Genomic DNA, 111,894 nt, shown 5'->3' with positions numbered 1-111,894 from the left:
CATCGGCAGCGACGTCGCGCTGATGCTGCTCAACGGCATTGCGCAAAAGGTCAAGTTCAAGGGCCTGCAGGACAAGGCGCGCGAGAAGATCGATGCCATCGCCGAAGCACGCGGCCTCAGCACCGAGGAACTCGAAGACCGGCTCGCGCCCGACCTCGGCCTCGACGAGCAGGGCACGATGCGGCTCGACTTCGGCCCACGCGCATTCAAGGTCGGCTTCGACGAAACGCTCAAACCCTACGTGCGCGAGACCGGCGCCGACGGTGTCGACGGCGCGCGCCTGCCCGACCTGCCCAAGCCCAAGAAGACCGACGACGCCGAACTGAGCAAGGAAGCGGTCGAACGCTTCAAGCTGCTGAAGAAGGACGTGCGCACCATCGCCAGCCAGCAGCTGCTGCGCCTCGAAGTGGCAATGTGCGCGCGCCGCCGCTGGACGCCCGAGGTGTTCCGCATGTTCCTGGTCGAGCACCCGCTGGTGCGCCACATCGTGCAGCGGCTGATCTGGGGCGTGTACGCGGTGCAAGGCAGTGCCAGCTACGGCGGCACGCTGCAGGCCTGCTTCCGCGTGGCGGAAGACGGCAGCTACACCACGGCAGAAGATGATCCGTTCGAACTGCCCGAGGGCGAGAACATCCGCATCGGCGTGCCGCATGCGCTGGAGCTGCCAGCCGCCGACGCAGCGGCCTTCGGCCAGGTGTTCGCCGACTACGAACTGCTGCAGCCCTTCGCGCAGATCGGCCGCGACATCTACACGCTGACCGACGAAGAGAAGAAGAGCCTGAAGCTGGAGCGCTGGAAAGACGCCAAAGTGCCCACCGGCCGCGTGCTGGGGCTGGCCAACAAGGGCTGGCGCCGCGGTCAGGCGCAGGACGGCGGCTGCATCTGGTATTTCAGCAAGCCGCTGGGCACGGACCGCGTGATCGAGCTGAGCCTGGACCCCGGCATCATCGTCGGCATGGTGGACGAATACCCCGAGCAGACGCTCGGCCAGGTGCAGGTGGGCAAGCCCTCGGGCTGGGGCGACATGCGCGATGCCGAGGCGCTGCACCAGCTCGATCCGATTTCCGCGAGTGAATTGATCCGCGACATGGAAGGCCTCAGGGCATGAGGCTGCGCTGCTGGATGTTGGCCACAGGGCTCGCTCTGGCTGTGACCACGGCCGCAGCCCAGGGCATGGCGCCCGAGGTGCCGACGCAGGTCCGCACGGTGGCAACAGGCGGCGAATGGCTCTCGCCGAAAGGCGGCGGCGTGCTCCGCGTCGTGATTGCCGACGAGGGCTTCGAGCATGTGCACTCGCGCCTCTGGATCGAATGGCTGACCATTGGCGAGCGCGGTACGCCACGGCGAACGGCCCGAGTGCTCGTGAAGGAACTGTCGAACGGCATGGCTGTGCTCAGGCTGGACGACCGGGGCGAGGCTTTCCAGGGCGGCAAGATCCGGCTGAGGTCCACCCACACCTATTCTCAAGACAACACGGACATCACGATCGAGACCGGCAAGCCCGGTCACTACAGGATCCTCTAGCTTCACCCGCACCCATCATGGCCACTTCCAGCAAGTCCTCCCCAGACACCGGCGCATCGAACCTGCAGCGCCCGCCAGCCGAGATCCTGTACGCCGCACAGCTCGCGCGGCTGCAGGCGCAGGACAAAGACCCGCGCCCGCCCGGCTGGGTGCTCGGCCTGAAGGCCGCCCGCTCGTTCATCCTCGGCGACGCGGCGCTCGACATCGCACCGAAGATCGTCGCGCCCGTGGCCAGCATCGAGCGCATGCTCGTCACGCTGGCCACCGGCCGCGGGCTGATGCTGGTGGGCGAGCCGGGCACGGCGAAGTCGATGCTGTCGGAGCTGCTGGCCACGGCCATCTCTGGCATCTCGACGCTCACCATCCAGGGCGGCGCATCGATCACCGAAGACCAGATCAAGTACGGCTGGAACTACGCGCTGCTCATCAACGAAGGGCCGAGCCCGCGCGCGATGGTGCCGGCGCCGCTGTTCCTGGGTATGCAGAAGGGCCAGGTGGTGCGCTTCGAAGAAATCACGCGCGCACCGCTCGAAGTGCAAGACTGCCTGCTCGGCATGCTGTCGGACCGCGTGATGGCGGTGCCCGAGCTGTCGGGCGAGCACGGCATGCTCTACGCGCGCGAGGGCTTCAACATCATCGCCACCGCCAACACGCGCGACCGCGGCGTGAACGAGATGAGCGCGGCGCTGAAGCGGCGCTTCGACTTCGAGACGGTGTTTCCCATTCTCGACTTCGACCGCGAACTGGCGCTGGTGCAGGAATCGTCGACGCGGCTGCTCGCGCAGAGCGGCATTCCGAAGACGGTGCCCGCACCTGTGCTGGAGCTGCTGGTGTCGACCTTCCGCGACCTGCGCGGTGCGCCCGCGAAGGGCGACAACGGCAATGCGGGCAGCGATGCGGCCATGGACCGGCTCACCGCCGTGATGTCCACCGCCGAAGCCGTGAACGTGGCGCATGCAGTCGGCGTGCGCGCATGGTTCCTCGAACAGCGCGAAGGCTCGCCCGCAGACTTGGTCGACTGCATCGCCGGCACGGTGGTGAAGGACAACGCGGACGACCGCGCAAAGCTGCGCCGCTACTTCGAGCAGAAGGCCGCCAAGCGCAACGGTGCCCACTGGCGCGCGTACTACGAAGCACGCCACCGCCTGCCCTGAACACGCGCCGATGCAGCAACCCCACATCGTCGGCGTGCGCCACCACAGCCCGGCCTGCGCGCGGCTGGTGGCCGAGCGCATCCGCACGCTGCGCCCGGCGTACGTGCTGATCGAAGGCCCGGCCGACTTCAACGAACGCCTTGACGAGCTGTACCTGCCGCACCAGTTGCCGGTGGCGATCTACAGCTATCTCTCGGGCGACCAGACGCACCGCGGTTCGTGGTCGCCCTTTGCCGAGCATTCGCCGGAGTGGCAGGCGCTGCAGGTGGCACGCGAGGTCGGTGCCGCTGTGCGCTTCATCGATCTGCCGGCCTGGCACGACGCCTTCTCGCGCATGGAGAACCGCTACGCCGACGTGGCCGACCACGAACACGAGGAGCGCGCCGAAGCCTACGAGCGCGCGCTGACCGAAAAGCTCTCGGTGCAGGGCCGCGATGCGCTGTGGGACCACCTGTTCGAGGACGGCTGCGATGCGGCCGAACTGGCGCAGCGCCTCTCGACTTATTTCGATCACCTGCGCGGCGAGGACCGGGGCTCGCAAGGCAACCAGGCACGCGAGCAGATGATGGCGCGCTGGATCGCCTGGGCGATGGCGCAGCCGAGCCAAGCGGGCCGGGCGCAGGCGCTGGTAGTGTGCGGCGGCTATCACGCGCCCGCGCTGGCGCGGCTTTGGCAGAGCCTGCCGACCGAACTGCCCGCCACTCCGCAGCCCTCGCTCGAATCCTCCGACGATGAAGAAGCGTCTGGGACGCCTGACCCCGAGGCCACGCTGCGCTTCGGCTCCTACCTCGTGCCCTACACCTTCAAGCGCCTCGATGCCTTTGCGGGCTATGCCTCGGGCATGCCCTCCCCCGCCTACTACCAGTGGGTCTGGGACCACGGCCCCGAGGGCGCCGCACACCGCACGCTGCAGCATGTGATGCAGCGCCTGCGCGAGAAGAAACTGCCCGCCTCCACCGCCGACCTGATGGCTGTGCACTTGCGCGCGCAAGGGCTCGCGCGGCTGCGTGGGCACGAGAAGCCGCTGCGCTCCGACTGGCTCGACGCACTGGCCGGCGCGCTCGTGAAAGACGCGCTCGACGCGCCCCTGCCCTGGACCTATCGCGGCGCGATCCGCCCCGGCACCGATCCCGTGCTGGTGCAGGCCATGGACGTGCTGGCCGGCGACACCGTCGGCCGCCTCGCGCCCGGCACGCCGCAGCCGCCGCTGGTGGCCGCCGTACAGGCCGAGCTGGCGGCGCATGGCATCGTGCTGCGCGGCCAGCTCAAGCTCGACCTGCTGCTCGATGCCGACCGCGCGAAGAGCCGCGTGCTGCACCGGCTGTCGATCCTGCGGCTGCCCGGCGTACGCCGCACGCAAGGGCCGAAGCTCGCGATGTCGGGCGAACGCACCGAACTCTGGTCGCTGAGCGAGCCGCTGGAGCAGCAGGCCGCGCTGATCGAGGCCGGCGCCTGGGGCGCGAGCCTGCACGACGCGGCGCGCGCCCGGCTCGAAGACGATCTGCGCCAGGCCCACGGCCACATCGGCCCGCTGGCCGACGGACTCAACCAGGCCGCGTGGGCGGGGCTGTCGGCGCTCAGCGATGCGCTGCTGCGCGAGTTGCGCGGCGCGATTGCCAGCGAGCCGCGCTTCGAGGCACTGGGCCCTGCCCTGTCGGTGCTGCACACGCTGCTGCGCCACGGCCAGATGCTCGGCATGGCCGATGCGCCGGTGCTGCGCGTGGTGATCGAATCGGGCTTCGACCGTGCGCTGTGGCTGCTGGAGCCGCCCGCCGCCATCACACCGGCAGACATGCAGGCGCATCTCGAAGGCCACCTCGCGCTGCGACGGATCGTGGCCGACGTGCTGGCCCATGCACAGGACAACGCGCACGATACGCACGCACCATCGCTGCTCGACGTGGAGCCAGCTCGTGCGCTCGCCGTATGGCAACGCAAGGCCGCCGACACCAGTGCCGCGCCCGTGAGCCGCGGCGCGGCGCTGGGCGCAACGCTGAGCCTGGCTGGCCGGATTGCCGATGCCCAAACGCACAGCGATCACGGTGTGAGCGAAGCCATGCAGCTGCTGCACTCGCTGCCCGCCCCCGTGCTCGGCGACGCGCTCACCGGACTGCTGGCGCTGGCGCGCGAAACGCTGTCGTCCGAGCCCGCTTTCGTCGCCGGCATGGACCGCACCGTGCAGGCGCTGGACAACGCCGACTTCGTGCGCGCCATGCCCAGCCTGCGCGCCGCCTTCGCCTGGCTGCCGCCGCAGGAGCGCGGGCTGCTGGCCGACCAGGTGCTGGCGTTGCACGATGCTACGCACCTGTCGCGCCGCGCGCTCACGGCCCACCGCGCCGGCGAGGCCGCGCCCGAGCAACTGGCCGAGGCCCGCCGCGTGGAAGACGCCGTGCTCGCGCGCCTCGCAGCCTGGGGCGTGACGCTGGAAGACGCGCAAGGAAGGCCTCACCCATGAGCCTCGACATTCCCGATCCGCTGCAGCGCTGGCGCCTGTTGCTGGGCGACCCCGCCGAATCGGCCTGCGGCAGCCTGAGCGCCGAGGCGCAGGCCGCCGATGCCGCGCTCGACTGGCTCTACGGCCGAGACGGCGACCGTGCGACCCGCGGCGAACGCAGCGCGGGCCTGGGCCCCTCGGCGCTGAGCACGCCGGACTGGATCAACGCCATCCACACGCTCTTTCCCAAGGAAGTGATCGAGCGGCTGGAGCAGGACGCAGTCGAGCGCTACGGCATCGACGAGGTGGTGACGAATCTCGAAGTGCTGGAGCGCATCGAGCCTTCGGAATCGCTGCTGCGCGCGGTTCTGCACACCAAGCACCTGATGAACCCGCAGGTGCTGGCGGCCGCGCGCAAGCTGGTGGCCGAGGTGGTGCGGCGCATCATGGAAAAGCTCGCCACCGAAGTGCGCCAGGCCTTCAGCGGCAGCCGCGACCGGCGCCGCCGCTCGCGCATGAAGGTGGCGCGCAACTTCGACTTCAAGCAGACGCTGGCGGCCAACCTGCACCGCTACGACCCGGAACGCCGCAAGCTCTACGTGGAGCGGCCGGTGTTCATCAGCCGCACCAAGCGGCATGCGGAGCCATGGGACATCATTTTGCTGATCGACCAGAGCGGCTCGATGGTCGACTCGGTGATCCACAGCGCGGTGATGGCCGCCTGCCTGTGGCAGCTGCCCGGCATGCGCACGCGGCTCGTGGCCTTCGACACCGCGGTGGTCGACCTGACTGCCGACGTGTCGGACCCGGTCGAGCTGCTGATGAAGGTGCAGCTGGGCGGGGGCACCGACATCGCCAAGGCTGTGGCGTATGCGCAGTCGCTCGTCGCCAATCCGCGCAAGAGCATCGTGGTGCTGGTGAGCGATTTCTACGAAGGCGGCAGCGAGCATGAACTGGTGCGCCGCGTGAAGGCGCTGGTCGAGTCCGGCGCGAAGGTGCTGGGGCTGGCCGCCCTCGATTCGAAGGCCGAGCCCAACTACGACCGCGAGATGGCCGCTCGGCTGGTGCGCGAAGGCGCGCAGATCGGCGCGATGACGCCGGGCCAGCTCGCCGGCTGGCTGGCCGAGAAGGTGCAGGGATGAGCGGCTCCACGACAACATGGCGCGCCGACCTGCTCGAGCTGACGCCAGAGGCACTGACGGCTCTGGCCAATGCGGGCTTCGTCAAGCGCGCGCAGAAAGACGTGGCCGCCAGCCTGCTGCCGAAGATGGAGACCGGCGCGGACGGCGTGGTGCAGGCGCAGTTCGACGACGGTGTGCGCACCAGCCTGCCGCCGGGACGCACGCTGCGCGACGCGCAATGCAGTTGCCCGGCGAGCGGCATGTGCCGGCATCGGGTGATGCTGGTGCTGGCTTACCAGGCGCAGGCTGCGTCGGCAAAGGCCGATGCGCCGGACACGCCCGATGAGGCTTCGGCAGAGCCGGACGGCGCATGGAGCCCCGCGCAGTTCGACGATGCCGCGCTGGCCGCGAGCCTCGCGCCCTCGGTGCTCGAACAGGCGAACAAGCTCGCCGCCGCGCGCCCTGTGGTCGGCGTGCAGGCCTGGCGCAGCGCCGGCGCGCCGCCCGTGGCGCGGCTGCCGATGTGCAGCGTGCGCTTCTTCTCGCGCAGCTCGCTGGTTCATGCGCGCTGCGACTGCAAGCAGGGCAGCGGCTGCGCGCACGTGGTGATCGCGGTGTGGGCCTTCCGGCAAGCCGGCTTGCTGGCGCCCGGTTCGGCGGAGGTGATGGTCGAGGTGCAACCGTCCGCATCCGCGGGCGTGGACACGACGGAACCCGCGCCGCTGCCCTCAGCCATGCAGGGCGAAGCCGCGCTGACCCTGCGCGCGCAGATCGACGCCCTGCTGCTGTCGCTCTGGCTCGACGGTTCCAGCCAGCCGCTGATGGCGCTGGCGGCCCGCTTCGAGGCCGTGCGCAGCCAGGTGCGCGCGCTGGGCTGGAACTGGATCGACGACGCGCTCGACGAACTCTGGCAGCTGCTGCAGGCCCAGCAGGCGCGCAGCAGCCGATTCGAGCCGCTGCGGCTGGTGCGCGTGCTGACCGAGCTATGGGCGCGGCTGCAGGCAGCGGCGCATGCCGGGCGGCCGCAGGATGGCTCTGCGCGGCCCGCGCTACCGGCCAGCCAGATCCTTGGCATCGGCGTGAAGGGCGAGGTCGCGCTCGATCATCTGCGGCTGGTGTCGCTCGGCGCGGAGCTCTGGTCCGACGAGACGGCCGAGGGCGCGAACATTCTCTTTGCCGACCCCGACACGCAGAACGTGACCGTGCTGGAGCGCCAGTGGTCGCGCGAGGCCGATGCGGCGGCCGGCGGCGCGGCGCCCAACCTGCTGAACCGGCGTGTCGCGGGCTTTCCGCTACGGCAACTGGCGAGCGGACAGGTCATCACCAAGACCGCGACGCGGCGCGCCAACGGGCTGGTCGACATCACGGCGGGCGCGCGGCAGACCGGCGTGCTGCCGCTGTCGCCGAAATCGTGGGACGACCTGGTCGCACCGCTGCGGCAAAACAGCGTGGCGGGGCTGGTGGCGCATCTGAAAGAGGCTCAGCCCGATTTCGTCCGGCCGCGGCAGGCTGCGAGCGGCGCGTCGGCTGGTGCCTCAGGGCAGCTGCATGTGGTGGCGTTCGAACGCATGGAGGAGGCGTCTTGTCACTGGGATGCGGCGGCGCAGGTGCTGCATGCGCGGCTTGGACAGGCAGCGGCGGACGAAGCGAACGAGGCCAAGACCGAAGACGCGCAGTTGCACCTGGCGTTGCCGCATCGCGCGGCCACACCTGGCGCGGTCGATGCGCTGGCACGCGCGCTCGCCGGCGAGTACGGCGTGCTGCGCGCCGTGGCGGGCACGGTGCATCTGCAAGGCAGCCAGGCCGTCATGCAGCCGCTGAGCCTGCTGACGGCACAGCGCGCGGTGGTGCTGCAGGTCGAAGCGGTCGCGCCGAAGCCGCTGGATCTGGAAAGCGACGCCGAAGAAGTACCGGCGTTGAACGCGCTGGCCGGCGACACGCTGGAGCTGTTGGCGCTGTGGCTGCGCCAAGGCCTGCGCCATCAGGGCGGCGGCGCAATGTCGAAAGCGCAAGCGCAGGTGCTGCGGTTGAAGCAAGCCGGGCTGGGGCGAGGCGCAACGCTGCTGGAGGCCGTGCTCGAGAACCTGCGGTCGGCGCAACGGCCGGCGCTGGTGGCGCAGCTGGCAATGCTCGGCTTGCTGATGCAGGGCGTGGCGCAATCGGCCTCGGCATGAAAAAACCCCTGAGCCGATTCAGGACTCAGGGGTTCTTTGCATGGTGCCGCTTGTCGGAATCGAACTGACGACCTTCCGCTTACAAGGCGGGTGCTCTACCAATTGAGCTAAAGCGGCGAAATTCCAGTGCGTGATTCTAGTAGCGCCAGCCGGCATGCCCGGCTGCTCGCTCCTGCCACTGCTACTTGATGCGCTTGAGCGAGGGCCTGGTGCCGCCACCGGCCGGCGGGCGCGGCGGCTCGTCGACCGGATCGGCGGGCGAGCCCGCATCGACCGTTTCGTCGCCGTCCTCGCCCGTCACCAGGTGAACGATCTTGCCGGCATCGCCTTCGGTGCCGCGCGAGGCGTCACGCAAGGGCATGCGGGCAGGGCCCTGGGGCGAAGGCGCGGAGACCGGGCCATCGCTGCCGTCGTGCTCCGCAGGAACCGACGGTGCCGGCGCGGGAAACGCCATGCCCTGTCCGTTTTCGCGTGCGTAGATGGCAATCACGCGCCCAACCGGCACGCTGATTTCACGCGCCGTGCCCGCAAAACGGGCCTTGAACTCGATGAAGTCGTTGCCGAGCTTGAGCGAGCTGGTCGCGTCGAAGCTGATGTTGAGCACGATCTCGCCGTTCTTCACGTACTCGCGCGGCACCTGGACGGTGTCGTCGACCTGCACCGCGACATAGGGCGTGAACCCGTTGTCGGTACACCATTCGTACAGCGCCCGGATGAGGTACGGGCGGGTGGAAGACGACTCGAGCGCGTTGATCATGAAAAGCGACGGAAAACGATGGAAGCAGGCACGAAGCTTACTTACTTTCGCATGACCTTTTCAGAAGGCGTGAGTGCTTCGATGTAGGCCGGGCGCGAGAAGATGCGCTCGGCGTACTTCAAGAGCGGTGCCGCGTTCTTGCTGAGGTCGATGCCGTAGTAGTCCAAGCGCCACAGCAGCGGCGCGATGGCCACGTCGAGCATCGAGAAGTTGTCGCCCAGCATGTACTTGTTCTTGAGGAACACGGGTGCCAGCTGCGTGAGGCGGTCGCGGATGTGCGAGCGGGCCTTTTCCAGCGCCTTCTCGTTGCCCTTGGTGGTGCGGTTCTCGAGCGTCGAGACGTGCACGAAGAGTTCCTTCTCGAAGTTGAGCAGGAACAGGCGCACACGGGCGCGGTCGACCGGGTCGCCGGGCATCAGCTGGGGATGCGGGAAGCGCTCGTCGATGTACTCGTTGATGATGTTCGACTCGTACAGGATCAGGTCGCGCTCGACCAGGATCGGCACCTGGCCGTACGGGTTCATCACGCTGATGTCTTCGGGCTTGTTGTAGAGATCGACGTCGCGGATCTCGAAGTCCATGCCCTTTTCGAACAACACGAAGCGGCAGCGGTGGGAAAAGGGGCAGGTCGTTCCTGAATACAAGACCATCATGGCGAGAGACTCCTAAAAATCAAAAAGAGTGGGTCGCGTTGGCAACCCACTCTGTGGGACCGGATGCCCGAGGGTATCCGGTCGGCGTGGACGGAACTACTTGACGTCTTTCCAGTACGAGGCGTTCAGTCGCCACACGAATACCACCGACATGGCCAGGAACAGCAGCACCCACACGCCGATGCGGATGCGGGTGTTCTGTGCCGGTTCGGCCATCCATTGCAGGTAACTCACCAGGTCGCCGACCGCATTGTCGTACTGCACGGGCGTCAGGGTGCCGGGAGTGACTTGCTCCCAGCCCTTGAACACTTCGGTTTCGTGGCCGTGCTGTTCGACCTTGGTGTAGACCGGGCGACGTTCGCCTTGCAGTTCCCACAGGGGGTTCGGCATGGCGACGCTCGGGAACACGAGGTTGTTCCAGCCGGTAGCCTTGGTGTCGTCGCGGTAGTAGGTGCGAAGGTACGTGTAGAGGTAGTCGGCGCCGGTGCCGCCGTGGCCGGCGCGCGAGCGGGCGACCAGCGTCAGGTCGGGCGGCGTGGTGCCGAACCATTCCTTGGCCTGGCGCGCGTCGATGTTGGCCTTCATGGTTTCGCCGACCTTGTCGGTCGCGAACAGAAGGTTATCCTTGATCTGCTGCTCGGTGATACCGATGTCCTGCAGGCGGTTGTAGCGCATGAAGGCTGCCGAGTGGCAGTTCAGGCAGTAGTTGACGAACAGCTTGGCGCCGTTCTGCAAGGCGGCCACGTCGGTCGTCTTGTTGGGCGCCTTGTCCCACGCGATGCCTTCGGACTCGGCCGATGCCGCCGCGGAAAAGGTCAGGCCCAGTGCGAGACCCAGGACCGCGAGCCAGCCGGAAATGCTTTTCTTCATCGTGTTTCTCTCAGCTCTCTTGCGCTTCTGGTTCTCAATGAGCGGCGAAGACCACGCGCTCGGGCACGGTCTTGAACTCGCCCTTGCGGCTCCACCACGGCATCAGCAGGAAGAAGCCGAAGTAGAAGAGCGTGCCGATCTGCGAAATGGTCTGCGCGATGTCGAGGGCGAAAGAGCCGATGACCAGGTTGCCCCAGACGCCGGGCGCCTGGATGCCCAGGTAGCCCAGGATCAGGAAGAAGAACACGAACACGCCGTACACATACTTGTGCCAGCCCGGACGGTAGCGGATCGACTTGACTTCGCTATGGTCGAGCCACGGCAGGAAGAACAGGATGATGACCGAGCCGCCCATGATGACCACGCCCCAGAACTTGGCGTCGAAGTTCTTGAGCAGGAAGATCACGACAGCCGCCACGACGACGCCGGCAATCTTCAGGCCCATGCCCGACTTGCCCTTGACGAGGTTCCAGATGGCGGCCGCGGCAACGATGAGCGCGAACACGTTGACCATGTCGTCGGTGGTCGCACGCAGCATCGAATAGAAGGGCGTGAAGTACCAGACCGGAGCGATGTGGTTCGGCGTCTTCAGCGAATCGGCCGGGATGAAGTTGTTGTATTCGAGGAAGTACCCGCCGGCTTCAGGGGCGAAGAAGATCACCGCCGAGAAGATCGTGAGGAACACCACCACGCCGAAGATGTCGTGCACCGTGTAGTACGGATGCGACGGAATGCCGTCCAGCGGATGGCCGTCGGGGCCGCGCTTGGCCTTGATCTCGATGCCGTCGGGATTGTTCGAACCCACTTCGTGCAGCGCGATCAGGTGGGCCACCACCAGGCCGAGCAGCACCAGCGGCACGGCGATCACGTGGAAGCTGAAGAAGCGGTTCAGCGTGGCGTCGCTCACCACGTAGTCGCCGCGGATCAGCAGGGCCAGGTCGGGGCCGACGAAGGGAATGGCGGCGAACAGGTTCACGATGACCTGGGCGCCCCAGTAGGACATCTGGCCCCAGGGCAGCAGGTAGCCCATGAAGGCTTCGGCCATCAGGCACAGGAAGATCGCGCAGCCGAACACCCAGATCAGCTCGCGCGGCTTGCGGTAGCTGCCGTACATGAGGCCGCGGAACATGTGCAGGTACACCACGATGAAGAACGCCGAGGCGCCCGTCGAGTGGATGTAGCGGATGAGCCAGCCCCACGGCACGTCGCGCATGATGTACTCGACCGATGCGAACGCCTGGTTCGCGTCGGGCTTGTAGTGCATGACGAGGAAGATGCCGGTGACGATCTGGATCACCAGCACCAGCATGGCCAGCGAGCCGAAGATGTACCAGAAGTTGAAGTTCTTCGGCGCGTAGTACTTGCCCCACTGGTCGTTCCAGAGCTTGCTGAGCGGGAAGCGGTTGTCGACCCAGTTCAGCAGCTTCTCGCTGGCAGGAGCGTTGGGGGAAATCTCGTGGAATTCAGCCATGTTCTTCTTCCGCCTCAGGCCTTCTTGGAGTCTTCACCGATCAGGAGCTTGGTGTCCGACAGGTACATGTGCGGCGGCACCGGCAGGTTGTCGGGCGCGGGCTTGTTCTTGAAGACCCGGCCAGCCAGGTCGAAAGTGGAACCGTGGCAGGGGCAGAGGAAGCCGCCTTCCCAGTCGTTCGGCAGCGAAGGCTGCGGACCGGCCTGGAAGCGGTCGGTCGGCGAGCAGCCCAGGTGGGTGCAGATGCCGACCACGACCAGCACGTCGGGCTTGATCGAGCGGTGCTCGTTCTGCGCGTACTTGGGGGTGAATTCGTCGGGATGACGCTTGGAGAGGGGATCGGCCAGCTGGCCGTCCAGCTTGGGAAGTTCGGCGATCTGCGCGGGGGTGCGCTTGAGGATCCAGACCGGCTTGCCGCGCCATTCGACGGTGATTTTCTCGCCGACCTTGAGGCCCGAGATATCGACCTCGACCGCGGCGCCCGCGGCCTTGGCCTTCTCGGAAGGCTGGAAAGTGCTCACAAAGGGAACGGCGGTTGCCACGCCGCCCACCACGCCGGCGCAGCTGGATGCAATCAACCACGTCCGCTTGCTGGTGTCGATCCGGGGCGAGCCGGAGGTCATGTCACTCATGGGGATCCTCTTGTCTTCTTCGCTGGAGCAGGAGTCAACCCGCGATTGTAGCGGGGCGCTCAAGGGATATTCAATGGTCGCCATGCGCGTGGCCGGCGAACGACGGCAAGGCGCGCCGCATTCGCGGGGCGCCCGCCGGGGGCGACAAGGGCTGTCGCCGCGGGGACTTCAGTTCAGAAGACCGTGCTGCATCGCCTCGTGGACCGCCTGGGTCCGCGACTTGACGGAGAGCTTGCGATAGATGCTCTTCGCATGAAACTCGATGGTGTTGACCGACAGGTAGACCGCGTCCGCGATCTGCCGGTTGCTCCAGCCCTGTGCGATGAGGCGCAGCACCTTGAGTTCCCGTGGCGACAGCAGGCCCTGCGGCAGCCTGGCGGCAGAAGCCTGCTCTGACGACGACGACGGCACCGGGGCCTGGACGCGGATGGGTTCGATCGTGCGCGCCTTCGCGTAGGCGGCAATCGAACCGAGGATGCGCCGCGCGATGCGCGAATCCATCGGCGAGCCGCCGCGCTCGATGGAGCGCAGCAGATAGGCGAGTTCGGCGTCGTCGGCTTCGGTCAGCAGATAGCCGATGGCGCCGGCAGCGATTGCTGCGTTCACGAGTTCCTGGTCGTCGGTTGCCGACATGCCGATGCTCTCGATGCGCGGATAAGCCTGGCGCACATGCTGAAGCAGCGCAGCGCCGTCGTTGCCCGGCAGCCGCATGTCGACCAGCACGAGGTCATAGGGCAATGCCGCCAGCAGGTTGAGCGCCTCGGCCTGGCCCGACGCGATCACCACGCGGCGATGCGGCGCGAGTTCGGCGAGGATGCGCCGCATGCGGTCGGCGGCGATGGAATCGTCCGCGACGATCAACGCTGCGTGAAAAACGCCGCCATACAACTGCGCAGCCGATGGCACATGCCGCACGGCGGCGGCGTATTGCATGCTCATTTCCATGACCGCTCTCCTGCCGGCACGCAGCGGACTTCGCCCGCGCTGCATGCGTTTTCAATGCCCAAGAAAAAATTGATCACGCGACGTCCTCTGGCTCTGTAGCTACCCGCAGGTAGCGACGAAATGTTGACTTTCGTTTCAGATACCGCAGGAACGATGCCCGCGCGGAGGAACACCGGGGCGCACGGCGCGCCGGCGCATGTAGTACTTTGATTTCATTGAAGAAATTGCCTCGAACGCCCCGAAAAACGAGGGCTTGAGGAGGCCTTGAAAAGGCCGTTTTTTCGCCGTTGTTACGTGCGGGTTACTGCGTGTGTTACGTAGCACCGCGCCACACGAAACGCGCTCCGGAACGCGTATCGAAACGTCACCACGCGATTTGCGCGATGTCTGCGAAGCCGCATGGGCGTTGGCTTTGCGAGCACCTCGTTGATTTGCCGATGCGTCGTCACGCTGCGTGCATACATCCAGAACTACGGATCCCGGTGATGTTCATCGAAGACCTCGATTCCTAGCATCAGTTGCATTGGGTAACGCAATGAAACCCAACCCCGCTTCCACGCGACGAGGGCGCTTGGAAGACCAGAAATGGCAACTGATTCTTCAAGGAAAAAAGTCCAAATGACTACATCCAAGCGCTCCAGCGTTCGCTCGTTCATCGTTCATCGCCCGGGCGTCAGCCGCCTTCTCGCTTCGGTGCTCGTGGGCGCCGGCTATGTGATGACGTTGCCGGTGGCATATGCCCAGGTCCAGGTGGGCGGAAACAACGTCAATGTGGTGGGGGGGCCGAACAACGGGGTCCTGACCTCCGCAGACGGAATATCTACGCCCACGCTGACCGCAACGAGCGTCAGTGCGGGCAGCGTGACTGCCAACAACGGCACCATCAATACGTTGAGTTCGGGCAGCATCACGGCCGGCACAGTCGCCGCAGGCAGCATCACCGCAACCCGGGTGACCACCACCAGCCTGAGCGCAACATCGGCAACGGCCACCAACCTGACCTCGACCAGCATCAGCACCGGCACGATCACCGCAGGCACCGTGTCCGCAGGCAACGTCAGTGCCGCGACCGTCACGGCCGGCACCGGCACGATCACCAACCTGACATCCACCAGCATCAGCACCGGCACGATCACCGCAGGCACCGTGTCTGCAGGCAACGTCAGCGCCGCGACCGTCACGGCCGGCACCGGTACGATCACCAGCCTGACCTCCACCAGCATCAGCACGGCCACTCTCACCGCAGGCACCGTGTCTGCCGGCAGCGTCAGCGCCACCAACGTCTCGGCCGCCAACGGCACGATCAACAACCTGGCCACGACCAGCATCTCGGCAGCCAACGGCACGATCAACACGCTGAGCGCGAGCAACGTGACCACGGGCAACCTGTCGTCGGGCAACGGCACTATCCAGTCGCTGACCTCGACCAACATCCTGACGACCGGCATCACCGCGACCAACGTGCAGGCAACCAATGTCGATGCCACCAGCGTCGTCACGACCAACCTGACGTCGAACACCGGCAGCATCTCGACGCTCACGTCCACCAACGTCAGCACCACCAACGTGACGGCGTCGAACGGCACCATCAACACGCTGAGCTCCGCCAACGTCAGCACCACGAACCTGACGGCCAGCAACGGCACGATCAATACGTTGAGCTCGGCCAACGTCAGCACGACGAACCTGACGGCGTCGAACGGCACGATCAACACACTGAGCGCAACCAACGTCAGCACCACGGACCTGACGGCTGCAAACGGCACCATCAACACGCTGAACGCGACCAATGTCAGCACCACAGATCTGACGGCCAGCAACGGCACCATCAACACGTTGAGCGCAACGAACGTCAGCACGACGGATCTGACTGCCAGCAATGGCACCATCAATACGCTGAGTGCCACCAACGTCAGCACCACGGACCTGACTGCCAACAACGGCACCATCAATACGTTGAGCTCGACCAATGTCAGCACGACGAACCTGACAGCCAGCAACGGCACGATCAACACGCTGAGTGCCACCAACGTCAGCACGACGGATCTGACCGCCAACAACGGCACCATCAACACGTTGAGCGCCACCAACGTCAGCACCACCAACCTGACGGCCAACGCCGGCACGATCAACACGCTGAGTGCTACCAACGTCAGCACGACGGACCTGACCGCCAACAACGGCACCATCAACACGTTGAGCGCCACCAACGTCAGCACGACGAACCTGTCGGCCAGCAACGGCACGATCAATACGCTGAGTGCCACCAACGTCAGCACCACGAACCTGACAGCCAACGCCGGCACGATCAACACGCTGAGCGCTACCAATGTCAGCACGACGAACCTGTCGGCGAGCCGCGGCACGATCAACACGTTGAGCGCAACCAACGTCAGCACCACCAACCTGTCGGCAGCCAGCGCCACCATCAACGCGCTGACCGCCAACACGGTGAGCGCCACGACGGTTAATGCAAGCACGGTGAACGCCACCACCGGCAACTTCCAGACGGTCACGGCGGCCAACGGCAACATCACGGTGCTGAACACGCAGACCGGCAACATCACCACGATCAACGCCGTGACCGGCAACGTCACGACACTGAACGCGGGCACGGTCAACGTCACCGGCAACGTGACGGCGGGCGGCACCATCACGGCGGGCAACGGCGTGGTCGCCAACGGCCGCGTGCAGAACGTGGCTCCCGGCGTCCTGCCGACGGACGCCGCGAACATGTCGCAGTTGAACCAGGTCCGCAACGAAGTGCAGGACATGCGCAAGACCAGCAGCACCGGTGCGGCCATCGCCCTGGCAGCAGCCTCGGTGCCGGCGCTCGAAGCGGGCAAGAGCTTCGGCATCGGCGTGGGCGTGGGCTCGTACGACGGCCGCTCGGCTCTCGCTGCGGCAGCCAGCTTCCGCATCGGCGAAGGCGCGCAGATCAAGGTGAACATCGGCAGCGGCAGCAGCGGCAAGGTCGGCGGCGGCATCGGCGCCTCCTGGTCCTGGTAATCCGGCACGGCGTGCCCGTGGCGCCCCTGCGCTGCGGGCACGCCCGCTGATGAAACGGAAGGCCGGCCCCTATACTGGGTTGCCGGCCTTTTTCACTTGCATGAAGGCCGGCATTTCCTGCAGCGGCCGACCTTCTGACCCGTCCATCACACGGCTTCATGAACTCACCTTCTCTCGCCCCCGCACCCTCCACATCGGCAGCAGATGCCGGCAGCCTTCTGGAACAGGGACTGGTGCTGCACCGGGTGGGCCGTTTCGCCGAGGCCATCCAGGTCTACGAAGCCCTGCTGTCGCGCTTTCCGGAGCATGCCGACGCGCTGCACCTGACGGGCGAAGCGCTGTACCGGCAAGGACGGCCGAAGCTGGCGCTGAACTACGTGAACCGCGCAATCGCGCGGTCGCCGCATCACTTCTACTTCAACACCCGCGCGACGATCTTCATGCACATGGGCCTGCCGGCCGAAGCGCAGCAAGACCTTCGCCGCGCGATCAAGGCGCTGCCGAACTACCCCGAGGCCTACGTGAACCTGTCGGCGGTGTACCGCCAGCAGAAGAAGTTCCGCCAGGCCCGCGAGGCCGCGGCTGAAGCCACGCGGCTCGCACCACAGGCGCCCGCGGCATGGAACAACGCCGGCGCAATCGACATGGAGCAGGACCGCTTCGACGAGGCGATCGTGCAGTTCCGCCAGGCGCTCGCGCTCGACCCTGGCTATGCGGCCGCGCACAAGAACATCGGCAAGATCCGCGCGCATCAAAAAGACTGGGCCGCCGCGCTCGACTCGTACGAGCGGGCCGCGGCCGACCCGCAGGATTGCGAGGCCGACTTCATGCTCTCCAGGGCCCTGCAGAGCTGCGGCCGCACCGAGGAGTCGATCGCGCCCATGCAGCGCGCCATGCGCAACTGGCCGGCCGAGGAGCGCCACAAGGCGCTGTCCGACCCCGAAGGCGTGGCCGCGCTCTACGGCGTGTGCGGCGCGCTCGAAGGCGTGTCGATGCGCTTTGCGGAATCGGCCGAGCTCTACAAGCTGGCGCTGGAAAGCCTGCCCGAGCACGAGCTCCTGCTGAACAACCTGGGCACGGTGAACTTCCGCCTCGGCCATTTCGACACCGCCATCGAAGTGCTCAAGAAGGCGCTCGAAGTGCATCCGCGCCAGGTGCTCGCACGCTGCAACCTGGGCGTGACCTATGTAATGGCCGGCCAGTCGGAGGCGGCCATTGCGGAGTTCGAGCAGTGCCTGCGCGACGACCCCGACTTCATGCCGGCCATGGTGTGGATGCTGGGCGAAAAGGCGCACATCGCCGACTGGAACGGCGTACCCGAACTGCGCGCCAGGATCGCGGCGCTGCTGGACAACCCGAACAACGACCAGACCGTGTCGTCGTTCATCCTGATGTCGAACTACGACGATGCGCGCCGGCTGATGAACTGGACCCAGCGCTCCGCCACGCTGGCCGACCGGAACACGGGCATCAGGCCTTTCGCCGATGCCGGCGCGCGCCGCACGGCGCCGCGCATCCGCGTGGGCTACTACTCATTCGACTTCCGCAACCACCCGGTCGCGCACCTGACCGCCGAGCTGTACGGCCAGCATGACCGTAAAGATTTCGAAGTCTTCGTCTACTCCTACGGTCCGGACGACGGCCATCCTGCGCGGGCGCGCATCGCCGCGTCGGCCGAGCACTTCGTCGACATGCACGGCCAGTCGATCCAGCAGATGGCCGAGCGCATCCGCGAGGACGAGATCGACATCCTGATCGACCTCTCGGGCGACACGCGCGGCGCCAAGCCGCAGGTCATGGCCTATCACGCGGCGCCAGCGCAGCTCATGTGGCTGGGCTACATGGGCACCAGCGGCACGCCTAACTACGACTACCTGGTGTCCGACAACTTCCTCTCGCCGCCGGGCACGGAAGACTGCTACACCGAGAAGCTGCTGCGCCTGCCCGAGACCTTCCAGGTGATCGACACGAAGCGCCCGGTCAACCCGCAAAAGGCCACGCGCGCCGAGCACGGCCTGCCCGAAGACGCCTTCGTGCTGTGCAACTTCTCGCAGTCGTTCAAGATCCAGCCCGAGACCTTCGAGGCGTGGGTGCGCATCGTGCAGGGCATTCCGAACTCGGTGCTGTGGCTGGCACAGGGCCCGCACGGCTTCGAGCACAACCTGCGCGCGCAATGGGTCAAGGCGGGCCTGCCGGCCGAGCGCCTGATCGTGTCGCCGCGCATGCCGGTCGACCAGCACCTGGCGCGCATCGGCCTGGCCGACCTGTTCATCGACACCTTCCCTTACAGCAGCGGCGCCACCGCGAACGACGTGCTGTGGTCGGGCGTGCCGCTGCTGGCGCTCACGGGCACGACGATGGTGTCGCGCATGGCGGGCAGCCTGCTCGGCGCCATCGGGCTGCCGGAGCTGGTGGCTACGAACCACGACGAGTACGTGCAGAAGGCCATCCACTACGCCACGCACCCGGAGGAGCTGGCCGCATTGCGCGCGCGGCTCGTGGCGGCCAAGGTCGCGCGCCGCGGCTACTTCGACACGCCGCGCTTCGTGCGCCATCTCGAGGACGGCTTCAGGCAAATTGCCGCGCGCAGTCGTGAAGGGTTGCCGGCCGCGCATGTCGATGTTGCGCCACGCTCGCTGGAGAAGTGAGCAATCGCGGGCATACTCGACTTTCCTTCAACAGCAGAGCTCCAGCAGCCTTTTGAATCATGAGCATCCTCAGTGAATTCAAGGAATTTGCCGTCAAGGGCAATGTCATCGACCTCGCGGTCGGCGTGATCATCGGTGCAGCGTTCGGCAAGATCGTCGACTCGCTCGTGGCCGACATCATCATGCCGCTGGTCGGCGTGGTGTTCGGCAAGCTCGACTTCTCCAACCTCTATGTGGTGCTGGGCACGGCGCCCGCCGGCGTGGCAAACACGCTGGCAGACCTGAAGAAGGCCGGCGTTCCGGTGCTGGCGTATGGCAACTTCATCACCATCGCAGTCAACTTCGTGATCCTGGCCTTCATCATCTTCATCATGGTCAAGCAGATCAACCGCCTGAAGCGCAACGAAGAGCCTGCACCGGCCGCGGCCCCCGAGACACCCGAAGACGTGGTGCTGCTGCGCGAAATCCGCGACAGCCTCAAGCGCCCCTGATCAAGCGCCCTTGAGCACCCGGGCCATGCGCAGCGCCTCGACGAGGCTCGACGCATCGGCCAGCCCCGTTCCCGCGATGTCGAACGCGGTGCCGTGATCGGGGCTGGTGCGCACCAGCGGCAAGCCCAGCGTCACGTTCACGCCCTTCTCCACGCCCAGGTACTTGACCGGGATCAGGCCCTGGTCGTGGTACATCGCCACCACCACGTCGAACTCGCCACTTGAGGGCACGCCGTGCCTGGCGCGTGCGCGCATGAAGACCGTGTCGGGCGCATAGGGCCCGCTGGCGTCGATGCCTTCGGCGCGCGCGGCCTCGATGGCCGGCGCGATGATCTCGCGCTCTTCCGAACCGAACAGACCGCCCTCGCCCGCATGCGGGTTGAGGCCCGCCACGCCGATGCGCGGCGCGCGGCCCAGCGCATGCGTCAGCGCGCGATGCGTGATGCGCAGCGTTTCGAGCACGCCTTCGAAACGCACCGCCTCGATGGCGTTGCGCAGCGACATGTGGATGCTGACGAGCACGGTGCGCAGCTCGTCGTTGGCCAGCATCATGCGCACCGGCACGTCGGCCACGGTGCGGCCCAGATGCGCAGCCGCCTCGGCCTGCAGCAGCTCGGTGTGGCCGGGGTACGGAAAGCCGGCGGCCGACAGCGCTTCCTTGTGCAGCGGTGCGGTCACGATGGCGCCGATCTCGCCGCGCAGCGCGGCCCGCGCGGCCCAGATCACGCATTCGCCCGCCACGCGGCCGGCCTCTGCGCTGATGCGGCCCGTTTCGATGTGCGATGGCGGCGCGATCACCTGCAGCACGGGGATGCAGCCCGGCGGTACGGTCGCGGCTTCGGCGACGGATTCGATCTCGAGCACAGGCCAAGCCAGCTGACCCGGCCCGGCCAGGGCCTGCGAGGCCTGGCGCATCGTGCCCACGTCGCCGGCGACGAAGGCGCTGCGGGTCGCGTCAGGTGCATCACGAAACGCCTTGACGATGATCTCCGGCCCGATGCCCGCGGGATCGCCCAGCGTGATGGCAATGGCCCCGCTCATTGAAATACCTCCGCGCTTCGCACTGCGGTGCGAGCTTGCTTGGGGCGGCCCGGCGCTGCGCTCATGCCGGGTTGTCGATGTCAATGAACTCGTGCTTCAGCCCGAGCTGCGCCGCCACATGCCCGGCCACCGCCGGCGCTCCGTAGCGTTCGGTGGCGTGGTGCCCGCAGGCCAGGAAGGCCACGCCCATCTCGCGCGCGTAGTGAGCCTGGGGCTCCGAGATTTCGCCGGTGATGAAGGCGTCGGCGCCGGCCGCGATGGCCGCCTCGAAGTAGCCTTGCGCGCCGCCCGTGCACCAAGCTACGTTTTTGATAGCACGATGCGCCGTATCGACAAGCGTGACTGGCCTTTTCAGCACGCTTTCGACATGCGTGGCAAGCGCCTTGGCGTTGGCAAAGCTCTCGCCGCTTTCCTGCATGCCGAGAAAGCCCAGCTCCTGCTCGCCGAAGCGCCCGGTCGAACCGGCATGGGCCACGAGCCCCAGCTTCAGGCCGAGCTGCGCGTTGTTGCCGAGTTCGGGATGCGCATCGAGCGGCAGGTGGTAGGCGAACAGGTTGACGTCGTCGCCCAGCAGCAGGCCCAGGCGCTGTTTCATCCAACCGGTAACGCAGCCGTCCTGGCCGCGCCAGAACAGGCCATGGTGAACGAAGATGGCATCGGCCTCGGCGTGGATCGCGGCCTCGATCAGCGCGCGGCTGGCGGTCACGCCCGAGACGATCTTGCGGACCACGGTGCGCCCTTCGACCTGCAGGCCGTTGGGTCCGTAGTCCTTGAAGCGCCCGGGGGCCAGCAGCAGGTCGAATGCGTGGAGCAGTTCGTGGCGGGTGGTGCTCATCGCGCCATTGTCGCGCCGCCCGCGGGGGCCGCGCCATCCCGCATGGCATGGCCGCGCGCGGCCAGGGGCAGGAACGCCAGCAGGAAGCCCAGCCCGGCCAGCACTGCCACGTAGTGCGCCGGCGCCATCGTGTCGCGCTGCAGCCAGAGCGTCAGGATCACCGGCGTCAGTCCGCCGAAGACCGCGTAAGACATGTTGTAGGCGAACGAAAGCCCGGTGAAGCGCACCGGCGCTGGGAAGGCACGCACGCCCGCAATCGGCACGGTAGCAATGGTGCCCACGAACAGGCCCACCAGCCCGTAGTGCCAGAACAGCGTAGCCGGCGTTCCGGGCAGCCCGCTGTAGAACAGGTAGGCCGTGACGAACAGGCCGCCCCAGCCGACAAGCATCACGGTGCGCGTGCCGATGCGGTCGCTGGCCCAGCCAGCCAGCATGCAGCCAATGGTCAGCGTGAGCGTGGCGAGCGCGTTGGCCTCGAGCGCCAGCGCGGCGGGAATGTGGTGCACCTTCTGCAGATACGTGGGCGTGTACAGCACCACGACCACGATGGCGGCGGACAGCACCCAGGTCAGCAGCGCGACGTACACGCAGGCCAGGCGGTGCTCGCGCAGCACGGTGCGCAGCGGCATCTCGCGCGCCACGCTGCGGCGGCCGGCCAGCTCCTTGAACACCGGCGTCTCGTGCAGGAACCGGCGCAGGTACACCGACACCAGCCCGAACACGCCGCCCAGGATGAAGGGAATGCGCCAGGCGAAGTCGCTCACCTGCTCGGGCGAATAGTGGCGGTTGATGGCCACCGCGATCAGCGAGCCCAGCAGGATGCCGCCGGTGATGCCCGAAGTCAGCATGCCGATGCCAAAGCCGTAGCGCTTCGCCGGTACGTGCTCGCCCACGAACACCCAGGCGCCGGGCATCTCGCCGCCGATGGCCGCGCCCTGCAGCACGCGCATCGCCAGCAGCAGCAGGGGCGCCGCAACGCCGATGCTCGCGTAGGTCGGCAGCAGGCCGATCACCAGCGTGGGCGCAGCCATCAGGAAGATCGACAGCGTGAACATGCGCTTGCGGCCGAAGATGTCGCCGAAATGCGCGATGACGATGCCGCCCACCGGGCGTGCGAGGTAGCCGGCCGCGAAGATGCCGAAGGTCTGCAACTGCCGCAGCCAGTCGGGCATGTCGACCGGGAAGAACAGCGCGCCCAGCACGGTGGCGAAGAACACGTAGATGACGAAGTCGTAGAACTCCAGGGTGCCGCCGAGGGCGGACAGGCCGAGGGTCTTGTAGTCGCTCGAGTCGAGCGTGCGTGCCGGTGCCGGCTGCGCGCCGTCCGGGAAGGTTGCTTCTGAAGTCATGGCTGGCAGGGAGATCGTGATCGCGCGCCAGCCCGCGGGACCGGGTGACAAAACGGAAAAATGGCGCGCTGGCGAAATGCCTGGCCGCTTCCACCGGGTGGGCAGCGCGGGAGGCCTGAAAAACACGGGCCGGATGGGACCGACCTGCGATCCTAGGTGTTAACCCGGCTTTACGTACGCAGGAAGTCTTAATCTCGACCTCTGCGAGCGGTTTCTGCACCAGGCGGTTGAGGGACAATTGACAACATTGCTGCGTTGCACTGCAGCCTTCCAACGTCTTTTTCACCAATCTTTCATGAAACGCACCTGGCTGCTCTTCGCCCAAGCCGTGACCGTCCTGCTCGCGGCCTACTTCGTCGTCGCGACGCTCAAGCCCGAGTGGATCAACAAGCGCGCAACCTCGCTGGGCGGCGTGGTGTCGATCGTCGAGGCACCGGCCGGCAACCCGGGCGTGACAACGCCCGGCAGCCTGAGCGTGCCGGCCAAGAAGGCCTCCCCGGCGGTGGTGAGCATCAACACCAGCAAGGCCGCGCAGCGCCACCCGCGAAGCAACGACCCGTGGTTCCGCTTCTTCTTCGGCGACCAGGACGACCAGCCCCAGGTGGGCCTGGGCAGCGGCGTGATCGTGAGCCCCGACGGCTACATCCTCACCAACAACCACGTGGTCGAGGGCGCCGACGAGATCGAAGTGACGCTCAACGACAGCCGCCATGCGCGCGGCAAGGTGATCGGCACCGATCCCGACACCGACCTGGCCGTGCTGAAGATCGAGCTCGACAAGCTGCCGGTGATCGTGCTGGGCGATTCAGACGCGCTGCAGGTGGGCGACCAGGTGCTGGCCATCGGCAACCCCTTCGGCGTGGGCCAGACCGTGACCAGCGGCATCGTCTCGGCGCTGGGCCGCAACCAGCTCGGCATCAACAACTTCGAGAACTTCATCCAGACCGACGCAGCCATCAACCCCGGCAACTCGGGTGGCGCGCTGATCGACGTCAACGGCAACCTGCAGGGCATCAACACCGCGATCTACTCGCGCTCGGGCGGCAGCATGGGCATCGGCTTCGCCATTCCGGTGTCGATGGCCAAGATCGTGCTCGAAGGGATCGTGAAGGAAGGCCAGGTGCGCCGCGGCTGGATCGGCGTGGAGCCGAGCGACCTGTCGCCCGAACTCGCCGAGACCTTCGGCGTGAAGGCGGACGCGGGCGTGATCATCACCGGCGTGCTGCAGAACGGCCCGGCCGCCAAGGCCGGCATTCGCCCGGGTGACGTGATCACCTCGGTGGGCGAGAAGAAGACCGACAACGTACAGGCGCTGCTGACCGCCGTGGCCGGCCTGAAGCCCGGCAGCACCTCGCGGTTCGCGCTGCAGCGCGGCAGCGACAAGATGGAGCTGGATGTGACGCCGGGTCTGCGCCCGAAGAGCCCGGTCCGGCAGGTGCCGCCGAGTCAGCCCGAATAACGGGCTGTCAGGTCGGTCGATCAGGATTGCGCTGAATCAGCGCTTTCCTCTTCCTCTGGCTTCTTGCCGGAACTGGCGAAGTACCTGGCACCGATGATGCCCACCTCGTACAGCAGGCACATCGGCACCGCCAGCGCCAGCTGCGACACCACGTCGGGCGGCGTGAGCACCGCGGCAACGACGAACGCGACCACGATGAAGTAGCCGCGGAAGGACTTCAGCTTCTCGATGGTCACCATCTCGAAACGCACCAGCAGCATCACGACGATCGGCACCTGGAAGGCCACGCCGAAGGCGATGTAGAGCGACAGGATCGCCTCGACGTACGAGGAAATATCGGGCGTTGCCTGCACCGCGGATGGTGCGAAGCGCTGGATGAAGCTGAACATCTTGTCCAGCACGAAGAGCTGCACGAACGCGATGCCCGCATAGGCCAGCAGGCTGCCGAAGAAGATCAGCGGCAGCGCGAATTTCTTTTCATGGCTGTAGAGCCCCGGCGCAATGAACATCCATGCCTGGTACATGAGCCAGGGCAGCGCCAGCAGCACGGCGGCCATCATCAAAACCTTGAGCGGCACGAAGAACGGCGAGAACACGCCGATGGCGATCAGCTTCGCGTCGTGCGGCATGTGCGCCTTGATCGGCATCGCGATCAGGTCGATCAGCCCGCCCGGGCCGGGCCAGATGGCCAGCAGGATGCCCGCGACCACGAGGCCGTAGACGCAATAGAGCAGGCGGTCGCGAAGCTCGACCAGGTGCGCCACGAACGGCTGTTCGGTGCCCGCCAGCTCGTCTTCTTTGTCTTTGTTCTTGTTGTCGGAATCAGCCATTGGAAAAGAAGATAGCGTGACGTCGGCCGGCGTGCGGCGCGCGCAGAACGCGGTGTTGTGGATGCGCTAGTTGATCTTGTTGATCGTGTGCGGGCGGAAGCGCGCAACGCGCGCCGCGCCCGACAGCGCCTTGGTGCGCACGCCGTTGCGCGCCTTGTACCACTGTGGCGTGGCGCCCTGTTTCAGGCGCCAGTTCTTGCGGGGATGCTTGTATTCGGGCGGCGACGGCTCGGGTTCGGCCAGCGCCGAGAGGGTTTCGCCCGAACCGCTGAACTGCTTCTCGAATTCGCTCGCGCCCGTGTGGATGCTGTGCTCGACGTCGCGCGCCGCATCCTCGACGGTGGTCTTCATCTTGCGGAGCTCGTCGAGCTCCATCGAGCGGTTGACTTCGGCCTTGACGTCGTTCACGTAGCGCTGCGCCTTGCCAAGCAGGGTGCCGACGGTGCGGGCCACGCGCGGCAGCTTTTCCGGGCCGATGACGATCAGCGCCACGACGCCGATCAGCGCCAGCTTCTCAATGCCGAGGTCGAGCACGTGCGGTCCGCGCTCAGGACTTCTGACGCGCTTCGACGTCGATCGTCGGCTTGTCGCTGTTGACCGGCTGGCCGGTCACTTGCTGGGCGGGGGCCGACGAAGCGGCGGCATCGGACGAGCTGCCGTCCTTCATGCCGTCCTTGAAGCCCTTGACGGCGCCGCCAAGATCCGAACCCATGTTCCGCAGCTTCTTGGTGCCGAAGATCATGACCACTACGAGCAGCACGATCAGCCAGTGCCAGATGGAAAAAGAACCCATGGAGAACTCCTAAGAATGTGTCCGATTTTAGTCGGGCGGAATGTGACAGTTTGGCTTAATGCCGCTCAGCCGCGAAGCCACGGCCGGGGACCACCCATGACATGGACATGGAGATGGTGAACCTCCTGCCCACCCTCGGTGCCGGTATTGACCACGACCCGGTAGCCGCCGTCCGGATAGGGCCTGCAGCCCTGCTCCAGCGCCAGCTTGGGCGCCAGGATCATGATCTTGCCCATCAGCGCCTCGTCGTCGGGCGTCAGCTGGGCCATCGAGGCGATGTGCTTCTTGGGCACCAGCATGAAATGCACCGGCGCCCAGGGCGCGATGTCGTGGAAGCCGAACAGGTCTTCGTCTTCGTAGACCTTGCGCGAGGGAATCTTGCCCTCGATGATTTTGCAGAAGATGCAGTTGGGATCGTGTGACATGGAGGTTGTTCGTTAGACAGCCATGGGCTTGCGTTCGCTCCAGTTCAGCCAGCCCTTGACCAGCCGGTAGATCATCCACACGGCAGTGACGAAGAGAATGGGGAAGCCGATCAGGATCCAGATGGTGATGAACCCCAGGATGGACCAGACCAGGCCCCACCAGAAGGTACGGATCTGCCAGGTGAAGTGGCTTTGATAGAGCGTGCCCTCCGTATCCTCGCGCTTGAGGTAGTTGAGCACGATGCCCACGATCCCCGTGAGGCCGCCCGTGAACCACGAAAGCGCATAGAGGATGTACACCGCCAGCGTGATCTGGCGCAGGCTTTCCAGCTGCTCGGGCGTCTTGCCGGAGATGTCGTCGATCGCGGTGATTTCGTTCATTCGGAGGCCTGGCCTTTCTGCTGCTCTTCGATGCCGCGTTGCTGCACCTTGCGCAGCGCTTTTTCCTCGATGCCGCTGGTGCCCTCCCGGCGCTCGAGTTCCGCGGTGACGTCTGACGGGGAAAAACCGTAGTGCGCCAGCGCCACCATGGTGTGGAACCACAGGTCGGCCACTTCGTTCACTATTTTCGAACGGTCGCCGCCATGGTCGGCGTCCTTGGCGGCCATCACGACCTCGGTGGCTTCCTCGCCGATTTTCTTGAGGAAGGCGTCGGGGCCCTTGTGCAGCAAGCGCGCGACGTAGCTTTTCTCGGGATCGCCGCCGCGCGCGGGCAGGCGGCTTTCGATGACCGCGGCCAGGCGTGCGAGGGCGTCGGAGGTGTTGCTGTTCACTGTGGCCGTCATTTATAGATCGACTCCGGGTCTTTCAAGACGGGTTCGACCACCGTCCACTGGCCCTTTTCGTACTTGCTGAAGAAGCAGCTGTGGCGCCCGGTATGGCAGGCGATGCCGGGCTCGTGGCCGAGCTGGGTGACCTTGAGCAGCACCACGTCGTTGTCGCAGTCGAGGCGGATCTCGTGCACGGTCTGCACGTGGCCCGACTCCTCGCCCTTGAACCAGAGCTTGTTGCGCGAGCGGCTGAAATACACCGCGCGGCCCAGCTCGGCGGTCTTTTCGAGCGCCTCGCGGTTCATCCAGGCGAACATCAGCACGTCGTTGCTGCCCTGTTCCTGCGCGATGACCGGCACCAGGCCGTTCGCGTCCCACTTCACTTCATCGAGCCAATTCATGGAAGTATTGTCGGGGATAGGAAAAGACCCTTTGGACACGCTTCAAGCATCGATCCGCACGGGAATGCCGCGCGCAGCCATGCGGGCCTTGGCCTCGCCCACCGTGTGCTCGCCGTAGTGGAAGATGCTGGCCGCCAGCACGGCGTCGGCGCCGCCGGTCTGGATGCCGTCGGCCAGGTCGTCGAGGCTGCCCACGCCGCCCGAGGCGATCACCGGCACGCTGACGGCGTTGCTCACCGCGCGGGTCAATTCCAGGTCGAAGCCGCTCTTGGTGCCGTCCCGGTCCATGCTGGTCAGCAGGATCTCGCCGGCGCCGCGGCGCGCCATCTCGGTCGCCCATTCGACGGCGTCGAGGCCGGTGTTCTTGCGCCCGCCGTGGCTGTATACGTCCCAGCCCGCGCCGCGGGTGGCGGCTTCTTCGGGACTGCGGCGCTTGGCGTCGATGGCGACCACGATGCATTGCGAGCCGTACTTCTGCGCGGCGTCGCTGATCACCTGCGGATCGGCGATGGCGGCCGAGTTGAAGCTGGTCTTGTCGGCTCCGGCGTTGAGCAGCCGGCGCACATCGGCCACCGTGCGCACGCCGCCGCCCACGGTCAGCGGAATGAAGATCTGCGAAGCCACCGCCTCGATGATCGGCAGGATCAGGTCGCGGCCATCGCTGGTGGCGGTGATGTCGAGAAAGGTCAGTTCGTCGGCGCCCTGGGTGTTGTAGCGCGCGGCGATCTCGACCGGATCGCCGGCATCGCGCAGTTCGAGGAAGTTGACGCCCTTGACGACACGGCCGCCGGTGACGTCGAGGCAGGGAATGATGCGTTTGGCAAGCATGGGATGTTGAACAACCGGTAGGGGATCAGAGAACGCGGAGTTGTTGCCAGCCCTGCCATTGGGCGCCAGGCATCAGCAGCACGGGCTCGTCGATGCGGGCGGCCTCCACGCAGAGCATGTGGCGAAAGCCATCGGCAGGCATGTCGGCGAGTTTCGCACCGAGCACCGCGCCGGGGTTCCAGACCACGGTTTCGCTGCAGCTCGCGCTTTGGGAGATTTCGAGCTTGCCGCCCGGCTGGACCAGCCGCAGCGGCTGGGCGGGCGCGGCATAGACGCTGTCGAACTCTGCATCGAAATGCAACGCTGCCGCGGTTTCCACCCAGCGGTCGTCGCGCAGCGAATCCCAGCGGTTGGCGCCCTGCAGGCCCTCCAGCCGCACGTTGGCGATGTCGTCGACGCGCAGGTAGGTGTGCAGCGCGGCGGCAAAGGTCCAGGGGGCGCGGTCGATGTTGACCAGCGTGAGCGTCGTGCGCAGCTGGCCGCCGGACAAAGTGGCTTCAAGCCGCGCCTCAAAAGCGTGCGGCCAGAGCTTTCGGGTGGCTTCGGAGTCGCGAAGCGTCAGCCTCAGCGTTTCGGGCGCATCCGAAACCTCGTGCACCCAAGGCAAATTGCGCATGAATCCATGCTTGGGCAACATGCCGCGCTGGTTGAATTGGGGGCAGCAAATGGGCACGCCGCCGCGGATGGCCGTATGCCCGTCGAACACCGCCGAAGGGCTCAGGTAGAGCCTTTCCACCCCGTCAGCCGCGGTCCAAGAGAGCACTTGCGCCCCATGCAAGGCCACCGTGAGGGTGCTCCCATCGATGCCGTTGGCACGCAGAGCGGGCTGGCCGCGAAACTCGATCGGGGTGATTTCCATGGCGAGAATTGTAGGCAGCACCCGCACCGTGGCACGGAATTGGCATCAAGGGCCATTGCGTGCCCGGGGCCTTCTTGGATACCCTGTGATCGCTTGCATCGAGGGACAACGTGCAAGTCGGTCCCGTGCACTCGGAAAAACTACTCTCACACGACAAGGGGATACGCATGAAGAAGCTGCCGATGGCCGCCTGGATCCTGATCGCGATGGTGCTCGGCATCATCGTGGGCTACATGATCTTCTCCAGCTTTCCGGACAAGAAAGCCGCGAAAGAAATCGCAGACTACGTCTCCATCATCTCGGATGTGTTCCTGCGCCTGATCAAGATGCTGATCGGCCCGCTGGTGTTCTCCACGCTGGTGGTGGGCATCGCGCACATGGGCGACGCCAAGTCGGTCGGCCGCGTGTTCGGCAAGGCCATCGGCTGGTTCCTCACCGCCTCGCTGATCTCGCTGGTCATCGGCCTGGTCATGGCCAACCTGCTCAAGCCCGGCGAAAACCTCGGCCTGCCGCTGCCCGACATCGGCGCCTCGGCCAACCTTGCCACCTCGAAATTCACGCTGAAAGACTTCGTGAGCCACACGGTGCCGAAGTCCTTCGTCGAGGCCATGGCCAACAACGAGATCCTGCAGATCGTGGTGTTCTCGATGTTCTTCGGCGTGGCGCTCGCCTCGCTGGGCGACAAGGCCAAGACGCTGGTCGCCGCCATCGAGGAGCTGTCGCACGCCATGCTCAAGATCACCGGCTACGTCATGAAGCTCGCGCCGCTCGCGGTGCTGGCCGCCATGGCCGCCACGGTGGCCGTCAACGGCCTGGGCATCCTGCTGAAGTTCGCGGTGTTCATGGGCGACTTCTACCTGGGCCTGTTCGTGCTGTGGAGCGTGCTGGTGCTGGCGGGCTTCCTGTTCCTCGGCCCGCGCGTGTTCAAGCTGCTGGTGCTCATCAAGGAAGCCTTCCTGCTGTCGTTTGCCACTGCCAGTTCGGAAGCGGCCTACCCGAAGATCCTGCAGGCGCTCGACCGTTTCGGCGTGAAGCGCAAGATCTCCAGCTTCGTGATGCCGATGGGCTACTCGTTCAACCTCGACGGCTCGATGATGTACTGCACCTTCGCCGTGCTCTTCATCGCGCAGGCCTACAACATCCACATGCCGATCAGCACGCAGATCACCATGCTGCTGATCCTGATGCTCACCTCCAAGGGCATGGCCGGCGTGCCGCGCGCCTCGCTGGTGGTGATCGCAGCCACGCTGAACCACTTCGACATTCCCGAGGCCGGCCTGCTGCTGATCCTGGGCGTGGACACCTTCCTCGACATGGGCCGCTCCGCCACCAACGCAGTGGGCAACTCCATCGCCACCGCGGTGGTTGCCAAGTGGGAGGGCGAGCTGATGTCCGAGAGCGATGCCGAGGTCAACGCCAAGGCGCTCGACGAGGAAGCCAGCGCCACCCTCGCCCACCCCGCCCACGCGTGAGGCGCGCCATGAAGCCCAAGGCCACGCTGTCGGTTTTCCTCGCCGGACTGCTGGCGGCCGCCGTGTTCGTGCTGGCGGCACCGGCACAGGCACAGGAACAGGCAGCGCCCACCGCGCTGACCGGCACCCTCGCCAAGGCCCGCGAAACCGGCGCCATCACCATCGGCTACCGCGAGTCGTCGGTGCCGTTCTCGTACCTCAATGCGCGCAAGGAGCCGATCGGCTATTCGATCGAGCTTTGCCGCGCGCTGGTAACGGCCATCGAGGACGCGGTGAACAGGAGCCTCACGATCAAGTGGGTGCCCGTCACGTCGGACTCGCGCATCGACGCGGTCGCGAGCGGCAAGGTCGACCTGGAATGCGGCTCGACCACCAACAACCTCGAACGCCAGAAGCGCGTGAGTTTCTCGCCCACGATGTTCGTCTCGGGCACCAAGGTGCTGGTGAAGAAGGGCTCGCCGATCAAGTCGTTCCGCGACCTCGCGGGCAGGAAGGTGGCCGTCACTGCCGGCACCACCAACGAGAAGACGCTGCGCGACCTGTCGGAGAAGTTCAAGCTGAACATCAACCTGCAGGTGACGCGCGACCATGCGGAGTCGTTCGGGCTGGTGAAGAGCGGCCAGGCCGATGCCTTCGCGACCGACGACGTGCTGCTCTACGGCCTGATCGCGCAGGACGCCGCCAAGGCCGACTACGAGGTGGTCGGCGACTTCCTCTCCTACGACCCCTACGGGATCATGTATCGCAAGGGCGACCCGCAGCTGAACAAGGTGGTCGTCGACACCTTCCAGGTGCTGGCGGAGGACGGCGAGATCGAGCGGCAGTACAAGCGCTGGTTCCTGCGCAAGCTGCCGTCGGGGGAAAGCATCAACCTGCCGATGAGTGCGCAGCTGGAAACGATCATCCAGACGATGTCGGTGAAGGCCGAATAAGCCTAGCCCGCGGCCGCCGCCGGGCCGCCCCAAGGCGGGCCGCGCCTCCCCCTCGGGGGGTGGCGAATTACACGCAGCGAAGCGGAGCGAAAAGCCGGGGGGCCAACAGGATCACCGCGCTGGCCACTCCCAGCGCGGTATTTCGCTCATGTCGAGGTTGGCGATGCGCGTCTCGCCGAACTGCTTTTCGAGCACTACCGGCTGCAGGCCTTCGCTGTCGTCCAGCGCGGCAATCAGCCGGGCGGCGTGCGACACCACGATCACCTGCGATTGCCGCGCGGCCTGCGCAATCAACCGCCCCAAGGCCGGCAGCAGGTCGGGGTGCAGGCTGGTCTCCGGCTCGTTGAGCACCAGCAGCGCAGGCGGGCGGGGCGTCAGCAGCGCCGCGATCCACAACAGGTAGCGCAGGGTGCCGTCGGAGAGTTCGGCGGCTGTAAGGGGCCGCAGCAGGCCGTGCTGGCGCATCAGCGTCTCGAAGCGGTCGCCTGTCACCTGGACTTCGATGCTTGCGCCGGGGAAGGCGTCGTCCACCGCGCGGTCGAGTGCTTCGCCGTCGCCGATCTCTCGGATGGTCTGCAATGCCGCGGCCAGGTCGGCGCCGTCGTTGGACAGCACAGGCGTGTACGTGCCCAGTTGAGGCTGGCGAGCGGGCGCATCGGCGTCGGAGCGGAAGTGGTCGTAGAAGCGCCAGGAGCGCATCTGCTCGCGCAGCGTGAGCATCTCGGGTGCGTCGCGCGGGTCGGCGTGCTCCGTCATCATGCTGGCGAAAGCAGGAATGGGCCGGCCGACGGCCTGCCAGCTCTTGCCCTCACGCAGCCGCAGCGCGGCGCCCTTGCGGTCGACCAGCTGCGTCGAGGGGCGCAGCAGCGGGCCGCTCCAGATGGCCTCGTGCTTGATCTGCGGGTCGCTCGAAAAGGCCGTCGATGAACTCGGTGGCGGCAGGCCGATGTCGATGGCGTAGCCGAAATCTTCAGCCTCGACGCCAGCGAACCCCAGCTTCAGCGCGACCGGCTCGCTGCGCGATGTGCCCTGCACCGGCACCTCGCCCCGCAGCATGGCCGCCGAGAAGCGCTCGGGCCCGGCCCACAAGGTCGATGAAAGCCCACCCTCGCGCACCAGCGAGCGGATCACCCCGCCATTGGCGATGTCCGCCAGCAGACGCATCGCCCGGTACACGCTCGACTTGCCGCTGCCGTTGGCCCCGGTCACGACCGTGAGCCGGCCCAGCGGCACGGTCAGCTGCCGCAGCGAGCGGTAGTTGGCGATGGCGAGCGCGGAAAGCACGCGCTACGCGGTAAAGGCGTCAGGCGCCGGCCAGTTCGTCCGCGCGGGCCTGCGCGGCGGCGAAGTCGAGGTCGCCCGAATAGATGGCGCGGCCGCAGATCACGCCCTCGACGCCGTCGGATTCGACTGCGCAGAGCTTGTCGATGTCGGCCATGTTCGACAGGCCGCCCGAGGCGATCACCGGAATGGTCAGCGCCTGCGCGAGCTTGACGGTGGCCTCGATGTTGATGCCCGAGAGCATGCCGTCGCGGCCGATGTCGGTGTAGATGATCGATTCGACGCCGTAGTCCTCGAACTTCTTGCCCAGGTCGGCCACCTCGTGGCCCGTGAGCTTGCTCCAGCCGTCGGTGGCGACCTTGCCGTCCTTGGCGTCCAGGCCCACGATGATGTGGCCGCCGAAGGCGCTGCAGGCGTCTTTCAGGAAGCCGGGGTTCTTGACCGCGGCGGTGCCGATGATCACGTAGCGCAGGCCATCGTCGATGTAGCGCTCGATGGTGTCGAGGTCGCGGATGCCGCCGCCGAGCTGCACCGGAATGTCGTCGCCCACCTCTTTCAGGATCGCCTTGATGGCCGCGTGGTTCTGCGGCTTGCCGGCGAAGGCGCCATTCAGATCGACCAGGTGCAGCCGGCGCGCGCCGGCCTCGACCCACTTGCGGGCCATGGCAGCGGGGTCTTCGCTGAAGATGGTGGACTGGTCCATGTCGCCCTGCTTGAGGCGAACGCAGTGGCCGTCTTTGAGATCAATGGCGGGAATGAGGAGCATGGAAGTGACGCGAGTATGCGGAAGCCGGGCTGTGAGAGGTTCGGCCCGGTCGGGAAAATGGGTTCAGGGATTCCAGTGGAGGAAGTTGCGATACAGCTGCAGCCCGTGGTCCGCACTCTTCTCCGGGTGGAACTGGGTTGCAAAAATGTTATCGCGTGCGATGGCTGCGGTAAAGCTCGCGCCATATTCCGCCTCGCCCACGCTGTGTTTGGGGTCGGTCGGGCGGGCGTAGAAGCTGTGCACGAAGTAGAAGTAGCTCTGGTCTGGCACCCCCGCCCACACGGCATGCGGCTGGGCCTGGCGCACCTGGTTCCAGCCCATCTGCGGCACCTTGAAGCGGCTGCCATCGGGCTGCAGGCGGCCAGCCAGGTCGAACTTGACGACCTCGCCCGGAATGAGGCCCAGGCCATCGGTGGGGCCCTCGTCGCTGCGCGACAGCATCATCTGCATGCCCACGCACACGCCGAACAGCGGCTTGCTCGCCGCGGCTTCGAGCACCGACTCCTGCAGGCCGGAGTCGCGCAGCTCGCGCATGCAGTCGGGCATGGCGCCCTGCCCCGGCAGCACCACGCGGGTCGCCTTGCGGACCACGTCGGGGTCGGAGGTGACGAACACCTCCACGCCGACCTGGTCGGCCGCATGGCGCACGGCCTGCGACACGGAGTGCAGGTTGCCCATGCCGTAGTCGACCACGGCAACGGTATTTGCTACAGATTTCATAGCTGATGGACGAACGCGTTCAGAGCGAGCCCTTCGTCGAGGGAATGACGCCGACGGAACGCGGGTCGAGTTCGAGCGCGCCGCGCATGGCGCGCGCGAAGGCCTTGAACACCGTCTCGCACTGGTGGTGCGCATTGACGCCCTTGAGGTTGTCGATGTGCAGCGTGACGAAGGCGTGGTTCACGAAGCCCTGGAAGAACTCGTAGGTGAGCTGGCTGTCGAAGGTGCCGATCATGCCGCTGGTGAACGGCACGTGCATCACGAGGCCGGGACGGCCCGAGAAGTCGATGACCACGCGGCTCAGAGCCTCGTCGAGCGGCACGTAGGCGTGGCCGTAGCGGCGGATGCCCTTCTTGTCGCCGATGGCCTTGGCCACGGCCTGGCCCAGCGTGATGCCGACGTCTTCCACCGTGTGATGACCGTCGATGTGCAGGTCGCCCTGGCAGTCGATGTCGAGGTCGATCAGCCCGTGGCGGGCGATCTGGTCGAGCATGTGGTCGAAGAAGCCGATACCGGTAGCAAGTTTGGCCTTGCCGGTGCCGTCGAGGTTGACGCTGACGGTGATCTTCGTCTCGGCGGTGTTGCGGGTGACCGTCGCGGTGCGATCGGCGCTGCCCGGGTTGGTGGGGGTGGTCATAGTGAGGCTTCGAGTGCCGCGAGCATCCGCGCATTCTCGTCGGCCGTTCCGACGGTGAGGCGCAGGCAGTTTGCGAGCAGTTCGTGCATTTTAGAAACGTTCTTGATCAGAACCCCGTGTGCCTTCATGCCCTCGAAGGTCTTGGCGGCATCGGGCACGCGCAAAAGAATCATGTTGGCGTCGCTGGGCCAGGTCTTCACGCCGGGCAGGCGGCCGAGGCCCATCATCAGGCGTTCGCGCTCCTCGCGGATCTGCCGGGCCTGCGCCTCGAACACTTCGGCGTGCTCCAGCGCGAACAGCGCGCACTCGCAGTTGAGCACGCTGATGTTGTAGGGCGGGCGCACCTTGTCGATCTCGGCGACCAGCGCGGCCGGCCCCATGAGGTAGCCCAGGCGGATGCCGGCCAGGCCGAACTTGCTGAGCGTGCGCATCAGCAGCACGTGGCCGTGCTTCGCGAGCCGGTCGATGTAGCTGCGGGCGGCGAAAGGCTGGTAGGCCTCGTCGATCACCACCAGGCCGCCCTGCGCGCCCTGGGCTTCGACGATCTTCTCGACGACGGCGTCGTCCCAGAGGTTGGCGGTCGGGTTGTTCGGATACGCGAGGTAGACGATGGCGGGCTTCTCGCTCGCGATGGCAGCCAGCATGGCGGCTTCGTCGAGTTCGAAGTCGGCCGTGAGCGGCACGCCGACGAACTTCAGGCCCTGCAGCTTCGCGCTCATGGCGTACATGACGAAGCCGGGCACGGGCGCCAGCACGGTGGCGCCGGGCAGGTCGCAGGCAATGGCCAGCAGCGAGATCAGCTCGTCCGAGCCGTTGCCCAGCATCAGCCTGAAGCCCTCGGGCATCTGCGCGTGCGCGGCCAGCGCGCGCTGAAGGTCGGCGCCGCGCTCGCCCGGGTAGCGGTTGAGCGCCAGCGCACCGAGGCGCGCGCCGAGTTCGGCCTGCAGCGCGGGCGGCAGGCCGAAGGGGTTTTCCATGGCGTCGAGCTTGACGAAGCCGCGCGCGTCCTGCACCGCGTAGGCATGCATGGACCGCACGTCGTTGCGGATGCGGTCGAGCGGCGGGCGGATGGATTCGGGAGCAGCGGTCATCGGGTGCAGCGGTAGCTGTTTCGGAGGGCACCGGCCATGACCAGTTGCACTGGCATGTCGGCTTCGTAACTGTCGGCGTTGCGGGTCAGTTCGGTCTGGTAGAGCGAGCGCGCCATGGAGGGTTCGAGGCGGCGGCCCTCGACGCAGAACACGGGCTTCTGCCCGTTGCGCTGCGACGATTCGACGCCTTCGCGCAGGCCTTCGAGCACGCCGACCAGGTAGTAGCTGGCGTAGGCCTTGCCGTCTTTCTCGCTGGCTTCGAGCGTGCGCAGTTCGCGGATGCTCATGGCCTGCGCGCCGGTGGCGGCCGCCAGCGCGAGCAGCAGGAAGGCGGCGGCACGCTTCATCGGCATCACTTGCGGTAGCGCGGCGGCGGCGCGTAGGCGCCGTCGGCCGGGAAGGCGCTGGGCTGCGACGGGGTGGCGTCGCGGCGCTGGCGGCGCGGTGCGTCGCGCTCCTCGAGTTCGAACAGCGCGGCGCCGATCACGCCGATGTTGCGCACGTCGCCCGCTTCGGTGTTCGCTGCGTAGGCACGGCCAGGCGCTGAAAAGCGGAAAGCCGCGACCTCGTTCTCGCTCTTGCGAAAGCCTTCGATGGTCAGCGCCTGCAGCGGGCGCAGCACATAGCCGCCGTTGCGCAGGCTGCCGGGCTTGCCGTTGAGCACGTCGAGGCCGTCGACCGTGGCGATCACCTCGTAGCTGCGCTCGCTGAGGTTGCGAAAGCGCAGCGTGTAGCGCGAGCCCTGCACGCCGGCGAGGCGGAACATGTCTTCGCCGCCACTGCCCCGACGGGCACGCTGCAGCGGCAGCGGGCGGCTGTCTTCGCCGAGCACCGACCATTCGACGTCGCCGTCGGCCAGCATCAGGCTCAGGCGGCTCTCAGGATTGCTGCCCACGGAGCGGCGCACGGCAGAGGCCTCGTTGTAGCCCAGCGAGGCCACGTCGTCCGGCTGGTCGGACAGGCGCTTGGTGATGACCGTGCGGGTCTTCGATTCGAGGCCCTCGCCCCACTGCGTGCCGAGTTGCGGGGCAGGCGCTGCCGGCGCGGCGCTGGGCGTAGCGCTGACGGCAGCCGACGTGCGCGGCGCCTGCGGCATCTGGCTGCAGGCGGCCAGCAGTGCGGCGCCCGCAACGAGGCCCGTGGCGAATCGAAAAAGACGCGAATGACGGAGACGATCGATCATCTTGCTTGCTCCTCCCGGTGACCGGTTGTTTGAGCTCAGATCTTACGCAGCCGCATGCGGGCAGCTTCGGCGTGCGCCTGCAGGCCCTCGCCTTCGGCCAGCGTGACGGCGATCGGGCCCAGCACCTGGGCGCCCGCCTCGCTGACCTCGATCAGGCTGGAGCGCTTCTGGAAGTCGTACACGCCCAGCGGGCTGGAAAAGCGCGCCGTGCCGCTGGTGGGCAGCACGTGGTTCGGGCCGGCGCAGTAGTCGCCCAGGCTTTCGCTGGTGAAGGCGCCCAGGAAGATCGCGCCGGCGTGGCGCAGCAGCGGCTCCCAGCGGTTCGGTTCGCTGCTGCTGACTTCCAGATGCTCGGGGGCGATGCGGTTGCTGATCTCGCAGGCCTCTTCCATGCTCTTCGTGTGAATCAGCGCGCCGCGGCCGTTGAGCGAGGCGGCGATGATTTCCGCGCGCGGCATGGCCGGCAGCAGGCGATCGATCTCGGCCTGCACGCGGTCGATGTAGGCGGCGTCGGGGCACAGCAGGATGCTCTGGGCCAGCTCGTCGTGCTCGGCCTGGCTGAACAGGTCCATGGCCACCCACTCGGGCGGCGTGGTGCCGTCGGCCAGCACCAAAATTTCGCTCGGGCCGGCGATCATGTCGATGCCCACGGTGCCGAACACGCGGCGCTTGGCGGCCGCCACGTAGGCATTGCCGGGGCCGGTGATCTTGTCGACGGCGGGGATGGTGGCAGTGCCGTAGGCCAGCGCGGCCACGGCCTGCGCGCCGCCGATGGTGAAGCCGCGAGTCACGCCGGCCACGTAGGCGGCGGCGAGCACGAGCTGGTTCTTTTCGCCCTTCGGCGTCGGCACCACCATGATGATTTCGCCCACGCCCGCGACGTGCGCCGGAATGGCGTTCATCAGCACGCTCGACGGATAGGCGGCCTTGCCTCCCGGCACGTAGATGCCGACGCGATCGAGCGGCGTGACCTTCTGGCCGAGCAGCGTGCCGTCTGCATCGCGGTAGCTCCAGCTTTCGCCGCTGGCCTTCTTCTGGGCCTCGTGGTAGCTGCGCACGCGGCGCGCGGCGGCTTCGAGCGCGGCGCGCTGGGCGGCGGGCAGCGCCTCGAAGGCGGCCTTGAGCTCGGCTTGCGTCAGCTCAAGCTCGGGCAGCGTCTTCGCATCGAGCCTGTCGAAGCGATTCGTGTATTCGAGCACCGCGTCGTCACCGCGCTTCTGCACGTCGGCGAGGATGTCGGCCACAACCTTCTCGATGGCCGCGTCGTCGTCCGCGGACCAATGCAGCCGCGCCTTGAATTCAGCGTCGAAGCTGGCTGAAGTCGTGGACAGACGGGCGGGGGCTGCGTTCAGAGTCATGTGCTTGAGGTTCAGGCGGTGGGAATGGCTGACGCAAACGCGTCGACGATGCGGCGGATGGGCTCGCGCTTGAGCTTGAGCGCGGCCTGGTTCACCACGAGGCGCGCGCTGATGTCCATGATGCGCTCCACCTCGACGAGGTGGTTGGCCTTGAGCGTGTTGCCGGTCGAGACCAGGTCGACGATGGCGTCGGCCAGGCCCGTGAGCGGTGCCAGCTCCATGCTGCCGTAGAGCTTGATCAGGTCGACGTGCACGCCCTTGCTGGCGAAGAAGTCGCGCGCAAGGCCCACGTACTTGGTCGCCACGCGCAGGCGCGAGCCCTGCTTCACGGCCGAGGCGTAGTCGTAGTCGGCGCGCACGGCCACGCTGAGGCGGCAGGCGGCGATGCGCAGATCGAGCGGCTGGTACAGGCCCTGGTTGCCGTGCTCGAGCAGCACGTCGAGGCCGGTCACGCCGAGGTCGGCGCCGCCGTACTGCACGTAGGTGGGCACGTCGGAGGCGCGCACCAGCACCACGCGCACGTCGGGGCGGGTGGTTTCGAGAATCAGCTTGCGCGACTTCTCGGGGTCTTCGGTGACCTCGATGCCGGCGGCGGCCAGCAGGGGCATCGTCTCTTCGAAGATGCGGCCTTTGGAGAGGGCTAGCGTGATCATGCGGCGGCAGCTCCGGTCAGTCGTTCGATGTCGGCGCCCAGGCCGCGCAGCTTGGACTCCATGCGGTCGTAGCCCCGGTCGAGGTGGTAGATGCGATCGACCAGCGTCTCGCCCTCGGCCACGAGGCCGGCGATGACCAGGCTGGCCGAGGCGCGCAGGTCGGTGGCCATCACGGTAGCGCCAGAGAGCTGCTGCACGCCCTCGACCATCGCCACCTTGCCCTCGACGTGGATGCGTGCGCCCAGGCGCACCATCTCGTTCACGTGCATGAAGCGGTTCTCGAAGATGGTCTCGGTGACCATCGAGGCGCCACGCGCGATCACGTTCAGGGCCATGAACTGGGCCTGCATGTCGGTCGGGAAGCCCGGGTACTCGGTGGTGCTGAAGCTCTGCGCCTTCAGGTGCTCGTAGGCGGGGCCCTTGGAGCTGATGCGCACGCCGTCTTTTTCAGAGGCGACGGTGCAGCCCGCGTCGCGCAGCTTGTCGATCACGGCGTCGAGGTGGTCGCCGCGCGCGTGGCGCAGGAAGGCCTCGCCGCCCGCAGCAGCTACGGCGCACAGGAAAGTGCCGGCCTCGATTCGGTCGGCCACCACGGCGTGCTCGCAGCCGTGCAGCTTCTCGACGCCCTGGATGCGGATGTGGCTGGTGCCGTGGCCTTCGATCTTCGCGCCCATGCGGATCAGCATTTCGGCGAGGTCGACGATCTCGGGCTCCTGCGCGGCGTTTTCGAGCAGCGTTTCGCCCTCGGCCAGCGCGGCTGCCATAAGGAAATTCTCGGTACCGGTGACGGTGACCATGTCGGTCAGGATGCGCGCGCCCTTCAGGCGGGTGCGGCCTTCGGGCAGGCGCGCGACCATGTAGCCGTGCTCGACCACGATCTCGGCACCCATGGCCTGCAGGCCCTTGATGTGCTGGTCGACAGGCCGCGAGCCGATGGCGCAGCCGCCCGGCAGCGACACCCTGGCATGGCCGAAGCGCGCCAGCAGCGGGCCCAGGGCCAGCACGGAGGCGCGCATGGTCTTGACCAGCTCGTAGGGCGCCTCGGGGTTGCCGAGATCGCCGGCATTCAGGCGGACCGTGCCGTTGTCGTTGCGCTCGGCCGTCACGCCCATGTTGCGCACCAGCTTGAGCATGGTCGACACGTCCTGCAGGCGCGGCACGTTGTGCAGCGTCACGGGCTGGTCGGTCAGCAGCGCCGCGCACAGCTCGGGCAGCGCGGCGTTCTTGGCGCCGGAAATGAGTACTTCGCCGCGGAGCTCTCGCCCGCCGCGAATCAGAAGTTTGTCCATCGAAGTTCCAGCGAAGTCAGGAGGCCACGAGGGGCCGGGAGTTATTTTTCCACTGCCGCCCATTCGGCCGGCGTGTAGGTCTTCATCGAAAGCGCGTGCACCTCGTCGGTGTGCATTTTCGCACCGAGGGTGGCGTAGACCCGCTGATGGCGCTGGATCGAGCGCTTGCCCTCGAATTCGGCCGAGACGATGGTGGCGTACCAATGTCGGCCATCCCCCTCGAGCGTGATGTGCTCACACGGGAGATGGGACTGGATCAGGGCCTGGAGTTGTTCGGCGGTCATGGGGTGTGGGAAGAGGCTTTGTTCAGCCCCGGATTTTGTAGCCGATGCGAAGCAGGTGGACGGCAATCGCGCTCACCACCAGCCAGGCGGTGCCGACGATGCCCAGGCTCAGCCAGGGCGAGGCGTCGCTCACGCCGAAGAAGCCGTAGCGGAAGCCGTCGATCATGTAGAAGAACGGGTTCAGGTGGCTCACGCTTTGCCAGAACGGCGGCAGCGAGCCGATCGAATAGAACACGCCCGACAGGAAGGTCATGGGCATGATCAGGAAGTTCTGGAACACCGCCATCTGGTCGAACTTCTCGGCCCAGAGACCGGCGATGAGGCCAAGCGTTCCCAGCATGGCCGAGCCCAGCAGCGCGAACACGATGATCCAGACCGGCGCGACGAAACTCGGCTGCGCGAACAGCACCGTGACGACGAACACGCCCAGCCCCACGGCCAGCCCGCGGATGACGGACGAGCCCACGTAGGCGAAGAACCAACCCCAGTGCGACAGCGGCGTGAGCAGCACGAAGACCAGGTTGCCCATGATCTTGCTCTGGATGATCGACGACGAGCTGTTGGCAAAGGCGTTCTGCAGCACGCTCATCATCACGAGGCCAGGCACCAGGAAGGCCGTGTAGCCGACCGTGCCGTAGACCTTCACGTGGTCTTCGAGCACGTGGCCGAACACCATCAGGTACAGCAGCGCGGTGAGCACCGGCGCCCCCACGGTCTGAAAGCCGACCTTCCAGAAACGCAGCGTCTCCTTGTAGAGCAGCGCGCGCCAACCGGTCACGGCCATCATCGCGCCACCTCCAGCGGGGTTTGCTCGCCGGCCATCAGGTCGATGAACACGTCTTCCAGGTCGGCCTTGCGCATTTCCACGTCTTCCACCGCGACGCCGGCTTCGCGGATCGCGGCCAGCAGTTGTTCGACTTCATGGGCGTTCTGCGCCGGCAGCTGCACGATGCGCCCGGTGATGCGCGCATGCTGGGCAATGGCCCAGGGCAGCATGGCGTCGGTCTTGAAGCGCAGCACGTTGCTCGCGGCCGATTTCAGCAGTTCGCTGGTGCGGTCGAGTGCGATCACGCGGCCCTGCTTGAGCATCGCGATGCGGCTGCACAGCGCCTCGGCCTCTTCGAGGTAGTGGGTGGTGAGCAGCACGGTGCTGCCCTGCTTGTTGAGCCGGGCGACGAACTGCCAGAGCGTCTGGCGCAGTTCGACGTCGACGCCGGCCGTGGGCTCGTCGAGCACGATCACCGGCGGCTTGTGCACCAGCGCCTGCGCCACCAGCACCCGGCGCTTCATGCCGCCCGAGAGCTGGCGCATGTTGGCCGTGGCCTTGTCGGCGAGGCCCAGGCTTTGCAGCAGCTCGTCGATCCAGGCCTCGTTGTTCTTGATGCCGAAGTAGCCCGACTGGATGCGCAGCGATTCGCGCACGTTGAAGAAGGGGTCGAACACCAGCTCCTGCGGCACGATGCCGAGCTGGCGGCGCGCCTGTGCAAAGTCGCGCTGCACGTCGAAGCCATGGACGCTGATGGCGCCGGCCGTGGGCCGCGACAGGCCCGCGAGCATGCTGATCAGGGTGGTCTTGCCCGCGCCGTTCGGGCCGAGCAGGCCGAAGAACTCGCCCGGTTCGATCTGGAAGCTGACCTCGTCGACGGCCTTGAGCCCTGGCTTGCCCTGGGCTTTTTGCTGTCTGGAGGGGGGGTAGGTCTTGGAGACCGATTTAAATGAAATCGCGGGCATGGGAGCCCGCGATTTTAAGGGGCCGTTACTTTTTCAGGGCGCGGCGGGCAAAAGGCCCGCAATGCCATACAGCGCCGCGAGTTCGCGCAGCCTGGGCGACAGACCCTTGACCGAAAAACCGCGGCCCAGCGCGCTCGATTCGCGCCGGCATTCGAGCAGCACAGCCAGCGCCGACGAATCGAACTGAGCCAGTGCAGTCGCGTCGACCACGGTGGACGATGAGTCGGCCTGGCCTTTCAGCCCCTGCTGCAGCATGCGCATGCAGGCGGGGGCCTCGTCGTGGGTGAGTCGGGTGGGCAGGACCAGCATCGCGTGCGCCCGGTCAGCCCTTGCCGTTGCCCTTGTTGCGCGCGGCCAGCGCGGCGATCAGGCCGTCGATGCCGCTCTTGTTGATTTCCTGCGCGAACTGGGTGCGGTAGGTGTCGACCAGCCACACGCCCAGCACATTCAGGTTGTAGACCTTCCAGCCGGCGCCCTGGCCAGGGGTCTTTTCGAGGCGGTAGTCGAGCTGCACCGGATCGCCGCGGCCTTGGACCTCGGTGCGCACCAGCACGTCCTTGTCGTCGGGCGAGCCGCGGAACGGGCGGATGGTGACGGTCTGGTCGGTCACCTGGTCGAGCGCGCCGGCATAGGTGCGCACCAGCAGGGCCTTGAACTCGTCCTGCAGGCGTTTTTGCTGTTCGGGTGTTGCAGTGCGCCAGGCCGGGCCGACTGCCGAGGCCGTCATGCGCTGGAAGTTGACGTTGGGCATGATCTTGCTGTCGACCAGCAGCATGATCTTGTTGACGTCGCCCGACTTGATGGACGAGTCGGCCTTGATCGTTTCGAGCACGTCGGTCGAGAGGCGCTTGACGAGCGCATCAGGCGCTTCATCGGCGGCACGGGCGGGCTGGACGAAGGCGACAGCCGCACCGAACAGCAGGGCACCGGCCAGCACCAGGCGGCCGAGATCGCGACGTTGCAAGGTCTTGTTGTTCATGAAGAGTCCCTCATTCAAGTTTGAAAATCTGCAGGCACCCGAAAAAACCGGGTGCTGAGACAGGAACGGATTCGAGCCCCCTGGGGCCGACCGGGTTCCTGTCCGGGAGGTGAAGCCTTGCAACCGGATGCAAGCAGCCTCCCCTCCTCTTGCGGCTTACTTGTCGCTGCCACCACCGTCACTGCCACCGCCGTCGTCCGGCGGGTTGCCGTCGTAGACCTGGCTGCGGCGGCGCTGCAGGAACGCATCGCGCGTGAACGAATACTTGTCGAGCGCCGCATCGCCGAGCAGGCGGCTTGCGCGCAGGTATTGCGAGCGCGTGTCGACGATGCGCAGCACCGTCAGCGAATTGCGCCAGGGGATGTCTTCCACATGGCCCAGCGGGTCGCCGTACATGTCGAGCGGCTTGGCCGCGGTGTCGCGCAGTGTCGAGGAGCCCAGCAGCGGCAGCACGACGTACGGGCCCGGGCCCACGCCCCAGTAGCCCAGCGTCTGGCCGAAGTCTTCCTCGTGGCGGGGAATGCCGGCCTCGGTCGCAACGTCCAGCAGGCCGCCGAGCCCGAAGAAGGTGTTGACGTTCAGGCGCATGAAGGTCTCGGCGCTGTTCTGCAGCTTGAGCTGGGCCACGTTGTTGGCCAGGCTCCAGACATCGCCGATGTTGCCGAAGAAGTTGTTCACGCCGGTGCGCACCATCGAAGGCAGCGCCTTCTGGTAGGCCGTGGCCACGGGAACGAGCACTGCGTCGTCAACGGTGTCGTTGAAGCGCGAGACCCCGCGGTTGAACGGCTCGAGAGGGTCGGCCGGATTGGCGTTGGGTCCGGTGGCGCAACCGGCCACCAGTGCAAGAAAAGCTGCTGCGCCCACCCAACGGGCGCGAATTGCTACGTTATTCATAGCGGAAGACAAAAAAGATCGTGTTTTCATTTCTTGTTGGCTGTTCCAGGCGTCGAATTGCCTTCGGCTGCCTTGCTGTACAGAAACTGGCTGATCAGGTTTTCAAGCACCACGGCCGATTGGGTCGAGGTGATGGTGTCGCCGGCCTGCAAGTTCTTGTCCTCGGCGCCCGCTTCGATCCCGATGTACTGCTCGCCGAGCAGGCCACTGGTCAGGATCTTGAGCGAACTGTCCTTGGGAAAACTGTAGCGGTTTTGCAAAGCCAGCGTGACGTCGGCCTGAAAGGACTTGTCGTTGAAGGAGATGGACTCCACGCGGCCGACCACAACCCCCGCGCTCTTCACCGCGGTTTGCGGCTTGAGCCCGCCGATGTTGTCGAAGCGCGCGGTCACCGAATAGGTCTTCTGGAAATTCAGGCTCAGCAGGTTGGCCGACTGCAGCGCGAGAAACAGCAGCGCCGCCGCGCCGATCAGGACGAACAGGCCGACCCAGATGTCGTTGTTGGAACGTTGCATGGTTTGACTCTCTGTCTAGAACGATGGAGGCCGAGCCTCTTTAGATACTGAACATCATGGCGGTGAGCAGGAAGTCCAGCCCCAGCACCGCCAGCGATGCCGACACCACGGTTCGCGTGGTCGCACGCGACACGCCTTCGGGCGTGGGCTGGGCCTCATAGCCCTGCAGCAGCGCGATGAAGGTCACGGTGAAGCCGAAGACGATGCTCTTGATGACGCCGTTGCCGACGTCGCGCCACACGTCGACGCCGCCCTGCATCTGGCCCCAGAACGCGCCCGGGTCGACGCCCAGCATCAGCACGCCCACCACGTAGCCGCCCATGATGCCGACCGCGCTGAACACCGCCGCCAGCAGCGGCATGGTGATGACGCCGGCCCAGAAGCGCGGCGCGAGGATGCGCTGCACCGGGTCGACCGCCATCATCTCCATGGCACTCAGCTGCTCGTCGGCCTTCATGAGACCGATCTCCGCGGTGAGCGACGTCCCCGCGCGCCCGGTGAACAGCAAGGCCGCCACCACGGGCCCGAGCTCGCGCACCAGGCTCAGCGTGACCAGCAGGCCGAGCGCTTCGGAAGAGCCGTAGCGCTGCAGCGCGTAGTACATCTGCAGCCCGAGCACGAAGCCCACGAACAGCCCCGACACGCCGATGATCGCGAGCGAGTAGTTGCCCAAAAAATGGATCTGGTCACGCACCAGCCCGAAGCGGCGCATGATCTGCGCGCCCGGGCCGACCAGGCGCATGAACAGCTTCGCGCCATAGCCCAGGTTGGCCAGATGGCGGCGCACGCCGAAGCCGACGTCGGCAGGCTTCCACCAGCTCATGAGCGCCCTCCTTCGACATTGCCGAAGTCGTCCTCGATGCTGACGCCCGGGTAATGGAAACGCACTGGCCCGTCGGGCAACGCATTGACGAACTGATGGACCAGCGGGTCGGCGCTGTGGCGCACTTCGTCGGGCGTGCCCTGTGCAGCGATGCCGCCGTTGGCCAGGATGATCACGTGGTCGGCGATGCGGAAGGTTTCTTCGAGATCGTGCGACACGATGATGCTGGTGAGCCCCAGCGTGTCGTTGAGCTGGCGGATCAGGCGCGCGGCGGTGCCGAGCGAGATCGGGTCGAGCCCCGCGAAAGGCTCGTCGTACATCACGAGGTCGGGGTCGAGCGCAATGGCACGCGCCAGCGCCACGCGCCGCGCCATGCCGCCCGACACCTCGCTGGGCATCAGGTCGCGGGCACCGCGCAGGCCGACGGCGTCGAGCTTCATGAGCACCACGTCGCGTACCAGCGCTTCGGAGAGTTGTGTGTGCTCGCGCAGCGGAAACGCCACGTTGTCGAACACGGTCATGTCGGTGAACAGCGCGCCGAACTGAAAGAGCATGCCCATGCGGCGCCGCGCCGCGTAGAGCGCGGTTGCATCGAACTTGCCGACATCGTGGCCGTCGAAGAGCACCTCGCCACGCTGTGCCTTCTGCTGCCCGCCGATAAGGCGCAGCACGGTGGTCTTGCCACCGCCCGATGCTCCCATCAGGGCCGTTACCTTGCCTCGCGGCACGGAGAACGAAACGCCGTCGAGGATGGCGCGTGCACCATAGCCGAACGTGACGTCGCGGAACTCTACGAAGGGATGTGGCAGTGGTGCGGCTGGGTCCATCTCAATAAAAAAGCCGGGCGCTTTTTCAAGCATCCCGGCATGCGGTTTGACGCGGATGATAACGGGGCCGTGACCGGCCCCGCGAAATTGAAACAAAATTCAGCGCGGCAGGTCGCTGAACCCCATCAGGAACTCATCCACCGAGCGCGCGGCCTGACGGCCTTCACGAATGGCCCACACCACCAGCGACTGTCCGCGGCGGATATCGCCGGCGGCAAAAACCTTCGGAATGTTGGTGGCATAGCCGCCGATGAAGTCGACCGTGGCCTTGGCGTTGCCGCGGGCATCCTTCTCCACGCCGAAGGCGTCGAGCACGGTGGCCACGGGGCTGATGAAGCCCATCGCGAGCAGCACCAGGTCGGCCTTGAGGATCTGCTCGCTGCCGGCCACTTCCTGCATCTTGCCGTCCTTCCATTCGACGCGAACGGTCTTCAGGCCAGTGACCTTGCCCTTTTCGCCGATGAATTCCTTGGTGGAAATCGCGAACTCGCGCTCGCAGCCCTCTTCATGGCTGGAGCTGGTGCGCAGCTTGATCGGCCAGTACGGCCAGGTCAGCGGGCGGTTTTCTTCCTCGGGCGGCTGAGGCATCAGCTCGAACTGCGTGACGCTGACCGCGCCATGGCGGTTGCTGGTGCCCACGCAGTCGGAGCCGGTGTCGCCACCGCCGATGACGATGACGTGCTTGCCGTCGGCGCGCAACTGGCCCTTGACCTTGTCGCCCGCGTTGACGCGGTTTTGCTGCGGCAGGAACTCCATCGCGAAGTGGATGCCGTCGAGGTCGCGACCGGGCACCGGCAGGTCGCGCGATTGCTCTGCACCGCCCGTGAGCAGCACGGCATCGAACTCTTTCTGCAGTTGCTCGGGCGTGACAGTTTCCTTGGCCAGGTTCGTGACCTTGGAGCCCTTGCCCAGCGGGTCCTTCGCGGCGCCGACCATCACGCCGGTGCGGAAGGTCACGCCTTCGGCCTTCATCTGCTCGACGCGGCGATCGATGTGCGACTTCTCCATCTTGAAGTCGGGGATGCCGTAGCGCAGCAGGCCGCCGATGCGGTCGTTCTTCTCGAACAGCGTCACGTCGTGGCCGGCGCGCGCGAGTTGCTGCGCAGCCGCCATGCCGGCCGGGCCCGAACCCACCACCGCCACCTTCTTGCCGGTCTTGTGCTTGGCGACGCGCGGCGCCACCCAGCCTTCGTCCCAGGCGCGGTCGATGATCGCGTGCTCCAGCGACTTGATGCCGACCGCGTCGTCGTTCACGTTGAGCACGCAGGCTGCCTCGCAGGGCGCGGGGCAGATGCGGCCGGTGAACTCGGGGAAGTTGTTGGTCGAGTCGAGCACCGCGAAGGCGTTTTGCCAGTCGTTGCGGTACACGAGATCGTTGAAGTCCGGAATGATGTTGTTGACCGGGCAGCCGCTGTTGCAGAACGGCGTGCCGCAGTCCATGCAGCGCGCGCCCTGCACCTTGGCCTGTTCGGTGTTCAGGCCGACGACGAATTCCTTGTAGTGCTTGACGCGCTCTTCGATGGGCTTGTAGCCCTCTTCGACACGCTCATGCTCCATGAAGCCGGTGATCTTTCCCATCGTGATTCCTTTACACCCCCGTTGCTTGCTCACTGCGTGTAGCCGCCTCCCCCCTCAAGGGGGCAACACCAGCGGCCCGGCAAAGCCGGTTCCGCGGTGTTCCCCGAAGGGGCTGTGACTGTTTCACGCGCTGCATGCCGTACAGGGATTCATTCTGTTTTGGTTGATCTTCAAGCTGCGGCCGGGGCCGTTTGCGGTGCGGGGGCCAGCGCGTGCGGCTCGAGGCCGATGTGCGCGTTGTTGCCGCTGCTGGTGAGTTCGACCTTGCGGTCGTGCAGCTCGGCCAGCGCGCGCTTGTATTCGTTCGGGAACACCTTCACGAACTTCGTGCGCGACACGGCCCAGTTGTCGAGCAGCTCGCGTGCGCGCTTGCTGCCGGTCCAGCGGTGGTGCTCTTCGAGCAGCTTCTTCAGCTGCGCTTCGTCGGCGACGCCGCCGTGCCAGATCTTGCGATGCACGCTCGCGGTCTGCTCGGCCGAGGTCAGCACCTTGTCGAGCGAAACCATCGAGAGGTTGCAGCGCGTGGCGAACTGGCCGTCTTCGTCGTAGACGAAAGCAACGCCGCCGCTCATGCCGGCCGCGAAGTTGCGGCCCGTCTTGCCGAGCACGGCCACCGTGCCGCCGGTCATGTATTCGCAACCGTGGTCGCCGGTGCCTTCGATGACCGCCGTGGCGCCCGACAGGCGCACCGCGAAACGCTCGCCGGCCACTCCGCACAGGTAGGCCTCGCCGGTGGTCGCGCCGTACAGCGCGGTGTTGCCGACGATGGTGTTGCGCACCGCTTCGCCGCGGAAGTCGAGGCTCGGGCGAACCACCACGCGGCCGCCCGAGAGGCCCTTGCCGGTGTAGTCGTTGGCGTCGCCGATCAGGTACAGCGTGATGCCGCGCGCCAGGAAGGCGCCGAACGACTGGCCGCCCGTGCCTTCGAGCTGGATGCGGATCGAGTCGTCGGGCAGGCCCTGCGGATGCACCTTGGTCAGCGCGCCCGAGAGCATTGCGCCCACCGAGCGGTTGACGTTGCGCGCCACCTCGATGAACTGCACCTTCTCGCCCTTGTCGATGGCGGGACGCGACTTCTCGATGAGCTTCACGTCCAGTGCCTTGTCGAGGCCGTGGTCCTGGTTCTCGACATGGAAGCGCGGCACGTCGGCCGGCACGTTCGGCAGCGCGAACAGCCGGCTGAAGTCCAGGCCCGAAGCCTTCCAGTGTTCGATGCCCTTGCGCATGTCGAGCAGGTCGGCGCGGCCGATCAGGTCGTCGAACTTGCGGATGCCGAGCTGGGCCATGATCTGGCGCACTTCCTCGGCAACGAAGAAGAAGTAGTTGACGACGTGCTCGGGCTTGCCCGAGAACTTCTTGCGCAGCACCGGGTCTTGCGTGGCCACGCCCACCGGGCAGGTGTTCAGGTGGCACTTGCGCATCATGATGCAGCCCTCGACCACCAGCGGCGCGGTCGCAAAGCCGAACTCGTCGGCACCCAGCAGCGCGCCGATGGCAACGTCGCGGCCGGTCTTCATCTGGCCGTCGGCCTGCACACGGATGCGGCTGCGCAGGCGGTTGAGCACCAGCGTCTGCTGCGTTTCGGCCAGGCCGATTTCCCACGGGCTGCCAGCGTGCTTGATCGACGACCAGGGCGAAGCGCCCGTGCCGCCGTCATGGCCGGCGATCACGACGTGGTCGCTCTTGCACTTGGCCACGCCGGCGGCGATGGTGCCGACGCCGATCTCGCTCACCAGCTTCACGCTGATGCTGGCGTGCGGCGCGGTGTTCTTCAGGTCGTGAATGAGCTGCGCCAGGTCCTCGATCGAGTAGATGTCGTGGTGCGGCGGCGGCGAGATGAGGCCCACGCCCGGCACGGCATAGCGCTGCTTGCCGATGTACTCGGTGACCTTGCCGCCCGGGAGCTGGCCGCCCTCGCCCGGCTTGGCGCCCTGCGCCATCTTGATCTGGATCTGGTCGGCCGAATGCAGGTACTCGGCCGTGACGCCGAAGCGGCCCGATGCAACCTGCTTGATGCGCGAACGCAGCGAGTCGCCGTCCTTCAACGGCAGGTCGACCTCGACGTTCTCCGCACCGATCACGCTCTTGAGCGTGTCGCCCAGCTTGATCGGGATGCCCTTGAGCTCGTTGCGGTAGCGCGCCGGGTCCTCACCGCCTTCGCCGGTGTTGCTCTTGCCGCCGATGCGGTTCATGGCAATGGCGAGCGTGGAGTGCGCTTCGGTGCTGATCGAGCCGAGCGACATCGCGCCGGTGGCGAAGCGCTTGACGATGTCAGCGGCCGACTCGACTTCGTCCACCGGAATGGCCTTGGCCGGATCGATCTTGAACTCGAACAGGCCGCGCAGCGTGAGGTGACGGCGGTTCTGGTCATTGATGAGCTGCGCGTATTCCTTGTACGTGTTCCAGTTGTTGGAGCGCGTGCTGTGCTGCAGCTTGGCGATGGCGTCGGGCGTCCACATGTGCTCTTCGCCGCGCGTGCGCCAGGCGTATTCGCCGCCGGCGTCGAGCATGTTGGAGAGCACCGGGTCGTCGCCGAAAGCGGCCTTGTGCATGCGGATGGCTTCTTCGGCGATCTCGAAGACGCCGATGCCTTCCACGCGGCTGGCGGTGCCGGTGAAGTACTTGTTCACCGTCTCGCTGTTCAGGCCGATGGCTTCGAACAGCTGCGCGCCGCAATAGCTCATGTAGGTGCTGACACCCATCTTCGACATGATCTTCGACAGACCCTTGCCGATGGCCTTCACGTAGTTGTAGACCGCCTTGTCGGCGCTCAGGTCGCCCGGCAGGTCGGCGTGCATGGCCGCCAGCGTTTCCATGGCGAGGTAGGGGTGCACGGCTTCGGCGCCGTAGCCCGCCAGCACGCCGAAGTGATGCACTTCGCGCGCCGACCCGGTTTCGACGACGAGGCCGGCGGTGGTGCGCAGGCCTTCGCGAACGAGGTACTGGTGCACGGCCGACAGGGCCAGCACGGCCGGGATGGCCACTTGCGTCGGGCTCACGCCGCGGTCGCTCACGATCAGGATGTTGTGGCCGCCCTTGATGGCGTCCACCGCTTCGGCGCACAGCGAGGCCAGCTTGGCTTCGACGCCTTCGTCACCCCAGGCGAGCGGGTAGGTGATGTCGAGCGCATAGCTCTTGAACTTGCCCTGCGTGTACTTGCCGATGTCGCGCAGCTTCGCCATGTCGGCGAAGTCGAGGATCGGCTGGCTCACTTCGAGCCGCATCGGCGGGTTGACCTGGTTGATGTCCAGCAGGTTGGGCTTGGGGCCGATGAAGGACACCAGCGACATCACGATGGCTTCGCGGATCGGGTCGATCGGCGGGTTCGTCACCTGCGCGAACAGCTGCTTGAAGTAGTTGTACAGCGGCTTGTTCTTGCTCGAGAGCACGGCCAGCGGGCTGTCGTTGCCCATGGAGCCGATGCCTTCTTCGCCAGCCTGCGCCATCGGGCTCATCAGGAACTTGATGTCTTCCTGGGTGTAGCCGAAGGCCTGCTGACGATCGAGCAGCGCGACTTGCGAGAGCGGCGCGGAGACCGGCTCGGCCTTCACGCTGTCGAGCTTGATGCGCAGGTTCTCGATCCACTGCTTGTAGGGCTTGCTGTTGGCGAGGGTGGCCTTGACCTCCTCGTCGTCGATCATGCGGCCCTGCTCCAGGTCGATCAGGAACATCTTGCCGGGCTGCAGGCGCCACTTGCGCACGATCTTCTGCTCGGGCACGGGCAGCACGCCGGACTCAGAGGCCATGATGACTAGGTCGTCGTCGGTCACGCAGTAGCGCGACGGGCGCAGGCCGTTGCGGTCGAGCGTGGCGCCGATCTGGCGGCCGTCGGTGAACACGATGGAAGCAGGGCCGTCCCACGGCTCGAGCATGGCGGCGTGGTATTCATAGAACGCGCGGCGGCGCGGGTCCATGGTGGCATGCTGTTCCCAGGGCTCGGGAATCATCATCATCACGGCCTGGCTGATGGGGTAGCCGGCCATCGTCAGCAGCTCGAGGCAGTTGTCGAAGGTGGCGGTGTCGGACTGGCCGGCAAAGCTGATGGGGTAGAGCTTCTGCAGGTCGGCACCCAGAACCGGCGACGACATCACGCCTTCGCGGGCCTTCATCCAGTTGTAGTTGCCCTTGACCGTGTTGATTTCGCCGTTGTGGGCGACGTAGCGGTACGGGTGGGCCAGCGGCCACTCGGGGAAGGTGTTGGTCGAGAAACGCTGGTGCACCAGGCCCAGGGCCGAGACGCAGCGCTTGTCCTGCAGGTCGAGGTAGTAGGTACCGACCTGGTCGGCCAGCAGCAGGCCCTTGTAGACCACGGTACGGCTCGACATGCTGGGAACGTAGTATTCCTTGCTGTGCTTGAGCTTCAGGCGCTGGATGTTGGCGCTGGCGGTCTTGCGGATCACGTAGAGCTTGCGCTCCAGCGCGTCCTGCACGATCACGTCGTTGCCGCGGCCGATGAAGACCTGGCGCAGCAGCGGTTCCTTTTCGCGCACAGTGGGCGACATGGGCATGTCGCGGTTGACCGGCACATCGCGCCAGCCGAGCAGCACCTGCCCTTCGGCCTTGATGGCGCGTTCCATCTCTTGTTCGCAGGCTTCGCGCGAGGCGTGTTCCTTCGGCAGGAAGATCATGCCGACGCCGTATTCGCCCGGCGGGGGCAGCGTGACGCCCTGCTTCGCCATTTCTTCGCGGTACAGGTGGTCGGGCAGCTGGATCAGGATGCCGGCGCCGTCGCCCATCAGCTTGTCAGCGCCCACGGCGCCGCGATGGTCGAGGTTTTCGAGGATCTTCAAGCCCTGCAGCACGATGGCATGGCTTTTTTCGCCCTTGATGTGTGCAACGAAGCCGACGCCGCAGGCATCGTGCTCGTCGGCACCGGAATACAGACCGTGTTCTTGGAGATGTTGAATCTCGGCAGCCGTCGTCATGGGCGCGCTCCTTCAGTTTTCGCAGGGAAAGGGAGCATATTGCGATGCACAAAGAATGCCAAACACTTTAATAGGGGTCAGATTCTTATTAAATCTTGAGTTTTCTTCTCGGAATTAAATTAGGGACATATCAAAAACAGGAGCAAAAAGACCAGGCAGCACAATAGATTGGCACTGCTTTTCAGCTCAGGATGAGGTGTTCGAAGGCGGCCGGCCGGCCTTGGCTTTGACCACGCGGCGATCGGTGGACTTCTGCAGGCCATCGAGAAAATCGTCGTCACCGGCAGCCCAGCCGCGCAAGGTGGCTTCGGTCAGCGCGCTCTGGTCGGCCGCGCGTACCCCGCCGCGCACCAACTCGACATACGCAGCCTCCCGCGCGAACGGCGTGTTGCCGAGCTCCCAGTACAGCGGATGGGGCGTCAGCAGCCGGTCATGCCGCAGGCCGGCGTAGTGGCCGTGACTGGACCATGGAAAGTCGCGCGCATCAGCCGCCATGCCCGCCCGCACTGGATTGAGGTCGATGTAGGCCATGCAGGTCAGCAGATAGCGGTCGGTCTGGATCAACGTCGACCGGTAGCGCCCCTCCCACAGCGTGCCGCTGCGGCCGTGGCGGTCGTTGAAGTAGCGCACGTAGCTGCGCCCCACCGACTGCATGAACTGCGGCAGGCCGGTGGCGCTGTTGGGCGTGGCCAGCAGATGAAAGTGGTTGTCCATCAGCACATAGGCATGCAGCGCGATACCGAAGCGCGTGGCGTTTTCGGCCAGCAGCGCGAGCAGCTTCTCGTGATCCGCGCGGTCCATGAAGATCGGCTGGCGGTTATTGCCGCGCTGGATCACGTGGTGCGGCATGTCGGCCAGCGTGAGGCGGGGAAGACGGGCCATGGGGTCTGCAGACGCGAGTTGCGCGCCGGCGGCTCAGGCGAGACGGAAGCGCGTGTCGCCCAGCGTGTCGAGCCCGAACTGCGCCAGCAACTCGCGCAGCCGCGTCGCCGCACTCGCCTTGCGCTGGCCGGTGTAGCGCGCCAGGATCAGTTCGTTCTTCATGCTGTGCTCCCAGCCGACCAGTTCGGTCACGGTGACGCTGTAGCCGTTGGCTTCGAGATACAGGCAGCGAAGCACGTTGGTGAGCTGGCTGCCGATTTCGCGCGTGTGCAGCGGATGGCGCCACAGCTCGGCCAGCGGCGTGCGCGAAAGCGCCAGCGCCTTGGTTTCGCGCAGGCAGGCGGCCACTTCGGCCTGGCAGCAGGGCACGAGCACCATGCAGCGCGCCTTCTTGGCGAGGCCGAAGGCGATGGCATCGTCGGTGGCGGTGTCGCAGGCGTGCAGCGCGGTGACCACGTCGATCTGCTCCGGCAGTTCGCTCGCTCGCGCCGATTCGGCCACGGTGAGGTTCAGGAACGACATGCGGTCGAAGCCCAGCCGCTGCGCCAGCGCGCGTGAGCGCTCGACCAGTTCGCCGCGCGTCTCGATGCCGTAGACATGGCCGCTGCTGCCCTGCCGCGCCCGGAAGAACAGGTCGTAGATGATGAAGCCGAGGTACGACTTGCCCGCGCCATGATCGGCCAGCGTTGCGCCTGCGCCCTCTTCCGGCAGCTCGCGCAGCAGTTGCTCGATGAACTGGAACAGGTGGTAGACCTGCTTGAGCTTGCGCCGCGAGTCCTGGTTGAGGCGCCCCTCGCGGGTGAGGATGTGCAGTTCCTTGAGCAGCTCGACGGACTGGCCAGGGCGCAGGGCTTCGGCCAGTTCGGCATCAGCCTTGGCGGCTTTGTTCGTCTTCGTCACCGGTTTCGATGCGGCTTTGGTGTTCATGGCCTGGCGCTCCCGGGGCCGACGTCGAGAGCTACCCAGCCATCGGACCCCAGCGCTTCGAGCGTGTCGATGTTGCGCTCGAAGATGGCCTCCGCCTCGGGGAACGCCTCGACCGCGCGGCTCACGCTGTCCTCGCGCAGCAGGTGCAGCGTGGGGTATGGCGCGCGGTTGGTGGCGTTGCCGAGGGCGTCGACTTCGGTGCCGGCGAACTGGAACTGCGGATGAAAGCTCGCCAGCTGGAACACGCCGTCGAAACCGGCGCGCGCAAGCCGGCGTTCGGCACGCGCCGTGAAATCGTTGAAGTCCAGGAAATCGGCCAAGGTATTCGGTGCAATCAGAAGTGTGGTGTCGCGCACGGCGGCGTCGAGCGCTGCGAGGTCTTTGGCTTCGGCCAGCAGCGCGTCCATCAGGTCGGCTGCTTCGGCGGGTTCGTACACGGCGTAGTGGATCTGCGACTTAACGTGCACGGCCTTTGCGAAGGGGCACAGGTTGAGGCCGATCACCGCGCGTTCGAGCCAGCGCCGCGTGTCGGCTTCGGCCTGGGCGGCTGCAATTGTCGTCGGATGGGTCATGCCATCTCCGCCGCAGGGCGAATCCGCCCCAGTCGCCGCGCGATCGCCATGCCGGCCAGCGAACAGGCCAGCGTGGCCGTCCAGGTCCAGTGCCAGCCGCCAACGCGGTGGGCCAGCCACGCCACCGCAGGCGGAGCCAGGAACTGGCCAAGCGACGATGCCTGCTGCATGAGGCCGACGGTCGTCGACACGGTGGTGGGCCCGGGTGCCAGACGCACCCCCAGCAGGAACAGCGTGGCCGGCACCATGCCACCGCCCAGCGAGAAGGCGCAGACGGCGATGTAGCGCAGCGCGGGCGGCAGGCCCAAGGCGTCGGCGCCCTGCCCTGCTTGCGCGAAGGCGGCCACGCCGCCCAGCGCCATCGTCAGGAAACCGAGCTGCAGCAGGCGCTCGGGCGCCACGCCGCGCTGCAGCCAGCGGCCGCCGGCGATGTTGCCGACGATGTTCATGGCGGCCGCGAGCGCAGTCAGCACCGCGTTCCAGGCAGCCGGCACGCCCGCACCTGCATAGATGGCGGGCAGGAAGCCGATGACGGCCATCCACTGCGACGAGTACACGGCGAACGTCAGCGCAACCAGCCAGGGGGCGCGCGCACCGACAGTGGCGCGCAGGCGCGACGACCAGCCTTCGCTGGGCTGGCCTCCCACTGCCTGACGGGTTCGATCACCAGGCACGACCGTCCACACCCAGAGCGCAGCACCGGCCGACACGACCGACAACGCCCACCACCAGCCCGTCCAATCGCCCCAGGCGATCAGGGCGGGCCCAAGCAGCAGCGCAAGGGCCACGCCGAGCGGCATGTAGGCACCCCAGAGGCCCAGCGCTGCCTTGTCCGCGCCCGGCGGGGTCAAGGCGCGGATCAGCCCCGGTCCCGGCATGACCGCCAGCAGGAAGCCGATGCCTTCGATGCCGCGCAACAGAAGCAGCCATTGCACGGCGTACGCGCCGCCATCTGCGCTGGTGCCGACCAGGCCTCCCAGCAGGCTCGCGACCGTCAGCACGAACAGCCCCGTCAGCATGCTGCGGCGCAGGCCGATGGTGTCTGCCGCAAGCCCGACCAGCAGCCCCAGGGTCATGCTCGCGACCTGAACCAGTGACAACAGGAATCCCGCCTCGACCAGGCCGATGCCGAGCGATGCCTGCAGCGCCGGAACGGCCGGCGGCAATTTGCCCAGATGCAAGGCTCCGCTGACGCCGCCCAGCAGGACGGCGAAGGCCGCGGCGGGAACGCGCGGACGTGCTGCGACGGAACTCACGCGATCCCCCGGCGGCCGGTGAGCCGCTCGTGCTCGCGCACAGCGAAACGGTCGGTCATGCCGGCGATATAGTCGGCCACGGCTCGGTGCCTGTCGCCGCGCTCGGCGAAGGAAGTTGGCATTTCGGCACTGCGCTCGAGATAGGCCTCGAACAGCTCCCGCACCACGTCACGCGCCTGATCGGTGGTCTGGGTGACCTGCGGGTGCCGATAGAGGTTGTGGAAGAGAAAACGCTTGAGGTCTTCCGACTGGGCCTGCATGGTGCCGCTGAACGCGACGACAGGCGGGGCCTTGCGCACTGCGTCGGCATCGACCGGCGCGAGGGCTTCGAGCGCCGCGCGCGTCGCGTCGATCACGTCGTAGACCTGCGCGCTCAGCATGCGCCGGATGGTTTCGTAGAGCACGCGCCGGCCCTGCAACTGCGGATGCTCGGCAAGCGCCTCGCGGCGATGGCGCTCGAACAGCTCGACCTCGGACAGTTGCTCGACGCTGATGAGCCCCGAGCGCACGCCGTCGTCGATGTCGTGGGCGTTGTAGGCGATGGCGTCGGCGAGGTTGCACAGCTGCGCCTCGAGCCCCGGCTGCGTGCGGTCGAGAAACCGCCGGGCCACGCCGTTGGGCTCGGCCGCCTCCAGACGCTCCGCATTCGCGCGGGAGCAGTGCTTGAGGATGCCCTCGCGGGTCTCGAAGCTGAGATTCAGTCCGTCGTACTGCGGATAGCGGTGCTCCAGCGCATCGACCACGCGCAGGCTCTGCAGGTTGTGCTCGAAGCCACCATGCCCGGCCATGCAGTCGTTGAGCGCGTCCTGGCCTGCGTGCCCGAAGGGCGTGTGGCCCAGGTCATGCGCCAGGGCAATCGCCTCGACCAGGTCCTCGTTGATTCGCAGGGCCCGGGCGATCGAACGGCCCAGTTGGGCGACTTCCAGCGAGTGCGTGAGCCGGGTGCGGAACAGGTCGCCCTCGTGGTTCAGGAACACCTGCGTCTTGTAGACCAGCCGGCGAAAGGCCGTGGAATGCACGATGCGGTCGCGGTCGCGCTGGAAGGCATCGCGCGTGGGCGCGGGCGGCTCGGCATGCCGACGGCCGCGCGACTGCGCGGGCAGGCAGGCATAGGCCGCGAGGCTCATCCCGCGCAGCACTGCGCGAGCACTTCGCGCACCAGCGCGTCGGGCGCGCTGCGGACCACGGCGGAGCCGGGCCGGTCGATCACCACGAAGCGGATCTCGCCGGCTTCCGATTTCTTGTCGACGCGCATCAGCTCCAGATAGCGTTCGGCACCCAGCGCGGGGCCGACGACCGGCAGGCCGGCGCGCTCGATCAGGCGCGTGAGCCGCTCGACGAAGGCAGCATCGACGCCGCCGAGCCGCTGCGACAGGTGCGCTGCCATGACCATGCCGCAGCCGACGGCCTCGCCGTGCAGCCATTCGCCATAGCCGAGGCCCGATTCGATCGCGTGGCCGAAGGTGTGGCCGAAGTTGAGGATCGCGCGCAGGCCGGTTTCGCGCTCGTCCTGGCCGACCACCAGCGCCTTGATCTCGCAGCTGCGCTTGACGGCGTAGGCCAGCGCGGCCGGGTCTCTTGCGACGAGGGCCTCGATGTTCGCCTCGATCCAGTCGAAGAAGGCCATGTCGTGGATCGGGCCGTACTTGATGACTTCGGCCAGGCCGGCACTCAGTTCGCGCGGGGGGAGCGTCTGCAGCGTGGACAGATCGCACACGACGAGCTGCGGCTGGTAGAACGCGCCGATCATGTTCTTGCCGAGCGGGTGGTTGATGGCCGTCTTGCCGCCGACCGAGGAATCGACCTGCGCCAGCAGCGTGGTCGGCACCTGCACGAACGGCACACCGCGCATGTAGCTGGCGGCGGCGAATCCTGTCATGTCGCCCACCACGCCACCGCCCAGGGCGAACAGCACGGTCTTGCGGTCGCTGCCATGTCCCAGCAGGTCGTCGAAGATCAGGTTCAGGGTCTGCAGGTTCTTGTAGACCTCGCCGTCGGGCAACTCGAGCAAGTGCACGGTACGGAAACGGCCCGCCAGGGCAGTCTGCAGCGCCTTGGCGTAAAGCGGCGCCACTGTGGTGTTGCTGACGATCAGGGCCGTGGCCGCGGCGGGCGTGACGGCAAAGCTCTGGGGATCGTCCAGCAGGCCGGCACCGATCAGGATCGGGTAACTGCGGTCGCCGAGCTGGATGTCGACGCGTTCTGGCGGAGCGGAAAGTACGGGCAGGGACATGGGCAGCGAGTTTAGGCGCTGCGGCCCAGACAGGCTCAGGCGGGGGGCTCTTCGGGATGGGCGCCCGGCTCGACGACACCTGCCAATTCGAGCTGCATCACGATGATGTTCACCAGCATGGCGATCGACGGGCGGCCTGTATCGACCACGTCGTGGGCCGTTTCCCGGTAGAACGGGTCGCGCGCATCGTGCAGTTCGCGCAGCCGGCCCAGCGGGTCAGCGACCTGCAGCAGGGGCCGCTTGACGTCGTGGCGCAGGCGCCGGAACAGGTCCTCGGGGGAAGAGCGCAGGTAGATCACGTGGAAGTGATCGCGCAACTGGGTGCGGTTGGCCTCCCGCAGCACCGCGCCGCCTCCGGTCGCCAGCACGCCCTGGGCATTGGCGGCCAGGTCGGCGATCACGGTTTGTTCGAGATCCCGAAAGGCTACTTCACCTTCGCGCTCGAAGTAATCGCGGATCGAGCAGCCTATGCGCTGCTCGATCACATGATCGGTGTCGATGAACGGAAGGTCCAGCCGCATCCCCAGGCGCCGGCCCACTGCGGATTTTCCGGCGCCGGGCAAGCCGACGAGTGCGACCGCCACGCGGTGGCTGCTACGCCCGCGCGTCAGCGCGCGGCGTTGCGGTCGGTAATCATCTTCGGGGTGATAAAGACGAGCATTTCGGTCTTGTTGGCAACGCGTTCGCGCTTGCGGAACAGTGCCCCCAGGTAGGGCACTTCACCCAGCACCGGCACGCGCGATTCGTCATTGGTTTCGGTGAGCTCGAAGATACCACCGATGACGACCGTGCCGCCGTTCTCCACCAGCACCTCGGTTTGCACGTGCTTGGTGTTGATCGCTGGACCCGCCGAGGTATTCACGCCGCGGGCGTCCTTGCTCACGTCCAGCGTCAGGATGATGTTGCCTTCCGGCGTGATCTGCGGCGTGACTTCGAGCTTCAGCACCGCCTTGCGGAACGAGATCGAGGTAGCACCGCTGGACGTGGCCTGCTGGTACGGGATTTCTTCACCCTGCTCGATCAGCGCCTTGGTCTGGTCGGCCGTGATGACACGGGGGCTGGACACCAGCTTGCCCTTGCCGTCGGCTTCGAGCGCCGAGATTTCGAGGTTCAGCATGCGCGAGAAGCTCGAATTGAAGAGCGAGATCGCGAAGGTGCCCGCCGCGTTGCCGGTACCGCCCGCATCGCCTGCCGGGAGGTTGATGAAGTTGGAATTGGTAAAGGTGCTGGTGACCGTGCTGGCAGCGCCATTGGTACCTGGCGTGACGATGGGCATGACGCCAACGTTGCCATAAGCCCGACTGCCGGCGGACGATGCAAAGCGCTCTCCAGCGATACCGCCGCCCAGCCGCACACCAAGCGACTTGCCAAAGGTGTCGGACGCTTCGACGATCCGGGCTTCGATCAGCACCTGACGAACCGGAATGTCCAGCTTCTGGATCAGCTCGGTCACCTGGGCCAGGCGCGATGGGATGTCCGACACGAAGAGTTGGTTCGTGCGCGACTCGGCGATGACGCTGCCGCGGGGGCTCAGGATGCGCGTCGTCGTACCGCTGCCACCGCCACCGCCCGATGAAGCACCGGTGCCCGTCAACCCCTGCGCGATGGCAATCGCCTTGGTGTAATTGAGCTGGAACGACTGGGTGCGCAGCGGCTCCAGATTCTCGATCGCGGCCTTGGCCTCGAATTCGAGCTTTTCCTTGGCGTTGATTTCGTCCTTGGGTGCGATCCACAGCACGCTGCCGTTCTTGCGCATGCCCAGGTTCTTCGCCTGCATGATGATGTCGAGCGCCTGATCCCAGGGCACGTCCTTCAGTCGCAGAGTCAGCGCGCCGCTCACCGAGTCCGAGGTCACGATGTTGAAGTTCGTGAAGTCGGCAATCACCTGCAGCAGCGAACGGATTTCGATGTTCTGGAAGTTGAGCGACAGTTTCTCGCCGTTGTAGCCGACGCCTTGCGTCAGCTTGGTCGGATCGACCTTGCGGGCGCGAACTTCGACCACGAACTGGTTCTCGCTCTGGTAGGCGCTGTGCTCCCAGTCGCCCTTGGCTTCGATCGTCATGCGGACACGGTCGCCCGATTGCTGCGAGGTGATCAGCTGGACCGGCGTTCCGAAGTCGGCCACGTCGAGGCGGCGGCGCAGCCCCTCTGGCAGCGTCGACTTGGTGAACTCCACAACGAGGTTCTTGCCTTGCTGCTTGACGTCGACACCGACCTGATTATTCGGAAGATCGACGATGACGCGGCCCGTGCTGTCGGCACCGAGGCGGAAGTCGACGTCGCGCAACGGCAACATGTCCCGGTTGCGGTTTTCCGCGAAAGTCGTGGCGGCAGACGTGACAAGCGCCGAACCGGCCACCGGTTCGAGAATGACCAGCAGCGACTTGCCCTGGATCTCGGCCTTGTACGCAGTCGCCTGCTTCAGGTTCAACACCACCCGGCTACGTTCACCAGCCTGAACCACGTTCACCGAGCGCAGGTTGCCCTGGTTCACTTCGATGGCAGAGCGGCCGATGGCATTCGTGACACCCGGGAAATCGAGCGCAATGCGAGCCGGCGTTTGCACGGCAAACCCGGCGGGCACCGCGGTGAGCGGCTGCGCAAGGTCGATGCGGATCACTTCCGCACCGGACTGTGTCGAGCTGGTCACGGCCTCGATGGCGTTTTGCGCATGGGCCACGGCCAATGCACCGAAGGCCAGCAGACCCAGGCCGGCAGCGCGCAGCCACTGTGCCATCGTTGATTTGTTTTGGTTCATTTCGCACTCTCTTGCAGCTGCAGCGTCGCGACGCGTTCGATCCATTCACCGGCGGCGTCTTGCACGATTTCACGCAAGGCGACTTCGGTTTCGTTGATACGGGTAATGCGCCCGTAGTTGAGTCCCAGGTATTCGCCGACGCGCACCTTGTAGAGCAGCTTGTCGACACGGACCAGCGCCACCGGCTGGCCGTTGCGATTCATGCTGCCGACCATCGCCATCGAGTCGAGCGGGAAGGCTTCGAGCGCCTCCTTGCGGCGTGCCAGTTCGGGCGCGATCAGCTCCGACGTGCTCGGCTGGTTCGAGTCGCGGCGCAGTGCCTGCGTCAGCTTCAGGATGTTGAAAGGTTCGAACGACGAGGCTTCGGTATAGGCCTGCGGCGTGAACTTCTTGGGCTCGGAAATGGGCGGCACCGAAGGCTTCACCTGGGCGCGCTGTTCGGCCATCCAGCGTTGCAGGTCGTCCTGGCCCGAGTCGCAGGCGCTCAGCCCCAACGCGGCCATCGTCAGCCACAGTACTTTGGCGGCGATCTTCATTTCTTCGCCTTCGGCGCAGCGGCGCGCTTCTGTGCAGCCCGCTCGTCATCATCGAGGTAGCGGAAGGTGCGTGCGGTGGTGTCCATCGTCAGCACGTCCTTGTCCTTTTGCGGGGTGACGGTGATGTTGTTCAACGTCACGATGCGCGAGAGACCAGCGACATCGGCCACGAAGGCGCCCATGTCGTGATACCGCCCAGTCACGCGGACGGCGATCGGCAGTTCGGCGTAGTAGTCCTTGACCGATACCTGCCCCGGACGGAACAGCTCGAACTGAAGGCTGCGGCCAAGACCTGCCTGATTGATGTCCGACAACAGGGCATCCATTTCCGCCTTGCTGGGCAACTGCTTCTCGAGCAGGGTCACGTACTGCTGCACCTGTTCGCGCTGCTTCTTCAGCAGTTCGAGGTTCGCTGCCTGAGCCACCTTTTTCTGGTAATCGGCCTTGAGCGCAACTTCCTTGGAACGTTCGCTTTCGAGCTCGTCGTTCGAATTGGTCAGCCAGACAAACCACAGGGCGACCAGTACCAGCGCGGTGACCGCCAGGCAGAGCGCGTACCGGGGCACCGGCGGCCACATCGACGGATCGTTCGGGTTGAGCCCGCGGAACTGTTCGCCGAAACGCTGCAGCGCAGCGCCGACATCTATTTTTTGGGAGGGGCGATTGCTTGCCATGATCGGTTACCCCTTGGATTGCGCCGTTGCGGCCAAGGCCTTTTCGGCAGCGGCCTTTTGAGCATCGGTGGGGCGTTTCAGGCCAATGCGCATCGTGAAGTTCGCCACGCGGCGCTGGTCGCGCGGATTCAGGTTCACATTTGCCGAAGTGATTTCGACCAGCTCCGGCTTCACGAGCCATGGGCTGTTGTTGCCCAGGTTGCGCAGCAACTCCGAGACCCGCTCGTTCGACTGGGCCATGCCTTGCAGCGTGACCGTCTGGTTGTCCTGCTTCATGCTGGTCAGGTAGACGCCATCGGGCAGTTGCCGGACCAGTTCGTTGAGCAGGTGCACAGGCAGGTTACGGTCGCCCTGCAGGTCTTCGACGGCCTGCTGGCGCGCGCGCAGCGCTGCGATTTCTTCCTGCAGGGTCGAGATTTCCTTGATCTCGACCTCGAGCTTCTTGATCTCGACCGAGAGGAAGCTGTTCTTCGATTGCTGCGCCGCGATCTGGGCTTCGAACCAGAGGTAGCCCAAGCCAGCAATCAGAAGACCGAGCACCGCTGCGGCGCCCAATGTGCCAAAGAAAGCCTCGCGCCGCCGCTTGCGTGCAGCTTCGCGGTGCGGAAGCAGATTGATGAGGATCACTGCAGGAACCTCCGCATGGCCAACCCGCAAGAGGTCAGATAGGACGGCGCCTCGCGACGAACCTTCTTCTCGCGGATGTTCGAACTGAAGTCCATGCCGTCGAAGGGATTCAGGAGCGAGCAGGCGAACGAGGTCTGTCGCGTCACGGCGTTGGTCAGGCCCGGCAGCGATGCCGATCCACCCGCCAGCAACACGTAGTCGACACGGTTGTGCGGCGTGCTCGTGAAGAAGAACTGGAGCGCACGCGCGATTTCCTGCGCGATGCTTTCCACGAAAGGCTTGAGCACACCGGAACCGTAGTCGTCGGGCAGGTCGCCGCTGCGCTTCTTGGCTTCGGCTTCTTCAGCGGAAAAACCGTACTGGCGCACGATCAGTTGCGTAAGCTGGGCGCCGCCGAATGCCTGATCGCGGTCATACAGCACTTCCTGGTTGCGAAGCACCTGCATGCTGGTGGTGAACGCGCCCACTTCGAAGAGCGCCACGATCGAATCCACGCCCTTGCCAGGCAGTTGCTCGATCAGGCGGGCGGTGGCTAAGCGTGAGGCATAAGACTCGACGTCGAGGATCATCGCCTTCAGGCCGGCGGCTTCCGCCAGGCCTTCGCGATCCTGGACCTTTTCTTTGCGGGACGCGGCAATCAGCACTTCCACGTCGCCGGCGGACGTGGCGCTCGGCCCCGTGACGCAGAAGTCGAGACTGACTTCGTCCAGTGAGAACGGGATGTACTGGTTGGCCTCGGACTCGACTTGAATCTCGAGCTCCTGCTCGCTCATGCCGCCCGGAAGAATGATCTTCTTGGTGATCACGGCCGACGGCGGCAGTGCAAGCGCCACATTACGCGTGCGCGTGCCGCTCTTGCGGACGACGCGCCGGACGGCTTCCGCCACCTCGTCGAATTTCTCGACGTTGCCGTCAGTGATCCAGCCACGTTCCAGGGGCTCGATGGCACAGCGCTCCAGGACCAGCTTGCCGCTGGCCTCACGGCCGAGCTCGACCAGCTTGACGCTGGACGAACTGACATCCAGCCCAAGCAGGGGAGCGTTCTGACGACGAAACAATGATCCAAGAGCAGCCAAGTTAAGTCCCTCTCCCCCTGTATTTGTAACCAATAGAAAAATGTGCGTTCGGTTGCATGCTAGCAGCAGGCGTAGCGGCAACCAAGCAGCGCCGGGGGGCAAAACCCTGAAGCGTTGTCAAAACCTGACGTCAAATCCGCATTTTGTAACTTTTGAATTATGGCGATGCAAGGGCAGCAAAGATCGGATCGTGAAAAGAGGACGGCTTTTTATAATGTCCGGTGACTCTCCGGCCCCTCATGCAAGAAACTTCAAGCCCCAAAGGGCCAGCCAAGACCCCTCCCCCCAAGCGCCCGACCTGGCTGAAATGGCTGTTGCGCTTTTTCCTCTGGGGCTTCGGCATTGCCGCGGCCGGTGTGCTGGCGGTGCTTTGCGTGGTGGCGGTGGCTCTTGCCGTCGCGTATCCGAACCTGCCGGACATCAGCGAACTCTCCGACTACCGGCCCAAACTGCCGCTGCGGGTGTTCTCGGCCGAAGGCACCCTGATCGGCGAATTCGGCGAGGAACGCCGCAATCTCACCCCGATTTCCGCCATTCCCAAGGTCGTGAAAGACGCCGTGCTCGCGGCCGAAGATGCACGTTTCTACGACCACGGCGGCGTGGACTACAAGGGCATGGTGCGCGCGGGCCTGGCCAACATGAATCGCGTGAAGAGCCAGGGCGCGTCGACCATCACGATGCAGGTGGCGCGCAACGTCTACCTGAGCTCGGAGAAGACGCTCACCCGCAAGATCTACGAAGTGCTGCTGACCTTCAAGCTGGAGCACCTGCTCACCAAGGATCAGATCTTCGAGATCTACCTGAACCAGATCTACCTCGGTAACCGCGCCTACGGCTTCGCCGCCGCCTCCGAAGCGTATTTCGGCAAGCCGTTGCAAGAACTTACGATCGCACAGGCCGCCATGCTGGCCGGCCTGCCGAAGGCGCCGGGCGCGAACAACCCGGTCAACAACCCGCAACGTGCACGCGGTCGCCAGTTCTACGTGATCGACCGCATGCAGGAAGCCGGCTTCATCACCGCTGAACAGGCCGCCGAAGCCAAGAAGGAAGAACTGCATCTGCGCGATGCCGCCGACCCGAACCGCCTGCACGCCGAATACGTCGCGGAAACCGTGCGCCAGCTGATGTACGCCCAGTACGGCGACAGCACCTACACGCGCGGCCTGAAGGTCTACACCTCGCTGGTCGCGGCCGACCAGGCGGCAGCCTACAAGGCGCTGCGCAAGGGCATCATGGACTACGAGCGCCGCCAGATCTATCGCGGCCCCGAGAAGTTCGTCGATCTGCCGAACGACGCCAAGGAACTCGACGAGGCGGTGGACGACGCACTCAGCGACCACCCCGACAACGGCGACGTGATGGCAGCGGTCGTGCTCAAGGCCACTGCCAAGCAGATCGACGCCGTGCGCGGCAACGGCGACCCAGTGCAGATCACCGGCGACGGCCTCAAGCCTGCGCAGTCCGGCCTCTCCGACAAGGCCCCGCCCAATATCAAGATCCGCCGCGGCGCGGTCATCCGCGTGGTGAAGACGCCCAAGAACACCTGGGAAATCACGCAGCTGCCCGAGGTGGAAGGCGCCTTCGTCGCCATGGATCCACGCGACGGTGCCATCAAGGCGCTGGTCGGCGGCTTCGATTTCGGCAAGAACAAGTTCAACCATGTGACGCAGGCCTGGCGCCAGCCTGGTTCGAGCTTCAAGCCTTTCATCTATTCCGCGGCGCTTGAAAAGGGCTTCACCCCGGCCACCGTCATCAACGACGGCCCCCTCTTCTTCGACGCCGGCACCACCGGCGGCCAGCCCTGGGAGCCCAAGAACTACGGCGGCGGCTACGACGGTCCGATGTCGATGCGCACCGCGCTGATGAAGTCGAAGAATCTCGTGTCGATCCGCATACTGCAGTCCATCGGCACGCGCTACGCGCAGGAGTGGATCACCAACTTCGGCTTCGACAAGGACAAGCACCCGGCCTACCTGCCGATGGCGCTCGGCGCGGGCTCGGTCACGCCGATGCAGATGGCGGTGGGCTATTCGGTGTTCGCCAACGGCGGCTACCGCGTCAATCCGTATCTCGTGACCCGCATCACCGACCACAAGGACAAGGTGCTGGTCGACAAGCAGCCGCCGCTGCTCAACGAGTCGCTGCGCGCCATTCCCCAGCGCAATGCCTTCATCATGGACACGCTGCTGAATTCCGTGGCTCGCGCCGGCACCGCGGCCAAGGCGCAGGCCATGCTCAAGCGCCCCGACCTCTACGGCAAGACAGGCACCACCAACGACTCGCTCGATGCCTGGTTCGCCGGCTTCCAGCCGACCATGACGGCCATCTCGTGGATCGGCTACGACACACCGCGCAACCTGGGCGACCGCGAAACCGGCGGCGGCCTGAGCCTGCCGATCTGGATCACCTACATGGAAACCGCCATCAAGGGCGTGCCGGTGACAGAGCTGTCGGCCAACCCGCCTTCAGGCATCGTGAGCGTCGGCGGCGAGTGGTACTACGACGACTATGCGCCGGGACGCGGCGTGGCAAGCCTGGGCGTGGAGTCCACGCCTGCGGCGCCAGCGGAAGCCCTGACCGGCGCCCCGGTGAGCCCGCCGGCCCCGCCCGAGGAGCGCAACCGCATCCTCGATCTTTTCCGCAACTGACGGCGGAGACGCAGAATCAGGCAGCCGCGAACGCCAGCGGCTGGCCTGCCTGCAGAGTCGCCTCGCGCGACAGGTTGCCGAAGAATTCTTCCCCGGTCTTGGTATCGACCCAGGCTTGGCCGTTATGGCGGTAGTGGTAGCCGCCAGAGCGCGCGGCAAGCCAGATTTCCTGCAGGGGCTTTTGCAGATTCACGATCAACTGACTGCCATTGCGGAACGAAATCGTGATCATCCCGCCCACCCTCTGGTTGTCGATGTCAGCGTCGGTCGCATCGTTGATGCGGTCGCAGCCTTGCTCGATGGCGGCGAGCGCGGCTTCGGCGCGGTCCATGTACTCGGTGTCGGTCATTACAATTTCGCTATGTTGAACGTTCGCCAAATTCTAGTGAGCACCCGCGCCCGCGCTGCGCTCATGGTCTGCCTCGTCGCAGGCGCTGCCGGTCTGGTTGCTTGCGGACAGCGCGGTGCGCTGTACCTGCCGACCGATCCTGCCGCCGCCGGACGAGCCACGTTGCCGCAGCTGATGACACCCGAAAGCTTGCGGTCGTCATCCTCCTCCAGCGAGGCTGCGCCCGCACCAGCGGCTGCCGCAAGTGCACCGGCCGCCGCTGCCAGCGCACCGGCGAGCAACAGCACGGAACCGCGCAAGTGAGCGCCGATATCACATCCCCCGCCCTCCCCGGCCAGCCGCACATCGCAGAGCGCGATGGCGCGCTGCACGTCGAAGGCGTTGCGCTCGACGCGCTGGCCCGCGAGCACGGCACCCCTCTTTTCGTCTACTCGAAGCAGTGGATGCTGGACGCCCTGGCCGCATACCAGCGCGGCTTCGAAGGTCGCGATGCACTGATTTGCTATGCGATGAAAGCCAATTCGTCGCTCGGCGTGCTGCGCGTTTTCGCGGAAGCAGGCTGCGGCTTCGACATCGTCTCGGGCGGCGAACTGGCTCGTGTGCTGGCCGTGGGCGCCGATCCGAAGAAGATCATCTTCTCCGGTGTCGGTAAGACCCGCGCCGAAATGCGTCAGGCCCTCGCCGCCGGCATCGCCTGCTTCAACGTCGAGAGCGAAGCCGAACTCGACGTGCTCAACGAAGTGGCGGTGGCCGAAGGCAAGCGCGCGCCCATCAGCATTCGCATCAATCCGAACGTCGATCCGAAGACGCACCCGTACATCTCCACCGGCCTCAAGGGCAACAAGTTCGGCATCGCGCACGATCGCGCGGTCGAAGCCTACCGGCATGCTGCAAGGCTGCCGGGCCTGGAAGTGGTCGGTATCGACTGCCACATCGGCTCGCAGATCACCGAAGCCTCGCCCTACCTCGACGCCTGCGATCGCGTGCTCGACCTAGTCGAGGCAATCGAAGCGGCTGGCGTGCCGGTCCATCACTTGGACTTCGGCGGCGGCCTGGGCATCGACTACAACGGCGAAGTGCCGCCCAAGGCCGATGCGCTGTGGCAGCAGTTGCTCGCCAAGCTGGACGCGCGCGGCTTCGGCCAGCGCAAACTGGTGATCGAGCCCGGACGCTCGCTGGTCGGCAATGCCGGCGTGTGCGTGACCGAGGTGCTCTACACCAAGCCCGGCGAGGACAAGAACTTCTGCATCGTCGACGCGGCCATGAACGACCTGCCGCGCCCCGCGATGTACCAGGCCTTCCAGCGCATCGTGCCGGTGCGCACGCGCGCTGGCGACGCGCCGACCTACGACGTGGTCGGCCCGGTCTGCGAAAGCGGCGACTGGATCGGCCGCGACCGCGCGCTCAACGTGGTGGCGGGCGACCTTCTGGCGGTTCTGTCGGCGGGCGCGTACTGCATGAGCATGTCCAGCAACTACAACACGCGCGGCCGTGCCGCCGAGGTGCTGGTGAGTGGCGCCAGCGCCAGGCTGATCCGCCGCCGCGAGACGATGGAAGACCAGCTGCGCAGCGAGATCGACGGCTGATTGCCGTCTGTCAGTTGGTGCGCAGCGGCTTCTCGCTGTTGCGCACCGCGCCTGTTGCCCCTGCTGCCGGCTTCGCCTTGCGCTTGCTCGCAAAATTCCACACGCGCCACGCAAGCAGCACCCCGATGATCGCAACGTAGATGAACACTTCGGCGAAGTTGTTCTTGCCCGCGCGCATCCAGAAGAAGTGCAGCAGGCCCAGGCCCGCGATCACGTAGACCAGCTTGTGCAGCATCTGCCAGCGCTTCGCGCCCATCGCCTTGATCGCGCGATTGAACGACGTGGCCGCCAGCGGCGTCAGCAGCACGAAGGCCGAGAAGCCCACCAGGATGAACGGCCGCTTCGCGATGTCCTTGGCAATGTCGCCCCACTCGAAACCCATGTCGAACCAGCTGTAGCACAGCAGGTGCAGCACCACGTAGAAGTAGGCGAACAGGCCGAGCATGCGCCGGTAGCGCGCAAGCGCGTTCCACTTGCTGATGACGCGCAGCGGCGTCACCGCCAACACGATGCAGATGAAGCGCAGCGTCCAGTCGCCGGTGGCGCGAATCAGGAACTCGGCGGGGTTGGCGCCGAGGCCATCCGTGAACGCGCCGTAGGCCAGCCGCGCGAACGGCAGCAGGCACAGCAAGAAGATGACCGGCTTGGTCGCCGGATGCATGAGCAGCTTGTTCATGGAGCGATGGCCGGGTGCAGAGGCAAGCTCAGTAGTTCTTCTTCAGGTCCATGCCCGCATAGAGCTGGCCGACCTGGGCTTCGTAGCCGTTGAACATCTCGGTCTTGCGCCGCTTGGCGAACAGGCCGCCGCCGTCGCCGATGCGGCGCTCGGTCGCCTGGCTCCAGCGCGGGTGGTCGACGTTCGGGTTCACGTTCGAATAGAAGCCGTACTCGTTGGCCGCAGCCTTGTTCCACGCCGTGCTCGGTTCCTTTTCGACGAAGCGGATCTTCACGATCGACTTGGCCGACTTGAAACCGTACTTCCACGGCACCACGAGCCGCACCGGCGCACCGTTCTGGTTGGGCAGCACCTCACCGTACATGCCGAAGGCAAGCAGCGTGAGCGGATGCATCGCTTCGTCCATGCGCAGGCCTTCGGTATAGGGCCAGTCGAGCACGCGCGAGCCCACGAAGGGCATGGTCTTGGGGTCGGCCAGCGTCACGAACTCGACGAACTTGGCATTGCCCTGCGGCTCGACCTTCTTGATCAGCTCGGCCAGCGAATAGCCGACCCACGGAATGACCATCGACCAGCCTTCGACACATCGCAGGCGGTAGATGCGCTCTTCCTGCGCGCTGAGCTTGAGCAGGTCTTCGATGCCGTACTTGCCCGGCTTCTTGACCAGGCCTTCGACCTCCACGGTCCACGGCCGCGTCTTCAGCGTGCCGGCATTCTTGGCCGGATCGGCCTTGTCGGTGCCGAACTCGTAGTAGTTGTTGTAGGTCGACGCGTCCTTGTAGTCGGTGAGCTTTTCCATCGACATGGCACCTGGCACCGCCGACTTGGTTCCCGACAGCGGCGCAAGCTTGTTGGGGCGCTCGGCCTGAGCCCACGCTTCGCGCGAGGCAAAACCGGCCAGCGCCGCCCCTGCCGCGCCACCAGCCATGAGCTTCAGCATGTCGCGCCGGCTTTCGTAGGCGGCGCGCGGCGTGATCTCGCTCGACAGCGGGTGGGTGAAGCCGTTGTCGCTGCTGCTGTTGCGACGGATCGGGCGGGAATGGAACGACATGACAGGCCTTTCGCGTGAATCGTTGTGCTCAGGGTAGTTCGTGACCAACCCTGATTTGGTTACGCGCCGTCGCGGCGCGCGGTTTCAATTCTTCGCGAAAGACCGCAAGCCTGCGTCTACAGCGTGCCGTAGCTGTGCAGCCCGCTCAGGAACATGTTCACGCCAAGGAAGGCGAAAGTGGTGACCGCCAGCCCGCCCAGTGCCCACCAGGCCGCCACGGTGCCGCGCAGGCCCTTCACGAGCCGCATGTGCAGCCAGGCCGCGTAGTTGAGCCAGACGATCAGCGCCCAGGTTTCCTTCGGGTCCCAGCTCCAGTAGCCGCCCCAGGCATCGGCCGCCCACAGGGCGCCCAGCACTGTGGCGATGGTGAAGAAGGCGAAGCCGACGGTGATCGACTTGTACATGACGTCGTCGAGCACGTCGTTGGCCGGCAGGCGCGCCGCGATGCGCTTGCGCCCCAGCAGGATGCCCGCCGCGATCAGCGCCGAGATGCCTGCATAGACCACCCAGTAGCTGCCGCCAGCTTCCTGCACGCGCTGGCGGAACGCCACCGGCACGAAGCACAGCGCCACGCCCAGCAGCCAGATCGGCGTGAGCTTGTACCAGCGCGTCTCGTTGGCCTGCTCCTTGATGAGATAGGCGAAGGCGACCATGGCCGACAGCGCGAAGGTGCCGTAGCCGATGAAGTTGGCCGGCACGTGCAGCTTCATCCACCAGCTCTGCAGTGCAGGCACCAGCGGCTGGATTTCATGCGCCTCGCGCACGATCGTGTACCAGAGCAGAAAGCCGACCGCCGCGCTCACCACCAGCATCACGAAGGCGCCGAGCGCGCGCGTGTTGTAGCGCTCTTCGAAGTAAAGGTAGAACGTGGCCGTCAGCCAGCAGAACAGCACGAACACTTCGTACAGGTTGCTGACCGGGATGTGGCCGATGTCCGGGCCGAGCAGGTGGCTTTCATACCAGCGCACCATGGTGCCGATCAGCGCCATCGTCACTGCAGCCCAGGTCAGGCGCGAGCCGATCATGTCGAAAGCATCCGACTGCTTGCCGCCGAAGAAGCCGAGCCAGTAGAACAGCGTACCCATGAAGAACAGCACGCTCATCCAGAGGATGGCCGACTGGCTCGACAAAAAGTACTTGAGCCAGAACACCGTGTCGGCGCGTGCCAGGTCGCCCTGGTACGACGCGATGGCCAGCAGCGACGCCGCGGCCACCACGATGGCCAGCACGCGCAACGGCCGCCAGAACCAGCCGATGGAGATCATCGCGATCACCGCGGCGACGAGGATCGGCTTCTCGTAATAGTCCATCGACCCCGCATAGCGCGCGAACGCGAACAGGCCGCCGGCCAGCACCAGCGCCGCAAACACCCAGTCGAACAGGTTGCGGCGCGAGAGCCAGCTTTCATTGAGCGTGAGGGTCGTGGTGTTCATGGTGTCTCGGGTTCTGTCTTGTTCAGGGCGAGCAGCTTGTGCTTGAGGTGCTCGAATTCGCGGTCACTGTCCATGGTCTTGCGATTGACCGAGAACGCCATCGTGGCCGCCGTGGCACCGTCGGTCCCGTTGCCATCGGGCGTCAGCCACACCCAGAGGCGCCGCTCACGGACGTACAGCATGGCAAAAATCCCGACGATCAGCAACAGACAGCCCAGATAGACGACGTTCTTGCCAGGGGCGCGCGCCACCTGGAACACGCTGGCCTGCACCTGGGTGAAGTCGGTCATCATCATCGCGACCGGGGCCGGGTAGAAGTGCGCGTCGCTGATGGCCAGCACGGCCTGGGTCAGGTAGGCCTGCGACTTCTCGTCGTTCGGCAGCGCGGCCAGGCCGGCGCCTTCGCGGCTCAGGTTGAGCACTTCGAACAGCACATCGTTCAGGATGCGCACCAGCACGCCGCCTGCGCGCTCGCGCTCGGCCTCGGGCACGTTGACTTCCATGAACTCTGCAATCGCCTGCCAGCCGCCTGCGGTGGTGGCGTCGGCCTTGGCACGCTCGCTGCCCGAGAACAGCGCCAGCGCGCGCGCGGCCGACACGCGCAGCTGCTCGGCCATTTCAGGACGCTTGGGGTCGGTCGCCTTGGCGATGTAGCGCTCGATGGCACGCGCGCGGGTGTCGGCGTCGCCGAGTGCGGCGCGCATGCGCACGAAACCATCCATCGAGCCCTGCTCGTCGGCCGGCACGCGCAGGTAGCGGAACGGGTCTTCGGGCTTCTCGCGCATGCCGAGCAGGAACACCGGCTGGCCGTCGCCGGTGTCGACCGGCACCATGTAGTTTTGATACTCGCGCGCCTGGCCGGCAGCATCGCGCAGCTTGTAGCCGATGCTCGGGCCGATGTTGCGCAGCACCTTCGGCTTGTTGGTCTTGTTGGCGGCGCCCAAGCGCGATTCGATGTCGTGGCGCAGGTCGACCTTGCGCACGTCGGCGCCGCTGCCCATGGCGCCGGCGTCGGCGAAGTTCTCGACGTTGATCACGCGCAGCGCAGCGTATTCGAGCGTGAGCTTGTCCTTGCCGTTGGTGATCTCGGTGCTCGGGCCGCCGATGATGCCTTCCACTTCGAAAGACTTGGCAGCGGCCGCCATCGGCACTGCCTTGAGCTTCACCTTCGAGCCGCCATCGTCGAAGCTCGACTGGTAGATCTCCACGCCCTTGTAGCTGGCCGGGTGGTTGACCTCGATGCGCGCGGGCACCTGCTCGCCGGTCTCGCGGTCGTGCAGCACCACCTCGCTCGCGAAAAGCTTGGGCATGCCGGTCGAGTAGTAGTCGACGATGAACTTCTTCAGCTCGATGGAGAACGGCAGCTCCTGCAGCAGCACGCCGTCGGACTGGTTCAGGATGGCCACGCTGCCCTGCCCGCCCTCGGGCACGAGGATGTTGCCGCGGAAGGTCGGGTTGCTGGCGGACAGGCGGTGCTCCGGCGCCACGTCGGCGATCATGCCGCCGCCGGTGAACACGCTCTTGCCGTTGAACCAGGTCTGCGCGCGCACCACGAGGTCGCCGTCGAGCAGGCCGCCGATGCACACCAGCACGATCGCGCTGTGGGCCGCGATGTAGCCGAGCTTGTGGGCGCCGCCGGCGCGCGCCGCGACCATCCAGCCTGCGGAAGTCGGCCGGCTGCCATCGACGGCCTCGCGCTGCTGCAGCTTGACCTTCCAGCCGCCGCTCACCAGCAGCTGCCCGATGCGGTTGGCCGCTGCTTCGGGCGTTTCACCGAGCCGGTTCTCAGCACGCTGGCCGAAGGCCTTCAGGCTCTGCGCACGGATGTCTTCCTTGAAGGTCTTGAGGTCGACCAGGATGCGCGGCGTGTTGCGCGCAATGCACAGCGTGGTGCTGATCACGAGGAACAGCAGGATCAGCAGGAACCACCAGGCGCTGTAGATGGAGTCGAGCCGCGCCGCGCGGAACAGCTCGGCCCAGAACGGACCGAACTGGTTGATGTAGTTGTTGATCGGCTCGTGCTGCTTGAGCACGGTGCCGATGATCGACGCGATGCAGATGATGGTGAGCAGCGCGATCGCGAAGCGCATCGACGAAAACAGCTCCACCGCAGCGCGAAGCATGTGCGGGCCGCGATGAACGCGAAGGCCATGGGTGGAGACGGACATCGGGCGAAGGTAAGGGAAGAAGGGAAGAAAGCAAAAAGGCGGGCCATCCTGCTGGATCGGCCCGCCCTTTGTTTGGGGTTGTTGTCGGCGGTTAGTTCACGCTCTGGAGCGCATCGTCATCAGCGCAAGCCGGCGATGTAGTCCGCCACGGCGGCAATTTCGCGGTCGTTGAGCTTGGCAGCGACGCCTGTCATGGGGCCGCTGTTGGTACGCACGGGAGTGCCGTCGCCACGGAAGGCCTTGAGCTGGGCCACGGTGTAGTCGGCGTTCTGGCCGCCCAGGCGCGGGTATTGAGCGGGCAAGCCGGCGCCGTTGGGGCTGTGGCAGCCGGCGCAGGCGGGGATGGAGCGCTCACCGATACCGCCGCGGTAGATCTTCTCGCCCAAGGCCACGGTGTCCTTGCTCTTCGAGAAGCCGGTCTTGACCTTCTTCGAGGCCACGAACCAGGCGATGTCGCGCATGTCCTGGTCGCTGAGGTTCGCGGCCATGGGACTCATGACGCTGTTCTTGCGCTTGCCGGACTTGAAGTCTTCCAGCTGCTTGAGGATGTATTCGGGATGCTGTTGCGCCAGCTTGGGATTGGCCGCGATGGTCGAGTTGCCGTCGGCGTTGTGGCACGAGGCGCAGCTCTGCACTGTTGGAGTGCTCGCATTGAACAGCGTGTCCCCCTTGGCGGGGTCCGGCTTGGCCGGTTTTGCAGGCGCCGCGGCCGGAGCAGCCGCGTGTTCATCGGCTGCAAAACTCGCGCTGGATGCGATGCCCACGAGGGCTGCAAGCAGAATATTGGCAAACAACTTCATATCGGGGGCTTCGAATTTATGGCGCAAAACCTCACGATTCTACAATGTGGGTCTTGTTTCGAAAGTCCGTAGATGCCCTCCCCGCGCGCCAAGCCCGCTGCCTATCCTCCCCGCGCGGCCCCCGCCGCGGACCCCCAGGTCGCTGAACGCGAGCGCGTTGCGCTCGGCTGGCTGCACACCGCCCACTTCCTCACCAGCGCCCCCCAGCTGGAGCATCTGCCCCCGGTCGACCTGCCCGAGATCGCCTTCGTCGGCCGCTCCAACGCAGGCAAGTCGACCGCCATCAACACCCTCACGCAGCAGACGCGCTTGGCGTTCGCCTCCAAGACGCCCGGCCGCACCCAGCACATCAACCTGTTCGGCATCGGCAAGCAGAAGGTAGACGACGCGGTGCTGGCCGACCTGCCCGGCTACGGCTATGCGGCCGTTCCGCGCGAAGCCAAGCTGCGCTGGCAGCGCGTGATGGGCAACTACCTGATGACGCGCGAAAGCCTGCGCGGCGTGGTGCTGATGTGCGACCCGCGCCACGGCCTGACCGAGCTCGACGAGATCCTGCTCGACGTGATCCGCCCGCGCGTGGAACAGGGCCTCAAGTTCCTCGTGCTGCTGACCAAGTCCGACAAGCTCACGCGCAGCGAAGCCGCCAAGGTGCTGTCCATTACGCGACTGAACGCCGGCGGCGGCGAGGTGAAACTGTTCTCGGCCTTGAAGAAGCAGGGCGTTGGCGAAGCAGCCGAACTGCTGTGGCGCTGGGTGCATCCGGATGGGGCTGCCGCACCGGCAACGCCATCGGAGCCGCCGGCGGAGCCAGAAGAGGCCTGATCACAAAACAGGCTGTACCGACCGTCCCATCTGCGCAGTTCACTATCAAAACAATAGCGACAGTCAACCCAAGGAGACAAGAAGCATGATCGAGACCTTCCAACGCAGCCTGCCCAACGGCACCACCCTGAGCTGCCGCGCCGCCGGCAAGCCGGGCCAGCCGCTGATGGTGTTCCTCCACGGCTTCCCGGAGGCCGCGTTCATCTGGGACGAACTGCTCGACTACTTCGCGGACCCCGCCCACGGCGGCTACCGCTGCGTGGCGCCCAACCTGCGCGGTTTCGAAAAGTCGAGCGCGCCGACGGAAGTGGCGGCCTACAAGGCTCACCTGCTGATTCAGGACATCCAGCAACTCGTCGCGACCGAAAGCGCCGATGGCACCATGGCCGCGCTGGTGGCCCACGACTGGGGCGGCGCCTTTGCCTGGGGCTATGCCAACGCATTCCCGCAGCAGGTCGGCAAGCTGGTCATCATCAATTCGCCGCACCCAGGCACCTTCACCCGCGAACTGCGCAACAGCCCGGAACAGCAGCAAGCCAGCGCCTACATGAACTTCCTCGCGCGCCCCGACGCCGAGGGGCTGCTCGCGGCCGACGACTTCAAGCGCATGTGGCCCTTCTTCCTGCTGATGAAGGCCGGCCCGGACGGCTTCGGCTGGCTCACCGAAGAAGTGAAGCAGAAGTACCGCGAAGTCTGGAGTGCGGGCCTCACGGGCGCCTGCAACCTCTACCGCGTGACGCCGATGAAGCCGCCGCTGCCGGGCCAGACCATCGACAGCATCCCCGTGCTGCCGCGCGAACGGCTCACGGTGGAAGTGCCGACCTTCGTGTTCTGGGCGCTCGACGACGCGGCGCTGCTGCCCGGGCTGCTCGAAGGGCTGGGAGACTATGTGCCGAAGCTCGAGGTGAAGAAGGTGCCGAACGCGACCCACTGGATCGTGCACGAGCAACCACAGCTGGTCGCCCGCGAGATCGAAGGCTTCCTGCAGCGCGCTCAGTAAATAGGAGCCTCGCCCTCCGGGCGGGTCTTGAACCGCCGATGCACCCAGTAGTACTGGGCAGGCATCGTGTCGATGTAGCCCTGCAGCCGCGTGTTCATGAGCGTGGTGTCGGCCTCGACGTCGTCGGTCGGGAAGTTCTGCCAGGTCGGCAGGATCTCGATCTCGTAGCCCCCGGGCGTGAGCTTCGACACCACCGGCACCACCTTGGCCTTGCCCAGCCGCGCGAATCGCGACAGCGAGGGCACGGTGGCCGCCTGCACGCCGTAGAACGGCACGAAGATGGTCTGGTCGCGCCCGAAATCCATGTCGGGCAGCAGGTACAGCAGGCCGCCCTTGCGCAGGCCTTGCAGCACGGGCTTGATGCCGTCCACCCGGTTGAGTGCCGCCACGTCGCCGAAGCGGGTGCGGCCTTCACGGATCCAGGCATCGACCATGGGGTCGCGCTGGGTCGTGTAGATGGTGGCCGAGGGGCGCGCCGTGTGCATGGTCAGGGCGGTGGCCGCGGCGTCGAGGCCATAGAAGTGCGGCGCGAACAGTATCATCGGCTCGTCGCCGTCGGCGATCTCGCGGATCTCCGAAGCGGCCCCGACCACCTTGAGCCGACTCGCCACCACCTTCTCGGGTGCATGCCAGAGCCAGCTGCGGTCCAGCCATGACTGCGCCACGTAGACGAAGGTCTCGCGCGCGATGGCGCGCCGCTCGGCCTCCGATTTCTCGGGGAAGCACACCGCCAGGTTGGTATCGACCACTCGCCGCCGCGGCACGGCGACGGTGTGGAGGATACGGCCGAGGAATGCGCCAAAGCCGCGTACGAGCGGCAACGGCAGCGGCGCGATCACGCGCATGAAGCCGATGCCGAGTCGGGAACCGAGGCTCATGCGGCCTCCCCGGCGGCAGCGGCCACGCGCTCGGCGCGCGGCTCCTTGTAACGGGCGTAGTCCCACACGTACTGGCCCGGCAGGCTGTGGATCAGCCGGCCGATGGCGTCGTTCATGGCCGCGGCCGCGTCCTCGATGGAAGCCGACGGGTCGGTCAGCGCCGTGCCGACGATGGGTTCGAAGCGGATCACGTAGCCCGCGCCGTTCGGCAGGCGCTCGCACACGCTCAGGAAGCAGGCCGCGCCGGTCTGTTGCGCGAGGCGGGGAAGCAAGGTCATGGTGTAGGCCGGGCGCCCCAGGAACGGCGCCCATACGCCCTGCCCCAACGGCGGCACCTGGTCAGGCAGGATGCCGGTGTAGCCCCCGCCGCGCAGCGTGCGGATCAGGCCGCGCACGCCGCTGTTGTTGGTAGGCAGCGTCTGCAGGCCGGGCCGGTCGCGCGAGCCGGCGGCGATCAGGTCGGCCATCCATTTCTTGCGCGCGGGGCGAAACAGCGCCGTGATCGGCCCGTAGGCCGCGAGAAAGCGCTCGCCGATGGCCTGGCCGCACATCTCCCAGCTGCCGAGATGCGGCGCCACCAGGATCACGCCCTTTTTGGCCTGCATGGCCGCCTCGAAGGCCTCGACGCCCTCCCAGCGCACCACACGGTGCAGCACGGTCTGGCCCTGAGGGCGCAGCCAGAGCCAGGGCAGCTCGGAAGCCATCTTGCCGGCGGCGGCAATGGCGGGACGGTACTGGTCGGGGGCGAAGCCCGCGCTCTCGGCGTTGGCCTTGAAGCGGCGGCGGTAGTCCGGCGCGCTCCACCAGACCAGCCAGCCCAGCATGGCGCCGAGTCGATGCATCAACGGCATCGGCACGCGGGCAAGCAGGCGGAACAGGGTGATCATTGAAAACGGGAGGGGGTCAAAAAACGGACGCGCGCGCATGGTATTGCGCGGCTCGAATAGAATGCAAATTGTCGCCGAGTTACGGAACAACTTGCAGGGCGACAAACACAAGCGCGAAGCGATTGTGCCCCCGCCGATTCATCGGCATCTGCTAAAGCGTTCGCCATGGCTCCGCAGAGTTGGCAACGCGCCAACCACTTCAAGGAGTTTGAACAAATGGCGAACGATTTCCTCTTCACTTCCGAATCGGTTTCCGAAGGCCACCCCGACAAGGTAGCCGACCAGATCTCGGATGCCATCCTGGACGCGATCTTCGAGCAGGACCCCCGCAGCCGCGTGGCCGCCGAGACGCTGACCAACACCGGCCTGGTCGTGCTAGCTGGCGAAATCACGACCAACGCGCACGTCGACTACATCCAGGTGGCGCGCGACACCATCAAGCGCATCGGCTACGACAACACCGAGTACGGCATCGACTACAAGGGTTGCGCCGTGATGGTCTGCTACGACAAGCAGTCCAACGACATCGCCCAGGGCGTGGACCATGCCAGCGACGACCACCTGAACACCGGCGCCGGCGACCAGGGCCTGATGTTCGGCTACGCCTGCGACGAAACGCCCGAGCTGATGCCCGCGCCCATCTACTACGCGCACCGCCTCGTCGAGCGCCAGGCCCAGCTGCGCAAGGACGGCCGCCTGCCCTTCCTGCGCCCCGACGCCAAGAGCCAGGTCACGATGCGCTACGTGGACGGCAAGCCGCACAGCATTGACACCGTGGTGCTCTCCACCCAGCACAGCCCCGACCAGAGCGAAACCTCGACCAAGATGAAGGCCTCGTTCAACGAAGCCATCATCGAGGAGATCATCAAGCCCGTGCTGCCCAAGGAATGGCTCAAGGACACGCGCTACCTGATCAACCCGACCGGCCGCTTCGTCATCGGCGGCCCGCAGGGCGACTGCGGCCTCACCGGCCGCAAGATCATCGTCGACACCTACGGCGGCGCCTGCCCGCACGGTGGTGGCGCGTTCTCCGGCAAGGACCCGTCGAAGGTCGACCGCTCGGCTGCCTATGCCGCGCGCTACGTGGCCAAGAACATCGTGGCCGCCGGCCTGGCGCGCCAGTGCCAGATCCAGGTGGCGTACGCCATCGGCGTGGCCCAGCCGATGAACATCACGGTCTACACCGAAGGCACCGGCGTGATCCCCGACGACAAGATCGCCGAACTCGTGCGCGAGCACTTCGACCTGCGTCCGAAGGGCATCATCCAGATGCTCGACCTGCTGCGCCCGATCTACCAGAAGACCGCCGCCTACGGCCACTTCGGCCGTGAAGAGCCCGAGTTCACCTGGGAAGCGACGACGCAGGCGCCAGCACTGCGCGCAGCTGCCGGCCTCAAGTAAGAAGCAAGAAACGGCGGTGGGTCAGAAGCGGTAAGCGCCGCTCAAACCCACCGTCCAGTTGCGGCCCGGCGCAGGCTCGTAATAGCGCGCATTGCCCTCGTTGACGATGACCGAGCCCACGTAGCGCCGGTCGAACAGGTTGTCGACACGCGCGAAGGCGTTGAACTCCCAACGCTCCCATTTCTTCAGATAGCCCGCATACATCGCCGCGACGGCATAGCCCGGCGCGCTCGCGGTGTTGACGTCATTGGCCTGCATTCGGCCCAGCGCACGCATCTCGACGCCGGCGCGCCAGCCCTCGGGCGGCACCCAGCCCAACGATGCGAACAACGATTGCCGCGCAATGCCCGGAATGCGATTGCCCGCTGCCACAGTGTTCGCAGCCGCGCACGGAGACGGCGAACAGAAGGCATCGCGATACGTCGCGTCCAGCCACGTGTAGGCCAGCTGCGTGCGCCAGTGATTCGCAGTCTCGTGCTGCCAACCCAGCTCGAAGCCGTTGCGCCTGGTGCGGCCCGCGTTCTGGAAGGTCGCGCGGCCGCCGACGTTGGTGTCCGTGACGATCTCGTCGCGCGTGCGGGTCTGGAACAGCGCCGCCGTCAGCAGGCCGCCCGCAAGCCGCGCCTTGGCCCCGACCTCGATGCTGTCGTTCACCGACGGCCGCAGCGCGAAGTTGAGCCCGCTCGCGCCGTTCGCCCGATAGGAGAGTTCGTTCAGCGTCGGCGTCTCGAAGCCACGCCCGATGGAGCCGTACAGCGCCAGGTCCGGAGTCGCCTGGTAGCGCAGCGAAGCCACCGGCAGTGTTTTGCTGTAGCGCGCACTGCCGCTGTCGTCGCGGTTCGCGCCCACGATGTAGCGGTCCTGCGAGTTGAAATGCACGCTGCTGCGACGCACGCCGGCTTCGAGCGTCCAGCGGTCGGTAAAGCGCCAGGTGGCTTGCGCGTAAGGATCGAGGTTCCAGGCTTCGTTGAGCTCGTTGCGCCTGAGCCGCCCCTGCACGCCGAGCACCGGTGCTGAAACCGGCCCGAGGTAGTTCTCATAGCCACGCCGCTTTTCGCGCAGGCTGTCATAGGCAAGGCCCGCCACCACGTCGAGTGGCCGGTCGGCCAGCGTAAGCGCGGCGCTCCAGCGCAGGTCCACGCCGCCGTACTGCCGCGACAGGTCGATCACGCCGCCCGCGTGCAGCGGGCTCTGCTGCGCAGATGGCGGGATCGACTGGAACTGCGTGGTCTTGCGCTCGCCGCCGTAGACCATGAGGCGCAGCCCCTGCTGCGCGTTGATGCGGTGCTCGTAGAGCAGACCGGCCTGCGTCTGCTCCACCGTCTTGCGGGTGTCGTATTGCGTGGCCAGCGGGGCGTTGCGCGGTGCCAGGGCGTACTGGTCGGCCGTGAGGCCCAGCGGATCCTGCGCGTCGATGCGCACGCTGTTGAAGATCAGCGTCAGCTTGTCGCCGTTGTCCAGCGCGATGCCGAGCTTGCCGTTGGCAATGTCGCGCCGCGCCGCGCTGTGCTCGCGCCAGCCGTCGGTGTGGAAGCGGCTCGCGTCGAGCAGATAGTCCACCGCCCCCTGCGATCCGCTCAGTTGCAGCGACTGCCGCCAGGTGCCGAAGCTGCCACCCGCGAGCGAGTACGCCAACCGCGGCGCGCCCTCGCCCGAAGCGGTGAATGCCTGCACCACGCCACCCGACGAGTTGCCATACAGCGCCGAGAACGGCCCGCGCAGCACTTCGACCCGGTCCAGCGAGCCGATGTCGATGTTCGAAGTCTGCCCCTGGCCATCGGGCAAGGTCGCGGGAATGCCATCGACATACAGCCGTACGCCACGCACGCCGAAGGTCGAGCGCGCGCCGAAGCCACGGATCGACAGCTGCAGGTCCTGCGCGTAGTTCAGCCGGTTCTGCACCTGCAGCCCCGGCACCGCTCCGAGGCTTTCCGAAAGATTGACCTGCAGGCGGCTGTCGCGCATCTCGTCGCCATCGACACGGTCTACCGAGCCTGGCACGTTGAAAGGCGCGACTTCGCCGCGTGGCGTGGAGACAGTGATCTCGCGCAGACGCGCGCCGCTGGTGTCAGGATCGGCCGATGGCTCCTGCTGGGCCTGCGCGGCCAGCGGAACACCCAGCAAGAGAAGGCAGGCGGCGGCAACGGGCGCAGGTTTCATCGCGCCGATTCTGCTTCGGCGCACCAGTTACGCGTGTCGCGGTGGCGCGACTCTCAGGGAAAACTAGCGCTCCGGCGCCTTGCGCCAGCCATACCAGGCGCCCACCACGCACGGAATGCCCAGTGCGATCCACGCCAGGATGTCGCCCAGCCCGCCATCGCTGAAGAGTGCCGAGATCAGCCCGAAGGTGGTCAGCAGGCCGAGCACGATCGGCCAGCCCCACATGCGCCAGAAGCTTTGATGGTGTTGATGCGGCTTCATGCCTGAACCTTCATCGCCGGAGCCGGCTCGCCCTGCGGGGCGGCAGGCGCATGCTGCTCATGCGCAGCCGTCTTCTTGCCGGACGCAGGCACGGGGTTGCCCCGCTTGAGCCAGAGATACAGCCCGCTGCCCAGCACGATGATGGTCGCTATGTCGAGCAGCGCCCAGATGATCTGCATCGGCATGCCGCCGTAGTCGCCGAAGTGCAGCGGCTGCGACACCAGCAGCGCCCAGAGGTACCAGGGCAGCTTCGGCGACGCGGTCACCTGCGCCGTCTTGGCGTCGACCAGCACCGGCTGGAAGAGCTTCGAGGTGAAGGGCTCGTTGCCGCGCAGGAAGAAGGTGGTGTGATGCGGGCTCGAGAACGACGTGCCCGGGAACGCGATGAACGACAGCTTCGTGCCGGGCGCCTTCTGCATCGCGGCGTCCATCGAGCGCTGCACCGAGCCGCGTTCGTTCACCGCCACGATGGGCTCGTTCTTGTAAGGGGTGAGAAGTGCGCTGAGCTGGTCGTATTGCCAGTACTTGATGAGCAGGTCGGCCCACGTGTTGATCATGCCGGTGGCGCCCACCACGAACACCCACACCAGCGTGACGATGCCCAGCAGGTTGTGCAGGTCGAGCCACTTCAGGCGTGGCCGCTTCTCGCGCCGCACCGTGCCGAAGTCGAGCTTGCGCATGAAGGGCGAATACAGCACCACGCCCGAGACGACGGCCACCAGCAGCAGCAGGCCCATGAAGCCGAGGAACAGCTTGCCCGGCAGCCCGGCAAAGAGGTCGACGTGCAGCTTGAACATCACGTACATGAAGCCTTCGTCGAACTTGGGCTGCGCGAGCACTTCGCCCGTGCGCGCATCGACCGCGACCGACTTGAAGTCGTCCGTGGCTTCCGGCGTGGGCGTGAGCGTGACGAACCACAGGCCGTCGTCGTCCTCGGGCTGCGAGGCGAACTGCACCACGCGGTCGGGGTGCTTCGCCTTCGCGATGTCGAGCACGCGATCGAGGCTGATGTGCGGCGTGCCCGCCGGCATCTTCGGCGCCTCGACCTCGGTGCCGAGCAGGTGGCCGATCTCGTGGTGGAAGATCAGCGGCAGCCCCGTGATGCACAGCAGCAGCATGAACACCGTGCACACGAGGCTGCTCCACTTGTGCACCCAGGCCCAGGTCTTGATCTTTCGGCTGTTCATGTCGTGGTGGCTCTGATGGAGAAAGGGATTCTAGAAACGGTAGGTGGCGCTTGCGACGATGTTGCGGCGCGAGCCGTACCAGCAGTCACCACGCGACAGGCAGGTGCTGAAGTAGACCTTGTCCGTCACGTTGTTGATGTTGAGCGCATAGCGCCAGGCGGCGGTCTCGTAGGCGAACACGAGATCGGCCAGCGCAACGCCCGGTATGCGCGGACCCACGCCCGACTGCATGTCGCGGAACGAACTCATCATGCGCAGCCCGGCACCGGCCGAGAAGCCGCTCACGCCGCCGACCGAGAACTTGTACTTGGCCCAGACGCTCGCCTGGTGCTTGGGCAGGCCCTCGATCAGCGCGTCGGCGTCGGTGTAGTTGTAGTGGGCAATGAGGTCGAGGTTCGGGCCGATCGAGCCCTTGGCTTCCAGCTCCACGCCGCGGGTCTTGGTTTCGCCGAGCTGCGTGAACACCTTGGGCTGCGGCTCGCTGATCTGGTTCTTCTCGCGCAGGTCGTAGACCGCGGCGCTGAAGGCCAGGGCGCGGTCCTTGGGCTCGTATTTCACGCCCACTTCCCATTGCTCGCCGCGCAGCGGACTGAAGATGCGGCCTTCGCGCGCAGCCTGCGGCGTGAACGACTCGCTGTAGCTCAGGTACGGCGACCAGCCGGAGGGCGAGGCGTACATCAGGCCGAGGCGCTTGGTGGTGGCGCTGCTCTTCTCGTCGTTGCTGCCCGCAGCGCTGGACACGGCCCTGTCGTGCCGAAGGCCCGCCACGAAGATCCAGTTGTCGAGCTTGATCTGGTCCTGCAGATAGACGCCCGTCTGGCGCTGGCGGGTGCGTGGCCGCGCGTCGCGCACGGGCTCGTCGAGATGGCCGTAGACCGGCGCATAGACGTCGATGGTGTCGAACGTCGTTCCGACCCAGACGTTCTCGCGCTGGCGTGCGAAGTCCGCACCCACGAGCAGCGTGTGCTTCAGGGCGCCGGTCTGGAAGTGGCCCTCGACGTGGTTGTCGAGCGTCTGCGTGCGGTTGCGCGTGAGCGAGCTGTCGTAGTAGCGGCCCAGCACGCGCTTGAAGATCGGGTCGGTGGCATCCCAGCTTTCGGCCCCCGCGAACGCGCCGCCGTAGTGGTAGCGGTTGTCGTTTTCGTTGCGCGCGTAGCGGAAGTTCTGGCGCAGCGTCCAGCTGTCGTTGAACTTGTGCTCGAACTGCCAGCCGAAGGTCTTGCGCTCGCTGTCGTAGTAGTCGCCCGGTTCGCCGATGAAGCGGCTGGTTGGAAGACGTCCGTTCGGGTTCGGCAACAAGGTGCCCTCCCAGGGCAGGAACTGCGAGCTGCTGCCGCTCTTGTCCTTCTGCCAGAGGCCTTGCAGCGTCAGCGAGGTCATGGCGTTAGGCCGCCAGGTCAGCGAAGGCGCGATCACGCTGCGGTCGTCGGGCACGTAGTCGACCTGCGTGTCGGACTTGCGCTGCAGCGCGATCAGGCGGTACGACAGGGAGCCGTCAGCGTTCAGCGGGCCGGTGAGGTCGGCCTGGATCTGCTTGCGGCCGAAGCTGCCGAACTGCACGCCCACTTCGCGCTGGGCCTCCTGCAGCGGGCGCTTGCTCACCATGTTGACCACGCCGGCGGCCGTGCCCGCGCCGAACAGCATGCCCGAGGGGCCGCGCAGCACTTCGAGGCGCTCCAGCGTGTAGGGCTCGGTGCGGGTGGTGCTGGTGTAGTAGCCGTAGGCCTGGCGCAGGCCGTCGAGGTAGACGTCGGGGGTGGAGCCTCGCACCCGCACGGAGTCGGTTCGCGAATCGAGGCCGTAGGCGTCGGAGCGCACGCCGGCCGCGTAGTTGAGCGCGTCCTGCACGTTGATCGCGCCCTGGTCGACCATCTGGTCGCGCGTGATCACGGTCACGGACTGGGGCGTTTCCGACAGCGGCGTGTCGGTCTTGGTGGCGGTGACCGCATTTTTCGCGCGGTAGCCGATCACCGGCGTGGTCGCCGTCTCGGCTTCGGCATTCGCGTCGACCCGCACTTCGGGCAGCGAGCCCGCATTCGTCGTCTGGGCCAGCACCTGGTGCTGTGTGGAAATCGCCAGGCACCCCATCAGCACCAACCTCTTCATTCCTGCTCCACTCCTCGAAATTTTGATTAATACGAACGATTCGCATTTTAGTCGTGACAAATTTCCGCTTCCTCCAATCACCGCCCTGAGTGAAGGGCGTTGCGTTGCGAAATTGCGTCTTCGGGTTAGGGGTGAACCGGCTACCATGCCGCCCGCACGCTTCCCGTGCGTTGGCAGCCCTCATGCTCAAGCTCATTGCCTTTCTGTTTCCCGCGCTGCGCGGTCCGGCTTTGCGGCTGATGGTCCTTGCGACTGCCATTGCGCTGACCGGCTGCGCCGGCCTCCCGCCGCGCACGCCCGAACCGCCGACGCTGGCCATTGCGGCCTCGCCCGCCACCGAGCTCGGCCGCGCGGCCGTCAGCCTCAACTCCCCGCCCGATGGCCTGACCAGCATGCGGCCGCTGATCGAAGCCTCCTTCGCGCTCGATGCACGGCTGGAGCTGATGCGGCGCGCCAAGTCGTCGCTCGACATCCAGACCTACCAGCTCGGCAACGACAAGACCGGTCGCCTGCTGCTGCGCGAAATGCGCAATGCCGCCCGGCGCGGCGTGCGCGTGCGGCTGCTGCTCGACGACTTCTACACGGCCGGCATGGACCGCCTGCTGCTGGGCCTGGCCGCCGAGCCCAATGCCGAGATCCGGCTGTTCAACCCCTTCGTGAACGCGCGCGACCATTCGTCGGGGCGCTGGCTGGAGTTCTTCTCCGACTTCAGGCGGCTCAACCACCGCATGCACAACAAGCTGTTCGTGGCCGACGGCGCCATGGCCATCGCGGGCGGCCGCAACCTGGCCGACGAATACTTCCTGCGCAGCGAGAGCGCGAACTTCATCGATTTCGAGGTGCTGCTGGCCGGCCCGGTGGTCCCCGAGTCCGCCGCCATCTTCGACACCTACTGGAACAGCGACGTGGTCTACCCCCTGCAAAGGGTGGCCAGCACCAGCCGAACGCCTCAGGAGTTGAAAACCGACTTCGAGGAAGCGACCTCCCCCACCCACGCACCGCCGCCCGACCCGCTGGCCGCCACCGACCTGCTCGGCGACCCGCCACTGGCCGCCCAGCTCGCCAACATCGACGAGGCCAAGTGGATGCGCGCCGAGGCCCATGCCTCCGCCGACAGCCCCAACAAGGCACTGGGCGTCATGGCGCATCCCACGGAGTCGCTGGCGCAGCGCTTTCACGAAATGCTGGCCACGGCCCAGTCGAACGTGGTGGTGATCTCGCCCTACTTCATTCCCGGCGACGAGGGCATGGAACGCATCCGCATGGGCCGCGACCACGGCGTGAACATCACCGTCATCACCAACTCGCTGGCCGACAGCGACGAGCCACTGGTCAACATCAACTACAACCGCTACCGCGTCGACATGCTCAAGCTGGGCGTGAACCTGTACGAGGTCAGCACCCAGCAGCTGCGGCGCAGCGGCCAGTTCCGCGACCTGCTCAAGAAGGCGCGCGGCCGCCTGCACGCCAAGCTGGCACTGGTCGACCGGCAGTGGGTGCTGCTCGGCTCGATGAACCTCGACCCGCGTTCCGCCCGGCTCAACACCGAGTTCGGCGTGCGCGTGCGCAGCTTCGACCTGACACAGGCACTGCTCTTCGCCTACCAGCTCGACGACATCGAGGGCGTCTACCGCGTCACGCTCAAGCCCGATGGCCAGAACGTGCAATGGGTCGGCACGGGCGACGTCGACAACGAAGTGCTCGACAGCGAGCCGGATTCGAGCATGCTGACAAGGCTGCAGCTGCTGCTGTTCTCGTGGTTCGTGCCCACGGACCAGCTGTAGGCAGCGCCCGGTTCAGAGCAAGCGCTGCAGCAGGCGGTAGCCCTCGGGCCAGTCGCCGAGGCCGCTGGCAGCGTTGATGTGCCCACGCGCTCCCACCTCGACGAACTCGCTGCCCCAGGCGCGTGCGCGCTCGCTCGCGTAAGCCGTGCTGCCATACGGATCGTCATTGCTGGCGACCACGATGCTCGGAAACGGCAGTCGGGCGGACGGCAGCGGCTCGAACCCCAGCGACGTTTCCGCCGGATAGGCAGCCGCCTGAGGGTCGGGGACTGCGACGAGCAATGCGCCTCGAATCCGGGGCGTGCACCGCATCGCCCAATGCACCACGGCCAGGCAACCCAGGCTGTGCGCCACGACCACGAGATCGCGGCCCAACCCGCCAGCCTGCTGCTCCAGCGCCGAGACCCAGTCGTCGCAAACCGCCCGATCCCAGTCATCGACCTGCAACCGGAGCCATTCCGGTCGAGTCGACTGCCAGATGCTCTGCCAATGCGCAGGGCCTGAATTGCCGTGCCCAGGCACGACAAAGACTGGATTTTTCATTCGCGGTTCTCCCGTTGAGCGATGCGCTTCAGTCTATGAAGCGCGACACCTCAACCGGAAGAGCAAGGCATTCGAAGGCGCAGCCGAAAACCTTCAAGTCATCGGCAATGCGGTCTGCTACACGACCACCACCAGCTTGCCGGCCGCACTGTTGCTCTCCATCTTCGTGTGGGCTTCGACGATCTCGTCGAAGCCGTACACATGGTCGATGGGCACGCTGAGCTTGCCCGCGCTCACGCCGTCAAGAAAGCCCTGAAGCACCGAGGCAGGCAGGTCGGAGGCATCGCCGGAGTACGCGCAAAGCCGCACGAGGTTCTTCAGGTAGCCGATCGGATAGAAGTCCTTGACCAGCCACTCGTTCGACAGCATTCCGGTGAAGCAGACGACGCCCCTGGGCCGAACCGCCCGCAAGGTGTCGGGCAACGCAGGCGTGCCGACCAACTCCAGTGCGAGATCCACGCCACCCGGCAGGATCTTCCGGACCTGCGAAGCCACGTCGCCGTCATCGACGATCACATGGTCGACCCCGGCAGCCGTGAGCACGTCCCGCTTTGCAGCGTTGCGCGTTGTCGAGAAGACCACGAGGCCGCGCTGCCTGGCCAGAATGGCAGTCGCCAGGCCAACCGACGAAGTCCCGCCCCGCACCAGGATCGATTGGCCAGGTTGCGCATCGAGCGCGCTGACCAGCGAGCCATAGGCCGTCTGCAGCATCTCGGGCACGGCGCCGAGTGTGCTCCAGGGAAGCGTGCTCCTGAACGGAATCACCTGGCTGGCCGGCACGCAGGTGTACTCGGCATAGCCGCCGTCGTAGGTGCGTCCCATGTTCCCCATCACCGCAACCACTTGCTGGTCGACCGCGAACTCGCCTCCGGGGCATTCGGCGACCTGCCCGCAGGCTTCGATGCCGAGCACCCGGGGAAATGTCACGCCTTCCGCCAGCCCCAGCCGCGTATGAAGCTCTGATCGATTGAGCCCGAACGCGCGGACCTTGATGAGCACCTGCCCCTTGAGCGGCGTCGGTATGGGCAGCTCGCGATAGTGCAGCGCTTCGGGCGGCCCGGGCGCATCCAGCACGATGGCTCGCATGGTTCTACTCGCAACTTCGTTCATGGCCTTCTCGCACATCTTAAAAAGTCATTAATGATCCTGGCGCATCATCCGGGCTGTTTCGTTCGGCCACAAGAAATTCCGCTCTCATGCACCTGCTCCTCGTAGAAGACGACGACATGCTGGGTGAAGCCGTGTGCGATGGCGCGCGCCAGAGCGGCTGGTCCATCGACCGTGTCGGCAATGCATCAGCCGCCCGGATCGCCCTGATCGACCATGCCTATGCAGCCGTGCTGCTGGACCTGGGCCTGCCAGGCGGAGAGTCGGGCTTGACGGTGCTGCGGTCGATGCGAAGCCGCTACGACCCGACACCGGTCCTGATTCTCACGGCGCGAGATCAGTTGAGCGAGCGCATCCACGGCCTCGACGCGGGCGCCGACGACTACCTCGTCAAGCCCTTCCAGTTCGACGAACTGTGGGCACGTGTGCGTTCGGTCATTCGCCGCAGCCAGGGTCGCGTGATACCCGTTTTTTCCCGTGGCGACGTCACGGTCGACCGCAGTCGCCGCGTGGTCACCAAGGCCGGCGTCGATGTGCCGTTGAGCGCGCACGAGTACCGCACCCTGCTCGCCTTGCTGGAACGCCCCGGCCACGTCGTCACGCGCGATCAACTGCAGGATGTGGTCTACGGAACGGCCAGCGTCGTCGAGAGCAACACCATTGCCGTGTTCATCCACCAGTTGCGCCGCAAGCTCGGCGACGACCTGATCCGCACCGTTCACGGCCATGGCTATGTCGTCGGCCAGCCTCCGCCGTGAAGTCGAAGTCGCTCTATGCGCGAATGATCCTGATGCTCGGGGCGACCATCGTCCTGGGCTGGATCGTGGCGTTCGCGGTGCTTTTCGCGTATCTCGCGCACAACAAAGCCAGCATCTGGGACGACAAGCTCAAGGTCATTGCCACTCGCATCCTGCTGACAATTCCGGCCGACAAGGACATGGTTGTGACGGGGCCAGGGCTGCAACTGCGGGACCCCGCGCTGGCAGAGAGCGAGCAACTCGTCTTCCAAGTCTGGATCGATCGCAAGCGGTTGTCCGTGCGTACGCCCGGAGCTCCCGAATCGCCGCTGCGGCCAGGCTTCGAGGATGGCATCACCACCACGGTGATCGAGGGAAGACGATGGCGTGTCTATTCGGTCTCGGATTCCAAAGGCCGGATCTATGTACAGGTCGGCAACCTCCACAGCGTGGTGGACGCCGAAATGCAGCGCCAGGCCCTGACCGGGCTGGTACTCAGCACCATCCTGTTGCTGATCGTGGGCGCGCTGATGTGGCTGGTGGTACGCAGCTCGCTCAAGCCAGTGGTGGCGCTGGAAGCTGCCATGCGAAGCCGGCGCAGGTTCGACCTCACGCCGCTGTCCTCGGCCGCGCTGCCGCGCGAGCTGCATCCGCTGGTCGCGTCGTTCAATCGTCTGCTGGAGCAGCTTTCCGAATCGATCGAGGGCGAGCGTCGCTTCATCGGCGATGCCGCCCACGAGCTGCGCACGCCCCTGGCTGCGCTGCAGGCGCAGGCCCAGATCGCGCTGCGCGCGAACACCGCCGCCGACAAGGACGTGGCACTGACCAAGCTGCTTCGGGTCGCACAGAGCAGCTCGCGGTTGTCCGAACAGTTGCTCGACCTGGCACGACTGAATGCGAGTGCCAATGCTCCGCAGCACATGCGGGCAGACCTGAGCGATCTCATCCTGCACGTGACCCGCGATTTCGACACCCATGCCCTGCAGCAGGAGCGCTCGATCCTGCTCGATATTCACAAATGCACCATCCACTGCAACATCGACGAGATGGGCATCCTGCTGCGCAACCTGATCGACAACGCGCTGCGCTACACGCCGAAAGGCGGGCGCGTCCGGATCAGTTGCGGCCATGAGCTGCCGGCCGGACGGGAAGAAGCACACCACAAGGTCTACCTCGAAGTAGCGGACGATGGGCCCGGGGTGCCGCTGTCGGAACGCAAGGCGATCTTCGAGCGCTTCCATCGGGCTGCCGGCACTTCCACGCGCGGCAGCGGCATCGGCCTGTCGCTGGTGGCTGGAATCGCCCAGCTGCATCATGCGACCATCGAAACCGGGGATGGACTGGAGGGGCGCGGCTTTGCCATCCGGGTGGTGTTCCCGGCGGCGGCAGCGCCGCCCCCGTCGACCTCTTCTCAGAACCTGTAGACGTACCCGAGGCGCACGCCGGTCTGGTTCGACCGGCTGACCAAAGGGCTGTTCTTGATGCCGCTGCCGAAGCTGGTCGCGCTCACGTCCAGGAAAACTGTCTGCTTCGGCGCCACGGCGTAGTCCACGCGCAGGCCCACTTCGATGTTGGCGGTAGCCTTGCCGGCATATTCGGGCCGGTCGGATCGGGCCTCGGCCGCCGTCACGCCGTAGTAGTAGTCGACGTACTTGCGGTCGACCCAATGCGCGGCCAGGCGCGGCGTGAAGCCGAAGGCACCCGAAGAAAAGCGCCGGTCGATCTGCACCTTGAACCGCGTTCCCTTGCTGTTGCCCGACCCGTCGGCCAGCAGTTCGGCCGACAGGTTGGCAATGTCGTTGCGCCAGATGGCTGCCCCGCCCAGCCACAGGCTGCCCTTGCGCTTTTCCATGCCGCCGAAATAGGGCGAATCGTCGGCCTCATAGCCATCGCCCGCGTAGCGCGCACGCAGCCGCAAAGAGACAGGCCCTACGGACGTCAGCTTCAAATCGGCACTCGGGAACGCAACGCTGACCCACTTGTTCTCGTAGGTGAGCATGGGGATGGCCAGGCCCTTGTTGTCGAAGTCGCGATAGGGCTTGCGCTCCATGCCAGCGGCAATGCCGATGCCCCATTGCGAACCCGCTTCGGAGAGCTGGTCTTGTGCAACTTGCGCCCATGCCGACGAAACGCATGCCGCAGAGGCGACGCCCGCAGCGATGGTTCTGAAAGGTATGCGCGCGCGGCTGTTCTTTTCTCGGCTCGAAAGACAGTTTGACTTCAGGTGGTTCAGCATGGAGGCTCCAGTACGAATGGTCGGCGACAGACACCATGTCGTCGCCTTCTGGAGCCGATGCTGAAGGGATGGCTTTAATAAGTTTTTAGCTGTTTTAAGATTTGATTAACCGGTTCGCAATGTCATCGACTGGCGGCCTCCGGCGTTCTCTCAACGACGCCTGGGCATCAACGTCGGCACGCCGCAGGCCAGCAGTTCGCCGCGCCCCTGGTGCGAATGAAAGCTGCTGCCGTCCCACACCACCTCGCCGCGGCTCAGCGTCACGCCCGGCCAGGCCTTGAGCCGCATGCCTTCGTAGGGCGTGTAGTCGACCTCATGGTGCAGCTGCTCGTTCTTCAGCACGAAGTCGCGTTCGTCCCAGATCACGATGTCTGCATCGGAACCCACCGCGATCGTTCCCTTGCGCGGATGCAGACCGTAGGCCTTGGCCGGGCCCGTGGCCGTGAGTTCGACAAAACGGTTGGCCGTCATCCGGCCCGAGAGCACGCCTTCGGACCACAGCAGCGGCATGCGCGTCTCGATGCCCGGAATACCGTTGGGAATGTGGCGGAACGCGACCTCTTCGCCACCGGGCTTCTTGCCTTCCGGTGCGTCGTACTTGAACGGTGCATGGTCAGACGAGAACACGGTGAAGAGCCCGTCGTTGAGTCCGTCCCAGATCACCTGCTGGTTGGCCTTGTCGCGCGGCGGCGGGCTGCAGACGCACTTCGCGCCCTTGTAGCTGTCGTCGATGCCCAGGTCTTCAGCGGTGAGGAACAGGTACTGCGGGCAGGTCTCGGCGAACACGTTCAGGCCGTGCGCGCGCGCCCAGCGGATCTGCTCGACGGCCTCGCGGCCCGACACGTGCACGATCAGGATCGGAACATCGACCAGTTCGGCCAGCGCAATGGCGCGGTGCGTCGCCTCGCGCTCCACCAGCATCGGCCGCGCATGCGCGTGAAAGCGCGGCGCGGTGCGGCCTGCGGCCTCGAGCCGCTTGGTCAGCCACTCGATGCAGTCGGAGTTCTCGGCATGCAGCATCGCCATTGCGCCGTGTTCACGCGCCACCGCCAGCACGTCGAGGATCTGGCCGTCGTCGAGCTTCATGTCGTCGTAGGTCATGTAGATCTTGAAAGACGTGAAGCCTTCCTTGATCAGCGCCGGCAACTCTTCCTTCAGCACCGTGGGCGTCGGGTCGCTCACGATCAGGTGGAAGGCGTAGTCGACGTGGGCCTTGCCGGCGGCGCGGCCACGATAGTCCTCGACCGCAGCGCGCAGCGACTGGCCCTTCTGCTGCGCGGCGAACGGAATCACGGTCGTCGTGCCTCCGCAAGCCGCCGAACGCGTGCCGGTGTCGAAGTCGTCGGCGTTGCGCGTGGGCGGTGGCATCGGCTGGTCGAGATGGCAGTGGGCATCCACGCCGCCCGGCGTCACGGTGCGGCCCGCCGCGTCGATCTCGCGCGCGGCGGGGCCGAGCTTCGCCCCGAGCTGCACGATGCGCCCTTCGCTGATGCCGATATCGCAATCGAAGGTGTCTGAAGCGGTAACGACGCGCGCATTGCGCACGACAAGGTCGAAGTCGGAGGTTGAAGTGGACATGGTTCAGATGAATCCGGTTCAGGCCGCGCCACGCGCAGCCGCATAGCCTCTGCCGTAGTGGCGCTCCAGCCGCACCTGCACACGGTCCCAAAGCGTGGTCAGCACCAGGTAGAAGCAGGCCGCGACGCAATAGAGTTCGAGCACTTCGAATTTTTCCTGCATGAGCACCTGGGCGCGGCGCATCAGCTCTTCCATCGAGATCACCGACGCCAGCGAGGTTGCCTTGAGCAGCCCGTTCACCGAATTGCCCAGTGGCGGAATGATCACCCGCAAAACCTGCGGCAGGGTCACCAGCCGCAAGGTCGCGAAGCGCGAAAGGCTCAACGCCTTGGCCGCTTCGATCTGCCCCTTCGCGATGGCGGAGAAGCCGCCGCGAATGGTCTCCGACAGGTACGCCGCTTCGTTCAGGCTCAGCGCCAGCACCGCGGAGGTCAACACGTCGAAGCGAAGGCCCAGCTGCGGCAGCCCGGTGTAGATGATGACGATCTGCACCAGCAGCGGCGTGCCGCGAAACACCCAGATGTAGAAGCGCGCCGGCGCCGACAACAATCGATGCGAAGACATGCTGCCCAGCGCCAGTGGCAGCGCCAGGGCCAGGCCGATCACGATGGTCGCGATGGTCAGTCCGATCGTGATGCCCACGCCCCCGAGGAGGAACGGGTTGACGAAGTAGGACAGAAAGGCATCGAAATTGAACACGGCCGGACCCTCTTCAACCTGCTTACTTCGGCGACGGGCCGGGGCCGCGGATCGCGAACTTCGTGGTGTCCTTCAGGCGCGTCATGCGGAACTTGTCGAACAGCTTGTCGTAGGTGCCGTCTGCCTTCAGGTCGGTCAGGGCCTGCGCAACGGCTTCGGCAACCGCGCGATCGCGGAACGACAGCGTGATGTCGGTGCCGTAGAGGCCGCTCGCGCGGATCTTGACGATGCCGCGCTCCTCGAAGGCAATGGCCGTCTCGTCGATGTTGATGCCCGCTTCCAGCTGGCCGGCGCGCAGCGCGGCGGTGGTTTCGGAGGCCGTTGCAAAGGTGCGGAAGTCGATAGGCGCCATGCCCTTGGCGACCATGGCCGCATTCGATTCGCGCGACTTGCGCTCGGCATACGTACCGGTCTCGATGCCGACGACATGCCCTGAGAGGTCTTCGAACTTGGTCAGCGCGAGCTTGCTGTTCGGCACGGTGTAGATGCTCATCGACTGCTGGCCGTACGGCACCTGGAACATGAGCTTGGAGCGCTCCTCGGTCCAGAACAGGCCGGTGTTGATCACGTCGAAGCGGCCGGCCTGCAGCGCGGGCACCATCGGCGGCATATCCATGCGCATGAAGACGGGCTCGAGGCACAGCTGCTTCGCGACGGCACGGCCGAGCTCGATATTGAGCCCCTGCAGTTCGCCCTTGCTGTCGACGAACTGCTGCGGCGGCAGTGTCGGGTTGGTGGACATCTGGAGCTTGCCGGGCGCGGTCAGGTGTTCGGCGGAGACTTTGGGTGTGCAGGTCTGGGCAAGGACCGAGCCGCTCAGCACGAGGCCGACGATGAAACCCAGGGATAGTTTGATCATGTGCATGAGATGCTTTCGTTGAAGACAGGGAAGGAAAGAAAGAGAAGAACTCGGGCAATCGAAGTCAGGCCGCCTGGGTCGCTTGTCGACATGCAACCAGCGCCACGTGCACGGCTTCGATCACGGGCTCCGCGCGCTGGTTGACGAGCTGCAGGCTCTCGGTCACCACGCCGCGGCCACCGCGCGACGAAAGACGTTTGTCGGTGAAGCGGAACACCACGTGCACCGCATCCCCTGCAACAACAGGTCGCAAGAACCGGACCTGATCCCATCCGAGCGAAGCGATGGAACTGTTCTCGTAGATCTTCAATGCGGTCTTCAGCCCCTCCATCAGCGAGAGACCGAACAGCCCGTGCGCAATGACGCCCGGAAAGCCGCGCGACTGCGCGTAGTCCGCATCGGTATGCAATGGATGGTGGTCGTGTGTGAGATCGCAGAAGCGGCCGATGTCATCGGCACTCACGACGTGGCTTTCGCTGCGCAGTTCTGCGCCTATCACCACGTCTTCGAAATACACATCACTCATGCCCGCTCTCCTTGCGCCGCGTTGCCAGCGTGGCGTGGTGCCTTCGCAATGAACTCGTCGTGCACGCCCATGGGGCCGTTGCGGAAGATGCGTGCGTCCATGGTGCGCAGTTGCTCGCTGACGCGCACCTCGAAGCCGATCTTCTCGAGCACGTCTTCCTTCAGTCGCACGCCTGGTGCGATCTCGGTGAGCACGAGCCCGTCGGCTTCGAGTTCGAACACGGCGCGGTCGGTCACGAAGCTCACTTGCTGGCCTCGCTCTCGCGCGAGCCGCCCCGAGAAGCTGATCTGATCGACCGCCGGCACGAACTTCTTGAATGCACCGTCACGGCGGATCTTGAGTTCGCCGTCGGCCACGCCGATGTCGAAGTCGCCCCCAGTGAGCGAACCGTTGAACACCAGCCGCTGCGTGTTCTGCGTGATGTTGATGAAGCCGCCCGCGCCGTCGTAGCGCTTGCCGAAGCGCGTGACGTTGACGTTGCCCTGTGGGTCGACCTGCGCGAACGAAAGAAACGCGCAACTCAGGCCGCCACCGTCGTAGAAGTCGAACTGGTACGACTGGTCGAGAATCGCGCGCGGGTTGACCGAAGTGCCGAACTCGCGCGCATGACCGGGCACGCCGCCAACCACGCCCGACTCGACCGTGAGCGTGATGAGGTCGGCAATGCCTTCTTCCGAGGCCACGTTGGGAATCATCGCGGAGATGCCCACGCCGAGGTTCACCACGTCGCGCGGGCGCAGCTCGAAGGCCGCGCGCCTCGCCACCACGCGGCGCACGTCGAGCGGGTCTGGCGCGATGCTCGAGGCCGGCACCACGATCTCGCCGCAGCGCGCCGGGTCGTAGCGCGTGGTGTAGGTCTGCATCTGCTCGGGCTCGACCACGAAGTGATCGATCAGGAAGCCCGGGATCTTCACCATGTGCGGATGCAGCGTGCCGCGCTTGACGATGCGCTTGACCTGGCAGATGACAATGCCGCCAGCGTTGTGCACGGCCTGCGCCATCGAGAGGTCTTCGCGCGCGGTGGCTTCGTGCTCCATGCTCACGTAGCCGTCTTCGTCGGCCGAGGTGCCGCGGATGAGCGCCACGTTCGGCACCCCGGGCGCACGGTAGAACAGCCAGTCGCGGTCGGCCACGTGCACCAGCTCGACCAGCGCCTCGGTGGTGCGCGCGTTCATGCGGCCGCCGTCCTGGCGCGGGTCCATGTAGGTTTCGAGGCCCACGTGCGTGAGCACGCCGGGCTGGCGGCCCGCCATCGCGCGGCAAAGGTGCGTCATGACACCCTGCGGGAAGTTGTAGGCCTCCACGTCCTGCGCGAGGATCATCTTCATGAACGGCAGCTGCATGCCGAAGTTGCCGCCGATCACGCGGCGCACCAGGCCCGGGTGCGCGAAGTGGCACATCCCCTTTTCGGTGAGTGCGCCCACGCCGGTAACGTGGAACAGCGTGAGGTCGTGCGGGCCGTCGCCGGCGGTGAAGCGCCGCTCGATGGCTTCGAACACGGCTTCGGGCACGCCCGAACCACCGTTGCCGCCGGCCAGCACCATGTCGCCATCGCGCAGCAGCGCGGCGGCGGCGTCGGGGGTGATGCAGTCGATCATGGCCGCGTCCTCAAGCCAGTTCTTTCACGACCTGGCGCGAGATGATCAGGCGCTGGATCTGGTTGGTGCCTTCGTAGATCTGCGCCAGGCGCACGTCGCGGAAGATGCGCTCGATGCGGTAGTCGCGCGAGTAGCCGTTGCCACCGTGGATCTGCAGCGCGTTCGACACGTGGCGCATCGCCATGTCGGTGGTGAAGAGCTTGGCCTGCGCGCCTTCCTTGGCGATGGAGTGGCCGGCGTCCTGCAGCCGCGCGCCGTGGTGGATCAGCAGGCGCGCCGCGGCAATGTCGGTCGCCATGTCGGCCACCATGAACTGGATGGCCTGGAAGTTCATGATCGGCTCGCCGAACTGCTTGCGCGTGGTGGCGTAGGCCACGGCGTCTTCCATCGCGGCCTGCGCCATGCCGAGCGCCATGGACGACATCAGCAGGCGGCTGAAGTTGAAGTTGCCCATGGCCGTCTTGAAAGCCTGGTTCTCGGCGCCGATCAGCGCCGTCCTGGGCACGTGCACGTCCTGCAACACGATCTGGCAGTCTTCCAGGCCGTGCATGCCGAGCAGTTCCTCGTTCTTGCCGCGGCTCACGCCGGCCTGGTGTGCATCGACCATGAAGCAGCTGATCGACTTGTGGCCGGCTTCCTTGCCGGTGCGCGCGAACACCATGATGCGGTCGGCCACGCCGCCGAGCGTGACCCAGGCCTTGGTGCCGTTCAGTACCCAGCCGTCTTCCACGGCGCGCGCGGTGGTGGTGATGCTCGCCACGTCGGAGCCGAAGTCGGGCTCCGACATGGCGGTGGCCATGACGACGGAGCCGTCGAGGATGCCGGGGATCAGCGCCTTCTGGCTCTCGTTGCCGTGGTGGTGCAGGAAGAGCGCCGCCTCGACGGGAATCGCGAACGCGTTGCCGATGGCGCCCGAGCAGCGCGCCAGCTCTTCCATCACGAGGCAGGTGCTGACGGTGTCGAAGCCCGAGCCGCCGGCCACTTCGGGCAGGCTCACTCCGAACAGCCCGAGTTCGGCCATGCCGCGATACAGCACGCGGTCGAACTTGTCTTCGCGGTCGATGGCCGCGGCACGCGGCAGCACTTCGCCCTCGGCGAAACGGCGCGCGGTGTCGCGCAGCGAGATCTGGTCTTCGGTGAGGAAATGGGTCATGGTCTTCAGGCGGTGTGATCGGGTTGCTGCTCGGCTTCGTCGCTGGCCAGGTGGCCGTCGTGCGCGACTTCGTCCTGTTCGCGGTCGAGGAAATAGACGGCCACGTTGTGGCTGCCGGTGGCGAAGCAGGTAGCCAGCGCGGGCGTGATGGCAGCGGCCAGCGCGCGGCGCTGGGCGGGCGTGCGGCGGTAGGCGTGCACCTTGACGAACACGCGCGTGCCCTCTCCCCCGCCGTCGTGGCCCAACTGGCCCTCGTGGGCATAGTCGTGGGGCGCGATGGGCATGAAGTACAGGGTCACGGTCGAGGGCTCGACGCCGAACGACGTGACGACGCCGTCGGTCAGCGCGCGGCTGGCGGTGCGCTTGCGGGTTTCGGGGGCGCTCGGCGCCAGGATTTCGAGATAGGGCATGTCGGGGAGAGGTTGTTTCAGTGCGCTTCGACGGCGCGGCAGGAGGCGCGCTGTATCAGCCGCGAGCCGACGCGGTATTCGCGCCCGCTGTTGGCCACGCCCGAGAGGCGCTGCACCAGCCGGTCGACCGCGAGGTTGGCCATCTCAAAGGCGCCGCTGTCCACCACGCTGATGGCGGGGCGCTGCCACTCGAACCACGGCGAGTCTTCGTAGAACAGCAGCGAAAGGTCATCGGGAATCAGCAGCCCGCGCTCCGACACCACGCGCAGCACGCCGAGCGATGACTCGTGGTTGGCCACGAAGAGCGCCGAGGGCGGCGTGGGCATCGACAGCAGCGCGTTGGCGGCCACCACGCCTGTTTCGGGCGCATAGCGGCCGGCCTGGATCAGCGCCGGATCGATGGGCAGGCCCGCTTCCTGCATGGCCCGCTTGTAGCCCGCGAGGCGTTCCTTGCCGGAGGTGGTGTCGCTCATGCCCACGATCAGGCCGATGCGCCGGTGACCGAGGTCGAGCAGGTGCTTGGTGCCGGCATAGGCGCCGTCGAGGTCGCCCGCGAGCACCGATTCGAGCGTGGCGCCCTCGACGCGGCGCACCGCGCAGATCACCGGGATGTCGGCGTGCTCCATGGCCAGCAGCTGGGCGCCGTTGGCACCGTTGGGCACGGCGATCAGGCCGTCGACGCTGTGGTCGACCAGGGTCTTGAAGATGTCGCGTTCCTGCTCGGGGTCGTCGGCGCTGATGCTCAGGATGACCTGGTAGCCGAGCGCCTGCATGCGCGTCTGCACCACCGAGGCGAGCACCTGGAACGAGGCGTTCTCCAGGTTGTGCACGGTGAGGCCGATGAGCCGCGAGCGCTTGGTTTTCAGCGCCCGGGCGAAGGTGTTGGTGCGGTAGCCGAGGGCGGCGGCGACCTGGATCACGTGCCGCTGCGTCGCGTGGTTGGTCAGGCTGGAGCCGGCCAGCGCACGGGAGGCCGTGGCAATGGAAACGTCGGCGGCACGGGCCACGTCGCGCAGCGTTACCGCCATGGCTTGGCCTTACGAGAGCAGTTTCTTGTAAACGTTTGCATATTTTTATCGTAGGTTTTCATAAGGCCGGCAGTCAAGAAGAAAACTGCAACCCATGCGGTCTGGTCGGGATTATTGCAATCGTTTCCAATTTTCTTGCATACTGCCAGCTTCAGCGACCCAACCCAGGATGGCCATGCACATTTCCGGAGTCGGCGGCATCTGGCCCGCCACGCTCACCCCCTTCACCCCGGACGGCCGCGTCGACGACGACGCGCTGGCCGCCCATGTGCGCGACGTGGCCGGCACGCCCGGCGTGCGCGCGGTGGTGGTCAACGGGCATGCGGGCGAGGCGACTTCGCTCGATCGCGCGGAGCGCGCCCAGGTGGTGGGCGTTGCGGTGGCCGCGGCCGGCAGCGTGCCCGTGGTGGCCGGCGTGGTGGCGGACGACACCCGCTACGCCTGCGCGCTGGCGCAGGATGCGGCGCAGGCCGGAGCCTCGGCCCTGCTGCTGTTTCCGCCCGCGGTGTTCGCGCAGGGCGCGGGCGCGCGGCCCGACATGGCCCGTCGCTTCGTGAGCGAGGTGGCCGGTGCGAGCAGCCTGCCCATCGTGCTGTTCCAGCTGTCGCGCGCCTCGGGTCTCGCGTTCTCGACCGAGACGTTGGCGCAGCTTTGCCTGGACGTGCCTGCCATCGTGGCGGTGAAGGAAGGCAGCGACGTTCCCGAGCTCTACGAAGACAACCTCCGGGCCCTGCGCGCGCTGCCTCGCCCGGTCACGCTGCTGAGCAGCAGCAACAGCTGGCTGTTCGCTTCCCTGACCTATGGCGCCGACGGCATCCTGTCGGGCCTGGGCAGCGTGGCAGCCCCGCTGCTGGTGGCGCTGCACGAAGCCGTCGCACGCGGCGACCTGGCTGCCGCACGCGCGGTCAACGATCGGCTGGTGCCGCTGTGCCGGGCCTTCTATCGCGCGCCATACCTCGACGCCCACAACCGCATGAAGACGGCACTGCATCTTCTTGGCCGGCTGCCCCATCCGGACCCACGCCCGCCGCTGCTGCCCGTGCCGGCCGACGACACGGCGCGCATCCACGCGGCACTGGTGGCCTCGGGCCTGCTGCCTTCCTCCACCCATTGACCTACTGAACAACCTGTCCCATGGCTGATTTCCGCGGCACCTACACCATCATGGTCACGCCCTTCGACGCCGACGGCGCGGTCGACGTGCCCACGCTCGAGCGCTATGTCGACTGGCAGATCGAATCCGGCATCCACGGCCTGATCCCGCTCGGCTCGACGGGTGAATTCATGTCGATGTCCGACGACGAGATCGAGCTTGTCGCCAAGACGGTGATCGACCGCGCCGCCGGCCGCGTGCCGGTGCTGATCGGCACCACCGCCGAAGACACGCGCGCCGCCGTGCGCCTGAGCCGCCGCGCCGAGGCGCAGGGCGCCGACGGCGTGATGGTGCTGCCGCCCTTCTACTGCACCCCCACCGACGACGAACTGTTCCTGCACTACAAGACCATCTCCGACGCCATCGGCATTCCGATCATGGTCTACAACAACCCGGCCGTTGCCAACGTCGACCTGAAGCCGCCGCTGGTGGCGCGGCTCTCGCAGATCGACAACTGCCGCTACATCAAGGAATCGACGCTGGAAGTGACCCGCGTGCGCGACATCATGCGGCTGTCGGACGGCCGCATGGCGGTGTTCGGCGGCATCATGGGCTTCGAGTCGTATGTCGAGGGCGCAGTGGGCTGGGCCGCAGTGCCGTCCAACGGCGCTCCGGGCGAAATGGCGCGCCTGTACGACCTCGTCATGGCCGGCCAGCTGGCCGAGGCGCGCGAGCTGGCGTTCAAGCACTTTCCGATGATCGACTTCGTTGCCGGCCAGTCGTACGTGGCGGGCACCAAGGCCCTGCTCGCGGCCATGGGCCTGCCGGTCGGCGCGCCGCGCCCGCCGCGTCTGCCTATGGGCGCCGAGGGCATCGCCGCGGCGAAGCGCCTGGTCGACGAACTCGGCCTGAAGATCCGAACCACCACCGCCTGAGGTATTCCCATGAGCGCCTTGCAACCGGACACGCCCGCGTCGACCACAGACAACCGGGCCGAACTCGTCATCCGCATGGTCGGCGTGCAGAAGTGGTACGGCGACTTCCAGGTGCTGCGCGACATCGACCTCGAAGTGCAGCGCGGCGAACGCATCGTGATCTGCGGGCCTTCGGGCTCGGGCAAATCGACGCTGCTGCGCTGCATCAACCGGCTCGAAGAGCATCAGCAGGGGCAGATCGTGGTGAACCGCGCCGAGCTCACCGCCGACATGCGTCGCATCGACGCGGTGCGGCGCGACGTCGGCATGGTGTTCCAGCACTTCAACCTGTTCCCGCATCTCACCATCCTCGAGAACTGCACGCTCGCGCCGGTGTGGAGCAAGAAGTACACGCCGAAAGAGGCGAAGGAAGTGGCCATGTCGTACCTGGAGCGCGTGCGCATTCCGGAGCAGGCCAACAAATATCCGTCGCAGCTTTCAGGCGGCCAGCAGCAGCGCGTGGCCATTGCGCGTGCTCTGTGCATGGGCCCCAAGGTCATGCTGTTCGACGAACCGACCTCGGCGCTCGACCCCGAAATGGTCAAGGAGGTGCTGGACACCATGGTCTCGCTCGCCGACGACGGCATGACCATGCTGTCGGTCACGCACGAGATGAACTTCGCGCGCCAAGTTGCCAACCGCGTGATCTTCATGGACCAGGGCACCATCGTCGAGCAGGCAGAGCCGAAGGAGTTCTTCAGCAACCCGAAACACGAACGCACCCGGCTCTTCCTGAGCCAGCTGCTGCACTGATCAACCCTTACTTACTTTCCTTCAATCACTCATGGCAAGAATTGGCATCGAAGCGGCGGGCCTGCGCTTCATCGCGGAAACGAATCCCGAAGCACCCAAGACCGTGGAGGCGTTCACCAGGCTGCTGCCCTACAGGCAGAAGATCATCCACGTGCGCTGGAGCGGCGAGGGCTGCTGGATTCCGCTGGGCGACTTCGAACTGGGCGTCGGCTTCGAGAACCACACCAGCCATCCTTCGGTCGGCGACATCCTGTTCTACCCCGGTGGCTACAGCGAGACCGAAATCATCCTGGCCTACGGCAGCTGCAGCTTCGCCAGCAAGATGGGGCCGCTTGCGGGCAACCACTTCCTGACGATCGTGGAAGGCAAGGAGCAGCTGCGCGCGCTCGGCAGGAAGGTGCTGTGGGAAGGCGCGCAGGACATCGCGTTCGAGCTGCTTTGACTTGAGCAGCCGCAGCGGTCGTCAGATGTGCACGTCTTCGACCGCATCCCCGTCTTCCGGCACGAACACCATGCCGGTCTTGGCGTTGTAGTCCATCAGGCCCGCGTAGCGACCCCAGGCGATCATCGTCTCGAAGATCTTCTCCGGGTTGTCGTACGGCAAGGCGCTGCCGATGTCCTTGATGACGCGCTCGGCCTCGACTTCTTCGTATTCCTTGAGCAGCGCGATGATGATGTGGAACAGCCGCAGCTTGAAGACCTGCTCCTCGAAGATCGCGCGCTTTCCGAGCCGGTCGGCAGCAACGAACTTCCGGCCGAGCTCGGTGAAGCGCACCTCCTGCCGCGGCGTATCGATCAACTCGAGGATCTCGGCCGCCTTGAGAATGGCGATCGTCTCGCCGAACTCCTTGCCGATCTCGTCGGAAATGTCGTAGATGTTGGACAGGTCCGGCGAGTCGCTGAGGATGCTCATCAGCCCGAGGATCTGCCCCACCGGCACCAGCGGGATCGATTCCATTCGGGTGCGCGCACGTGAGATGGGCTCCCCCTTCACGGGCGTCTCCGGCGGCAGGTCGGGCAGCGTCATCGTGGTGATGCACTCGTGGATCACGCTGACCAGCCGCTGGAACTCGGGGTCCTTGCTGTCGCGCGGATAGGGCAGCTTGTTCTCCAGCACGAGGCCGATGCGTCCCGGGCGCGGAAACACGACCACGATGCGCGTGGCCATTTCCACCGCCTCTTCGATGTTGTGCGTGACCATGAAGACCGAGCTGAGGTCGCCGCCCGGGTCGCGCCACAGGCTGATCAGCTCCTGCCGCAGGTTCTCTGCCGTCAGAACGTCAAGCGCACTGAAGGCCTCGTCCAGGCACAGCAGCTTGGGCTGCGAAACCAGCGCACGCGCAATGCCCACCCGCTGCCTCATGCCGCCCGACAGCTCGCGCGGAAAGGCCGAGTGGTAGTTGCCCAGGCCGATGAGCTCGATCGCCCTGTCGACGGCTGCGTCGCGCTCGGCGCGGCCGATCTTTCTGGCCATCAGGCCCACCGCCACGTTCTGCTCGACGGTGAGCCACGGGTAGAGCGCGAAAGTCTGGAAGACCACCGAGGCATCGGGATTCACGCCGTTGAGCGGCTTGCCGTTGGCCAGCGCCCGGCCCGAGGTCGGCACGATCAGGCCCGTGAGGCAACGCAGGATCGTCGACTTGCCCGAGCCGGACTGTCCCAGCAGCGCAAGGAACTCGCCTTCGCTGACGGCCAGGTCGATGTTGTCGAGCACCTTGAGTTCATGGTTTCCTGCAGTCATGAACGTCTTGGTGACGGCACGGAGCTCGGCCACCGGCACGGGCGACTCCTGCAATGAGGGCGTGGGAGTGTTCATGTTCAGTCCAATCTGAATCGGCGCTCGGCAAAGGCATACAGCCGGCGCCAGATGAGCTTGTTCATCAGCACGACGAAGATCGACATCACGCCGATGCTCGCGATGATCAATGGCGTATCGCCCGTCTTGGTGACGTTGGCGATGTACGCGCCAAGGCCATCCGCCTGCAGGCTCGTGCCGCCCCATGTGGCGAGCTCGGCCACGATGCTGGCGTTCCATGCACCGCCGGCGGCCGTGCAGGCGCCCGTCACCCAGAACGGAAAGATGGCCGGCAGGATCAGGGTGCGCCACAGGCTCCAGCGGCGCAGGCCGTAGACGCGCCCGGCTTCCTTCAGGTCGTTCGGAATCGCCATGGCGCCGGCGATCACGTTGAACAGGATGTACCACTGCGTGCCCATGGCAATGAGCAGGATGCTGCCCCAGTTGAGGCTGATGTGGCTGGCCACGAAGAAGCCGACGACGATCGGGAACGTCATGTTCACGGGAAACGACGCACCGATCTGCGCCAACGGCTGGGCGAATCGCGCAACGCGCGGCTGGAACCCGATCCACACACCGACCGGCGTCCAGATCAGCGTGGCCAGGACTGTCATGGCGGCGACGCGCAGGGCCGTAAGAAAGCCGAGCCAGACGATGTGGCCGAAGTCGGCCAAGGACAGCGCACCGTGCAGCGCGGCAGTGGCCGCCGCCACGGCCCTGAGAAGCTCGATGCCGATCCAGATGGAAAGCACGATGCCCACCACCCGCCAGAGCAGCTTCTTCCATGACGCCTTCAGCCTCACCGGCATTCGCGCCATCGGAGCCCGCGCCTGGAACACCCTGTCCAGCAGCGGGCGCCAGAGGCGCTCGCTGATCCAGGTGAACAGGTAGGCGCCGCGCAGCAGGTTGTAGACCCACGAGGTGGCCGGAGTCGTCGACCCCGTCAGCTCGATCTTGAACTTGTCCGCCCACGCCAGCAGAGGGCGCCAGACCAGCTGGTCGCTGGCCAGGATCAACACGATCATGGCCACCACCGCCCACAGCGCGGCCGTTTTGTCGCCGTTCGAGATCGCCTGCACCATGTACGAGCCCAGGCCCGGCAGCTTGATGTCCTTGTTCATCACGCTGATGGCTTCGCTCTGCGCAACGAAGAACCAGCCGCCGCCGAAGGACATCATCGAATTCCAGATCAGGCTGTGCGCCGATGCCGGCAGCTCGACCGTCCTGAAGCGCTGCCAGCGGGTCAGGCCGTAGGTCGACGCGGCCTCCTGCATGTCGGTGGGAACGGTGACCATCGAGTGATAGAAACCGAAGGCCATGTTCCACACCTGCCCGGTGAAGATGGCGAAGATCGCCGCGCACTCCACGCCGAGCAGGCTGCCGGGGAACAGCGCCATGAAACCCGTCACCGTTGCCGACAGGAACCCCAGCACCGGCACCGACTGCAGCACGTCGAGCGCCGGCAGGATGAAGGCGCGCGCAGTCCGGTTCTTTGCCGCAAGGTAGCCCACGGAAATGGCGAAGAACAGCGAGAAGCCGAAGGCGATCCACATGCGCATCAGCGTGCGGCCCGCGTAGTACGGAATCAGGCTCGGCGAGCTGTCGACCTGCGGCACGGCGGCCGGATCGAAATGCACCAGCATGCCCTTGCCGAAGTGCAATGCGCTCCAGAACAAACCCAGCAAGGCCAGCATGACCAGGGCATCGACCCAGCCGAATGCGCGGCGTTCTTCAGTGACGGTGAGCTGCGGGGCGGTGCTTTTCATGCAGGGCGGTAACTCTTGTCAATGAAAGGGTTGCCGGCCATTCTCGTGCCTGGACGATCAAACGGGAATCGGATCATGAGCGGGAAGCCTATCGCGCAGCGCGCAAAAAAGGCGCAAATTCCTGGACGCGACTCCCTGATCAGCGCGCAGCCGGCGCGCGCGTCGACTTGCGCACCACCAGCTCCGGCCGCAGCACCACGGTCGACGCCGACATCGCCGCCCCGTCGATCTCCGCGAACAGCATCTCGGCCGAGCGCCAGCCGAGTTCGCGGTGCGGCAGGCGGATGGTGGTGAGCGGCGGATCGACCATGTCCACCAGCGGCATGTCGTTGTGGCCGGTGACCGAGATGTCCTGCGGCACGCGCAGTCCCGCCTCGCGCAGCGCGTCGTAGGCGCCCAGCGCGACGAGGTCGTTGCAGCACACCACCGCCTGAGGCGCGGCGCCGGCCGCGAGCATCTGCTTCATTGCGACCGCACCCGCCTCGCGGCTGTAGCTCGCGCACTCGACCACGCGGAACGGCTTCATGCGGTGGTCGCGCAAGGCCTGCTCCACGCCCAGCGAGCGGCCCACGCCGGTGGGAATGTTCTGCGGCCCCGCGAGATGCGCGATGCGCTTGTGGCCCAGGCCGACGAGGTGGTCGACCGCGAGCTTCATCGCGAGCCGGTCGTCGCTGACCACGGCCGGCAGGCGGCCGGTTTCATCGGCGCGGTTGACCAGCACCGTGGTCAGGCCGGCCTTGACGACAAAGTCGACCAGCGGGTCGTCGCGCGTGGCGGTGGCCAGGATCACGCCGTCGACGCGCTGCGCCAGCATGCGTTCGAGCACCGGCCGCGCCAGCGCGGGGTCGACCACGTTGGTGACGAAGACGAAGTAGCCACGAGCCGCCGCGCTGGCTTCGATGCCCTGGAGGATCGGCGGGAACACCGCGTTCGTGATGTCGGGCACCAGCACGCCGATGGTGTGGGTGCGCCCGGTGCGCAGCGCGGAGGCCGCGCGGTTGGGCCGGTAGCCCAGGCGCTGCGCCGCTTCTTCCACCACGCGCAGCACCTCGTCGCTGATCAACGAACGCTTCTCGGGGCTGAGCGCGCGCGAGACGGTCGACACATGCACGCCGGCGGCACGGGCGACATCGCGGATGGTCACGGGGGAGGAAGTCGGGCTGGTGCTCATGATTTGTGCAAACGATTGTCGTGCGTGTCAGGTGCTTGGGGCGGCTTTTCCTATTCATGACCTGCGGAATGTGGTCATTTTACTTTTCGACGATCTGGCGTAATATCGTGCAAACGATTGCATGAATCACGCAGATTGCACGAGACCCACCATGAACATCGCCACCTCCCCCGACTCGGTGCTGGGCTTCGCGCTCGACGCCATGAAGCGAACGCCCGACCCACGGCTGCGCACCGTGATGGATGCGCTCACCCGCCACCTGCATGCCTTCGTCCAGGAGGTGAAGCTGACCGAGGAGGAGTTCGAGCAAGCGCTCGAATTCATCGTCGCCATCGGCCAGGCCACCGGCGAAACCAAGAACGAGGTGGTGCTGGCGGCCGACATCCTTGGTGTGTCCACCGTGGTGGCGCTGCAGAACAACCAGGACCCGCACGGCGAATCGCCGGCCGCACTGCTCGGCCCGTTCTGGCGTGCGAACTCGCCAGCCTGCGCACCGGGCGACGACATCGCGCGCTCAGGCACGCCGGGCATTCCGCTCGCGGTGACAGGCACGGTGCGCGACGCACAGGGCCAGCCTGTGGCCGATGCCACGGTCGACGTGTGGCAGGCCTCGCCTATCGGCCTGTACGAAAACCAGGACCCCGAGCAGGAAGACATGAACCTGCGCGGCCGCTTCAGCACTGATGCCGAGGGGCGCTTTCACTTCCGCAGCGTGCGGCCGGCCGGCTACCCGGTGCCTACCGATGGACCCTGCGGTGTACTGCTGCGCGCGCAACAGCGCCATCCGAACCGGCCCGCTCACCTGCACTTCATGGTGAGCAAGCCGGGCCACAAGGTGCTGATCACGCAGGTGTTCGCCGATGACGACGAGAACCTGGAGAGCGACCCGACCTTCGGTGTGACGCGCCGGCTGATCGGCCGCTTCGCGCTGGCGCCCGACGGCAAGACCGCCACGCTGCAGTACGACTTCCAGCTCGAGCCGGGCGAGATGAAGTTCCCCCGGCCGCCGATTCCCTGACTCCCCAACTCCTCTTCATCCCATGAGCTTCGATCCTGTTTCCAGACTCGACGGCAAGGTCGCCGTCATCACCGGTGGCCTCGGCGCCATCGGCTACGCGACGGCCACTCGCCTCGCAGCGCTCGGCGCTACCTGCGTGCTGCTGCACCGCAAGGGCGACGATGCGACTGCGCGTGCTGCCGCCCTGCCCTCTGCGCAAGCACAGCGCCACGGCGCGATCCGCGCCGACATCGTCGACACGCCTAGCCTGCAGGCCGCGGCCGCAGAGGTGAAAGCCACGCATGGCCGCTGCGACATCCTGGTCAACAGCGCGGGCCATACGCAGCCCGTTCCCGCCGGTGACCTCGACGCGCTGACCGACGAGCTCATCGACGACATCGTGCGCGCCAACTTCCGCGGCGTGTTCGCGACCATCCGCGCCTTTGCACCGATGCTGAAGGCCAGCGGCGATGGGCTCGTGGTCAACATCTCGTCCATCGCGGGCTTCACCGGCGTGGGCAGCAACCTCGCGTATGTCGCAGCGAAGGCCGGGCTGGACGTGGTCGGCGACGCGCTGGCCAAGGCACTGGCACCGGCGGTGCGCGTCGTTTCGGTGTCGCCGGGCGCGGTGGAGTCGGGCTTTGTGCCCGGCCGCGGCGCGGAGTTCGCGAACAAGATGGCGAGCACCACGCCGCTCGGGCGCATCGGCAAGCCCGACGATGTGGCGGCCACCGTAGAAGCGCTCGCAACGACGATGCGCTTCGTCACCGGCACGCGCATCGTGGTCGATGGAGGGCGTCACCTGTGAACCCGAAGACCCTCATCACATGCGCCGTCACGGGCAACCTCGTGAAGCCGGAGCAGACGCCGCACCTGCCGATCACGCCAGTGCAGATTGCCGACGAATGCCTGGCCGCGGCCGAGGCCGGCGCGGCGCAGGTGCACATCCATGTGCGCCATCCCGAAACCGGCAAGCCCTCGATGGAAGTCGAGCTGTACCGCGAGGTGGTCGACCGCATCCGCCGCGGGAACCGCGAGCTGATCATCAACCTCACGACCGGCCCCGGCGGGCGCTTCATTCCGAGCGAGGACGACCCGAAGATCGCCGCGCCCGGCACCACGCTGCTGCCTCCGGAGAAACGCGTGGAGCACATCGCGCTGATCAAGCCTGACGTGTGCTCGCTCGACCTCAACACCATGAACTCCGGCCCCGACGTGGTGATGAACACGCCGAGGAACGTACGACGCATGGCGAAGATGATCCGCGAGGCCGGCGTGAAGCCCGAGCTGGAGATCTTCGATTCGGGCGACATCAACCTTGCACTCGACCTCATCGCCGACGGCACGCTCGACGGCCCCGCGATGTGGACCTTCGTGCTCGGCGTGAAGTACGGCTTTGCGCCCACGCCCGAGACGCTGCTCTACGCACGCAACATGCTGCCGCACGGCGCCTTCTGGAGCGCCTTCGGCATCGGCCGCATGGAGTTTCCGATCGTCGCGCAGGCCTGGCTGCTGGGCGGCCATGTGCGCGTGGGCATGGAGGACAACATCTACCTGGAGAAGGGCGTGCTGGCCGAGAGCAATGCGCAGCTGGTGGCGAAGGCGCGCGACATCCTGCTGAGCCTGGGCGGCGAGATCGCCAACCCGCGCGAGGCGCGCACCATGCTGGGCTTGCCGGAAGCGAGAGGCTGAACGATGAGCGTCGCAGCCATGCACACCACCCACGCATCCCGCGCATTGCGCGTGAGCGAGAAGGCCGCCAACCTCGACACGCTGCGGCTCGAGGCCGCGCCGCAGCCGGAACCCACGCCGCCACCCGGCCACGCCGTGGTGCGCATCGCCGCCGCCGCGGTGAACCCGAGCGACGTGAAAGCGACGCTGGGCATCATGCCGCAGGCTGTCTGGCCACGCACCCCGGGCCGCGACTTCGCGGGCACCGTGGTGAGCGGCCCTGCCGAATGGATCGGCCGCGAGGTCTACGGCTCGGGCGGCGACGTGGGCATCACGCGCGACGGCTCACACGCGCGCTACCTGGTGCTGCCCGAAGCGGCGCTGCGCGCAAAGCCCCGGGGCATTTCGATGGACGAAGCCGGCGCGGTGGGCGTGCCCTTCGTCACCGCCTACGAAGGCTTTCGCCGCAGCGGCATGCCGCAGGCGGGACAGACTGTGCTGGTGCTCGGCGCCAACGGAAAGGTCGGGCAGGCTGCGGTGCAACTCGCTTCGCAGGCTGGCGCGCGGGTGATCGCAGTGCAGCGGCACGCCGGGCCCTTCGAGGGATTCGCGAACGGGCCGGTCGACGTGATCGACGCGCGCCAGCACGCCGACGTGGGCGCGCAAGTGCGCGAACTCACCGACGGGCGCGGCGCGCACATCGTCTACAACACCGTGGGCAGCGCCTACTTCGAGGCCGCCAACAAGGCGATGGCCAAGGGCGCGACGCAGATCTTCATTGCCACGCACGACCGCGCGGTGCCCTTCGACATCTTCGCGTTCTACCGCGGCATGCACACCTTCGTGGGCATCGACTCGCTTGCGATGGACTGCGTGGCCTCCACCGCGCAGCTCGACGCGATGCGCGAGGGCTTCGAGCGCGGCACGCTGAAGCCCTTTCCCGTGGCGCGCCACTTCACGCTCGACGAAGCCATCGATGCTTACCGGCTGGTGCTGTCGGGCAGCACCGACCGCGTTGTGCTGCGCCCCTGAAACCGCAAGGACCACCCGC

Annotated in this window: 106 protein-coding genes and 1 tRNA gene (1 of these 107 only partly in view); 29 read left to right on the top strand and 78 right to left on the bottom strand. The window is 66.2% G+C overall.

Annotation, left to right across the window (positions count from 1 at the left end; all coding sequences use genetic code 11):
• The 6 genes in view from ACN9MV_RS06895 to ACN9MV_RS06870 are tightly spaced (at most 17 nt apart) and all read left to right on the top strand, a layout consistent with a single transcriptional unit that may run on beyond the window.
• On the top strand, positions 1-1,108 hold the final stretch of the coding sequence (locus tag ACN9MV_RS06895; RefSeq protein ID WP_426391671.1) for a WGR and DUF4132 domain-containing protein. It extends 3,041 nt beyond the left edge of the window; the window shows 1,108 of its 4,149 coding nt (coding positions 3,042-4,149); its start codon lies off the left edge, out of view; its stop codon occupies positions 1,106-1,108.
• Entirely contained in the window at positions 1,105-1,524 is a 420-nt protein-coding gene (locus ACN9MV_RS06890) for a hypothetical protein (RefSeq protein WP_093075841.1), read from the top strand. Before ACN9MV_RS06895 ends, ACN9MV_RS06890 begins: the two co-directional genes overlap by 4 nt.
• Before the next feature lie 17 nt (positions 1,525-1,541).
• Positions 1,542-2,678, top strand: coding sequence for an ATP-binding protein (locus ACN9MV_RS06885; protein WP_093075842.1), 1,137 nt, complete (start codon positions 1,542-1,544; stop codon positions 2,676-2,678).
• A 10-nt stretch (positions 2,679-2,688) separates the two neighbouring features.
• Positions 2,689-5,133 (top strand): DUF5682 family protein, encoded by a 2,445-nt coding sequence (locus tag ACN9MV_RS06880; RefSeq protein WP_426391670.1) that lies wholly within the window; start codon positions 2,689-2,691, stop codon positions 5,131-5,133.
• Positions 5,130-6,254: a VWA domain-containing protein gene (locus tag ACN9MV_RS06875; protein WP_093172457.1), complete on the top strand. Its 1,125-nt coding sequence runs from the start codon at positions 5,130-5,132 to the stop codon at positions 6,252-6,254. Before ACN9MV_RS06880 ends, ACN9MV_RS06875 begins: the two co-directional genes overlap by 4 nt.
• The gene (locus ACN9MV_RS06870) at positions 6,251-8,407 is read left to right on the top strand and encodes an SWIM zinc finger family protein (RefSeq protein WP_426391669.1); all 2,157 of its coding nucleotides are present in this window, start codon (positions 6,251-6,253) and stop codon (positions 8,405-8,407) included. Before ACN9MV_RS06875 ends, ACN9MV_RS06870 begins: the two co-directional genes overlap by 4 nt.
• 41 nt (positions 8,408-8,448) lie before the next feature.
• Here the strand turns inward: ACN9MV_RS06870 and ACN9MV_RS06865 are convergent.
• The 7 genes from ACN9MV_RS06865 to ACN9MV_RS06835 form a co-directional block, all read right to left on the bottom strand.
• Positions 8,449-8,524: transfer RNA gene (locus ACN9MV_RS06865), tRNA-Thr, on the bottom strand.
• Positions 8,525-8,588: 64 nt separating this feature from the next.
• Positions 8,589-9,164, bottom strand: a complete 576-nt coding sequence (locus ACN9MV_RS06860) for a ClpXP protease specificity-enhancing factor (RefSeq protein ID WP_093048685.1) — start codon at positions 9,162-9,164, stop codon at positions 8,589-8,591.
• A 41-nt stretch (positions 9,165-9,205) separates the two neighbouring features.
• Positions 9,206-9,817 (bottom strand): glutathione S-transferase N-terminal domain-containing protein, encoded by a 612-nt coding sequence (locus ACN9MV_RS06855; RefSeq protein ID WP_007835362.1) that lies wholly within the window; start codon positions 9,815-9,817, stop codon positions 9,206-9,208.
• A 96-nt stretch (positions 9,818-9,913) separates the two neighbouring features.
• Positions 9,914-10,687, bottom strand: a complete 774-nt coding sequence (locus ACN9MV_RS06850; RefSeq protein ID WP_093048682.1) for a cytochrome c1 — start codon at positions 10,685-10,687, stop codon at positions 9,914-9,916.
• A gap of 34 nt (positions 10,688-10,721) precedes the next feature.
• A complete protein-coding gene (locus ACN9MV_RS06845) occupies positions 10,722-12,158 on the bottom strand; it encodes a cytochrome b (RefSeq protein ID WP_093048679.1) in 1,437 nt (478 codons plus the stop codon).
• Positions 12,159-12,172: 14 nt separating this feature from the next.
• Positions 12,173-12,790 (bottom strand): ubiquinol-cytochrome c reductase iron-sulfur subunit, encoded by a 618-nt coding sequence (gene petA, locus ACN9MV_RS06840; RefSeq protein ID WP_093048676.1) that lies wholly within the window; start codon positions 12,788-12,790, stop codon positions 12,173-12,175.
• Positions 12,791-12,958: 168 nt separating this feature from the next.
• Entirely contained in the window at positions 12,959-13,723 is a 765-nt protein-coding gene (locus ACN9MV_RS06835) for a LuxR C-terminal-related transcriptional regulator (protein WP_426391668.1), read from the bottom strand.
• A 630-nt stretch (positions 13,724-14,353) separates the two neighbouring features.
• Here ACN9MV_RS06835 and ACN9MV_RS06830 point away from each other — a divergent pair.
• From ACN9MV_RS06830 to mscL, 3 genes are all read left to right on the top strand, one after another.
• The gene (locus ACN9MV_RS06830) at positions 14,354-16,744 is read left to right on the top strand and encodes a YadA-like family protein (protein WP_426391667.1); all 2,391 of its coding nucleotides are present in this window, start codon (positions 14,354-14,356) and stop codon (positions 16,742-16,744) included.
• Positions 16,745-16,902: 158 nt separating this feature from the next.
• Positions 16,903-19,392 (top strand): tetratricopeptide repeat protein, encoded by a 2,490-nt coding sequence (locus tag ACN9MV_RS06825; RefSeq protein WP_426391666.1) that lies wholly within the window; start codon positions 16,903-16,905, stop codon positions 19,390-19,392.
• Positions 19,393-19,451: 59 nt separating this feature from the next.
• Complete coding sequence (gene mscL / locus ACN9MV_RS06820) at positions 19,452-19,883, top strand: large conductance mechanosensitive channel protein MscL (protein ID WP_093048667.1); 432 nt, start codon at positions 19,452-19,454, stop codon at positions 19,881-19,883.
• Here the strand turns inward: mscL and pdxA are convergent, their stop codons facing one another.
• The 3 genes from pdxA to ACN9MV_RS06805 form a co-directional block, all read right to left on the bottom strand.
• Positions 19,884-20,924, bottom strand: coding sequence for a 4-hydroxythreonine-4-phosphate dehydrogenase PdxA (pdxA, locus tag ACN9MV_RS06815; RefSeq protein ID WP_093075851.1), 1,041 nt, complete (start codon positions 20,922-20,924; stop codon positions 19,884-19,886).
• Positions 20,925-20,985: 61 nt separating this feature from the next.
• Positions 20,986-21,759 (bottom strand): Nif3-like dinuclear metal center hexameric protein, encoded by a 774-nt coding sequence (locus ACN9MV_RS06810; protein ID WP_093075853.1) that lies wholly within the window; start codon positions 21,757-21,759, stop codon positions 20,986-20,988.
• Positions 21,756-23,108, bottom strand: coding sequence for an MFS transporter (locus ACN9MV_RS06805; RefSeq protein ID WP_093048658.1), 1,353 nt, complete (start codon positions 23,106-23,108; stop codon positions 21,756-21,758). Before ACN9MV_RS06805 ends, ACN9MV_RS06810 begins: the two co-directional genes overlap by 4 nt.
• Positions 23,109-23,403: 295 nt before the next feature.
• Here ACN9MV_RS06805 and ACN9MV_RS06800 point away from each other — a divergent pair, with 295 nt between their 5' ends.
• The gene (locus ACN9MV_RS06800) at positions 23,404-24,567 is read left to right on the top strand and encodes a trypsin-like peptidase domain-containing protein (protein ID WP_093048655.1); all 1,164 of its coding nucleotides are present in this window, start codon (positions 23,404-23,406) and stop codon (positions 24,565-24,567) included.
• 20 nt (positions 24,568-24,587) lie between these two features.
• Here the strand turns inward: ACN9MV_RS06800 and tatC are convergent, their stop codons facing one another.
• The 9 genes from tatC to ACN9MV_RS06755 form a co-directional block, all read right to left on the bottom strand.
• Positions 24,588-25,397: a twin-arginine translocase subunit TatC gene (gene tatC / locus ACN9MV_RS06795; protein ID WP_093075856.1), complete on the bottom strand. Its 810-nt coding sequence runs from the start codon at positions 25,395-25,397 to the stop codon at positions 24,588-24,590.
• A gap of 66 nt (positions 25,398-25,463) precedes the next feature.
• Positions 25,464-25,931, bottom strand: coding sequence for a Sec-independent protein translocase protein TatB (gene tatB / locus ACN9MV_RS06790; protein ID WP_007835284.1), 468 nt, complete (start codon positions 25,929-25,931; stop codon positions 25,464-25,466).
• 13 nt (positions 25,932-25,944) lie between these two features.
• Positions 25,945-26,190 (bottom strand): Sec-independent protein translocase subunit TatA, encoded by a 246-nt coding sequence (gene tatA / locus ACN9MV_RS06785; protein WP_426391665.1) that lies wholly within the window; start codon positions 26,188-26,190, stop codon positions 25,945-25,947.
• A 65-nt stretch (positions 26,191-26,255) separates the two neighbouring features.
• The gene (locus ACN9MV_RS06780) at positions 26,256-26,615 is read right to left on the bottom strand and encodes a histidine triad nucleotide-binding protein (RefSeq protein ID WP_093048646.1); all 360 of its coding nucleotides are present in this window, start codon (positions 26,613-26,615) and stop codon (positions 26,256-26,258) included.
• Positions 26,616-26,627: 12 nt separating this feature from the next.
• The gene (locus tag ACN9MV_RS06775) at positions 26,628-26,996 is read right to left on the bottom strand and encodes a DUF4870 family protein (RefSeq protein WP_176928690.1); all 369 of its coding nucleotides are present in this window, start codon (positions 26,994-26,996) and stop codon (positions 26,628-26,630) included.
• On the bottom strand, positions 26,993-27,400 hold the full coding sequence (locus tag ACN9MV_RS06770; RefSeq protein WP_093172468.1) for a phosphoribosyl-ATP diphosphatase: 408 nt from the start codon (positions 27,398-27,400) through the stop codon (positions 26,993-26,995). The genes ACN9MV_RS06775 and ACN9MV_RS06770 overlap by 4 nt, the downstream gene beginning before the upstream one ends.
• Positions 27,397-27,786, bottom strand: a complete 390-nt coding sequence (gene hisI / locus ACN9MV_RS06765; protein ID WP_013539725.1) for a phosphoribosyl-AMP cyclohydrolase — start codon at positions 27,784-27,786, stop codon at positions 27,397-27,399. The genes ACN9MV_RS06770 and hisI overlap by 4 nt, the downstream gene beginning before the upstream one ends.
• Positions 27,787-27,828: 42 nt before the next feature.
• Positions 27,829-28,614, bottom strand: a complete 786-nt coding sequence (hisF, locus tag ACN9MV_RS06760; protein ID WP_426391664.1) for an imidazole glycerol phosphate synthase subunit HisF — start codon at positions 28,612-28,614, stop codon at positions 27,829-27,831.
• Positions 28,615-28,639: 25 nt separating this feature from the next.
• Positions 28,640-29,473 carry a D-hexose-6-phosphate mutarotase gene (locus tag ACN9MV_RS06755; protein ID WP_426391663.1) on the bottom strand — a complete coding sequence of 278 codons (834 nt, stop codon included), beginning with the start codon at positions 29,471-29,473 and terminating at the stop codon, positions 28,640-28,642.
• A 167-nt stretch (positions 29,474-29,640) separates the two neighbouring features.
• Here ACN9MV_RS06755 and ACN9MV_RS06750 point away from each other — a divergent pair, with 167 nt between their 5' ends.
• Together ACN9MV_RS06750 and ACN9MV_RS06745 are read left to right on the top strand one after the other, a co-directional pair.
• The gene (locus ACN9MV_RS06750) at positions 29,641-30,945 is read left to right on the top strand and encodes a dicarboxylate/amino acid:cation symporter (protein ID WP_093048634.1); all 1,305 of its coding nucleotides are present in this window, start codon (positions 29,641-29,643) and stop codon (positions 30,943-30,945) included.
• Between the two features lie 8 nt (positions 30,946-30,953).
• Positions 30,954-31,877 carry an amino acid ABC transporter substrate-binding protein gene (locus tag ACN9MV_RS06745; protein WP_093048631.1) on the top strand — a complete coding sequence of 308 codons (924 nt, stop codon included), beginning with the start codon at positions 30,954-30,956 and terminating at the stop codon, positions 31,875-31,877.
• Positions 31,878-31,988: 111 nt separating this feature from the next.
• Here ACN9MV_RS06745 and ACN9MV_RS06740 read toward each other — a convergent pair whose 3' ends face one another.
• The 33 genes from ACN9MV_RS06740 to ACN9MV_RS06580 form a co-directional block, all read right to left on the bottom strand.
• On the bottom strand, positions 31,989-33,161 hold the full coding sequence (locus tag ACN9MV_RS06740) for an AAA family ATPase (RefSeq protein WP_426391662.1): 1,173 nt from the start codon (positions 33,159-33,161) through the stop codon (positions 31,989-31,991).
• Between the two features lie 19 nt (positions 33,162-33,180).
• Positions 33,181-33,924, bottom strand: a complete 744-nt coding sequence (hisA, locus tag ACN9MV_RS06735) for a 1-(5-phosphoribosyl)-5-[(5-phosphoribosylamino)methylideneamino]imidazole-4-carboxamide isomerase (protein WP_093048625.1) — start codon at positions 33,922-33,924, stop codon at positions 33,181-33,183.
• Between the two features lie 63 nt (positions 33,925-33,987).
• Positions 33,988-34,644, bottom strand: coding sequence for an imidazole glycerol phosphate synthase subunit HisH (gene hisH / locus ACN9MV_RS06730; RefSeq protein WP_093048622.1), 657 nt, complete (start codon positions 34,642-34,644; stop codon positions 33,988-33,990).
• A gap of 19 nt (positions 34,645-34,663) precedes the next feature.
• The gene (gene hisB / locus ACN9MV_RS06725; protein ID WP_093048619.1) at positions 34,664-35,281 is read right to left on the bottom strand and encodes an imidazoleglycerol-phosphate dehydratase HisB; all 618 of its coding nucleotides are present in this window, start codon (positions 35,279-35,281) and stop codon (positions 34,664-34,666) included.
• Positions 35,278-36,372, bottom strand: coding sequence for a histidinol-phosphate transaminase (gene hisC, locus ACN9MV_RS06720; protein ID WP_426391661.1), 1,095 nt, complete (start codon positions 36,370-36,372; stop codon positions 35,278-35,280). Before hisC ends, hisB begins: the two co-directional genes overlap by 4 nt.
• Positions 36,369-36,719 (bottom strand): hypothetical protein, encoded by a 351-nt coding sequence (locus ACN9MV_RS06715; RefSeq protein WP_256216704.1) that lies wholly within the window; start codon positions 36,717-36,719, stop codon positions 36,369-36,371. The genes hisC and ACN9MV_RS06715 overlap by 4 nt, the downstream gene beginning before the upstream one ends.
• Before the next feature lie 5 nt (positions 36,720-36,724).
• A complete protein-coding gene (locus ACN9MV_RS06710; protein ID WP_093048610.1) occupies positions 36,725-37,555 on the bottom strand; it encodes a hypothetical protein in 831 nt (276 codons plus the stop codon).
• Between the two features lie 35 nt (positions 37,556-37,590).
• Positions 37,591-38,913 (bottom strand): histidinol dehydrogenase, encoded by a 1,323-nt coding sequence (gene hisD / locus ACN9MV_RS06705; protein WP_426391660.1) that lies wholly within the window; start codon positions 38,911-38,913, stop codon positions 37,591-37,593.
• Between the two features lie 11 nt (positions 38,914-38,924).
• Entirely contained in the window at positions 38,925-39,566 is a 642-nt protein-coding gene (hisG, locus tag ACN9MV_RS06700) for an ATP phosphoribosyltransferase (protein WP_093048604.1), read from the bottom strand.
• A complete protein-coding gene (gene murA / locus ACN9MV_RS06695) occupies positions 39,563-40,855 on the bottom strand; it encodes a UDP-N-acetylglucosamine 1-carboxyvinyltransferase (RefSeq protein ID WP_426391659.1) in 1,293 nt (430 codons plus the stop codon). The genes hisG and murA overlap by 4 nt, the downstream gene beginning before the upstream one ends.
• Before the next feature lie 41 nt (positions 40,856-40,896).
• Positions 40,897-41,139 carry a BolA family protein gene (locus tag ACN9MV_RS06690; protein WP_093048598.1) on the bottom strand — a complete coding sequence of 81 codons (243 nt, stop codon included), beginning with the start codon at positions 41,137-41,139 and terminating at the stop codon, positions 40,897-40,899.
• A 22-nt stretch (positions 41,140-41,161) separates the two neighbouring features.
• Positions 41,162-41,917: an ABC transporter permease gene (locus ACN9MV_RS06685; RefSeq protein WP_093173222.1), complete on the bottom strand. Its 756-nt coding sequence runs from the start codon at positions 41,915-41,917 to the stop codon at positions 41,162-41,164.
• Positions 41,918-41,922: 5 nt separating this feature from the next.
• Positions 41,923-42,870: an ABC transporter ATP-binding protein gene (locus ACN9MV_RS06680; RefSeq protein WP_426391658.1), complete on the bottom strand. Its 948-nt coding sequence runs from the start codon at positions 42,868-42,870 to the stop codon at positions 41,923-41,925.
• A gap of 33 nt (positions 42,871-42,903) precedes the next feature.
• The gene (locus ACN9MV_RS06675; protein WP_093048583.1) at positions 42,904-43,179 is read right to left on the bottom strand and encodes an STAS domain-containing protein; all 276 of its coding nucleotides are present in this window, start codon (positions 43,177-43,179) and stop codon (positions 42,904-42,906) included.
• 13 nt (positions 43,180-43,192) lie between these two features.
• Positions 43,193-43,849, bottom strand: coding sequence for an MlaC/ttg2D family ABC transporter substrate-binding protein (locus ACN9MV_RS06670; RefSeq protein ID WP_093048580.1), 657 nt, complete (start codon positions 43,847-43,849; stop codon positions 43,193-43,195).
• Between the two features lie 156 nt (positions 43,850-44,005).
• Positions 44,006-44,743 (bottom strand): MlaA family lipoprotein, encoded by a 738-nt coding sequence (locus tag ACN9MV_RS06665; RefSeq protein WP_426391657.1) that lies wholly within the window; start codon positions 44,741-44,743, stop codon positions 44,006-44,008.
• A 26-nt stretch (positions 44,744-44,769) separates the two neighbouring features.
• Positions 44,770-45,258, bottom strand: coding sequence for an outer membrane lipid asymmetry maintenance protein MlaD (gene mlaD / locus ACN9MV_RS06660; RefSeq protein WP_093048574.1), 489 nt, complete (start codon positions 45,256-45,258; stop codon positions 44,770-44,772).
• A 40-nt stretch (positions 45,259-45,298) separates the two neighbouring features.
• Complete coding sequence (mlaE, locus tag ACN9MV_RS06655) at positions 45,299-46,081, bottom strand: lipid asymmetry maintenance ABC transporter permease subunit MlaE (RefSeq protein ID WP_093048571.1); 783 nt, start codon at positions 46,079-46,081, stop codon at positions 45,299-45,301.
• Positions 46,078-46,941 carry an ABC transporter ATP-binding protein gene (locus ACN9MV_RS06650; RefSeq protein ID WP_426391655.1) on the bottom strand — a complete coding sequence of 288 codons (864 nt, stop codon included), beginning with the start codon at positions 46,939-46,941 and terminating at the stop codon, positions 46,078-46,080. The genes mlaE and ACN9MV_RS06650 overlap by 4 nt, the downstream gene beginning before the upstream one ends.
• 66 nt (positions 46,942-47,007) lie before the next feature.
• Complete coding sequence (locus tag ACN9MV_RS06645; protein WP_426391654.1) at positions 47,008-48,486, bottom strand: glutamate synthase subunit beta; 1,479 nt, start codon at positions 48,484-48,486, stop codon at positions 47,008-47,010.
• A 170-nt stretch (positions 48,487-48,656) separates the two neighbouring features.
• Entirely contained in the window at positions 48,657-53,411 is a 4,755-nt protein-coding gene (locus tag ACN9MV_RS06640; RefSeq protein WP_426391653.1) for a glutamate synthase-related protein, read from the bottom strand.
• Between the two features lie 186 nt (positions 53,412-53,597).
• Entirely contained in the window at positions 53,598-54,293 is a 696-nt protein-coding gene (locus tag ACN9MV_RS06635) for a transposase (RefSeq protein WP_307613774.1), read from the bottom strand.
• 33 nt (positions 54,294-54,326) lie between these two features.
• Positions 54,327-55,220 (bottom strand): class I SAM-dependent methyltransferase, encoded by an 894-nt coding sequence (locus ACN9MV_RS06630; protein ID WP_426391652.1) that lies wholly within the window; start codon positions 55,218-55,220, stop codon positions 54,327-54,329.
• The gene (locus ACN9MV_RS06625; protein ID WP_426391651.1) at positions 55,217-55,792 is read right to left on the bottom strand and encodes a DUF1415 domain-containing protein; all 576 of its coding nucleotides are present in this window, start codon (positions 55,790-55,792) and stop codon (positions 55,217-55,219) included. Before ACN9MV_RS06625 ends, ACN9MV_RS06630 begins: the two co-directional genes overlap by 4 nt.
• Positions 55,789-57,048 carry a CynX/NimT family MFS transporter gene (locus ACN9MV_RS06620; RefSeq protein ID WP_426391650.1) on the bottom strand — a complete coding sequence of 420 codons (1,260 nt, stop codon included), beginning with the start codon at positions 57,046-57,048 and terminating at the stop codon, positions 55,789-55,791. Before ACN9MV_RS06620 ends, ACN9MV_RS06625 begins: the two co-directional genes overlap by 4 nt.
• On the bottom strand, positions 57,045-58,175 hold the full coding sequence (locus ACN9MV_RS06615; protein ID WP_093172492.1) for a deoxyguanosinetriphosphate triphosphohydrolase: 1,131 nt from the start codon (positions 58,173-58,175) through the stop codon (positions 57,045-57,047). Before ACN9MV_RS06615 ends, ACN9MV_RS06620 begins: the two co-directional genes overlap by 4 nt.
• Entirely contained in the window at positions 58,172-59,281 is a 1,110-nt protein-coding gene (aroB, locus tag ACN9MV_RS06610) for a 3-dehydroquinate synthase (protein ID WP_426391649.1), read from the bottom strand. The genes ACN9MV_RS06615 and aroB overlap by 4 nt, the downstream gene beginning before the upstream one ends.
• A 35-nt stretch (positions 59,282-59,316) precedes the next feature.
• The gene (locus ACN9MV_RS06605; protein ID WP_093048548.1) at positions 59,317-59,865 is read right to left on the bottom strand and encodes a shikimate kinase; all 549 of its coding nucleotides are present in this window, start codon (positions 59,863-59,865) and stop codon (positions 59,317-59,319) included.
• A 23-nt stretch (positions 59,866-59,888) separates the two neighbouring features.
• Positions 59,889-62,039, bottom strand: coding sequence for a type IV pilus secretin PilQ (gene pilQ, locus ACN9MV_RS06600; RefSeq protein WP_426391648.1), 2,151 nt, complete (start codon positions 62,037-62,039; stop codon positions 59,889-59,891).
• The gene (locus tag ACN9MV_RS06595; protein WP_093048542.1) at positions 62,036-62,575 is read right to left on the bottom strand and encodes a pilus assembly protein PilP; all 540 of its coding nucleotides are present in this window, start codon (positions 62,573-62,575) and stop codon (positions 62,036-62,038) included. Before ACN9MV_RS06595 ends, pilQ begins: the two co-directional genes overlap by 4 nt.
• Entirely contained in the window at positions 62,572-63,249 is a 678-nt protein-coding gene (locus ACN9MV_RS06590; RefSeq protein WP_426391647.1) for a type 4a pilus biogenesis protein PilO, read from the bottom strand. The genes ACN9MV_RS06595 and ACN9MV_RS06590 overlap by 4 nt, the downstream gene beginning before the upstream one ends.
• 6 nt (positions 63,250-63,255) lie before the next feature.
• A complete protein-coding gene (locus tag ACN9MV_RS06585; protein WP_426391646.1) occupies positions 63,256-63,876 on the bottom strand; it encodes a PilN domain-containing protein in 621 nt (206 codons plus the stop codon).
• Complete coding sequence (locus ACN9MV_RS06580) at positions 63,873-64,952, bottom strand: pilus assembly protein PilM (protein WP_258350983.1); 1,080 nt, start codon at positions 64,950-64,952, stop codon at positions 63,873-63,875. The genes ACN9MV_RS06585 and ACN9MV_RS06580 overlap by 4 nt, the downstream gene beginning before the upstream one ends.
• A 239-nt stretch (positions 64,953-65,191) precedes the next feature.
• Between ACN9MV_RS06580 and ACN9MV_RS06575 the strand changes: the two genes are divergently transcribed.
• Positions 65,192-67,600, top strand: a complete 2,409-nt coding sequence (locus ACN9MV_RS06575; RefSeq protein ID WP_426391645.1) for a penicillin-binding protein 1A — start codon at positions 65,192-65,194, stop codon at positions 67,598-67,600.
• 16 nt (positions 67,601-67,616) lie between these two features.
• Here ACN9MV_RS06575 and cyaY read toward each other — a convergent pair whose 3' ends face one another.
• Positions 67,617-67,949: an iron donor protein CyaY gene (cyaY, locus tag ACN9MV_RS06570; protein ID WP_093172500.1), complete on the bottom strand. Its 333-nt coding sequence runs from the start codon at positions 67,947-67,949 to the stop codon at positions 67,617-67,619.
• A gap of 12 nt (positions 67,950-67,961) precedes the next feature.
• Here cyaY and lptM point away from each other — a divergent pair, with 12 nt between their 5' ends.
• The gene (gene lptM, locus ACN9MV_RS06565) at positions 67,962-68,252 is read left to right on the top strand and encodes an LPS translocon maturation chaperone LptM (protein ID WP_097199971.1); all 291 of its coding nucleotides are present in this window, start codon (positions 67,962-67,964) and stop codon (positions 68,250-68,252) included.
• A complete protein-coding gene (lysA, locus tag ACN9MV_RS06560) occupies positions 68,249-69,535 on the top strand; it encodes a diaminopimelate decarboxylase (RefSeq protein WP_426391644.1) in 1,287 nt (428 codons plus the stop codon). The genes lptM and lysA overlap by 4 nt, the downstream gene beginning before the upstream one ends.
• Positions 69,536-69,545: 10 nt before the next feature.
• Here the strand turns inward: lysA and ACN9MV_RS06555 are convergent, their stop codons facing one another.
• The 5 genes from ACN9MV_RS06555 to ACN9MV_RS06535 all read right to left on the bottom strand — a co-directional run bounded on the left by ACN9MV_RS06555 (position 69,546) and on the right by ACN9MV_RS06535 (position 75,663).
• Positions 69,546-70,211, bottom strand: a complete 666-nt coding sequence (locus ACN9MV_RS06555) for a sulfite oxidase heme-binding subunit YedZ (protein ID WP_093048518.1) — start codon at positions 70,209-70,211, stop codon at positions 69,546-69,548.
• Positions 70,212-70,239: 28 nt separating this feature from the next.
• Complete coding sequence (gene msrP, locus ACN9MV_RS06550) at positions 70,240-71,262, bottom strand: protein-methionine-sulfoxide reductase catalytic subunit MsrP (RefSeq protein WP_426391643.1); 1,023 nt, start codon at positions 71,260-71,262, stop codon at positions 70,240-70,242.
• Between the two features lie 116 nt (positions 71,263-71,378).
• On the bottom strand, positions 71,379-72,695 hold the full coding sequence (gene ccsB, locus ACN9MV_RS06545) for a c-type cytochrome biogenesis protein CcsB (protein ID WP_093048512.1): 1,317 nt from the start codon (positions 72,693-72,695) through the stop codon (positions 71,379-71,381).
• Entirely contained in the window at positions 72,692-74,863 is a 2,172-nt protein-coding gene (locus tag ACN9MV_RS06540; RefSeq protein ID WP_093075894.1) for a cytochrome c biogenesis protein ResB, read from the bottom strand. The genes ccsB and ACN9MV_RS06540 overlap by 4 nt, the downstream gene beginning before the upstream one ends.
• A 119-nt stretch (positions 74,864-74,982) precedes the next feature.
• The gene (locus ACN9MV_RS06535) at positions 74,983-75,663 is read right to left on the bottom strand and encodes a c-type cytochrome (RefSeq protein ID WP_093075895.1); all 681 of its coding nucleotides are present in this window, start codon (positions 75,661-75,663) and stop codon (positions 74,983-74,985) included.
• A 72-nt stretch (positions 75,664-75,735) separates the two neighbouring features.
• Here ACN9MV_RS06535 and yihA point away from each other — a divergent pair, with 72 nt between their 5' ends.
• The gene (yihA, locus tag ACN9MV_RS06530) at positions 75,736-76,485 is read left to right on the top strand and encodes a ribosome biogenesis GTP-binding protein YihA/YsxC (RefSeq protein WP_093048504.1); all 750 of its coding nucleotides are present in this window, start codon (positions 75,736-75,738) and stop codon (positions 76,483-76,485) included.
• 85 nt (positions 76,486-76,570) lie between these two features.
• Positions 76,571-77,485 carry an alpha/beta fold hydrolase gene (locus ACN9MV_RS06525; RefSeq protein WP_426391641.1) on the top strand — a complete coding sequence of 305 codons (915 nt, stop codon included), beginning with the start codon at positions 76,571-76,573 and terminating at the stop codon, positions 77,483-77,485.
• Here ACN9MV_RS06525 and ACN9MV_RS06520 read toward each other — a convergent pair.
• Complete coding sequence (locus ACN9MV_RS06520; RefSeq protein ID WP_093048494.1) at positions 77,479-78,363, bottom strand: lipid A biosynthesis acyltransferase; 885 nt, start codon at positions 78,361-78,363, stop codon at positions 77,479-77,481. The genes ACN9MV_RS06525 and ACN9MV_RS06520 overlap by 7 nt on opposite strands.
• Entirely contained in the window at positions 78,360-79,250 is an 891-nt protein-coding gene (locus tag ACN9MV_RS06515; protein WP_093048491.1) for a lysophospholipid acyltransferase family protein, read from the bottom strand. Before ACN9MV_RS06515 ends, ACN9MV_RS06520 begins: the two co-directional genes overlap by 4 nt.
• Positions 79,251-79,466: 216 nt before the next feature.
• Between ACN9MV_RS06515 and metK the strand changes: the two genes are divergently transcribed.
• Positions 79,467-80,651, top strand: coding sequence for a methionine adenosyltransferase (metK, locus tag ACN9MV_RS06510; RefSeq protein WP_093050301.1), 1,185 nt, complete (start codon positions 79,467-79,469; stop codon positions 80,649-80,651).
• Between the two features lie 21 nt (positions 80,652-80,672).
• Here the strand turns inward: metK and ACN9MV_RS06505 are convergent, their stop codons facing one another.
• The 4 genes from ACN9MV_RS06505 to ACN9MV_RS06490 form a co-directional block, all read right to left on the bottom strand.
• Positions 80,673-82,811 (bottom strand): TonB-dependent receptor domain-containing protein, encoded by a 2,139-nt coding sequence (locus ACN9MV_RS06505; RefSeq protein WP_426391640.1) that lies wholly within the window; start codon positions 82,809-82,811, stop codon positions 80,673-80,675.
• Positions 82,812-82,874: 63 nt separating this feature from the next.
• Complete coding sequence (locus tag ACN9MV_RS06500) at positions 82,875-83,072, bottom strand: hypothetical protein (protein WP_093048485.1); 198 nt, start codon at positions 83,070-83,072, stop codon at positions 82,875-82,877.
• Positions 83,069-84,259: a PepSY-associated TM helix domain-containing protein gene (locus tag ACN9MV_RS06495; protein ID WP_426391639.1), complete on the bottom strand. Its 1,191-nt coding sequence runs from the start codon at positions 84,257-84,259 to the stop codon at positions 83,069-83,071. Before ACN9MV_RS06495 ends, ACN9MV_RS06500 begins: the two co-directional genes overlap by 4 nt.
• 30 nt (positions 84,260-84,289) lie before the next feature.
• Complete coding sequence (locus ACN9MV_RS06490; protein WP_426391638.1) at positions 84,290-86,365, bottom strand: TonB-dependent siderophore receptor; 2,076 nt, start codon at positions 86,363-86,365, stop codon at positions 84,290-84,292.
• 182 nt (positions 86,366-86,547) lie between these two features.
• Here ACN9MV_RS06490 and ACN9MV_RS06485 point away from each other — a divergent pair, with 182 nt between their 5' ends.
• Positions 86,548-88,149, top strand: coding sequence for a phospholipase D family protein (locus ACN9MV_RS06485; RefSeq protein WP_426391637.1), 1,602 nt, complete (start codon positions 86,548-86,550; stop codon positions 88,147-88,149).
• 12 nt (positions 88,150-88,161) lie between these two features.
• On the opposite strand, the gene ACN9MV_RS06480 is transcribed toward ACN9MV_RS06485, so the two are convergent.
• Together ACN9MV_RS06480 and ACN9MV_RS06475 are read right to left on the bottom strand one after the other, a co-directional pair.
• A complete protein-coding gene (locus ACN9MV_RS06480) occupies positions 88,162-88,692 on the bottom strand; it encodes an RBBP9/YdeN family alpha/beta hydrolase (RefSeq protein WP_426391636.1) in 531 nt (176 codons plus the stop codon).
• 117 nt (positions 88,693-88,809) lie between these two features.
• Entirely contained in the window at positions 88,810-89,778 is a 969-nt protein-coding gene (locus ACN9MV_RS06475) for a zinc-binding alcohol dehydrogenase family protein (protein ID WP_426391635.1), read from the bottom strand.
• A gap of 110 nt (positions 89,779-89,888) precedes the next feature.
• On the opposite strand from ACN9MV_RS06475, the gene ACN9MV_RS06470 reads away from it, so the two are divergent.
• Together ACN9MV_RS06470 and ACN9MV_RS06465 are read left to right on the top strand one after the other, a co-directional pair.
• A complete protein-coding gene (locus tag ACN9MV_RS06470) occupies positions 89,889-90,557 on the top strand; it encodes a response regulator transcription factor (RefSeq protein ID WP_093075909.1) in 669 nt (222 codons plus the stop codon).
• A complete protein-coding gene (locus ACN9MV_RS06465; RefSeq protein WP_426391634.1) occupies positions 90,554-91,960 on the top strand; it encodes an ATP-binding protein in 1,407 nt (468 codons plus the stop codon). Before ACN9MV_RS06470 ends, ACN9MV_RS06465 begins: the two co-directional genes overlap by 4 nt.
• Here ACN9MV_RS06465 and ACN9MV_RS06460 read toward each other — a convergent pair.
• The 9 genes from ACN9MV_RS06460 to ACN9MV_RS06420 form a co-directional block, all read right to left on the bottom strand.
• Entirely contained in the window at positions 91,948-92,772 is an 825-nt protein-coding gene (locus ACN9MV_RS06460) for a MipA/OmpV family protein (protein ID WP_093172524.1), read from the bottom strand. The two genes, ACN9MV_RS06465 and ACN9MV_RS06460, sit on opposite strands and share 13 nt — an antisense overlap.
• Positions 92,773-92,922: 150 nt before the next feature.
• Entirely contained in the window at positions 92,923-94,350 is a 1,428-nt protein-coding gene (gene hydA, locus ACN9MV_RS06455; RefSeq protein ID WP_426391633.1) for a dihydropyrimidinase, read from the bottom strand.
• An 18-nt stretch (positions 94,351-94,368) separates the two neighbouring features.
• Entirely contained in the window at positions 94,369-95,049 is a 681-nt protein-coding gene (locus ACN9MV_RS06450) for an amino acid ABC transporter permease (protein ID WP_093048470.1), read from the bottom strand.
• 22 nt (positions 95,050-95,071) lie between these two features.
• Positions 95,072-95,908 (bottom strand): ABC transporter substrate-binding protein, encoded by an 837-nt coding sequence (locus tag ACN9MV_RS06445; protein ID WP_218137487.1) that lies wholly within the window; start codon positions 95,906-95,908, stop codon positions 95,072-95,074.
• Between the two features lie 64 nt (positions 95,909-95,972).
• Positions 95,973-96,434 (bottom strand): MaoC family dehydratase, encoded by a 462-nt coding sequence (locus ACN9MV_RS06440; RefSeq protein ID WP_093075913.1) that lies wholly within the window; start codon positions 96,432-96,434, stop codon positions 95,973-95,975.
• A complete protein-coding gene (locus ACN9MV_RS06435; RefSeq protein ID WP_093075915.1) occupies positions 96,431-98,032 on the bottom strand; it encodes an acyl CoA:acetate/3-ketoacid CoA transferase in 1,602 nt (533 codons plus the stop codon). The genes ACN9MV_RS06440 and ACN9MV_RS06435 overlap by 4 nt, the downstream gene beginning before the upstream one ends.
• Positions 98,033-98,042: 10 nt before the next feature.
• Positions 98,043-99,185: an acyl-CoA dehydrogenase family protein gene (locus ACN9MV_RS06430; protein WP_093075916.1), complete on the bottom strand. Its 1,143-nt coding sequence runs from the start codon at positions 99,183-99,185 to the stop codon at positions 98,043-98,045.
• Positions 99,186-99,190: 5 nt separating this feature from the next.
• The gene (locus ACN9MV_RS06425; RefSeq protein ID WP_093075918.1) at positions 99,191-99,595 is read right to left on the bottom strand and encodes a tautomerase family protein; all 405 of its coding nucleotides are present in this window, start codon (positions 99,593-99,595) and stop codon (positions 99,191-99,193) included.
• Between the two features lie 17 nt (positions 99,596-99,612).
• On the bottom strand, positions 99,613-100,623 hold the full coding sequence (locus tag ACN9MV_RS06420; RefSeq protein ID WP_093048453.1) for a LacI family DNA-binding transcriptional regulator: 1,011 nt from the start codon (positions 100,621-100,623) through the stop codon (positions 99,613-99,615).
• A gap of 175 nt (positions 100,624-100,798) precedes the next feature.
• Between ACN9MV_RS06420 and ACN9MV_RS06415 the strand changes: the two genes are divergently transcribed.
• Genes ACN9MV_RS06415 through ACN9MV_RS06400 form a run of 4 tightly spaced genes read left to right on the top strand, consistent with a single transcriptional unit; the run spans position 100,799 to position 103,885 of the window.
• On the top strand, positions 100,799-101,737 hold the full coding sequence (locus tag ACN9MV_RS06415) for a dihydrodipicolinate synthase family protein (RefSeq protein WP_426391632.1): 939 nt from the start codon (positions 100,799-100,801) through the stop codon (positions 101,735-101,737).
• A gap of 20 nt (positions 101,738-101,757) precedes the next feature.
• Positions 101,758-102,651, top strand: coding sequence for a dihydrodipicolinate synthase family protein (locus ACN9MV_RS06410; RefSeq protein ID WP_093048447.1), 894 nt, complete (start codon positions 101,758-101,760; stop codon positions 102,649-102,651).
• A 9-nt stretch (positions 102,652-102,660) separates the two neighbouring features.
• Entirely contained in the window at positions 102,661-103,443 is a 783-nt protein-coding gene (locus ACN9MV_RS06405; protein WP_093075922.1) for an amino acid ABC transporter ATP-binding protein, read from the top strand.
• Positions 103,444-103,474: 31 nt separating this feature from the next.
• Positions 103,475-103,885, top strand: a complete 411-nt coding sequence (locus ACN9MV_RS06400) for a DUF3830 family protein (RefSeq protein ID WP_093048441.1) — start codon at positions 103,475-103,477, stop codon at positions 103,883-103,885.
• Between the two features lie 21 nt (positions 103,886-103,906).
• Here the strand turns inward: ACN9MV_RS06400 and ACN9MV_RS06395 are convergent, their stop codons facing one another.
• The 3 genes from ACN9MV_RS06395 to ACN9MV_RS06385 form a co-directional block, all read right to left on the bottom strand.
• Positions 103,907-105,259 (bottom strand): nitrate/sulfonate/bicarbonate ABC transporter ATP-binding protein, encoded by a 1,353-nt coding sequence (locus ACN9MV_RS06395; protein WP_426391631.1) that lies wholly within the window; start codon positions 105,257-105,259, stop codon positions 103,907-103,909.
• Between the two features lie 2 nt (positions 105,260-105,261).
• Positions 105,262-107,004 carry an ABC transporter permease gene (locus ACN9MV_RS06390; RefSeq protein WP_426391630.1) on the bottom strand — a complete coding sequence of 581 codons (1,743 nt, stop codon included), beginning with the start codon at positions 107,002-107,004 and terminating at the stop codon, positions 105,262-105,264.
• Between the two features lie 139 nt (positions 107,005-107,143).
• Complete coding sequence (locus ACN9MV_RS06385) at positions 107,144-108,175, bottom strand: LacI family DNA-binding transcriptional regulator (RefSeq protein ID WP_426391629.1); 1,032 nt, start codon at positions 108,173-108,175, stop codon at positions 107,144-107,146.
• A gap of 151 nt (positions 108,176-108,326) precedes the next feature.
• Between ACN9MV_RS06385 and ACN9MV_RS06380 the strand changes: the two genes are divergently transcribed.
• From ACN9MV_RS06380 to ACN9MV_RS06365, 4 genes are read left to right on the top strand one after another with little or no spacing between them, the layout of a single operon-like run.
• Positions 108,327-109,193, top strand: a complete 867-nt coding sequence (locus tag ACN9MV_RS06380; protein ID WP_426391628.1) for a dioxygenase — start codon at positions 108,327-108,329, stop codon at positions 109,191-109,193.
• 22 nt (positions 109,194-109,215) lie between these two features.
• Positions 109,216-109,980, top strand: coding sequence for an SDR family NAD(P)-dependent oxidoreductase (locus ACN9MV_RS06375; RefSeq protein ID WP_093048424.1), 765 nt, complete (start codon positions 109,216-109,218; stop codon positions 109,978-109,980).
• Positions 109,977-110,864, top strand: a complete 888-nt coding sequence (locus ACN9MV_RS06370) for a 3-keto-5-aminohexanoate cleavage protein (protein ID WP_426391627.1) — start codon at positions 109,977-109,979, stop codon at positions 110,862-110,864. Before ACN9MV_RS06375 ends, ACN9MV_RS06370 begins: the two co-directional genes overlap by 4 nt.
• 3 nt (positions 110,865-110,867) lie before the next feature.
• On the top strand, positions 110,868-111,875 hold the full coding sequence (locus ACN9MV_RS06365; RefSeq protein ID WP_354337452.1) for a quinone oxidoreductase family protein: 1,008 nt from the start codon (positions 110,868-110,870) through the stop codon (positions 111,873-111,875).
• The last annotated feature ends 19 nt before the right edge of the window (positions 111,876-111,894 follow it).

The sequence above is a fragment of the Variovorax sp. R-27 genome (assembly GCF_049913215.1).
Taxonomy (GTDB): domain Bacteria; phylum Pseudomonadota; class Gammaproteobacteria; order Burkholderiales; family Burkholderiaceae_C; genus Variovorax.
Note: the sequence above shows the minus strand (reverse complement) of the source record. Positions and strands in the feature narration are given on the sequence as shown.

What these genes read in the sequence shown, in the direction of transcription:
- ACN9MV_RS06470 (WP_093075909.1), top strand. Translation starts at nt 89,889, where the DNA reads ATGCACCTGCTCCTCGTAGAAGACGACGACATGCTGGGTGAAGCCGTG.
- ACN9MV_RS06870 (WP_426391669.1), top strand. Translation starts at nt 6,251, where the DNA reads ATGAGCGGCTCCACGACAACATGGCGCGCCGACCTGCTCGAGCTGACG.
- tatC (WP_093075856.1), bottom strand. Translation starts at nt 25,397, where the DNA reads ATGGCTGATTCCGACAACAAGAACAAAGACAAAGAAGACGAGCTGGCG.
- hydA (WP_426391633.1), bottom strand. Translation starts at nt 94,350, where the DNA reads ATGTCCACTTCAACCTCCGACTTCGACCTTGTCGTGCGCAATGCGCGC.
- mscL (WP_093048667.1), top strand. Translation starts at nt 19,452, where the DNA reads ATGAGCATCCTCAGTGAATTCAAGGAATTTGCCGTCAAGGGCAATGTC.
- ACN9MV_RS06845 (WP_093048679.1), bottom strand. Translation starts at nt 12,158, where the DNA reads ATGGCTGAATTCCACGAGATTTCCCCCAACGCTCCTGCCAGCGAGAAG.
- hisG (WP_093048604.1), bottom strand. Translation starts at nt 39,566, where the DNA reads ATGATCACGCTAGCCCTCTCCAAAGGCCGCATCTTCGAAGAGACGATG.
- ACN9MV_RS06810 (WP_093075853.1), bottom strand. Translation starts at nt 21,759, where the DNA reads ATGAGCACCACCCGCCACGAACTGCTCCACGCATTCGACCTGCTGCTG.
- ACN9MV_RS06850 (WP_093048682.1), bottom strand. Translation starts at nt 10,687, where the DNA reads ATGAAGAAAAGCATTTCCGGCTGGCTCGCGGTCCTGGGTCTCGCACTG.
- ACN9MV_RS06365 (WP_354337452.1), top strand. Translation starts at nt 110,868, where the DNA reads ATGAGCGTCGCAGCCATGCACACCACCCACGCATCCCGCGCATTGCGC.
- ACN9MV_RS06665 (WP_426391657.1), bottom strand. Translation starts at nt 44,743, where the DNA reads ATGAATAACGTAGCAATTCGCGCCCGTTGGGTGGGCGCAGCAGCTTTT.
- ACN9MV_RS06475 (WP_426391635.1), bottom strand. Translation starts at nt 89,778, where the DNA reads ATGCGAGCCATCGTGCTGGATGCGCCCGGGCCGCCCGAAGCGCTGCAC.
- ACN9MV_RS06880 (WP_426391670.1), top strand. Translation starts at nt 2,689, where the DNA reads ATGCAGCAACCCCACATCGTCGGCGTGCGCCACCACAGCCCGGCCTGC.
- ACN9MV_RS06440 (WP_093075913.1), bottom strand. Translation starts at nt 96,434, where the DNA reads ATGAGTGATGTGTATTTCGAAGACGTGGTGATAGGCGCAGAACTGCGC.
- metK (WP_093050301.1), top strand. Translation starts at nt 79,467, where the DNA reads ATGGCGAACGATTTCCTCTTCACTTCCGAATCGGTTTCCGAAGGCCAC.
- hisB (WP_093048619.1), bottom strand. Translation starts at nt 35,281, where the DNA reads ATGACCACCCCCACCAACCCGGGCAGCGCCGATCGCACCGCGACGGTC.
- ACN9MV_RS06535 (WP_093075895.1), bottom strand. Translation starts at nt 75,663, where the DNA reads ATGAAGTTGTTTGCCAATATTCTGCTTGCAGCCCTCGTGGGCATCGCA.
- msrP (WP_426391643.1), bottom strand. Translation starts at nt 71,262, where the DNA reads ATGTCGTTCCATTCCCGCCCGATCCGTCGCAACAGCAGCAGCGACAAC.
- ACN9MV_RS06390 (WP_426391630.1), bottom strand. Translation starts at nt 107,004, where the DNA reads ATGAAAAGCACCGCCCCGCAGCTCACCGTCACTGAAGAACGCCGCGCA.
- ACN9MV_RS06395 (WP_426391631.1), bottom strand. Translation starts at nt 105,259, where the DNA reads ATGAACACTCCCACGCCCTCATTGCAGGAGTCGCCCGTGCCGGTGGCC.
- ACN9MV_RS06445 (WP_218137487.1), bottom strand. Translation starts at nt 95,908, where the DNA reads ATGATCAAACTATCCCTGGGTTTCATCGTCGGCCTCGTGCTGAGCGGC.
- ACN9MV_RS06745 (WP_093048631.1), top strand. Translation starts at nt 30,954, where the DNA reads ATGAAGCCCAAGGCCACGCTGTCGGTTTTCCTCGCCGGACTGCTGGCG.
- ACN9MV_RS06835 (WP_426391668.1), bottom strand. Translation starts at nt 13,723, where the DNA reads ATGCAATACGCCGCCGCCGTGCGGCATGTGCCATCGGCTGCGCAGTTG.
- ccsB (WP_093048512.1), bottom strand. Translation starts at nt 72,695, where the DNA reads ATGAACACCACGACCCTCACGCTCAATGAAAGCTGGCTCTCGCGCCGC.
- lptM (WP_097199971.1), top strand. Translation starts at nt 67,962, where the DNA reads ATGTTGAACGTTCGCCAAATTCTAGTGAGCACCCGCGCCCGCGCTGCG.
- ACN9MV_RS06645 (WP_426391654.1), bottom strand. Translation starts at nt 48,486, where the DNA reads ATGGGAAAGATCACCGGCTTCATGGAGCATGAGCGTGTCGAAGAGGGC.
- ACN9MV_RS06805 (WP_093048658.1), bottom strand. Translation starts at nt 23,108, where the DNA reads ATGACTTCAGAAGCAACCTTCCCGGACGGCGCGCAGCCGGCACCGGCA.
- ACN9MV_RS06770 (WP_093172468.1), bottom strand. Translation starts at nt 27,400, where the DNA reads ATGACGGCCACAGTGAACAGCAACACCTCCGACGCCCTCGCACGCCTG.
- ACN9MV_RS06885 (WP_093075842.1), top strand. Translation starts at nt 1,542, where the DNA reads ATGGCCACTTCCAGCAAGTCCTCCCCAGACACCGGCGCATCGAACCTG.
- petA (WP_093048676.1), bottom strand. Translation starts at nt 12,790, where the DNA reads ATGAGTGACATGACCTCCGGCTCGCCCCGGATCGACACCAGCAAGCGG.
- ACN9MV_RS06485 (WP_426391637.1), top strand. Translation starts at nt 86,548, where the DNA reads ATGCTCAAGCTCATTGCCTTTCTGTTTCCCGCGCTGCGCGGTCCGGCT.
- ACN9MV_RS06625 (WP_426391651.1), bottom strand. Translation starts at nt 55,792, where the DNA reads ATGACCCATCCGACGACAATTGCAGCCGCCCAGGCCGAAGCCGACACG.
- ACN9MV_RS06375 (WP_093048424.1), top strand. Translation starts at nt 109,216, where the DNA reads ATGAGCTTCGATCCTGTTTCCAGACTCGACGGCAAGGTCGCCGTCATC.
- aroB (WP_426391649.1), bottom strand. Translation starts at nt 59,281, where the DNA reads ATGTCCCTGCCCGTACTTTCCGCTCCGCCAGAACGCGTCGACATCCAG.
- ACN9MV_RS06385 (WP_426391629.1), bottom strand. Translation starts at nt 108,175, where the DNA reads ATGAGCACCAGCCCGACTTCCTCCCCCGTGACCATCCGCGATGTCGCC.
- ACN9MV_RS06825 (WP_426391666.1), top strand. Translation starts at nt 16,903, where the DNA reads ATGAACTCACCTTCTCTCGCCCCCGCACCCTCCACATCGGCAGCAGAT.
- ACN9MV_RS06710 (WP_093048610.1), bottom strand. Translation starts at nt 37,555, where the DNA reads ATGATCGATCGTCTCCGTCATTCGCGTCTTTTTCGATTCGCCACGGGC.
- hisF (WP_426391664.1), bottom strand. Translation starts at nt 28,614, where the DNA reads ATGCTTGCCAAACGCATCATTCCCTGCCTCGACGTCACCGGCGGCCGT.
- ACN9MV_RS06500 (WP_093048485.1), bottom strand. Translation starts at nt 83,072, where the DNA reads ATGAAGCCGCATCAACACCATCAAAGCTTCTGGCGCATGTGGGGCTGG.
- ACN9MV_RS06875 (WP_093172457.1), top strand. Translation starts at nt 5,130, where the DNA reads ATGAGCCTCGACATTCCCGATCCGCTGCAGCGCTGGCGCCTGTTGCTG.
- ACN9MV_RS06380 (WP_426391628.1), top strand. Translation starts at nt 108,327, where the DNA reads ATGAACATCGCCACCTCCCCCGACTCGGTGCTGGGCTTCGCGCTCGAC.
- ACN9MV_RS06755 (WP_426391663.1), bottom strand. Translation starts at nt 29,473, where the DNA reads ATGGAAATCACCCCGATCGAGTTTCGCGGCCAGCCCGCTCTGCGTGCC.
- pilQ (WP_426391648.1), bottom strand. Translation starts at nt 62,039, where the DNA reads ATGAACCAAAACAAATCAACGATGGCACAGTGGCTGCGCGCTGCCGGC.
- ACN9MV_RS06525 (WP_426391641.1), top strand. Translation starts at nt 76,571, where the DNA reads ATGATCGAGACCTTCCAACGCAGCCTGCCCAACGGCACCACCCTGAGC.
- ACN9MV_RS06480 (WP_426391636.1), bottom strand. Translation starts at nt 88,692, where the DNA reads ATGAAAAATCCAGTCTTTGTCGTGCCTGGGCACGGCAATTCAGGCCCT.
- ACN9MV_RS06855 (WP_007835362.1), bottom strand. Translation starts at nt 9,817, where the DNA reads ATGATGGTCTTGTATTCAGGAACGACCTGCCCCTTTTCCCACCGCTGC.
- ACN9MV_RS06420 (WP_093048453.1), bottom strand. Translation starts at nt 100,623, where the DNA reads ATGGCGGTAACGCTGCGCGACGTGGCCCGTGCCGCCGACGTTTCCATT.
- ACN9MV_RS06615 (WP_093172492.1), bottom strand. Translation starts at nt 58,175, where the DNA reads ATGAGCCTCGCGGCCTATGCCTGCCTGCCCGCGCAGTCGCGCGGCCGT.
- ACN9MV_RS06490 (WP_426391638.1), bottom strand. Translation starts at nt 86,365, where the DNA reads ATGAAGAGGTTGGTGCTGATGGGGTGCCTGGCGATTTCCACACAGCAC.
- ACN9MV_RS06435 (WP_093075915.1), bottom strand. Translation starts at nt 98,032, where the DNA reads ATGATCGACTGCATCACCCCCGACGCCGCCGCCGCGCTGCTGCGCGAT.
- ACN9MV_RS06575 (WP_426391645.1), top strand. Translation starts at nt 65,192, where the DNA reads ATGCAAGAAACTTCAAGCCCCAAAGGGCCAGCCAAGACCCCTCCCCCC.
- ACN9MV_RS06630 (WP_426391652.1), bottom strand. Translation starts at nt 55,220, where the DNA reads ATGAACACCAAAGCCGCATCGAAACCGGTGACGAAGACGAACAAAGCC.
- ACN9MV_RS06425 (WP_093075918.1), bottom strand. Translation starts at nt 99,595, where the DNA reads ATGCCCTATCTCGAAATCCTGGCGCCGAGCGCCCCCGAAACCCGCAAG.
- ACN9MV_RS06670 (WP_093048580.1), bottom strand. Translation starts at nt 43,849, where the DNA reads ATGAACAACAAGACCTTGCAACGTCGCGATCTCGGCCGCCTGGTGCTG.
- yihA (WP_093048504.1), top strand. Translation starts at nt 75,736, where the DNA reads ATGCCCTCCCCGCGCGCCAAGCCCGCTGCCTATCCTCCCCGCGCGGCC.
- ACN9MV_RS06495 (WP_426391639.1), bottom strand. Translation starts at nt 84,259, where the DNA reads ATGAACAGCCGAAAGATCAAGACCTGGGCCTGGGTGCACAAGTGGAGC.
- ACN9MV_RS06555 (WP_093048518.1), bottom strand. Translation starts at nt 70,211, where the DNA reads ATGAACAAGCTGCTCATGCATCCGGCGACCAAGCCGGTCATCTTCTTG.
- hisH (WP_093048622.1), bottom strand. Translation starts at nt 34,644, where the DNA reads ATGAAATCTGTAGCAAATACCGTTGCCGTGGTCGACTACGGCATGGGC.
- ACN9MV_RS06800 (WP_093048655.1), top strand. Translation starts at nt 23,404, where the DNA reads ATGAAACGCACCTGGCTGCTCTTCGCCCAAGCCGTGACCGTCCTGCTC.
- mlaE (WP_093048571.1), bottom strand. Translation starts at nt 46,081, where the DNA reads ATGAGCTGGTGGAAGCCTGCCGACGTCGGCTTCGGCGTGCGCCGCCAT.
- ACN9MV_RS06590 (WP_426391647.1), bottom strand. Translation starts at nt 63,249, where the DNA reads ATGGCAAGCAATCGCCCCTCCCAAAAAATAGATGTCGGCGCTGCGCTG.
- ACN9MV_RS06715 (WP_256216704.1), bottom strand. Translation starts at nt 36,719, where the DNA reads ATGAAGCGTGCCGCCGCCTTCCTGCTGCTCGCGCTGGCGGCCGCCACC.
- ACN9MV_RS06400 (WP_093048441.1), top strand. Translation starts at nt 103,475, where the DNA reads ATGGCAAGAATTGGCATCGAAGCGGCGGGCCTGCGCTTCATCGCGGAA.
- ACN9MV_RS06405 (WP_093075922.1), top strand. Translation starts at nt 102,661, where the DNA reads ATGAGCGCCTTGCAACCGGACACGCCCGCGTCGACCACAGACAACCGG.
- ACN9MV_RS06410 (WP_093048447.1), top strand. Translation starts at nt 101,758, where the DNA reads ATGGCTGATTTCCGCGGCACCTACACCATCATGGTCACGCCCTTCGAC.
- ACN9MV_RS06675 (WP_093048583.1), bottom strand. Translation starts at nt 43,179, where the DNA reads ATGCTGGTCCTGCCCACCCGACTCACCCACGACGAGGCCCCCGCCTGC.
- ACN9MV_RS06460 (WP_093172524.1), bottom strand. Translation starts at nt 92,772, where the DNA reads ATGCTGAACCACCTGAAGTCAAACTGTCTTTCGAGCCGAGAAAAGAAC.
- ACN9MV_RS06640 (WP_426391653.1), bottom strand. Translation starts at nt 53,411, where the DNA reads ATGACGACGGCTGCCGAGATTCAACATCTCCAAGAACACGGTCTGTAT.
- hisD (WP_426391660.1), bottom strand. Translation starts at nt 38,913, where the DNA reads ATGACTCTGAACGCAGCCCCCGCCCGTCTGTCCACGACTTCAGCCAGC.
- ACN9MV_RS06775 (WP_176928690.1), bottom strand. Translation starts at nt 26,996, where the DNA reads ATGAACGAAATCACCGCGATCGACGACATCTCCGGCAAGACGCCCGAG.
- ACN9MV_RS06750 (WP_093048634.1), top strand. Translation starts at nt 29,641, where the DNA reads ATGAAGAAGCTGCCGATGGCCGCCTGGATCCTGATCGCGATGGTGCTC.
- cyaY (WP_093172500.1), bottom strand. Translation starts at nt 67,949, where the DNA reads ATGACCGACACCGAGTACATGGACCGCGCCGAAGCCGCGCTCGCCGCC.
- hisA (WP_093048625.1), bottom strand. Translation starts at nt 33,924, where the DNA reads ATGCTCCTCATTCCCGCCATTGATCTCAAAGACGGCCACTGCGTTCGC.
- ACN9MV_RS06680 (WP_426391658.1), bottom strand. Translation starts at nt 42,870, where the DNA reads ATGCCCGCGATTTCATTTAAATCGGTCTCCAAGACCTACCCCCCCTCC.
- mlaD (WP_093048574.1), bottom strand. Translation starts at nt 45,258, where the DNA reads ATGCAACGTTCCAACAACGACATCTGGGTCGGCCTGTTCGTCCTGATC.
- murA (WP_426391659.1), bottom strand. Translation starts at nt 40,855, where the DNA reads ATGGACAAACTTCTGATTCGCGGCGGGCGAGAGCTCCGCGGCGAAGTA.
- ACN9MV_RS06690 (WP_093048598.1), bottom strand. Translation starts at nt 41,139, where the DNA reads ATGACCGCCGAACAACTCCAGGCCCTGATCCAGTCCCATCTCCCGTGT.
- ACN9MV_RS06650 (WP_426391655.1), bottom strand. Translation starts at nt 46,941, where the DNA reads ATGCTTGAAAAAGCGCCCGGCTTTTTTATTGAGATGGACCCAGCCGCA.
- ACN9MV_RS06430 (WP_093075916.1), bottom strand. Translation starts at nt 99,185, where the DNA reads ATGACCCATTTCCTCACCGAAGACCAGATCTCGCTGCGCGACACCGCG.
- hisI (WP_013539725.1), bottom strand. Translation starts at nt 27,786, where the DNA reads ATGAATTGGCTCGATGAAGTGAAGTGGGACGCGAACGGCCTGGTGCCG.
- ACN9MV_RS06540 (WP_093075894.1), bottom strand. Translation starts at nt 74,863, where the DNA reads ATGTCCGTCTCCACCCATGGCCTTCGCGTTCATCGCGGCCCGCACATG.
- ACN9MV_RS06830 (WP_426391667.1), top strand. Translation starts at nt 14,354, where the DNA reads ATGACTACATCCAAGCGCTCCAGCGTTCGCTCGTTCATCGTTCATCGC.
- ACN9MV_RS06415 (WP_426391632.1), top strand. Translation starts at nt 100,799, where the DNA reads ATGCACATTTCCGGAGTCGGCGGCATCTGGCCCGCCACGCTCACCCCC.
- ACN9MV_RS06505 (WP_426391640.1), bottom strand. Translation starts at nt 82,811, where the DNA reads ATGAAACCTGCGCCCGTTGCCGCCGCCTGCCTTCTCTTGCTGGGTGTT.
- hisC (WP_426391661.1), bottom strand. Translation starts at nt 36,372, where the DNA reads ATGACCGCTGCTCCCGAATCCATCCGCCCGCCGCTCGACCGCATCCGC.
- ACN9MV_RS06520 (WP_093048494.1), bottom strand. Translation starts at nt 78,363, where the DNA reads ATGAGCCTCGGTTCCCGACTCGGCATCGGCTTCATGCGCGTGATCGCG.
- ACN9MV_RS06890 (WP_093075841.1), top strand. Translation starts at nt 1,105, where the DNA reads ATGAGGCTGCGCTGCTGGATGTTGGCCACAGGGCTCGCTCTGGCTGTG.
- pdxA (WP_093075851.1), bottom strand. Translation starts at nt 20,924, where the DNA reads ATGAGCGGGGCCATTGCCATCACGCTGGGCGATCCCGCGGGCATCGGG.
- ACN9MV_RS06780 (WP_093048646.1), bottom strand. Translation starts at nt 26,615, where the DNA reads ATGTCACACGATCCCAACTGCATCTTCTGCAAAATCATCGAGGGCAAG.
- tatA (WP_426391665.1), bottom strand. Translation starts at nt 26,190, where the DNA reads ATGGGTTCTTTTTCCATCTGGCACTGGCTGATCGTGCTGCTCGTAGTG.
- ACN9MV_RS06635 (WP_307613774.1), bottom strand. Translation starts at nt 54,293, where the DNA reads ATGGCCCGTCTTCCCCGCCTCACGCTGGCCGACATGCCGCACCACGTG.
- ACN9MV_RS06860 (WP_093048685.1), bottom strand. Translation starts at nt 9,164, where the DNA reads ATGATCAACGCGCTCGAGTCGTCTTCCACCCGCCCGTACCTCATCCGG.
- ACN9MV_RS06515 (WP_093048491.1), bottom strand. Translation starts at nt 79,250, where the DNA reads ATGATCACCCTGTTCCGCCTGCTTGCCCGCGTGCCGATGCCGTTGATG.
- ACN9MV_RS06595 (WP_093048542.1), bottom strand. Translation starts at nt 62,575, where the DNA reads ATGAAGATCGCCGCCAAAGTACTGTGGCTGACGATGGCCGCGTTGGGG.